The sequence below is a fragment of the Polynucleobacter meluiroseus genome, assembly GCF_900205755.1.
In the GTDB taxonomy this organism is placed as follows: Bacteria; Pseudomonadota; Gammaproteobacteria; order Burkholderiales; family Burkholderiaceae; genus Polynucleobacter; species Polynucleobacter meluiroseus.
Map to the genome: position 1 here is coordinate 111,865 of NZ_OANS01000004.1, position 115,343 is coordinate 227,207.

Here is a 115,343-nt window from a genome sequence, read left to right on the forward strand (position 1 = left end):
GAGGATCAAGTTGCACCGAAGCGCTGCGGCCACTTTTCAGGAAAAGAAGTGATTTCTACTGAGGAGGCGGTTTCTAAAATTAAGGCCGCAGTCGATGCGCGTCAAGATAGCAATCTTCTTATCATGGCACGGACAGATGCTTGTGCAGTGTATGGTTTCGAAGCAGCAATTGAGCGCGCTGAAAAGTTTAGCGAAGCGGGCGCGGATATTTTGTTTGTTGAGGCGGTTACCACTGCAGAAGAGATTCGCTCTTTACCGCACCGCTTAAGCAAGCCTCAACTCATGAACATGGTGATTGGTGGCAAAACCCCCATCATTGGTAGCGAAGAATTAGCTGGCCTTGGTTATGGGATTGTGCTCTACGCCAATGCAGCTTTGCAGGGTGCAGTAGCCGGCATGCAAAAGGCCTTGACTGTTTTGCGGGATGCGCAGCGCATTGATGAAGATCCTAATTTGGTCGTCCCATTTGCTGAGCGTCAGCGCCTGGTAAACAAACCATTTTTGGATGCACTCGAGAAAAAATACTCCGTCTAAAGCAGATGGAAGTGGCTCAGTAGCCTAGTTTCTAAAAGTGGACTACTGAGCGAATTGATTTACCTGCGTGCATCAGTTCAAAAGCCTCATTGATATCGGTCAGGGGCATCGTGTGCGTGACAAAGGGCTCGAGTTCGATACGTCCTGCCATCGCATCCTCCACCATTGCTGGTAATTGACTGCGCCCCTTTACGCCACCAAAGGCAGAGCCAAGCCAACGACGTCCTGTCACCAACTGAAATGGCCGCGTAGAAATTTCTTGACCGGCACCAGCAACGCCAATCACTACGGACTGCCCCCAGCCACGGTGAGCGCATTCTAAAGCTGCACGCATGACATTGACATTGCCAATGCACTCAAAGCTATGATCTACACCCCATTGCGTCATCTCGATGATGACTTGCTGAATGGGCTTATCAAAATCTGCTGGATTGACAAAGTCAGTTGCACCAAAGTACTTAGCTAATTCAAATTTAGCGGGATTTATATCGATTGCAATGATCCTACCAGCCTTAGCCAATTTGGCACCATGAATTACGGCTAAGCCAATACCACCCAAACCAAACACCGCCACACTATCACCCTCTTGTACCTTGGCAGTATTTTTGACAGCGCCCAGCCCAGTGGTCACGCCGCAGCCTAATAAGCATACTTGCTCAGGGTTGGCCAATGGATTGATTTTTGCTAAAGAGACTTCCGCAACTACGGTGTATTCGCTGAAGGTAGAGCACCCCATGTAATGAAAAATAGGCTTACCTTGATAGGAGAAGCGCGATGTGCCATCAGGCATCAAGCCCTTGCCTTGAGTGGTGCGTACTGCGGTACACAAGTTGGTCTTACCACTCTTACAGAAAAGACATTGACCACATTCGGCGGTGTAAAGCGGAATGACGTGATCGCCCGGCTTAACACTAGTAACACCTTCGCCTACTTCAACTACGATGCCAGCACCTTCATGCCCCAGTACCACCGGAAAGAGACCCTCTGGATCTTCACCTGAGAGTGTGAATGCATCGGTATGGCAAATGCCTGTATGCGTAATCTTGACGAGTACTTCGTGTTTTTGAGGAGGAGCAACATCAATTTCTGCTACTTGCAAGGGTTCCCCTGCCTTGAATGCAACAGCGGCTCTTGATTTCATGGGCTTACTCTCCTGATTAGTGCGGCAAAGCCGAACACTTCAGCAGACTATACCAAGCTAATGGCAGATGCGTAGAGGTAGATTTTAGTGATGCTGTAAATAGTTCATCACCCAAGCTGGATCGCTGTCACTTGGGAATATGGGGTAATGCACCGCTTCAATCACACCGTTATTAGCGATGAGCGTGACGCGCTTAAGCAAAGTCATGTCTGCAGCAACAAAGGTTGGAAGCTGTAAAGCCTTCTGAAATAGTAGCTTGTCATCACTCACTACCGGAAAAGGCAAGTGCAAACGGTCGGCCATCTCTTGTTGGTAATCGGTCGCTTGTGTGCTTAAGCCCACCACTTCAGCGCCGAGTGCTTGCAGCTCTTGATAGTGATCCCTAAAGGAGCAGCTCTGCGGTGTACATCCTCGAGCACCAGGTATTTGATCCCAGCCCTCAGGCAGGGCAACATTGGGTTGACCAGTCATTGGATAGCAATAGATCACTAGCTTTCCAATCAGGCTGCCCAAGTCAATGAATTTGCCAGTAGTGGCTTGTAAAGCAATGCGAGGTAGCCTCATCCCGATTAGATGATCGGTAGCGCCGTCATCTTTTGGAACGGGAAGATCGGTAGGAAGTTGATTTAGATTGGTCATGAACTGATTCCTTACGGTCTACTCAATTAATCGAACTTAGATCTCATAGACATCACCCTCATTATTCATTGCCTGCTCAACAATTTTGCGCGTCAGGGTTGGTGAAAATAACTCAATGAAGGTATAGACAAATGATCTGAGGTAAGCACCTTGCTTAACGCCTAGATGTGTGACGTTACTGCCAAATAAGTGCCCAACCGGAATCACTTTCAAATTACGGTCCCTATCCGCATCGTATGCCAAACCAGCAACGATACCGACGCCCATGCCGATTTCAACATAAGTCTTAATGACGTCCGCATCAATGGCCTCCAAAATAATGTCAGGCTGCAAGTTGCGTTGCAGAAACGCAGCATCAATTTTGCTGCGACCTGCGAAGGCTTTGTCATAGGTAATCAGCGGGTACTTGGCAACTTCTTCTAGGGTGATAGCAGCTTGATTTAGTAGGGGGTGGCTCAATGGCACCATGAGAACATGTTGCCATTGATAGCCAGGTAAAGCCAGCACGCCAGGGGTATTGGCGATACCTTCAGTGGCAATGGCTATATCGGCACGGTCTTGGGTAAGTAGATCAGCAATTTGACCTGGGTTGCCTTGCTGAATGCTGACGCGCACTTTGGGAAAGCGCTTAGTAAATTCACTTAATACTTTAGGTAAGGCATAGCGCGCTTGTGTATGCGTGGTGGCAATCACGAAGTTTCCCTGATCTTGACTAGCAAAATCTTTGCCCACACGTCGCAGAGTTTCTACTTCATCTAAGATGCGTTCAATCGAGACCAAAATGCGTTTGCCTGGCTCAGTGAGCGAGCGAATGCGTTTGCCGTGACGCCGGAAAATTTCAACACCCAACTCGTCTTCGAGTTCAATAATCGCCTTCGAGACCCCTGGCTGCGAGGTAAAAAGCGCCTTAGCAGCAGTAGTGAGATTAAAGTTTTGCCTGACGGCTTCCCGGACAAAGCGAAATTGGTGCAAATTCATGAGGATTCCATTCTATATATCTTTAGCGATATATAGATTAAATTCTATATGAATATCCAATAATTATGATTTTGATACCCAGCGCAATCCCAAAATGGCTAAGAGGAAGTAAAACAAGGGGGGTGTCAAAGCTGTCAGTAAAGGTGGCCATGAACCAAGTAGCCCTACGTTGGAGAACAAAGAGTTAAACAACTGAAAACTCATGCCCAGCATAATGCCGCCAAAGACTTTGAAGCCCACACTTCCAGCGCGGACTTTGAGATAAGCAAAGGGTAGCGCTAAAGCGAGCATCACAAAAATGGTCAGCGGATAAATCACCTTCTTCCAAAATGCGATCGCATGACGTTGAATATCTTGCTTGTTATCTTGTAAGTGAGAAATAAAGCGGCCTAGACTCAGGATCGACATTTTCTCTGGGCTAATCAGCAGGACACCCAAGATTTGCGGGGTGACTTCGGAGACCAGGCTGATGGTGGGGTGTTTATAAGTGTGAGCGGTGTACACGGGCTCAAGCGAATCGGTTTGTTTAGTTTCTGTAAAGCGGGTTTCTGTTACCTCATTCAATACCCAGGTACCCATCTGGTCAAATTGCCCGCTGACAGCGCTACGAATCGAGAGCAAGCGATACATATCATCGAATTCATACATACGGATATTAGCAATCTCATTATCTTTCTCGATCTTGCCCACGTTGACATAACGTACTCCAGGTCTAATAGGACCGTTCCCATCTTCATCACGCAATCGGTCTTTGACCCAAACACCTGTTTTAAATTGAGAGGTATAGGCAGAGCCTAGGGCTTTCATCCGTATCTTCTCGGAGAGATTCTCTGTGTATGGGCCCACACCCTCGCTAATAATTAAGGTCAGCACGATGAGGGGTAAGGCAATTTTCGCTAAGGTCAGCAATCCTCGTTTTGCGTCTAAACCCGCAATTCGCAAAATGGTGAACTCAGATTGACTCGCAAGCATGGCAAAGACATAGATTCCCCCAATCAAACCAGCGATCGGAATGATTTCAGAGATGCGGCTGGGCGCCTTTAGGAGTACATGCAACAAAGCTAAAGGCAAGGTGTAGGCACCCTTGATGGAGCCTAGCTCACTCAAAATATCAAAGAACAAAAAGAGAGCTACCAAAGCAAATAAGATGAAACCAAACGCAGCGTAAATTTGCCGTGCTAAGTAGCGCTCATAAATAAAAGGAAAGAGCAATCTCATTTACTTATCCATGCGGGTAATTGACGGCGCCACCAATTTAAGGAGGGGTTGATGCGATTGCGAATGAGCACGATCGCCATGAGAATGGCAAGTAAGTGAATCAGCCAGACGCCCACAAAGACACTCACTTTGCCTTGAGAGACAAAATTTTGTGTCAGATTTAAGAGGTTGCTATAAATCAAATAAACCAGCACGGCATAAAATAGAGCAGTGTAGTTACCCAGGCGCGGGTTGACATACGCTAGTGGGATCGCAATTAGTACTAAGCCGAGCGCCATCAAAGGTAAGCCAACGCGCCACAACAGCTCAGCACGATTGGGGTTGAGGGTGGCAGGATTGGGGTCATCGAGCAATTCCATCACCGTCTTTTCTCGGTCACGCGGTGGCGGCTGCAAGGTTTCTTTGCTGCGAATATCCGTGGTGTAGTCATCAAATTCTAAGATGCGGAAATTGGGCTCGGCTGGTAAGCCTTCATAGCGACGTCCCTGATGCAGAACAATAGACTTACCCCCGTCGGCATTATTTTGCATATAGCCAGTAGAAGCAACTGCAACACTGACGCGTCCATTTTTCATCTCAGTGGCAAAAATATTCTTTACTTCATTTTTTTGGACGTCTAAGTCCTCAATAAAAAAGACGCGCTCGGCTTTGGCTGACTCTTTGAATTGCCCTGCAACGACCATCGCAACATCACTACGCTGTTGAAAACGTTGGCTGATGAGGGTGGACTCGCGATTAGCCCAAGGCCATACAAAAAGAGCCAACAAGGCAATGATGACAATAAGGGGGGCGGCAAACCGTAAGATTGGGCCAATCAGACTAGTAATGCTAAGACCACTTGCAAACCAAACGATCATTTCGGAATCTTTGTACCAACGTACCAAAACGATCAGCACAGCAACAAATAAAGAAACGGTGAGCAAAACTGCCATGTAACCCAGAGTGGCTAAAGCAATTAACACGAGGGTATCTTCTGGACTAACAGCGCCGTTAGCGGCAAATCCCAAAACGCGGATCACTAAGGTCGTAATCATGATGGTGACTAAGACCAAAAAGACACCCCCAGTCGTAAAACTGAGTTCGCGGCGAAGGGCTTGCTGAAAGATCATGAATGCGAGGTTATGTGTAAGAAAGTCTTAATGTGAATTTGCTAAAGTAAAGAATCTTCATGGAGGATAATGGATAAATACTGAATTACCCTTCCGAACTCACTTAAAGATGCTGTAATACATTATGACAATCCAATTTAGTACTAAGATTTTCCCGCAAGCTGAAATGGCTCACCCTAAGCAATTACAGTCTTGTTTTGCTGCCTTGCTCGCCCAAGCGACAGATTGCTTGGTTTTAGCCTACACCAAAGCGGATCTAGATGTTTTAGTGAGCTCTAAAGGGAAAGCTGGCTTTTTGGGTGAGCTCAATCAATTATTGGCTGGAAGCGTATTCCGAGCGCAGGCTTTAGGTGATTTAGATGAGATAGCAGCTTCGCTCTGCATTTTGCGTGCAGAGGCCTCTTGGCCGACGGCCAGCATTAAAGCGAAGCGGGTTTTACTGGTGAGTTTGGGTGATATGAAAGCGCCTGGCGCTCGCGGCTTGCCTGCTTATTCAAAAGTAGTGCGGGCTGCCGTTAAGCAACTCGGCGGTAATTCGATTGTGAGCGCGCTGTGGTTTGTGCCTAGCTTTGCACTGGGACACCGCTCAGATTTAATCGGCGAAGAAGTGCGCTTAACCATGCAATACGCAGGGGATCAGGCATACCGTTTTGGTGTGCGCCATCCAGCGCTGAAATTTAAAGCGAAAGATAAAGCAGATACGTTTGCAAAATTGGTATTTGCTGGCAATAACACTTGCGCTAAAGAGCTTAAGGCTGCAGTGGCTGAAGGTAGTGCGATGGTCGAGGGCATGAATCTTGCCAAGGATTTGGGTAATCTGCCTGCCAATATTTGTACGCCGCCCTATCTTGGCAAGACAGCACAAGGACTTGCTAAAAAAGTAGGCCTCAAAGTAGAGGTATTAGGTCGTAAGCAAATTGAAGCATTAAAGATGGGGTCGTTTCTGTCGGTAGCTCAAGGCTCCGATATGCCGCCGCAATTTATTGTGATGCGTCACCAGGGCGGTAAAGCAGGGGACGCACCAATTGTCTTGGTGGGTAAGGGAATTACCTTTGATACCGGTGGCATTTCACTCAAGCCGGGTGAGGCCATGGATGAAATGAAGTACGACATGTGTGGTGCCGCCTCAGTTATGGGCACTATGTACGCGATTGCGCAAATGCACTTGAAGAAGAATGTTATCGGCGTAATTCCCACTTGCGAAAACATGCCTTCAGGTCAAGCTACTCGTCCAGGAGATATTGTGACCAGCATGTCTGGCCAGACTATTGAAATTCTGAATACAGATGCGGAAGGTCGCTTAATTCTGTGCGACGCCTTAACTTACGTCGAGCGTTTTAAACCTAAGGCGGTAATTGATGTTGCCACCCTGACTGGCGCCTGCATCATTGCCCTTGGCCATGTCCACAGTGGCGTCTTCTCCGATGATGAGGGGCTGGTGGATGCCTTAAGCAAAGCGGGACACGCGTCCTTGGATACGGTTTGGCGTTTGCCTTTGGATGCTGCATATCAAGAGCAACTCAAATCCAATTTTGCGGATATCGCCAATATAGGTGGCCGCCCAGCAGGAAGCGTGACAGCAGCCTGTTTCCTCGCGCGCTTTACTGAGAAATACAAGTGGGCCCACTTGGATATCGCTGGTACAGCTTGGAAGAGCGGCGCTGCTAAGGGAGCTACTGGTCGTCCGGTACCACTGCTATTTAATTTCTTGCTTGAGCAAAAGTAAGCGCTTTAGTAATGGCAAGGATTGATTTTCACAGTAACGTCAAAGATAAGTTGGAATATGCTTGCCGTCTCACGCGCAAGATTTGGAGCGCTACAGCCGCAGGTGAGCCTGTCCGAAATATTGTGATGGTTGGCGAGAAGTCAGATTTAAAAACTTTGGATAACTTGTTGTGGACCTTTAGTAAGGTCGACTTTTTACCGCATTGCTATATTGATGAGGAAGCGGCGCTAGAAACGCCTATCGTCTTGACGGATGATCCTGCCTCACCCGCTTTGACAGGGCTACCTCATGCAGATGTCATGATCCATTTAGGAATGCGTATGCCCAAGGATGTCGCGGCTTTAGTGGCGCGCTTTCCCCGTATCGTGGAAGTAGTTACCGTAAATGAGGCAGAGCGTTTAGCTGGTCGTGAACGCTTTAAAGCCTATCGCGATCTAGGTCATGAGTTGCATAACTTTGATCAATCCAAAAGTTAATTGCTGTTGATTTAGGCCCCCATACTTCATGCTCATTCATCCTCAATTTGATCCGGCTGTCATTCACATTGGATCTTTTGCGATCCATTGGTATGGTTTGATGTATCTCATGGCCTTTGTACAATTTTTACTATTGGGTCGCATGCGTATTCGCGAGCCTCGGTATCAGGCTTTAGGATGGACGTATAAAGACTTAGAGGATCTCTTGTTTGCAGGAGTCTTGGGTGTCGTATTGGGCGGTCGCTTAGGCTATACCTTGTTTTACATGCCGGGTTATTACTTGGCAAACCCGCTCAGTATTCTCAAAATTTGGGAAGGGGGCATGTCCTTTCATGGTGGTTTATTGGGGGTGCTCGTAGCATTGGCTTGGTTTGCGCATCAACGCAAAACAAGCTTTCTTTTTATTGGTGATTTGGTCGCCCCCTTGGTTCCTTTTGGTTTGGCATTTGGCCGCTTAGGTAACTTTATTAATGGTGAGTTGTGGGGCAGGCCCACCGATCTTCCTTGGGGCATGGTCTTTCCTTTGGTGGACTCCTTGCCGCGTCACCCTTCGCAAATCTATCAACTCTTTGGTGAAGGGCTCCTGCTCGGCACCGTTTTATGGATTTACTCTAGCAAACCAAGACGCTTAGGTCAGGTTTCAGGGCTGTTCTTATTAGGTTATGGCCTCTGTCGCTTTTTGGCAGAGTACGCCCGTGAGCCAGATGCGTTTTTGGGTTTACTAGGATTGGGCTTGTCGATGGGTCAATGGCTTTGCGTGCCGATGATTTTCTTGGGTGGGTATTTGTTGCTCGTCCCCAAAGAAAAAGCTAGCCAAAATAGGAATATGGCTGCGTAAGAAACTACAGGTATTCCCTTGGTCAAATTGCTCGATTTAGTGTCAATTTCTAGTATATTAGAGGCACTTTGAACGGTAATCAGCACTTTTAGCATCCCCCAACACCTAAGTTAACTCCTTAATAAATCCTTATTTGAGAATGAAGCATGCTTGAAAAGCTAGCAAAAGCACGATATTTTTCACGCGTTGTCGGTGCCGTCAATCGGCTTGTTTCTGAGCGTGGCGAATCCAATGCGGTGAGTATGGCGGACGAGGTCATCAACAACTATCGCAAGCTCTCAAAAGATCAGCATGTTCGTTTCTTTACTTTCTTATTTGAAAAGTTGAATCCAGATGCTGCAGCAGTAGTGAGTGCTGCACAAGAATTTGCCGCTGAAGCAAATGCACGCAATTACATTCGCTTACAACGGGCCAGTGAGCCTGCACGTCAAGAATTGTTTCGCCGCCTGAATCGCGCCAAAAATGGTACCGCTGCTTTAGTAGCCATGCGCCGAGACTTGTTGCAGGTATTAGACAAAAAGCCTGAGTTAACTGCTGTGGATTTCGATCTACGCCATCTTTTGTCATCTTGGTTCAATCCTGGGTTCTTGAAGATGCATCGGGTGGATTGGAAATCGCCCGCTGAGGTTCTAGAGAAGTTGATTCAACATGAAGCGGTGCATGCTATTGACGGTTGGGATGACTTGCGTCGGCGCTTGCAACCCGATCGCCGTTGTTTTGCTTTCTTTCATCCACAGTTACCAAATGAACCTTTAATCTTTGTCGAGGTTGCCTTACTGCCGGAGATTCCTTCTCTCATTGCACCTCTGGTGGATAAGAAAGCGGAAACGGTTGAACAGGTTTCGCAATATAAGGTCGCTGCGTTTTATTCAATCAGCAACTGCGAACCTGGGCTGCGCGGTGTCTCCATGGGCAACTTCCTGATTAAGCGGGTTGCCGAACAACTGCATGCAGAATTTCCGGGGCTAAAGACCTTCGTCACACTTTCACCCATTCCCGGCTTTATTGACTGGATCGCTGCAGGCGCTGAGCTTGGCAATTCACCAGCTGCAGAGCAAGTGAAACCGGCCGTCAAATTGGCGCGTGAAAACGCTTTAGCCAGCCTCCATTTAGAGAGTAAATCATGGCCTGAGCGCATTAGTGCCGGTTGGCATCCTGATTCAGCGAGCGAAAAAGAAAAAGCGGCTTTGATGTGTTTAGCGAGTATTTATTTAGGTGTTTGTTCGCCAGCACGTCAAGGCAATCCAGTTGCCAAGTTTCACTTGGGTAATGGCGCCAAACTGCATCAAATTAATTGGTCTGCTGACTTATCGCGTAAGGGTTTACGCCAATCAGCATCCTTGATGGTCAATTACTTATACGATCTTTCCGCGGTTGAGGAGAATCATGAGCGCTTTGCTAATGGTGAGGTCATCTATTCACGGCCAGTCGCCAAGTTAATGGCAGGTTGAGACTGCTGGCGCAACATTAGTAGTAAATCAGTGCCTTAAATTAGGGCAATTTTAAATAGGGTTTAAAATCGTTTTTGCTTAAATAGGTAGCTTAGAGGTTGGTTCAAAGTTGATAATAAAAAAATAATCACGAATTATTAGGAGATAACCATGTCAGACTCAAATCAGATTAGTTCATTACGTCGCCAATTATTATTGGGCGCAGCTGGCGCCTCATTGGCAGGCTATAACTTACCCACTTGGGCGCAGGACGCTTCCAAGAATTTAAAAATTTCACATCAATTTCCTAGTGGTACGGATTTCCGCGACCGTCTGTGCAAAAAGTTTGCAGAAGAGGTCAGCAAAAGAACCAAAGGTGCATTGAAGTTCGATGTCTACCCACAGTCTTCCTTGATGAAGACCAACGCCCAATTTAGCGCACTCCGTAAGGGCGCGCTTGACCTCAGCTTTTACCCATTGCCGTATGCAGGTGGTGAAGTTGTCGAGGCCAATATTGGTTTGATGCCTGGTTTGGTAACTAGCTATGAACAGGGCGCGCGTTGGAAAAATGCTGAGGTTGGCAAGATTCTGAATAAAGTACTCGAGTCCAAAGGCATTGTGATTGTGAGCTGGGTATGGCAAGCCGGCGGTGTTGCTACTCGCTCAGGTCCTATTATTGTTCCTGATGATATTAAGGGCGTGAAGTGCCGTGGCGGTAGTCGTGAATTTGACATTATGCTCAAGGCAGCAGGTGGGTCAGTAATGACATCAATTCCCTCCAATGAAATTTATCAAGCAGTGCAAACGGGCTCTTTAGATGCTGCCTATACCTCTTCTGCTAGCTTGATGTCTTTCAAGTTGGCCGAGCTAACTAAGAATTTCACCTCCGCTAAAAACAAGTCTTACTGGTTTATGCTGGAGCCTCTCATGATGTCCAAGGCCATTTTTGATGCCTTGCCAGCAAATCAGCGCGACATCATCATGGCGGTGGGTTTGGAAATGGAGAAATACGGTACAGAGCAAGCAAAGCTAGACGATATTGATGCCGCGATTGCGTTCGCTAAGGGCGGCAATAAGGTGTTTGAGTTGGATATGGCTGCAGTTGATAAATGGAAGGCAGTTGCTAAGGGCTCCGCATGGAAAGACTTTTCCGACCGGAATGAAACTTGCGCAGCCATGATGCGTTCAGCGGAAAAGATCTCTTAATATGATGCGCCTTCTTCAAGCGCTTGACAAATGGATGTCAGCGCTCAACAAATTTATTGTCCTACTAGGCGCCATTGCACTGATGGCTGCCGCTCTGATTTTGAGTTACAGCGTCTTGTCGCGTGCTATTTTCCATGAGGCGAATGACTGGCAGGATGAAGCGGCGCTATTCTGTTTGGTAGGAGTAACCTTTCTCTGCGCTGCTTACGTTCAAGAAAAGCGCGGCCATATTGGTATTTCGGCAATTGAAGGGCTCTTACCCCATCCAGTTAATCAAGTTCGTAGGGTTGCCATTGATATCATCTCCTGCCTGTTTTTCGCCTTCTTCTCGGTAAAGACTTGGGACTTACTGCATGAAGCTTGGGTCGATGGGCAGGTGACAAACTCCACTTGGGCGCCAGCCTTATGGATACCGTACGCGATGATGTTTGCGGGTATGTGTTTGTTGACCTTCCAGATTTTTTTACAAATATTCATCAGAAAACAAGTGGTCTCTGATCCATTAAGCGGAGGTCATTAATCATGTCTGTACTTAGCATTGGTATTTTATTTGCCATAGTGACCTTGGTCATTATGTTTTCGGGAATCTCGATTGCTTTCGCCTTGGGCATTGTGGCTGTCATCTTTATGGCCATTTTCATGCCTGCTTCTTCGCTGGATACTATCGCGCAGAATGTCTACGAGGAGATGTCGAGCATTACCCTGATGTCGATTCCGCTCTTTATCTTGAAGGGTGCTGCCATCGGGCGATCCCGTGCCGGTAAAGATTTATACGATGCATTGCATGTTTGGATGGGAAAAATTCCTGGCGGTTTGGGAGTAGCCAACGTATTTGCTTGTGCTTTGTTTGCCGCGATGGCGGGCTCAAGTCCAGCAACCTGCTCTGCGATTGGTAGCGCGGGTATTCCTGAAATGCGTAAGCGGGGCTACTCCCCAGGCTTTGCTGCAGGCATTATTGCGGCCGGCGGCACCTTGGGAATTCTGTTGCCACCCTCTATCACGATGATTTTGTATTCTGTTGCTGCAGAGCAATCCTTGGGCCGTTTATTTCTAGCGGCGATCGGTCCTGGCGTGATGCTCGTTTTATTCTTCTCTGCTTACACGGTGTATCGCTTTCGTAAAGAGTATTCCACTGCTTACAAGGCTTACCAGGTGAACGCAACTTCTGCACCAATTCTGGATCGCCAGACTTACACCATGCAGCAAAAGATTAGTGCTCTACCAAGAGTGCTACCTTTCCTATTGCTGTTAATTGGTGTGATGATGGCTTTGTATGGTGGCTATGCCACTCCAGCGGAAACGGCCGGTTTAGGCGCTGTCTTTGCCTTCGTGCTGATTGCAGTGATTTACGGTATGTGGCGTTTTAAGGATCTTTATCCACTGTTGGATGTGACTATTCGCGAGTCAGCGATGTTGATGTTCATTATTGGCATGTCCTTGCTTTTTGCCAACGTCATGAGCTATTTGCATTTAAGTCAAACCGCAGCCCAAGCGATCGTTGATTTAAATGCCTCACGTTGGATTTTGTTGGCCGCCATTTTATTTATGGTGATCATCTTGGGATTCTTTTTACCCCCTGTATCGATCATCTTGATGACTTCGCCAATCTTTTTACCTCCACTACGCGCTGCGGGATTTGATCTCGTTTGGTTTGGTGTGGTGATGACTATCGTCATGGAGACGGGCTTGATACATCCTCCCGTTGGACTCAATATTTTTGTCATCAAGAATATTGCGCCTGATATCACTTTGCGTGAAATTATTTATGGTGTGATGCCGTTTGTTGTCATCATGTTGCTTTCAGTAGTATTGCTGTGTTTTTTCCCAGAAATCGCTACTGGTTTATCAGATTGGGTAATGGGCACGCCGCTTGTTTAAGAATCTCAGAACTCAAGGAATGTTGTTATGAATTTGTATTCAGTACTAGAAAAAGGTTTCCCGAAGGACAAATCAGCCTGTGCCATTGAGACACAGGACGGTTTGTATTATTCATGGAAAGATATCGAGCGCGGTACCGCCATGATGGCAAATCTGCTAAAGAACCTGAAGTTACCTAAGGGTTCTCGGGTTGCTGTACAGGTTGAAAAATCTCCAGAAGCACTTTTTTTGTACCTCGCTACGATTCGTGCTGGCTATATTTATTTGCCATTGAACACGGCCTATCAAGCGGCAGAGATTCAGTATTTTTTAGAAAACGCTCAGCCAGCCCTGGTTGTTTGTACTAGCAAGAATTTCTCTTGGGTTTCGAAGGTTGCCTTCAAGTCAGGCACTAAGCATGTCTTTACTTTAGATGAAGATCGCAAGGGCAGTCTATTAGATCGCGCTAGCGTTCAGAGTGACAAGTTCAAAACAGTCGACATGAAAGACAATGATTTAGCAGCCATTCTCTATACCTCCGGCACAACTGGCCGTAGTAAGGGTGCGATGCTGAGCCACAATAATTTAGCGAGCAATGCCAAGGTACTGCAAAAGTTTTGGGGTTGGAAAAAAGGCGATGTGTTGTTGCATGCTTTGCCTATTTTTCACGTGCATGGATTATTTGTTGCGGCTCATGGCGCCTTAATTAACGGCAGCAAGATGATCTGGTTGCCACGTTTAGATACGGCGCAGTTAATTCATTACATGCCACAGTCCACGGTGTTGATGGGTGTGCCTACTTTTTATGTGCGTTTGTTAGCTGATAATGGTTTCAATAAATCAGTGACCCGCAATATGCGTTTATTTGTTTCTGGTTCGGCACCGTTGTTGACTGAAACTTTTAACAGCTTCAAAGAGCGTATCGGCCAGCCTATTCTAGAGCGCTATGGCATGAGCGAAACGGTCATGCTGGTATCAAATCCCTACCAAGGCGAACGCGTTGGCGGCTCTGTTGGCTTGCCATTACCGGGGGTTAAAGTCCGTGTTGTCGACGATAACAATCGACCTTGCGATGTGAATGAAATCGGTAATGTGCAAGTAAAAGGCCCAAATGTGTTTCAGGGTTATTGGCAGATGCCTGAAAAGACCGCTGAAGAATTTACTAAAGACGGCTGGTTCAAGACTGGTGACGTTGGGCGTTGGGGCGGAGCTGCCAACGGCGGTGAAGCTCCCAAAAACTATTTATGCATCGTTGGTCGTAGCAAAGACTTGATTATTTCAGGTGGTTACAACGTCTACCCCAAAGAGATCGAGAGTTTCATCGATGACATGGAAGGCGTGTTTGAGAGCGCTGTGATTGGCATTCCTCATCCTGACTTTGGTGAGGCTGTGATGGCGGTAGTAGTTCCTAAAGAAGGCGCTAAATTAGACTCACAGGCTATGATTGCCACCCTGAAAACCCAAATAGCGAATTTCAAAATTCCTAAGCGCTTAGAAGTTGTAGCTGACCTGCCACGTAATGCGATGGGTAAGGTGCAGAAAAATATTCTGCGTCAACAGTTCTCTAGCTAAATCAGTATCCAAACGCTTTGCGGCTTTCATTGAACATGAAGGCCGCAAGTAAAAACAGCATGATGCCGAAGATGCGCTTGAGTTGACCTACGTTTAGCTTGCGCGCCATTCGAGCGCCGAATGGCGCTGTAAATACACTCACCACCACAATGCACAGTACTGCTGGGATGTAGATAAAGCCCAAGGAACCTTCAGGCAGATTGGGGTTGCCCCAACTGCCGTACATATAACCCACTGTGGCTGCGGCCGCTATCGGAAATCCCAAGCCTGATGAGCTCGCCATAGCGGTGTGGGGCTTGACGTTGCACCAAAGCATAAAGGGAACAGTAATGAAGGCACCTCCTGCGCCCACTAAGCTCGCAAGCACACCGGCAAAAGCGCCAAATGAGAAAAGCCCTACTGGACCCGGAAGATCCCTGCCAGCCGTAGGCTTCTTATTAATGATCATCTGAATGGAGGTGTACACGATAAAGATGGCGAAGCCTAGCGAGAGCCAAGAGGTGTTAATTGCTTCAAATATTTCACTACCGCCGAATAAGCCGCCTAAAACCATACCAGGACTTAAAGACGCTACCAGCTTCCAGTCAATGGAGCCGTGTTTGTGGTGCGCCAAAATAGCCGAGGTAGTTGTAAATAAGATGGTGGCCATACCCGTCGCAATAGCCATATGCACTATGACATGCTGGTTAAAACCTAAATGATTAAAGACCAAAATCATGAAGGGCACCAAAATCATTCCGCCACCAATGCCGAGCAAGCCCGCCATAAATCCGGAAATACTCCCGCACAACATGAGCATCAAAATATCATTTATTGACATGAATTCCCCGCCTTAGCCGCTAGGCCGTCATCCTGAACCCTAAGGTTCAAGGTGGAACGGCTACTTTGTTTCGGGTGCATTAAGACTCTCAGGGAGTGAACAGCTCGAGGCTGCCACTGTGTAGGTTCAAAACGCTCACGCCCACAATGTAAAGATCGTTCCTGATGCTTGCGCATCGGTTCAAGGAACTATTGGCCTTGGCGAACCAGGCAGGGAAAAGGTTTGCATCAAGCTATCTACATGATCTTCTAAGGAGCGAACTTCTGCATGCAACTCAGAAAGGGCATCAGCGTCATCGATGGATGATGGGCTTGATGGGGAAGGGCTTGGTGCTGAAGATTTGAGGGTAATGAGATCGCCGGCAATTTTGATGGCGGCCATCATACTTGCCCGTTCGATACTGCGATTACCACCAGTGATTGCTAACTGAATTTGTTCATCGACTAAAGCGCAAGCAGAGCGCAGTAAAGGCTCATGCTCCGTACTCGTGGCAAGGGTAATTTTTTGTCCGGCGAGGGTTACTTCAATGCGTTGTTGGCTCATTGTCATCCTCTGGGGTAGGTGTTGCTGCGGCTGCGCCAAGTAAATTGAGTTGGCGGCTGTCGCTTTGTTCTGGCAAGCGACTCAGAATATGCTGAATGCGCTTTTGGGCATCTTCGATTTTGATTTCAAGTTGGTTGCGGTCATGATGCAAGCCCTTCACCGCTTCTGTGATCAAAAGGATCTTAGCGGCCACTCTTTTGATGGCGGCAGAAATATCCTCCCGAGTCGGAGAGGACGGGTCCGTGAAAGTTGAGGTGGGATCACTCATATAGCCATTGTAGCTCCGACTCGAAATCCCCTGCAGCTGTCAAAAAGCATATTTGGTCGTGAAGAAGTACGATCTTTTATCGCTTGGATAGTAAAAATAACTATTGGCAAAAGAACCATCTGCCATTTGGACGCTCGTAAAGCCTCCATAAGTTGAGTAAAGAGCATTGCCGACGTTCTTAATGGTGAATTTGCTATCCCACCCACCCGTTTTGTAGTTTAGAAATACGTCCCCAACGGTGTAGGAAGGCATGGGAGTTAAAGAGCTATAAAAGCCAGGAGTAGCGTCATAGTGTTGAGTTCCGACATAATTAACTACACCCCCAACAGACCAGTTCTGGTCTATGGAATAGTTTGCTCTAGCGTTTAACATTAAATTAGGAACGACTGGAATTGCTTGGCCGATATAAGGGCCATCAGCATAGTAAGACCGTTGAAACTTGCCCCCACCAGCAATGCTTAGGCGACTTGTAATATTTGCAGATGAATTGAATGCCACTCCTCGGCGGTTGATATTAAATGGCGAGTTGTAGTTGGCGCCTGTAGATGGATTGAAGGTGATTTCATTTTGAGAAACCGATGAAAAGAGCGAGCCGTTTAACCTGACGGTATCTAGCATCCAATTCCCTCCAACTTCATAGGTTTGGGCTGTTTGCGGTTTGAGGATGCCATTGAAAACTTGGCTTCCTGTCGTTGGATCAGAGCCCCAAAATTCATCAATATTTGGGAATCGATAGGATTGATTCCATTTCAAGTAGATGCTTTGGTTTTTGGCGTAATTAAAATTGAAGGCGGCATCGCCAGCGTTTGCTGAAAAAGTTTGATTTGCGCTTGATGCCCCATCTATCGAGCCTACCCCAGAAAAATAAGTACTCGCTTGCTGCGTCTGATGTCTCGCTCCCCCAGTAAAGGTGATGCCGTAAGTGATTGGTAATTTAAGTAGCCCATACACGGATTGATTTAATAATGAGGCACTTTGAACATTGTTGGTTTGGTTAGTGGGGTTATTGACATAGCCAAAGGGAATCATGTAACTGCTAAGTTGATTCGGACCGTATGACCCAATAGAGCCTTGCGAGGCTTTATTAAACTCGTAACCAAAAATAGCGCTTCCCAGGGTGCCAAAGTCAGCCTTGATGCGTGGGGAAAGATTGAGTTGCCAACCTGAAAGCGTGTTGCTGGTGTTAGACCAAATTGGTGTCCCTGTTGATGTATTAACTGCTGCATCAGTATCAAAAAAGGGATAGTTAAAGAATACGGTTCTATTGGTGTAAGAGGCATCGACTTCGCTTAAATAGCCTTCTGCCAACTCCTTAGTGCCCCCAAACCGGACTCCTGAATTATTGGCAGTGGAGCTTGAGCCAATATTTTTAAAGAAGGCTGCTTGTGGATTGCCACCGCCCACTTGGCCTAAAACAGCGCCTGGTAATTGCTCATTTGTATAACCGTAAAACAGGTCGACATACGCTTTATCGCTAGCACTAAATTTTTGCGTCACTTTGGCGTCAAAAGCGTACGCATTGGCCGCTGAATTTTGGCGCCAGCCATTGGTGTTCGATGTGTTAGCAGTTAATTGATACGTGGTGCTTTCATAGGTATCGCGCAGAATGGCATTGTTAATCAGCGTTCCAAAACTGCCATAGCTCACGCTTGCTTGATTGAGGGGCGAGGTATTGCCGTTGGTAATGATATTAATCACACCCCCAACCGCGCCATTGCCGTATTGCACGGATGCGCCACCTTGCAGAATTTCAATGCGCTCGATAGAGTCGATGGGAATAGACTCCCAAAAGACGGAGGACATGTCGATGGGGTTAATTCTTTGGCCATCGACAAGGATCAAGGTAGTGCTATTGGCCGTCATGCCGTAACCACCCATATCCACGGTGGCATCCAGATTTAATTGACCACCACCATTAATATTGCGCACATTGAGGCCGCCAATTTGCGACAAGACATCTGGAATGTTGTTAGACGTTGAGGCATCAATCTCATCCCGCGTGATAACTTTGACGTTTGCCGGTACCTCATTGAGGTTCTCCTCAAATCGTGAGCCGGTAACGATGACCGTGGATTGGTTTGCTTGGGCAATGACTGCGAAGGAGTGAATCGCAAGAATGGCTCCGCAAAGCACAGAGCGCAATGCTCTTGCCGATGTAATGCTGAACTGCTGCTGCATGATGAACTTCCCGTTGACGCCCCCAATAGCTCACATCCCCGTAAGCTGGGTTGAACGGAATTTCACAATCTGAGATTTCTGGCGTCAATGGTTGACCCTTGCCAAGCTGGCACGGGTAACTTCATCGGCGCGCGAAGGTCCCCGTCCGCAAAATTCCACCTGTCTTGGCCGGTATCCGGGCTGTAAACATCAGAATCTTGCCTTCCCATGCAATTGACTTGCACAGTGGCTTCATTAGATTCCTTTGATCTTCAATTCGCATTGAGGATGTATTCACTTACCGTTGCGGGGGCAGCACACTTTGAGTGTTTCCCGTTTAACTTTATTGCATTGCAATAAAGCACCACGACAGATGAATTCTATCTTATTCCTACTGTTTAAGCGCTTAAGCAGGGTTAAACCGCCTACAATATGGGTCTTGGAACAAAGGAATTATGTTTGCATTAAATAAGCACCCCGAAAAAAACCTGATTCGCTTGCAGTTGAGCCAAAACTCGGTCTTAAAGAACTTAGACTCCATGGCGCTGGCCGACTTAGAGCGGGATTTAGTTATTTCCGATCTTAAGAAATCAGAAATCCTGCTCAATCAAGGTGATCATCAGATGGAGCAGTACTTTGTTTTGGATGGCATTCTGAAAAGGATTGTTTCCAGTCCGGATGCCAAAGAAATGATTTTACGGTTTGCCATCGAAAAAGAGATTGAAACCAGCTACGCGGCATGGCGACTCAAGACCGCCGCCCCATATAGTATTGCTTCGGTAACCAAGGCGCGAGTAGCCCGTATGCCCATGAAAAAATGGGCTGAATTTCTGGAAGAGCATCCGCCTTTGAAGGAAAGCTTTGAGTTTGAGGTCATGCGCTTGATGAGTGAAATCATGGCTCATACCATTACCCTGCATATGCTCGACGCGCCTGGCCGAGTAGAGCGATTTTTGCGCAAATATGAGGATTTATTTGAGCTACTCCCTAAAAAAGAGTTGGCTGCCTACCTCAATTTATCTCCCGAAACTCTGAGTCGTCTTAAAACGAAGCACAAAGAGCTGTTCGTATAAAGAAATCCCCTTCCTAGGGGTGATTTCGAGGGAAATTGACCAAAGTCAATGATGATCCTTCTTGCATAAGCCTAATATTCAGATCTGCCCTAGAGGGTTATTTTTTATCCTAAAAACTAGTGGCAATTTCATCAATTTATTGGAGACCGTTATTACTAGTGCGCTTGCAGCAAATTTTTTTGATAAGACTGCACGGTAATTAACTTAAAGAAATTCTATGACAACAGATAATCAGCAAAACGTAGCTCTCACCGATGGCTTTCACCTTGTAATCGATGCGCTCAAGGCGAATGACCTCGACACCATTTTTGGCTTGGTTGGTATTCCGATTACCGATCTATGCCGCCTTGCACAAGCTGAGGGCTTGCGATTTATTGGTTTCCGTCATGAGCAGCATGCAGGTAACGCTGCCGCGATTGCTGGTTACATGACACAAAAACCGGGCATTTGCATGACTGTTTCTGCACCTGGTTTTTTGAACGGTTTGACTGCACTCGCCAATGCGACGGTGAACTGCTTCCCGATGATTTTGATTAGTGGCTCAAGCGAACGTGAAATCGTGGACTTGCAGCAAGGCGACTACGAAGAGATGGATCAGCTCAATGCTGCCAAGCCATACGCTAAAGCTGCTTATCGTATTAATCACATTGAAGATATCGGCATTGGCTTTGCCCGTGCGATTCGTGCAGCCGTTTCAGGTAGACCTGGTGGCGTATACCTCGACTTGCCTGCACAGTTGCTAGCGCAAACTATGCCAGCGGAAGAGGCGAAGAAGACGATTTTCAAAGTGATCGATCCAGTGCCCCGTCAAATTCCTGCACCAGATGCGGTTGAGCGCGCTCTTAATGTTTTGAAGAATGCGAAGCGCCCATTAATTTTGTTGGGCAAGGGCGCAGCTTATGCCCAAGCAGATGACGACATTCGTGCCTTGATTGAAAAATCAGGCATTCCTTATTTACCTATGTCGATGGCAAAAGGTCTCTTGCCAGATACGCATCCTCAATCTGCCTCTGCTGCTCGCTCTTATGTTTTAGCTGAAGCTGATGCGGTGTTGTTAGTTGGTGCGCGTTTGAACTGGTTGTTGGCTCACGGTAAAGGTAAAACTTGGGGTAAAGAGCCTAAGAAATTTATTCAGATTGATATCCAAGCGAACGAAGTGGATAGTAACGTCCAAATCGATGCACCATTGATCGGCGATATTGGCTCTTGCGTTGGCGAACTCCTCAAGGGAATCGCTGCGGTTCCTAAGCCAAGTGCTGAGTGGATTGCTGCAATCACTGAAAAGAAAGACAAGAATTTAGCCAAGATGGCTGAAACCTTGGCTAAAGAAGCGGCGCCAATGAACTTCCATGGTGCCTTGCGCGTGATTAGGGATGTGATTAAAAAGAACCCAGATGTGAACTTGGTGAACGAAGGCGCTAACACGCTCGACTATTGCCGTGCCATCGTTGATATGTACAAACCGCGTAAACGCTTTGATTCTGGTACTTGGGGAATTATGGGTATCGGTATGGGCTACGCAATTGGTGCTTCAGTTATCAGCGGTTTACCTACCATCGCTGTCGAGGGTGATAGTGCCTTTGGTTTCAGCGGCATGGAGCTGGAAACCATTTGCCGCTACAAGTTACCTATCACTACCGTTGTATTCAACAACAATGGTGTTTACCGTGGCACGGATATCAATACTAGCGGTAGCGATGATCTCGCGCCAACCGTATTTATCAAAGATGCGCGTTACGATAAGATGATTGAAGCATTTGGCGGTGTTGGCTACTATGTCACCACCCCTGCAGAGTTAGAAGCTGCTTTAACGGAATCATTAGCGGCTGGTAAGCCTGCCCTCATTAATGCAGTGATTGATGAGACAGCGGGAACAGAGAGTGGTCGTTTGACGAACTTAAACCCCACTTCAGCAGCCCATAAATAATTTAAGTAACACGACAGTAATTTTAAGGAGAAGCAATATGACTAAACCACTAGACGGCATTCGTATTATTGATTTCACACACGTTCAGGCTGGCCCTGCATGTACTCAATTGTTGGCTTGGTACGGCGCTGATGTTATTAAAGTTGAGCGTCCAGGTTCTGGCGACGTAACTCGTAGCCAATTACGTGACGTACCAGATGCAGATGCTTTGTATTTCACGATGTTGAACGGCAACAAGCGTTCTTTAACTTTGGATACCAAGACGCAAGAAGGTAAAGAAGTGCTCGAGAAGTTGATCAAAGTTTCTGACGTGATGGTTGAGAACTTCGGTCCTGGCGCATTAGACCGTATGGGTTTTAGCTGGGCGCGCATTCAAGAACTGAACCCAAAAATGATCATGGCTTCGGTTAAAGGTTTTAGCGATGGCCACTCATACGAAGACTTAAAAGTCTACGAAAACGTTGCACAGTGTGCTGGTGGCGCCGCTTCTACTACTGGTTTCTGGGATGGTCCTCCTACTGTTTCTGCTGCTGCCTTAGGTGATTCCAACACGGGTATGCATTTGGCAATTGGTATTTTGACTGCATTAATGCATCGTCAAAAAACCGGCAAAGGTCAAAAAGTTTCCTGCTCAATGCAAGATGCCGTTTTGAATTTATGCCGCGTTAAATTACGTGATCAACAGCGTTTGGACAAAATTGGATACCTCGAAGAGTATCCACAGTATCCACACGGTTCATTTACTGATGTCGTACCTCGCGGCGGTAACGCTGGTGGTGGCGGTCAGCCAGGTTGGGTTTTGAAGTGTAAGGGCTGGGAAACTGATCCTAACGCCTATATCTACTTCACCATTCAAGGCCATGCTTGGGAGCCAATCACTAAAGCAATCGGCAAGCCAGAGTGGGCAACCGATCCAGCGTACATGACTGCAGAAGCACGTCAAGATAAGATTTTTGATATCTTCGCTACGATTGAAGAGTGGCTCAAAGATAAGACGAAATACGAAGCAGTAGATATTCTCCGTAAGTTCGATATTCCTTGCGCACCAGTTCTTTCGATGAAGGAATTGGCGAATTCACCAGACCTGCGTAAGAGCGGTTCGATTGTTGAAGTTGACCACAAAGTACGTGGTAAATATTTGACTATCGGTAGCCCAATCAAGTTCTCTGACTTGACAGTAGAAGTTGGTCCATCACCAGTGTTGGGTGAGCATACTAACGAAGTGTTGGCAGACCTTGGTTACGATGCAGCAGCGATTAGCAAGTTGCATGAAGCTAAAGCCGTTTAATTAGCCTTAAAGTTGGTAAAGAAAAGCGCTCCTAACGGGGCGCTTTTTTATTTCACCATTGCTTGAGAAACTCAGTAGACTAAGAATATGAAAACTCACATTGATCTGAATCAACTCATAGAGGGCGTGTGCGATGCCATTATTGTGGCTGATGCCCAGCAAAAAATAGTTCTTTGGAATGCGGCAGCCACGCGCATTTTTGGTTATTCCGAAGTGGAGGCTTTGGGGCAGCATCTTGACATGATTGTTCCCGAACGCCAACTGCATCGACACAATGAAGGCTACGCTAAATCCATGAGCACCGGCACTACTCGCTATGGAAGTTCACTATTAAAGGTTCCTGCTAAGCATAAAGACGGTCACCCGCTATCGATCGCATTTACTGTGGGGATGCTGTTCGATGAGCGGCATCGAGCCACGGGGGTGGCGGCTGTGATTCGGGACGAAACTGAGCGTTTTGCCGAGGAGCGGGCTTTAAAAAAGCGTCTTGCAGATTTGGAAACGCCCAGTTCATAACTAGACTGGGTTGATTGGTATGCACCCTTGGCGGGCTGAAGATCAAGCCCCGCCCCATTTGTTAGTATTTTTGGCTGGTAAAATTGAACTAATTCAAAATTTCAATCTTTATTAGGACTTAAATCATGGCAAAAGCATTAGAGGGGGTCAAAATCCTCGATTTCACACACGTTCAGTCTGGGCCTACTTGCACGCAATTACTAGCTTGGTTTGGCGCAGATGTTATCAAGGTAGAAAAATCCGGTGAGGGTGATGCTACCCGCGGTCAATTACGCGATATTACCGATGCGGATAGCCTGTATTTCACAATGCTTAATCACAATAAACGCTCTATTACTGTCAACACTAAGACAAAAAGCGGTAAAGAGATTCTTGAGCGACTCATTAAAGAGTGTGATGTGCTGGTAGAAAACTTTGCACCAGGCGCATTGGATCGCATGGGTTTTACTTGGGAGCGGATTCAGGAGCTCAATCCTATGATGATCTTGGCATCTGTCAAAGGTTTCGGTCCAGGGCCTTACGAGGATTGCAAGGTGTACGAGAACGTGGCGCAATGCGCTGGCGGCTCGGCATCCACAACGGGATTTGATGATGGGCCACCGATGGTAACAGGGGCTCAAATTGGCGATAGCGGTACAGGTCTACATTTGGCACTAGGTATTGTGACGGCACTCTTCCAACGCACTCATAGTGGTCGCGGTCAAAAAGTATTGGTAGCAATGCAGGATGCCGTACTGAATTTGTGTCGTGTCAAACTGCGCGATCAGCAACGTTTAGAGCGGAACGGTGTGATGAAAGAATATCCACAATACCCTAACGGGACTTTTGGCGAGAGCGTACCGCGCGCAGGCAACGCCTCTGGCGGTGGTCAGCCGGGCTGGATTCTGAAATGCCAAGATTGGGAAACCGATCCTAATTCCTATATCTATGTCGTTGTTCAGGCTCCTGTCTGGGAGGCAATTTGTAAGGTGATTGGTAAAGAGGATTGGATTACCGATCCCGGCTATGCAACCCCTACGGCACGCTTACCCCGGTTGATGTCGATTTTTGCTGAGATCGAAAAATGGACGATGACTCATACTAAGTTTGAAGTAATGCAAACCCTAAATCAATATGACATTCCCTGTGGACCGATTTTGTCCATGAAGGAGCTTGCAGATGATGAGTCCCTGCGCGCCACAGGGACTGTGGTTGAAGTTGACCATCCGATTCGCGGCAAGTATCTCACCGTGGGTAATCCTATCAAGTTGTCTGATAGCGAAACTGAAGTCACGCGCTCACCCCTGCTCGGTGAACATACCGATGAAATTCTATCTGACTTAGGATTTAGTACAGATGAATTAATCTCTTTGCGCCACGAGAAGGTGATTTAATATGCGGATCGCTTTGATTGGAAGTGCTGATTTTGGTAAGGCTGCGTTAGAAGCCTTTATGGATCGGGGTGACGAGATTGTTGCTGTCTTCTGCCCACCCGATAATCCAAAGTCCACTAAGCCAGAAGTCCTTAAGGAGGCTGCGATAGCACGGGGGCTCACGCCTCTACAGTTTGCTTCCTTAAAGGGATCTGACGCCTCTCAGGCGATGATTGATAGTAAAGCCGACATTTGCGTCATGGCCTATGTCACGCAGTTTGTGCCGCAAGAGTTGGTCAAATTGCCAAGGCATGGCACGATTCAATATCACCCCTCTTTGCTGCCAAAATATCGAGGTCCCAGCGCAATTAACTGGGCAATTGCCTTAGGGGAAGAAAAAACCGGTTTAACGATCTTCCGCCCCTCCGATGGTCTTGACGAAGGTGCCATCATCTTGCAAAAAGAAGTGCCGATTGGGCCTAACGATAGTTTAGGCAAGATCTACTTCGAGCATTTGTTTCCCTTGGGAGTGCTGGCATTGCTTGAGGCTGCAGATCTAGTGGTTGCGGAACAGCATCAAGAGCACATTCAGGATGAGTCACTCGCTAATTACGAAGGTTGGTTTGATAGTAGGGCTGCACAAATTCATTGGACGACACACATTAATCAGATTTATAACCTCATTCGGGCGTGCAATCCAGCGCCGGGTGCGTGGACTCAATTTGGCGAACAAAAAGTACAGATCTACGATTGCCATAAGCACATCGCTCAAACGTTTTCTGCGGTTAAGGGTAAGGTCGGTGAAGTGACGCAGATTACCTTGCATTCTTTCTTTGTTGCCTGCCAAGGTGGTCAGATTGAAGTGCTTAAGGCAAAAGGGGCAGCAGGAAAAGTCAGTGGCGCCGAATTAGCCAATGAGTTAAAGCTCGAAGTGGGGCAGTTCTTTACTCTGTGAGCCGCAAGGCGGATTAGATTTCGAGGTTGTCGATTAAGCGAGTGTTCCCTAGCTTTGCAGCAGTCAAGATGACCAGCTGCTCGCCAGCCAAGAGGGCTTCATTGGTGGAGGGCGCTAGATCAGACTGCTGACGAATTGCCACGTAATCTGGTTGCCAGCCTTGGTGGACTAATTGAGCCACGGCTTTTTTCTCAATCGCGTCGATAGCTGCTTTATTGCGGTTGCTTAATTCCAGGACTTCGTGGCGCACATGACGCAATACATCCTGCAATTGCGGTGCAATCGCACGCTCTGCAGCAGAGAGGTAGCCATTGCGCGAAGATAGGGCTAAACCATCATCGGCACGAATAGTTTCCCCTGCAACAATTTCTACAGGTAATGCAAACTGCTTTGCCATCTGCCGAATAATCATCAGCTGTTGGTAATCTTTTTTACCGAAGACAGCGACTTTGGGTTGAACGCAAGAGAGGAGTTTAAGCACGACAGTGCAAACCCCTTTAAAGAAACCAGGACGAAACTCCCCCTCCAAAATATCCCCCAACTGCTGAGGTGGATCTACGCGATATTCTTGAGGCTGAGGGTAGAGCTCTCGTTCGGTTGGCGCAAATAGGATGTAAACACCTTCCTTCTCCAGTTTATCGATATCCGCTTGCATGGTGCGCGGATAACTGTCGAAGTCTTCATTGGGGCCAAACTGCAAGCGATTTACAAAAATACTGGCAACCACGGGATCACCATGTTGGCGTGCTAAACGCATCAGGGATAAATGACCCTCGTGCAAGTTGCCCATTGTGGGAACAAAGGAGGCGCGATTTTGACCGCGCAAGTGATCCCGTAACTCCTGAATATCGCTAATGATCTTCATGCGCTAGGTGTATAGGCAAGCCGCACGTAAATTGGCGCGTAGGGCTCAGCTTGGGTAATTTCTACTAAGGCTTCCCGCGACAGCTCAAGCATGGCAATGAAGTTCACAATGACAACGGGAACGCCACCACCAGACTGAATTGCATCCTCAAATAATTCGCCAAACTCGACAAAACGAGTGCTTTGTAGGCGTCTTAAGATACGGGTCATAAAATCCCGCACAGACAGGGTTTCACGGGTAATGGTGTGGTGTTGATTGAGTTTGGCACGGTGCAGCACGTCACGCCAAGCCGCTTGTAAATCTTCTACATCAACATCTGGCCAAGTGACGGCAACAGTGGTGTCAACGTATCCATGAGCAATCTGAAAATCTCGCCCTTGTTGTGGCATTTGATCTAACTCTTGAGCAGCAAGCTTCATACGCTCGTATTCCAGCAGGCGACGTACTAACTCAGCGCGGGGATCTTCAACCTCTTCATCACTATCGGCTTTTTTCATCGGCAAGAGCATGCGCGATTTAATTTCGATGAGCATGGCGGCCATCAGCAAATACTCAGCAGCAAGCTCGAGATTATGATGACGAATTTGATCGATATAGCTCAAGTACTGCAATGTGACTTGAGCCATCGGAATATCTAGTACATTGAAATTCTGCTTACGAATCAGATAAAGCAACAGGTCTAATGGGCCTTCAAATGCCTCTAAAAAAACCTCTAGAGCATCTGGTGGAATGTATAAATCAGTAGGTAGCTTAAATAAAGGCTCACCGTACAGCTTGGCAAAAGCAGAGGACATCCCGTCCGTAACGGACGGAGTGCTGTCGAGCAAATCCGGTAGGATCGGCTGCGGGTTTAGTTCAGTCATTCGAATACACGTAGCCGCGCTGTTTCACCTTAGCGGCCTTGGCACGACGCTGTTCTTCTACTGTCAGCGGTTCTTTATCCCATAAAAGCGCACGACCCGCCTGCTGACCGGCCTCTAAATCAGGCTTCTGGGATTTCAGTTCTTCTAAAAACTGGGTGAACTCGGATTGATATCTTGCCATGGTATTTCCTAAAATTCTTAATAAATTCAATTACTTACAATAATATAGGTATTTACATACTGCTAATACCCATATTATATAGGCCTATTTCTTTACAAATTCGCGGCCAACAAAGCTTCGATTTGAGGCGCCTCTACACGGGTCATGAGATGTTTGTATGGCTTGATAGGGCTCTGACTGTTTAAAGGCGTGTGGACATGCCCCCAGTTCAGGGGCGGTATGGATAAAAACTCCTCTACTCCGACAGCGATATTAGGCAACACCGGCTTGAGATAGAGGGTGAGTAAGCGAAACGCTTCTAAGGTCACGCTGCACACTCGCTGTAAATCTGCCTCTCGCTCTGGATCTTTGGCAATATCCCAAGGTTTATTGTCATCAACAAAGGCGTTCACTTGATCAGCTAATTCCATAACGGTACGCAATGCTTTTGCGTACTCACGAGCCTCATAGAGAGCCGCAATAGTTTCACTAGCTCCGGTGATATGAGTTATCAAGGTGTGATCCATTGCTTGATCATTTACCACCCCAGCAAAACGCTTCACTAAGAATCCAGCGCTACGGCTGGCGATATTGATGTACTTGCCTAAAAGGTCGCTGTTCACGCGTGCGACAAAGTCTTGAAGATTCAGATCCAAATCTTCTAAGCTGTCATTAAGTTTGGTGGCAAAGTAATAGCGGAACCATTCGGGATTAAAGCCGCACTCCATCACGCTATGTGCTGAGATGAGCGTGCCACGGGACTTGCTCATCTTTTCGCCATCGACTGTCAGGAAACCGTGGGCAAAAACATTGGTAGGCGTGCGGTAGCCAGCGAAATGTAAGGTTGCTGGCCAAAACAAGGTATGGAAATACAGAATGTCTTTGCCAATAAAGTGATATTGCTCGGTAGTAGTGTCAGGGCTGACCCACTCATCGAAGTTCAGACCAGTTTGCTCGCAATATTTGAGAAAACTCGCGTAATACCCAATAGGGGCATCAAGCCAGACGTAAAAGTATTTACCAGGAGCGTCCGGAATCTCAAAGCCAAAGTAGGGCGCGTCACGTGAGATATCCCAGTCACCCAACTTACTTTCACCAGGTTGACCGACCCATTCTTTCATCTTATTGCGCGCCTCAGGCTGAAGCGGTGTTTTTACTTGTGTCCAGTCGCGCAGGAAGTTCTCACATCGAGGGTCCGACAGCTTGAAAAAATAATGGTCTGATAATTTTTTGATCGGAGTGGCGCCACTCACAACGGAGAAGGGATTCTTTAAATCGGTTGGCGAGTAAGTTGCGCCGCACTTTTCACAAGAGTCACCATATTGATCTTTAGCGCCGCATTTTGGACATTCACCCTTGATAAACCGATCGGGCAAAAACATTTCTTTGACGGGATCGTAGGCTTGCTCAATGGTGCGCATTTCAATCAGGCCAGCATCGCGCAACTTCAGATAAATACTTTGAGAAAGCGTTTCATTCTCAGGGCTATCGGTGGTGTAGTAATGATCAAACGAGATCAGAAAATCATCGAAGTCACGTTTATGCTCTTGCCAAACCTTGGCAATCAGTTCTTTTGGTGTGAGGCCTTCTTTTTCCGCGCGCAACATAATGGGCGTGCCATGGGTATCGTCAGCCCCAACGTAATGCACTTCATGTCCCCGCATTCTCTGAAAGCGTACCCAAATATCGGTTTGGACATACTCCACTAAATGCCCAATATGAATTTGGCCATTGGCATAAGGTAAGGCGGAGGTCACTAAAAGGCGACGGGGTTGGCTGCTCATGAAAACGAACTTAAATAAGAATCAAATTAAAAAAAGGGCGAATATGAGATTATGGGGCTTAGGGCATGATCCAGCAGCCATTTTAAACTGCGGTTAAAGTAATCCCCGTTTGTAAAATGCCTTGAAACTTCGCTGTGAACCTATTAAGAGACTGCAATATGGCTGTTCCCCCCACAATTCAGATGTCCAACGCTTCGGTACCTTTGGTGCACGAGGTGGAGATATTGGACGAAGCAGGTCGAAAAAAAACCACCTTTATCCCCGGGGAGCGTCCTTTAACGATTTATTTGGATAAGCGTGAGGTCGTCACGCTGATGACCTTGGGAAGTGCGCCAGAGGCTTTGGTGTTGGGCTATTTGCGTAATCAGCGTTTAGTTGAGTCAGCGTACGATATCGAAAGTATCCAGGTTGATTGGGAGACGGATTCAGCAGCAGTCAAAACGCTTCGCAGTACAGTCAACATTGATGAGTTAACGAGTAAGCGGGTGGTTACCACCGGTTGCGGCCAAGGCACGATGTTTGGGGGCTTAATTGAGGAAATGGCGCAAATTCGTCTATCTGAAGGACCTATGCTGACCCAAGAGGCCGTTGTCGCGCTGGTCGATGAAATCCGCAAACATGACTCCATTTATAAAAAATCAGGCTCGGTTCACGCTTGCGCCGTATTTGAGCGGGACGGAAACCATGGCGTACGACTGCTTCATTTTATTGAGGATGTTGGGCGCCATAACGCAGTCGACTCCATTTCAGGCCTCTTATGGCTGGATAACAAAGTAGGTAGGGATTTAATTTTCTTTACTACTGGGCGTCTTACCTCGGAGATGGTGATCAAAGGCGCGCAGATGGGCATTCCTTTTTTGCTGACCCGCTCCGGCGTCACCCTGATGGGCCTAGAACTGGCTCGCACCACTAATCTCACCCTCTTATCCCGCTGCTCTGGCAAGCATTTCGAGATTTATAACGCCCCCGAGAGAGTTCAGCTCAGCTCAGTGAGCTAGTTTTTTGGTATGCGGTGAGGGTTGGTTTTACAATCACGGCATGACTATTAAATCAGACCACTGGATTCGCCGCATGGGCGAGCAAGGCATGATCAGCCCATTTGAGCCTGGTCAAGTTCGCCAAGATGCCGACGGCAACAAAATTGTGAGCTATGGCACCTCAAGCTACGGTTACGACATCCGTTGTGCCGATGAGTTCAAGATTTTTACCAACATCAACAGTACGATCGTGGACCCTAAAAATTTCGACGAACAATCGTTTGTGGATTTCAAGGGACCCGTCTGCATCATTCCGCCCAACTCATTCGCCTTAGCAAGAACGGTGGAATATTTTAAGATTCCTCGCAGTGTATTAACAGTCTGCGTTGGTAAGAGTACTTATGCGCGTTGCGGAATCATCGTCAACGTGACTCCGTTTGAGCCAGAGTGGGAAGGGTACGTCACCCTCGAGTTTTCCAACACCACTCCGTTACCAGCCAAAATTTACGCCGGCGAAGGTTGCGCTCAAGTACTATTTTTTGAGAGCGACGAAATTTGCGGTACGTCTTATAAAGACCGCGGTGGCAAGTATCAGGGTCAGACGGGTGTGACTCTGCCTAAGACCTAAGTTTCTTGTGACAATGGGTTGATTACGGGGTACCACGAGAGCCTAGTTAGCCAAGTGTGTGTCCGGCATGTTTATTTTCCTAAAAACGTACATCAAAATACGACTTTTATGGATATAGTCTCAGTTTTGCCAGATGGCGGTCGGATGATTGATCTAGCCAATTTTGATAAGTGGGCCCTCATGTCTTCGGACTAGTCAGCAGGAGAGTTGTTATGAAATTTCGTTTCCCTATCATCATTATTGATGAGGATTTTCGTTCGGAAAATATTTCTGGCTCAGGTATTCGTGACCTAGCAGAAGCGATTGAAACGGAAGGGATGGAAGTGATTGGTCTAACCAGTTACGGCGACCTGACCTCATTTGCCCAGCAAGCCTCGCGTGCCTCCGCTTTTATTGTTTCCATTGATGATGAAGAGCTCATCACTGACTCAGAAGACCAAGACTTACCGGCGCTTAATAATCTGCGCGCTTTCTTGGTTGAAGTGCGTAAGCGTAACGACTATATCCCTATCTTTTTGTATGGTGAGACACGCACGTCGCGCCATATGCCTAACGATATCTTGCGCGAACTGCATGGCTTCATTCATATGAATGAAGATACCCCTGAGTTTGTGGCACGCCATATTATTCGTGAAGCCAAGGTCTATCTTGATTCCCTGGCACCCCCATTTTTCCGTGCCTTAACCAATTACGCTTCCGAAGGTTCTTACTCATGGCATTGCCCAGGTCACTCGGGTGGTGTGGCGTTCTTAAAGAGCCCTGTAGGCCGAATGTTTCATCAATTTTTCGGTGAAAACATGCTGCGTGCGGACGTGTGCAATGCAGTTGAAGAATTGGGTCAGTTGCTGGATCACACGGGGCCGGTATTGCAAAGTGAACGTAACGCTGCCCGCATCTTCAATGCCGATCACTTATTCTTCGTGACCAATGGCACTTCAACTTCAAACAAAATTGTTTGGCATTCCACTGTAGCTCCTGGCGATGTGGTGATTGTCGATCGTAACTGCCATAAGTCAGTAATTCACTCCATCACCATGATGGGTGCGATTCCGATTTTCCTCATGCCAACTCGTAATCACTTAGGCATTATTGGACCGATTCCGAAAGAAGAGTTTGAGTGGAAGAACATCCAGAAAAAAATTGATGCCAATCCGTTTATTAAGAATAAGAATGTCGTGCCCCGCGTAATGACGCTTACCCAAAGTACCTACGATGGGATTGTGTACAACGTCGAGATGATTAAAGAAATGCTTGACGGTAAAGTCGATTCCCTACACTTTGACGAAGCTTGGTTACCGCACGCCGCTTTCCATCCGTTCTATAAAGATATGCATGCTATTGGTGACGGCAAGCGTACTAAAAAGAGTTTGATGTTTGCTACTCAGTCTACCCATAAGTTGCTAGCCGGACTTTCACAAGCCTCGCAAGTGCTGGTGCAAGATGCCGAAGATAATAAGTTAGATCGTGATCGTTTCAACGAGGCGTACTTAATGCATACGTCGACGAGCCCACAGTACGCCATCATTGCCTCATGCGATGTCTCCGCCGCCATGATGGAGTCGCCTGGCGGCACTACGTTAGTGGAAGAGTCGATTGCCGAGGCGATGGATTTCCGTCGCGCTATGCGTGAGGTGGATGAGAAGTTTGGCGCTGACTGGTGGTTTAAGGTTTGGGGTCCAGATCATTTGGCTGAAGAAGGCATTGGTGAGCGCTCAGACTGGATTTTGGAAGCCTCAGATAATTGGCACGATTTTGGTAATCTGGCTAAAGACTTCAATATGCTCGATCCCATTAAGGCAACGGTGGTTACACCCGGCTTAGACATTGAAGGCAACTTCGGCGCAATGGGAATTCCTGCCAGCATTGTGACCAAATACTTGGCTGAGCACGGTGTGATCGTGGAGAAGTGTGGTTTGTATTCTTTCTTCATTATGTTCACCATCGGTATCACCAAAGGGCGCTGGAATACCTTGGTTACCGAGCTACAACAGTTTAAAGATCACTTCGATAAAAATGCCCCCTTATGGAAGGTCTTGCCAGAATTCGTATCGAAGCACCCAAGATATGAACGTGTTGGCTTAAAAGATATTTGCCAAGAGATTCATGAGTTTTATAAGAGCCGTGACGTTGCGCGTATGACTACGGAAATGTATCTCTCCGATATGGTTCCTGCCATGCTGCCTTCAGAGGCTTGGGCCAAGATGGCCCACAAGGAAGTCGATCGCGTCCCGCTTGATCAACTAGAGGGCCGTATTACAGCCATGCTAGTTACCCCTTATCCCCCAGGCATTCCGCTCTTGATTCCTGGTGAGCGTTTTAACAAACGTATTGTGGATTATCTCTACTTCGCGCGGGACTTCAACGAGAAGTTTCCTGGCTTTGAGACCGATATTCACGGCTTAGTTAAGGGTGAGGTGGATGGGCGTAGTGAGTCATTTGTAGACTGCGTCAAAGCCGAGAGAGATATTACTTTGTGATGCTGGTCAACGCCCTAGGGCGTTGACTTACTTAGAGTGCTGAACGAGCGCGAGTGATTGCGGCAAGCACTTGTGCTGGAGCGGTGCCGCCTACATGCTGACGTGACTCTACTGAGCCCTCGACAGTCAATAGCGCAAATACATCATCACCCATCATTTCAGGGCGACTATCTAAGCCGCAGGCAAAGCGCAATTCAGCAAGGCTTAAATCAGTCAACATGCAGTTTCTGCCAACACAGGCTTTGACTGCATGGGCCACCGCTTCATGCGCATCTCTAAAGGCGAGACCTTTTTTAACGAGGTAGTCTGCTAAATCCGTTGCTGTAGCAAAACCTTCCTCAGCAGCCGCTTTCATAACATCCGCCTTGACATCAATATGGGGGATCATGTCTGCAAAAATGCGTAAGGTATCTTGCACTGTATCGACTGCATCAAATAAAGGCTCTTTGTCTTCTTGATTATCTTTGTTGTAAGCCAAGGGCTGGCTCTTCATCAAGGTTAATAAAGACATGAGGTCCCCATAGACTCGACCCGTTTTGCCGCGGGCTAGTTCTGGAACGTCGGGATTTTTCTTTTGCGGCATGATGGAGCTACCAGTACAAAAGCGATCGGGTAGATCAATAAAGCCAAAGCGGGGACTTAGCCAGAGTACAAGCTCTTCGGATAAACGAGAAACGTGCATCATCAAGATGGCAGAAAAAGCGCAGAACTCAATAGCAAAGTCACGATCGGATACAGCATCTAAAGAGTTATGGCAAAGACCATCGAAGCCGAGAGCACGAGCTACTTGCTCACGATCAATCGGATAGGTGGTTCCAGCCAGGGCAGCAGCTCCCAGCGGAAGGTAATTAAAACGGGCACGCAGATCGCTTAAGCGGCTATTGTCGCGGCTGAACATTTCGTAATAGGCCATCAGATGGTGGCCGAAGGTGATCGGCTGAGCGACTTGCAAATGCGTATGTCCAGGCATGATCGTGCCAGCATGTTTTTCTGCAAGATTCAGCAGAGCAATGCGCAAGGTCTTCAATGTGCCGGCAATGTCATCCACACTGCCGCGCAACCACAGTCTTAAATCCGTAGCCACTTGGTCATTGCGTGAGCGACCTGTGTGCAAGCGCTTGCCCGCATCGCCAACCAATTCAGTAAGGCGAGCTTCAATGTTGAGATGTACATCTTCTAAGGCAAGTTGCCATTCAAATTGGCCAGACTCAATCTCAGCTTGAATCTGCGCCATACCGCGCTCGATATCCGCCAAATCTTGCGTATGAATAATCTGCTTGTCAGCCAACATGCGCGCGTGGGCTAAGGATCCGGCGATGTCCACTAGGGCAAAACGCTGATCAAACCCAATAGAGGCGGTATAGCGCTGCACTAGTTCATCAACGGGTTCGTTGAAACGGGCCGACCAGGCTTGGGCTTTGTTGGATAGGGAGTTATTAGTTGAGCTCATAAACACAGTATATTGGTGAAGGTTTCCTATTATTTTAAATGTTATGGCTCCTAGCCCCGCTTCTTCTTATCCCACCCGCTTGATCATTGCCTCGCGCGAGAGTCGTCTAGCCATGTGGCAGGCTGAATTCGTCCAAGCAAGCCTCAAAAGCTGTTATCCAGACTGCGATGTGCAGATTTTGGGGATGACTACGCGTGGCGATCAAATCTTAGACAAAACCTTATCTAAAGTGGGCGGTAAGGGCCTGTTTGTTAAAGAACTGGAAACCGCTTTAGAGGAGGGTCGCGCTGATTTGGCGGTGCATTCCCTAAAAGATGTACCGATGGTCATGCCTCCGGGGTTTGATTTGGCCTGTGTCATGGCGCGGGAAGATGCGCGCGACGCCTTCGTCTCTCCAAACTATGCAAACCTCGCAGAGTTACCGCAGGGGGCTGTCGTTGGCACTTCTAGTCTGCGCCGAGAGTCTATGCTCAGGGCGCAGTATCCGCATTTAGAGATTCAGCCACTGCGCGGCAATCTAGATACGCGCTTAGGCAAGCTGGATCACGGTGACTATCAAGCAATTATTTTGGCCGCCGCTGGCTTAAAACGTCTAGGCTTAGAGGGCCGCATTAAAGCGCTTTTGCCGATTGACCCGTTTACGCCTGCAGCCGGTCAAGGCGCCTTAGGAATCGAGACCCTGAGTGCGAGTGGCATACAGGGCTGGTTAGCGCCATTGAACGATATGCCCACCCTGCTAGCCGTTACAGCAGAGCGGATGGTGTCACGTCAGCTTGGAGGATCGTGTGAAGTGCCTTTGGCCGCCTATGCCTTTTGGGATGCTGGACTTTTAAAGATGCGGGCCTATGTTGCAAGCGTTGACGGTAAGACTATCTGTATGGCAAAAGCCACTGCTGCAGTATCAACCCCAACAGAAGCCGAAGCCCTAGGTTTGTCAGTCGCACAAGACCTGCTTACTCAGGGTGCTGCTAGCCTTTTACCCAAGCTCAAATAGTATGAGTAAGAAGACTATTGTGATTACGCGACCCAGCAGTCAAGCCAAACATTTGGCAGACTTGCTTAGTGCCGACTTATTGCATCATCCATTGCTTGATCAAGCTGTACCGAGATTGCTGAATCTGCCTTTATTGACGATCGTTCCGCGTATAGAACCCGCTTTAGCGCAGCAGGTGCTTAGCGCCCTTGAAAGCGCTGATCTAGCTATCTTCGTTAGCCCAAATGCGATTGAGAGCACACTACAGCTCATTAAAAGGCCTTGGCAAGAGGCCGCAGGAACATCCATGCCAGTAGCCGTTATGGGCGGCGGCAGTCTGCAGGCTTTACACAATCATGGCATTGGCCAGGAGCTTTCTCCAACAACTATTTTGATGCCTCAGCAAAATGATCAATGGGACTCAGAGGGTTTATGGGAGGTACTGCAATCATCAAAAAGCGATTGGTCTGGTCGTAAAGTGCTCATTTTTAAAGGGGAGGGTGGGCGCGACTGGCTGGCTGATACTTTAAGTGCTGCTGGTGCCTTGGTAGAAGCTATTGCGGTGTATTCCAGGGCGCCTCTAGAATTGAGTCATCCTGCCTGGGGCGACCTTAAGGAAATCGATTTTTCTCAATCGCTTTGGTTACTAACTTCTTCTGAAGCAGTGCGCTATTTAGGCCAAGTGATGCAGCAACCTTTTCAAGGTGCCCTACAAAAGGCTAGCGCGGTTTGTTCTCATCCAGCGATTACTTCTGCGGCAGAGCAGATTGGCTTTGGAGAAGTCTTCTCCTGCGAGCCAGGGGATGCTGCCTTGGTGGAGGCTACTAGAGTGTGGTTGGATAGCTCAGCAAGCTAGGCAAAAAGAGTTCAGTCACTAGGATTGGATGGCCTTTGAGGCGATAGAGGGTGCGCCTACCCCACAGCGAGCGCGGCAGAGTCTTAAAGCGTTTTGAGAAGCTTAGCCAAAGAGGATCGCCTTTAGTTAAGAAGGTAATTTCTCGGGAATGCATTTGTTTGCTTTGCTGCTGAGTATTGGCAAATAAGAGCGCGCCTAAGGGGCGCTGACCTAATGATAGAGGTGCATGATTGATGCCGCCAGCACTAGTCTTGGGAATAATACTGCGCGCCATTACTAGAGGCTGACCGTTTGCGCACAGTAGCACTTCACGAACTCGGCATCGTCTGAGCCGGAAATGAAAATAGCGACTTTCGTCGCTATTTAAGTTTTGGCGACCATCACTTAGAACAATCACTGAGAGTGTCTGACCGATAGTGCGCTCAATTTTTTGAGTTAAAGAACCGCTGTCACTCAACCAAGCTTGCCACTCTCGTGGGGCTTGATGGAGTTCACCGGAATCGACTCGACTCCAAAGGGAACAGAGACGACTTCGGCGAGACATCATTAACTACCGCTAAAGTTCCTGCGTTGACCACCCGCTTTAGGTTTAGCAAAACGGGGACCAGCGGAAGGACGTGAGTCACCAGTACGCGCTGGATGCGAATCCGCGGAGCGGCTAGGACGTGAGTCGCTTGAAGGTGAGCGTGGCTCAGAAGAGCGTGACTCGAAGTGATTACCGCTAGGACGGCCGCTGGCGTTACCACCGCCACCACCAGAGCGAGACTCAGAGCGAGCGCCGGAGCCATAACGACCGCCGCCACCACCAGAGCGATTGCCACCGCCACCACCACCAGAGCGACCGCCGCCTGGGCGACCACCACCACCGCCACCACCAAAACTTGGTTTTGCTTGTGGCTCAAGACCGGCAATCACTGAAGCAACGATATCTTGCTGCGTAAAGCGCTCAATATTTCGGATCTTCGCGCGATCACGGTGTTCAACCAAAGTAATCGCAACGCCGTTACGACCAGCACGTCCCGTTCTACCGATACGGTGCGTATAGTCCTCTGGCTTCATTGGTAAACCAAAGTTAATTACGTGAGTAATACGGGGTACGTCAATACCACGAGCCGCTACGTCAGTGGCTACCAAAATCTTGGTGTGACCTTTACGTAGTGATTCTAGGCGACGCATCCGTACAGCTTGAGGCATCGCGCCATGCAAGGCACTCGCTTCATAACCGTTTGCACGCAGTGTGTCAGCAATTTTTTCGCTTTCAACTTGAGTGCTAGCAAACACAACCGCTTGATCCAAAGTGGCATCAGCCAAAATGTGCTCAAGCAACTTGTGCTTGTGTGAGGTGCTATCAGCCCAATGCAATTTCTGCTGAATGTTAGCGTGCTTCTCACCTGCGTGAGCAAGTTCAATCCGCTTTGCATTCGTAGTCAATTCATTAGCCAAGGACATGATCTTTGGTGCAAAAGTAGCCGAGAACATCAAAGTTTGATTGCGTCCAGAACAACGCTTATCAATTGCTTCGAGGTCATCAGCAAATCCCATGTCGAGCATGCGATCGGCTTCGTCGATTACTAATTGTTTTACATCGTCAAGGCGAATGGCTTTGCTGTCACATAAGTCGAGCAAACGACCTGGTGTGGCAACTACCAATGAAGCGCCTTTAATGGCTTGGATCTGCTTGCCGTAAGGCATGCCACCCATCACAGTAGCGATGCGGACGCCTTTCAGGCCGCGCACTAAGTTCACAGCATCAGCCGTAACCTGTTGGGCTAGTTCACGAGTAGGGCAGAGCACTAACACTGAAGGTTGTGCGCGACCGGGTACAGGTGAGCTATTTGGATTAGCTTCAATCAGTTGATGAATTAAGGGTAATAAAAAGGCTGCGGTTTTACCGCTTCCGGTTTGGCTGCTGACCAATAGGTCTCCACCAGCTAAAGCGGCAGGGACAACCTGAGCTTGAACTTCAGTGGCTTGGGTGTAACCCAATTCAGCGATATTTTTAAGTAGTGAGGCCGCTAAGCCAAAAGACTGAAAAGAATTTTCAGTGGATTTTGCGTCCGTGGACTCGTGATTAGTTTCTTTAGAAAAAGTCATGCTATTACTCATCCCCTTTTAAGGGATGTCTCCGTGTATACACTCGTGTTTTTTGATGAGTGTGATGGTCAAAGGCATCGACCATCAGACAGGCGGCAGCGTTGTTGTGTTTATGACTTCTAAACTAATCGCTGAAATATAGCTGGGGGGCGATGAATCAAATTGCTTTAAAAAAGCCACTTATTATGGCATTTACGCAAACGGATTACAAGGGTTATCCCTAAATAAAACTCAGGCTTATCTTAACCAACGTATCAAGCGTTCAACTTTGGGTCCGTAAGGTGGTCGGACCACTTTCGTGCCACGTAAGAATCGCATGCCAAAAAATCCCCTCACATCCAAAATCGATTTTTGGTGAGTAAAGGTATCAAACCCAGCTTTACCATGGTACGCCCCCATGCCGCTTGCCCCTACTCCGCCAAAAGGAAGCTCTTCAACACCGATATGCAAGAGGGTGTCATTGACAGTAACGCCACCAGAGCTGGTCTCTGCCAAAACGCGCTGTAGTGCAGTTTTATCTTTACCAAAAAAATACAGCGCAAGGGGCTTTGGTTTTTGATTAACGAACGCAATTGCCGCGGAAATATCTGCTGCTACAACGATAGGCAAGATGGGGCCAAAAAGCTCTTCTTGCATTACTAGAGCATCTTGCGGCACCTTGATTAAAGCCACCGGGGTAAAGCGGGGCGGATGCTGACTATCTTGGGCATTCGCTTTGAGAAGCGGAATTGCCTGCGCGCCTTTATCAAGCGCATCTTTTAGTAAGCGTTCCCAGCGAGCCAATTGCTTATCGTCAATCGGACCAGTTAATTCAGCTGGATTGGAAAATTGCGCTTGCGCTGCAATTTGTAATTCGTCAATAAAGCGTGTGGCATCACCGTCCTGAATCAAGACGTAATCGGGGGCGATGCAAGTTTGACCGCTATTCAGTAACTTGCCATACACAATGCTACTGGCAGCTTCCTTAAGATCGGCTGAAGAATCAACGATTGCTGGCGATTTACCGCCTAACTCCAAAGTGACGGGGGTTAAGTTATTCGCTGCAGCATGCATTACCTTGATGCCAACGTGCTCTGAGCCAGTAAAGAAAAGATGGTCGAAGGGCAGCGCGGCAATACTCTCCGCGACATCTGCACCCCCAGTGCTGACGCTAAATTCGCTAGGGTGAAAATATTCTGCAATCAACTGCGCTAAAAACCCAGAGGTACGAGAGCAGCGTTCGGAAGGTTTTAACCACACGCGATTGCCCGCAGCAAGCGCTGCAATGGCGGGAATAAGAGCCAATTGCACTGGATAGTTCCATGGGCTCAAAATACCCACCACTCCAAGTGCTTGGTTTTGTACCCAAGCCTGGGAGGAGCCCATGTAAAACGGAACTTCCATTTGTACAGGCTTGAGCCATTCTTTGAGGTGCTTACGCGTGTATTTGCATGCTTGATAAATCATCTGAAACTCAGCTAGCCGAGTTTCAATTGGGTTACGAACCCCAAAATCCGCAGAAATCGCCTTGCAAATTTTTTCTTCATTATTAGCGATCATTTTTTCAATTCGCCCGATGCGCTCCAGCCTCACCTCAAGAGTGGGATTGGGTTCGGCCGCGAATGCTGCCTTGAGTTCTTCGAATTGGAGGGTAAAACGATTCATAATGGGGACCAAGCTGGGCAAGCAATGAAATAAAGCATTAGGATAAAGCCATGAACGACATCATCGATAAAAATCTTTCTTCCTTTGAGCGAGCTACTCTCGGCGGCGGCTGTTTTTGGTGCCTAGAAGCGGTATACCAGCAAATTCAGGGTGTAAAAGCCGTCGTCTCGGGTTACGCCGGTGGCGCAAGACCCAATCCTACTTATGAAGCTGTTTGCACTGGTGTGTCAGGGCATGCCGAAATCGTGGACGTGTATTTTGATCCAGCAGTGATTTCCTATCGAGATTTATTGGAAATCTTTTTTGTGATTCATGATCCAACCACACTCAATTACCAAGGGAATGATGAGGGCACGCAATATCGCTCGGTCATATTCACGCATAGCGAAGCTCAGCTTCGCACTGCTCAGGAAGTGGTTAAAGAACTCGAGGTTTCTGGAATTTATACCTCGCCAGTGGTGACGCAGATTGAGGCAGCTCCCGCAATTTATCCGGCTGAGGCATACCACCAAGATTATTTCCGTCAGAATCCAGGGCAGGGCTATTGCCGGATGGTGGTAGCACCGAAGCTGGCCAAATTCAGGGCTAAATTTACAGCTCGGATTGCTCCTGAGTTTAAATAAACCTTAGGGCGCGAGGCGCGTAATATCCCAGTGGTTCCCGGCTAACTGGTAGTGAATGCGGTCATGCAGGCGCGATGGGCGCCCTTGCCAGAATTCAATCTCGGTGGGTTGTAAACGATAGCCACCCCAATTTTCTGGGCGTGGGGGGTTGTCACCAAACTTTTCCTTAAACGCTTTCTCAGAGTCTTCTAGGAATTCGCGGTTGGGAATCACGGTGCTTTGAGGTGATGACCAGGCGCCGATGCGAGAAGCGGCAGGACGTGAGTGATAGTACTCATCGCTTTGGGTGGCAGACAAGCGCTCGACAACGCCTTTGATGCGAACCTGACGCTCTAATTCATGCCAATGAAAGAGTAGGGCAGCTTGTGGACGAATAGCGAGCTCCCGACCCTTTTGGCTCTCGTAATTGGTAAAAAAGCTAAAACCATTTGCATCAGCGCCTTTGAGTAAGACAACGCGGACTGAGGGATTGCCTGCTGCATCTGCAGTCGCCAAGGCCATCGAGTTAGGCTCAGGACATTCTGCTTTAATAGCCTGTTCGAACCAAACCTGAAATAAAGCGAGTGGGTCAGTGGCAATGTCGGTCTCGTCAAGTTGGCCGAAAGTGTAATTTTTTCGCAATTGTGCAATAGGGTCCATTTTTTCAGTATAAAGAGAAGCTATGGTGGAAGACAATATAAAAGAGACATTAGGCGATCGTCGTTTCGGCGGTGTAGCTCGGCTCTACGGAACTGAGTTGCATGAGCGCTTCAAACACAGCATTGTGGTTGTGGCAGGTTTAGGCGGCGTAGGTTCCTGGGCAGCAGAGGCATTGGCACGTACTGGTATCGGTCATCTTGTACTGGTTGATTTTGATCACATTGCTGAGAGTAATACCAATCGACAACTTCATGCCCTTGAGGGTGAATACGGTAAAGCAAAAGTTCAGGCGATGACAGAACGCATGCGTTTAATTAATCCTGAAATGCAAATCACTTCATGCGATACCTTTTTAGAGCCAGATAATTTAGATGAATTGATTCCACCAACCGCATTTGTATTGGATGCTACTGATTCAGTGCTGACCAAGATCGCCTTAGCAGCATGGGCTAGTAAAAATCAACGTGCTTTAGTGATGTCTGGTGCGGCGGGAGGCAAGGCCGACCCCACTTCGGTACGTTGCACCGATCTTTCTAAAACAGAACAAGATGCCTTGCTTGCCAAAGTGCGAGTGGGCTTGCGTACCGATCACGGATTTTCGAGGGATCTCAAAAAGCCTATGGGCATACGCGCTATTTATTCTCATGAGCCACGCAGTGGCAGTGCAAATGGCGGATTGGCTTGTTCGGGATATGGCTCGACCGTCATGGTGACTGCTGCGTGTGGTCTCGCAGCTGCAGCGGAAATTCTGAATCTGATTGCCGCGCAAAAATCATAGTACGACACCCCTTTATTCAAAACAAGTTCGAAATCAGTGGAAATCCTTAAGGGGATTCCCTGTAGGAATTTACTGATTCTGTTGTCATCTCTGAGACAGACTAATCCTCTCAAGCTAGAGGCTATCAGACTCCGAAGAGTTTAAGACTTGCATCTCTGTTAGCTTAATTACTTTTCGCATTTTCATCCTCTAGTACATCTTCAAACTCCTCCCTAGACTTTGCTCCGTTGGTGCCTTGCCAACGACAAATCGAAAGGAGGTCTCTTTTGCAGACTGAACAAACCGGCTTGAAACGCCACCTCAAAGTACGACACATTCGCTTGATGGCTTTAGGCTCAACGATTGGTGTGGGTTTATTTCTCGGGTCAGCAAGCGCCATTCAATTAGCGGGACCTTCTATTCTGTTGGGCTACCTAGTTGCGGGGATCGTCGCCTTTATTGTGCTGCGGACTTTGGGAGAAATGGCGGTGCATGAGCCAGTAGCCGGCTCGTTTGCCGCATACGCCAACTCCTATGTGGGGCCGCTAGCAGGGTATATGGTGGGATGGGGGTATTGGACTTATTGGATTGTTGTTGGCATTGCTGAAGTGACTGCCGTAGGCATCTATATGGGGATTTGGTTTCCGGAAACTCCGCAATGGGTCTGGGCACTCTCATCCATTCTGATGATGGGCGCCATCAATTTGATTGCCGTCAAAGTCTTTGGTGAGTTTGAGTTTTGGTTTGCCTTAATTAAAGTGGTTGCTATCGTCGCCATGATTGCATTGGGTGTCTCCGTCATTTTCTTTGGCTTTACAAATGATTGGACTCCGATTGGTCTGGATAATTTATGGGCGCATGGTGGCTTCTTCCCAAATGGCATTAGCGGCATGCTGCTCTCGCTACAAATGGTGTTGTTTGCCTATGTAGGTATTGAAATGATCGGCCTTTCTGCTGGTGAGGCTGAGAATCCCCGTAAAACCATTCCGATGGCGATCGATTCGTTGGCGTGGCGCATCTTAATTTTTTACATGGGCGCGATCTTTGTTATTTTGGCCATCTTCCCTTGGAACGAAGTCGGACAACAGGGCAGCCCATTTGTAGTGATGTTTGAGCGAATTGGTTTGCGTGAAGCGGCAGGCTTGATTAATTTTGTCGTGATCACTGCAGCGTTGTCGTCATGTAATGCGGGCATCTTTAGTGGCGGTAGGTTGCTGTATGCCCTATCGGTAAATGGTTACGCACCAGCGCCGTTCGCCCAACTGTCAAAGTATGGTGTGCCTCATCGCGCGGTCATGACGACGGTAGCGGTTTGTATGACGGGCGTGGTGCTGAATTATTTTGTACCCGACAAAGCCTTTCAATACATCATGGCAGCGGTGACGTTTGTAGGTCTGATGGTATGGATTGCCATTCTGATTACGCAAATCCAGTTCCGCCGTTCTCTGTCTCCTGCACAAGTTGCTCAATTAGCTTATCGAGCACCGTGGTGGCCCTATTCCTCGTGGTTTGCTTTGGCTTTCATTGCCCTAGTGGTGGTCTTGATGGGCTTTCATGAGGATGCACGAATTGCGCTGGTATTAGGGCCATGTCTTTTAGGTGTGTATCTAGCCATGTTCTATCTCGTGGGCTTGCATCGTAAAACAACAATTAATCGTGAATTTAAATAAGGAGATCGCAATGATTATTGGCTTACCTCAAGAAGTAAAAAATAATGAATACCGAGTCGGCTTAACTCCGGGCAACGTCAGAGGCTTATGTCAGCAGGGGCACGCTGTCTTAGTGCAACGCGGGTCGGGTGAGCAAATTGGTTTGACGGATGAGTCTTATCGCCTAGCTGGCGCTTCCTTGGTGAACAGTGCTACCGAAGTATTTTCTAAAGCGCAGATGATTGTGAAAGTGAAAGAGCCGCAGCCGCAAGAATGTGCGATGTTGCGGGAGGACCAAATTCTCTTTACTTACCTGCATCTTGCGCCCGATCCAAAGCAGACTCAAGCCTTGCTGGCCTCCGGTGCCACCTGCATCGCCTATGAAACCGTGACCTCTCTGAATGGCGCACTCCCACTCCTGGCGCCAATGAGTGAGGTTGCCGGGCGTATGTCGATTCAAGCGGCAGCTACACATTTAGAAAAAACGCAAGGTGGCCAAGGTATCTTGATGGCGGGTGTGCCAGGGGTTGCGCCTGCCAAAGTGGTGATTTTGGGGGCGGGGGTAGTGGGTCGTAATGCCCTACAGATGTCCGTAGGCATGGGTGCGGATGTCTGCATTTTTGATCGGGATATTGAGCGCCTTAGACAGATTGATCTGCACTACGGCAATCGAGTGCGAACCTTATACGCTGACCCATTATTAGTTGAGGCACATGTGTTCGAAGCAGATGTCGTGATTGGTGCGGTTTTATTGCCCGGTGCAGCGGCGCCAAAACTCGTCACTCGGGAGATGGTGCGCAAGATGAAATCCGGTGCTGTAGTGGTCGATGTAGCGATTGATCAAGGAGGTTGCTTTGAAACTTCTAAACCCACTACGCATGCGGAGCCCACCTATTTAGTAGACGGCGTACTGCACTACTGCGTAGCCAATATGCCAGGTGCAGTAGCGCGCACTTCAACCTTCGCCTTAACCAATGCGACTTTTCCTTATGTCGAGGCTCTAGCAAATCGTGGGGGCGTGATGGCATTGATCCATGATCATCATTTGCGTAATGGATTAAGTGTGCATCGTGGCGTCTTGACTTCGGCACCTGTCGCACAAGCCCAACGCTTGGATTTTGTGGCTGCTGAAGAATTGCTTGCCGCATAAAGCTAAGGGGGTGCTCAGAAGTTGGTAACCCCCTGAATAGATGGACTTTTATAGTCAAAGGGCTGCTTTGCGAGGCGGCCCTTTTCTCTTCTTGGGTGAAATACGCTTGCAAGATTTAAACTGAGGGCATGAAAACAGACCTTCCTCACAGCTTTCGTAGACTTGAATACAGCCCCCCAACGTATACCTTGGGGCAAGTGGCGCTTGATATCGCGTTGGATCCTGCGCACACTATTGTGAAGAGTCGCTTAGAAGTGTTGCCCGGACCGCATCATGCGGCAGATGCCCCGCTGATTTTGCAGGGAGAAGAATTAGAGTTTGTTAGCTTGCGTGTTAATGGTGAGGTACATCGCCAGTTTGAGCTAAGTCCAGGTTTCCTAAAGATTTTGGCATTACCTGATGGAGGTCAGAAGGCTTTTATCGTAGAAATAATTTGCGCCTGTGCTCCTGCGACGAATACTTCCCTGATGGGCTTATATGTGTCGAATGGCAACTTCTTCACTCAGTGTGAAGCAGAGGGCTTTAGAAAAATTACCTACTTTCTAGATCGACCCGATGTGATGGCGCGCTATCGCGTTACCCTACGGGCGATAGAAGCGGATTACCCGGTCTTGTTGTCCAATGGTAATTTAATCGATACTGAAAAACTACCCAATGGTTGGCATTTGGCGACTTGGGAAGACCCCTTTCCAAAGCCGTCCTATTTGTTTGCTTTAGTGGCTGGTAAGTTGGAGTGCCTTGAGGAAACCATTACCACTAGTAGCGGCGCAACAAAGCTGCTGCAAATTTGGGTTGAGCCTGCAGACTTAAAGAAAACTCGGCATGCGATGGATTCTTTAATTGCCGCCATTCATTGGGATGAAAAACGCTTTGGATTAGAACTTGATCTAGAGCGCTTCATGATTGTGGCGGTGAGTGATTTCAATATGGGTGCAATGGAAAACAAGGGCTTGAATATTTTCAATACCAAGTTCATCCTAGCTCAGCCGGAAACTGCTACCGATGCTGACTTTGCCAATATTGAGAGCGTAGTTGCCCACGAGTACTTTCATAACTGGACTGGTAATCGAGTCACTTGCCGTGACTGGTTCCAGCTTTCACTTAAGGAAGGTTTAACGGTCTTTCGTGATCAGGAGTTTTCCGCAGATCAAATGGGTAGTGAGTCTGGTCGCGCTGTGCGCCGCATTGATGATGTCCGTGTGTTGCGGCAATTACAGTTTCCTGAAGATGCGGGTCCCATGGCGCATCCGATTCGGCCAGATGAATACGAGGAAATTAATAACTTCTATACCGTGACCGTCTATGAGAAAGGTGCTGAAGTCGTGCGGATGTATCAGACTTTGCTCGGTGTAGAGGGCTTTCGCAAAGGTATGGATTTGTATTTCCAGCGGCACGATGGCCACGCGGTTACCTGCGATGATTTTTTAGCTGCCATGGCGGACGCGAACGGGCGTGATCTCTCCCGGTTCAAGTATTGGTACAGCCAGTCGGGAACCCCCAAGGTACATGTCGCAGAGCGCTATGATGCAAGCCTGCAGCAGTACCACTTAACCTTGAGTCAGAGCTGTACTCCAGGTGATGGGCAGACTCTGAAAAATGCTTTTCATATTCCTCTGAAAATGCGCCTATTAACTGCGAGCAATGATCAGGCTGAACAACTCTTAGAGCTGACTCAGGAGAATCAAACGTGGGTGTTTGAGGGGCTGGCGGAGCGCCCAGCGTTATCGCTCAATCGTGGATTTTCTGCACCAATTCAGCTGAAATTTGCCCAAAGCCAAGATGACTTAATGCATTTATTTTTTGCCGATGACGATGCATTTAATCGGTGGGAGTCTGGTCAAACATTGGCCATGCAATTGATCTTGGACAATCATTTGCCTGATAGCGCGCTGATCGATGCGTATCGCCATATTCTTACAGATCCTGATTTAGATCCCGCCTTCAAAGAGCTAGCCTTATCGCTCCCCGCGGAGTCTTACTTGTACGAGCAGTGTGTCGAGGTAGATCCTCAGCATATTCATAATGCGCGACGTGCGTTTCGTCACGCGGTAGCAAGCGAGCTGCGCCTGGAATGGGCGGCTTTGTACCAACAGATGCAGACTCCAGGACCATTTAGTCCTGATGCTGTAAGCGCTGCTAAGCGCGCCCTGAAAAACTGCGCATTAAATATGTTGCTTGAAGCCGATCCCCTCATTTGGGCGCCGATGGCAGTAAATCAATATCAGACCGCCGACAATATGACTGATCGTTATGGGGCTTTAGCTGCCCTAGTCATTTGCGGATCCAAAGAGGCGCAAGCTTGCTTAAAAGATTTTTACACTCGCTTTGAGGGTGATACCCTTGTAATTGATAAATGGTTTGCCTTGCAAGCGAGTCGCCCACCAGTGAAGGGGGCTCAATCTACTTTAGAAGCTGTTCAGCAGTTGCGTCAGCATGCCGCTTTTAAGATGAATAATCCGAATCGTGTGCGTAGCGTCATCCATGCGTATTGCCTCAATAATCCGGCGAGCTTTCATCTTGCGGATGGCAGTGGATACGTATTTTGGGCTGAGGCGGTCTTGGCTCTGAATGCTGTCAACCCGCAAATTGCTGCACGCCTGGCTAGAGGATTGGATCGCTGGCGTAATTTTGCGCAACCCTTCCAATCTCAAATGCTGGCGGCCTTGCAACGCGTAGCTACCTCCCCAGGCCTCTCAGCGGATGTGCGAGAGGTCATTAATAAGGCAATCGGAGCTGGAGCCACCCCAGAACAAGGCAAAATAGAGCCCATTAAGTAATAAATTCCATTTGGAGAATCTTTTTTGACTAACACTACGAACTTGAACTCTCACTTTAAGCACTACTTAAAGACCGCTTCAATTAAGGGCGCATCCATTCCGGATGGCCTTCAAGAGCTGTTGCTCGCGGTAGCTCATACGTGCGCCGGCCTAAGTCATGAAGTGGCTCAAGGCGCCTTAATTGGTTTGCTCGGTTCAGCTGGTACTGGCAATGTGCAGGGTGAGGTTCAGCAAAAGCTTGATGTGATTGCCAATGATTTATTGATTGAAGGGGTTCAGGGGTGCCAGTCGCTTGCCGGCTTAGCCTCCGAAGAAATGGAATTGCCAATGGCCGTGCAAGGCACTGGCGATTACCTACTTTTATTTGATCCACTTGATGGCTCTTCCAATATCGATGTGAATGTCTCCATCGGCACTATTTTTTCTATTTTGAAAAAGCAAGATCCCACCAAGCCAATGCAAACCTCGGACTTTTTATTGTCTGGACGTCATCAAGTTGCTGCCGGATACGTGGTGTATGGCCCTCAAACTAGCCTAGCTTTAACCTTGGGCGATGGAGTGGTGATGTTTACCTTAGACCGCACCATCGGCGAGTTTGTCTTAACCAGACACGCAGTAGAAATTGCATCTGCAACCAAGGAATTTGCTATCAACATGTCCAACATGCGCCATTGGTCCAGCCCAGTGCGACGCTATGTAGAGGAGTGTTTAGCAGGGGTAAGCGGCGCCCGTGAGAAGGATTTCAATATGCGCTGGATTGCTTCGATGGTGGCCGATGTTCATCGTGTACTTTCTCGTGGCGGCGTGTTTATGTATCCTTGGGATCAACGTGAGCCCCATAAACCTGGCAAGTTGCGCTTGATGTATGAGGCTAATCCGATGAGTTTCTTGGTCGAGCAGGCAGGTGGTGCCGCTACAAATGGCGATCAACTCATTATGGATCTGATTCCGACTGACTTGCATGAGCGTGTCTCCGTCATGCTGGGATCCAAAGAAGAGGTAGAGCGCTTACAGCATTACCATTCGCAGGCTTAGGGCTGTACCTTTTCTTTGAGGTAGGCGAGGGATTCTTCCACTTGATCAATGAGGATCAAGCAAATATCGCCTTCTGAGAGCGAATCTAAGGCAGTATCAATCGCCAGAAATTCGCCATAGATTTCTTTTACTTGCTTAGTCTTGGTGGTGCCGACTAAACCTTCGCGCAATAGTTTTAATACCTCACCCGTCTCGCGCCCACGCTGACATTGATCTTCATACAAGATCACGTGATCGAAGGCATTACCTAAAATACGCGTGAGATCCCGAATATCTTCATCACGCCGATCACCAGCACCGCTAATGACCACGTGACTCTGTTTAGGCTTCATCGCTTCGATAGCGCTAGCTAAAGCACGCATGGCATCTGGGTTGTGGCCATAGTCCGCAATCACGGTGGCACCCTTGTGCTGAAATTGATTAAAACGTCCTGGCACAGCAGTGGCAGAGCTTTCAAAAGAATGTAAGCCGCGGGCGATTTTTTCAGCATCCAAGCCTAAAGCCCAGGCTGCGCCAATAGCCGCCATTGCATTCTCAACTTGGAAGCCTAGAACGCCATTTTGTGTGAATGGAATTTCACTTACTGGAAAGCGATAGAGGACTCGCGCACCCTTGGAGGCAATGATGTGAGTACCATCGCAGTAAATCACTTTTTTATTCTTCGCCCGATGCGCAGCAACTACGGGGTGGTGTTGATTCTGCGCAAAAAAGATTACACGACCAGTACATACGTCAGCCATTTTGGCAACGATGGGGTCAGCTGCATTCAGAACCGCCGCACCAGAAGGCGCGACGTTCTGCACAATCACTCTTTTGAGAATGGCCAAATCTTCCACACTGGAAATGAAGTTCAGACCAAGATGATCGCCGACGCCAATATTCGTAACTACTGCTACTTCACAGCGATCAAAACCCAAGCCTTCGCGCAACAAACCACCGCGGGCAGTTTCTAAAACAGCTGCATCGGTATCGGGGTGCATTAAGACGTTGCGCGCACTCTTTGGGCCGCTGCAATCACCTGAGTCAATTAAACGCTGATTGATGTATACGCCATCAGTGGTCGTCATACCAACGCGTAAACCAGTCTCACTCAGTAAATGAGCAATCAATCTCACCGTCGTTGTCTTACCATTGGTTCCGGTAACAGCAACCACTGGTATGCGGCCGTCCTCACCAAGGGGGTACATCATATTAATAATGTCTTCCCCGACTGGGCGGCTCTTGCCGTAAGAGGGTTTCAGGTGCATGCGTAAGCCAGGTGCCGCGTTTACTTCAACAATGCCGCCACCTTGCGCTTCAAGAGGTTGATAAATAGACTCACACAGAATATCTACGCCAGCAACATCTAAACCAATCATCTTGGCTGCGGCTACGGCGCTGGCGGCGACATCAGGATGCACGTCATCAGTAACATCGGTGGCGGTACCGCCCGTACTCAAGTTCGCGTTGTTGCGCAATAGAATGCGTTCCCCGATTTTGGGCATGTATTGAGGTGTGAAATTGAGGCTGGCTAAATGCGCTAAGGCAATCTCATCAAATCGAATCTTAGTTAACGCAGTAGCGTGACCATCGCCCCGCAAAGGATTTTTGTTTTCGAGCTCAACCAGTTCAGCGATGGAATGGGTACCATCACCCACTACCTGCGCAGGCTCACGGCGTGCAGCTGCTGCAAGACGATTACCCACTACGAGTAAGCGATAGTCTGCTCCTGGTAAAAAGCGCTCCACAATCGTTTCGCGACCAAAAGCTTGGGTGACTACGAAGCCTGCCCGCACTTCCGCTTCGGTCTGAATATTGGCAACAACCCCTTTACCTTGATTGCCATCTTTTGGTTTAAGCACAATCGCGCCACCAATTCTTTGAGCGGCGAGCCAAGCTTCATCAGCAGTGGTGACAACGTCACCAATCGGAACGGAGACACCCGCAGCAGCTAATAAATTTTTAGTGAGTTCTTTGTCTTGTGCAATCGCTTCCGCAATGGCACTGGTATCGCTAGTTTCAGCAGCCTGAATGCGTTTTTGCTTGCTACCCCAACCAAATTGCACCATGCTGCCTTCCGTCATACGACGGTAGGGGATATTGCGTTGCACGGCAGCATCGACGATGGAGCCTGTGCTTGGTCCCAAACGCACGTCTTCATACAAAGCTTCTAGCTCAGAGAGGGCTGCGGCGAGATCAAATGGCGCATCATTTAAGGTGGACTGAATCAGTGCAAAGGCAAAGTCAAATGCCATGCGTCCGACAACTTCTTCCGAGTACTCGACGATGACTTGAAAAATACCTGCGTCTATTGCGGGCACAGTGCGGCTAAAAGTAACAGGGCAGCCGGCTTGCGATTGCAGGCCCAAAGCTGCATGTTCCAACGCATGCGCTAAGGAAAGTGATTCAGCATGGCCACCACGATGCATGCTACCGAGTTGTGGAAAGCGTTCCCGAATCTTGGTCTCAAATTGGGGAATGGCATCCATCGCACGTTCATGTTCTTCACATGAAACGATGGCCTCTAAAGCGGTGTGGCGACTCCATAAATTGGGGCCGCGCAACATACGAATACGGGTGATTTCCAATTAAACCCCTGCTAGATGACTGGGTGCAGGGATAAATGTTTCTGCACCTGCTTCGATTACGTTGAATGAAATATCCAAAGCCCATGCGGCAGCAATTGCAGCACCTAAATTGAGTGAGTCCCAGGCTACATTTTCTTGAGCATCAGTATGGGGTTCAGGGATCTCTTTTTTGGTTTGATCGCCAAGCTTGAGTTGGATGTGTTTTTCATCCACTACAACTGCACGACCGCCTTGTTTGAGGTGGGCAGCGACCACTGGTGAGGCGAGATCTTGCGTGAAGTAAATAACTTCACCATCACAAAGCTCTGCCATTGCTACGACTAACGCATCATCTGCATTTAAGACTGCCACTCCGGTGGGCAACACGACATCCACTTGCGTCCTGACCACGCTGAAGACTTGATCTTCATCGTTGATCGCATACTGCGGAAAATTTTCTGTTGGAATGAGATTCAGTACGACGCCGACTTGGCAGCGGTCGTAAGCCAGACCTTCAATCAACATCGACAGATGATTGTTCTCAATCACGGCAGCCTCGACCGCACGGTTGAGAAGCGTGCGCCGAGCATTTTCCCAATTGGCGGCATCGGTTTTCTGAACGGCACGATCACCGAAAAATAAACCTTTACTACAAGATAGGCCGACATAGACGTTGGTTAAACGTAAAAAGTGGGCAATCATTTCTGCTACGGGAGTTTTGCCACGCGAGCCCGTGACCCCTACTACCGGAATACGAAACTCCACACCGTGGGGGAAAAGGTGGTGGGCAATTTCTTGACCTACGGGTTGGGGGGTACCGCTGGCAGGTTTTAAATGCATCAATAATCCTGGACCAGCATTGACTTCCACAATAGCGCCATTTTGTGATTCAAGGGGTTGGCTAATGTCCTGTACAACCAAATCAACTCCAGCGATTTCTAAACCAACGATACGGGCTGCCAAGGTAACTTGGCTAGCTACGTCAGGGTGAACCTGATCTGTAACATCAAATGCCACATTGCCATTACTTTGAATCAGCACTTTTTGATCCAAAGCAGGAACACTCGAACCAGTGAGTTTCTGGCGGGCTAATTCCAATTCCACAGCGGAATCAATGCGCACGGGATTTAGAGGGTGCTCTTCTGAAGAGCCACGGCGCGGATCTGAATTGATCTGAATCTGAATTAACTCAAGGACAGTATGTTGACCATCTCCAGAAACCCAAACGGTTTCTCCTTTAGCGGCAGCCACTACTTTATTACCGACGACTAAGAGGCGATGTTCGTCACCAATAATGTGACGCTCCACTAAAACTTCACTACCTTCACCATCTGCAACCGCATACGCCGCTTCAATCTCCGCTTGGGTATAGAGATTAATAAAAACGCCACGTCCATGATTGCCATCAATGGGCTTAACCACCACTGGCAGGCCGATGTCTTGCGCTGCTTCCCATGCATCATTTGGGCTGGTCACAATTCTGCCTTTGGGAACGGGTACCCCCGCGCTGGCCAACAGGCTCTTGGTCAGATCCTTGTCACGCGAGATGGTTTCTGCGATGGCGCTGGTCTGATCTGTTTCAGCAGTCCAGATACGCCGTTGCCTTGCTCCATAACCGAGTTGTACTAAATTACCTTCAGATAAACGAATAGAGGGAATACCACGTTCTTCGGCTGCGTGGACAATGCAGGCCGTGCTCGGACCCAGTAAAAGGTCTTCTCCAAGTTCACGCAACTGCTCAAGGATGTTCTCTACCTCAGTTCGCGGATCTTTGGTGTCTTGCGCCAGTGCCAAGTAAAGGTCTTTGGCATATTTCAGGGCGGTTAGGGTGAGCTCTTCATTAATGGCGCTGACCATGACTTTGTAAACACTGCGGCGATCGCCATCACGTGCTTTACCAAAACCACCGGGAATACCCGCTAAGTTTTGGAGCTCTAAGGTCAAATGTTCCAGAATATGGGCAGGCCAGGTGCCTTCTTCAACCCGTTTCAGAAATCCACCCGCCTCACCATAGCTGCAACGGTGCTCTTGCAAGCTAGGAAGCGCGGTTACGAGGCGGTCATAAAAACCGGGGATGAGGTTGGAGGGATAGTCCTCTAAGTCGCCAATATCGAGCCAAACCTCAATAACAGGGTGGTAGGTCCACATATTGGGACCCCGGAGATGCTTGACACTCAAGATCTCAATGGTTTTATCTAGTAATTGGGGCATGTGGGAAATGCGATGATCTGAGCCGCTAAAGCGGGTAGGTCTTAGACTGCCTCTCTATTTCTAGTAATGATGGGTAACTCACAAATTTAGCAAAAATACACAAAAAGCCCTACTTAGCCAAATTAACGGCTTTGTCATCCCGAAAGTTGACATCACTTCTAAATCTAAAAAATTTTGCTCCACTATACTTTTAGCATTCATGAAGCCCGTCATACTACCTTCCTCCAGCCCCTTACCAAGCGATTGGTTGGAAGTTTTAGAGTCCGCACCCTCACCAATCATTCTGGCAGAGTCCATTCTGGCTTGGGTTGAGCTGGATTTAGACGGTCAAATGCACTTCGCCAAAAGCCTACTTTTGCTGACCTCTCAAGGCTTATTTTGGACCGATAGTCAGCGTTTCGAGACCTGGCCAATTGATTCTGGAGCGCATTTAAGTCATGGTGATCATGCCGGCGTTGGGCATCTTAAGCTGGAGACTGCCGAAAAACTGCTGCGAATATGGTATTTCACGTTGGGAGTGAATCCTCAAGTTTTGCGCTTACAAAGTGCTTTTAAGCAAGTCGTGCGGGGCGATCAGTATCGAGCCGCCGCTGAGGAAGTCTCAGAATATGACAAGCAAGTTTGCCCAGTATGCTTAAGTCCCAAGCCCGCTAATTCAGAAGCATGTCCAACTTGCGATCCCGAAGATGATCGGCCACCCTCTACTTGGACTTTGTTCAAATTGTGGCGCTTTGCGAAGCCATATAAAAAAGAGCTCCTGCTAGGTTTTGTGTTGACGCTGTTATCGACTGGCGCTACGCTAATTCCACCATACCTCACCATGCCTTTAATGGATCATGTCTTAATTCCTTTTGAGCGTGGCGAACCCATTGATTTTAATTTAGCGTCGCAATATTTAATTGCGCTATTTGGCGCAGCCTTGATTGCTTGGGGTTTAGGTTGGTGGAAGACCTACCTACTGGCTTTAGTCAGTGAGCGTATTGGCGCTGACTTACGCAATACTACCTTTGAGCATTTACTTAAACTCTCATTGGAGTACTTTGGTGGTAAGCGTACAGGCGATTTGATTGCCCGTATCGGGGCTGAGACAGATCGTATTTGCGTGTTCCTCTCCTTGTACGCACTCGATTTTGCCACTGACGTTTTGATGATTACGATGACAGCCATCATTTTGGCATCGATAGATCCGTTACTGGCCTTAGTTACATTGGCACCGTTGCCCTTTATTGCTTGGATGATTCATGTGGTGCGCGACAAATTGCGCTTTGGCTTTGAGAAGATCGATCGCATTTGGTCTGAAGTGACTAATATCTTGGCAGATACGATTCCTGGTATTCGGGTGGTGAAGGCCTTCGCGCAGGAAGAGCGTGAGTTACAGCGTTTTGTGACTTCAAATAAACACAATCTACAAATCAATGATCGCGTGAATCGTGTTTGGGGATTGTTCTCACCCACAGTGACCTTGCTCACCGAAACGGGTCTCTTAGTGGTTTGGGGTTTTGGTATCTGGCAAGTCGCTCATCGCCATATTTCTGTGGGCGTGCTCATCGCTTTCCTTGCCTATATCGGCCGCTTCTATATTCGCTTAGATTCGATGAGTCGGATTGTGTCGCATACCCAAAAAGCTGCAGCTGGGGCAAAGCGTATCTTTGATATTTTGGATCACGTCTCGAGCGTGCCTGAGCCCATGAATCCAGCACCCTTAGTTGATGTAAAAGGCCGCATTACCTTGCGCGATGTGGGTTTCCGGTATGGCAATCGTGCGGTTACCAAGGGAATTGATTTGGATATCGCCCCCGGTGAAATGGTGGGTTTAGTAGGGCATAGCGGTTCCGGCAAAAGTACCTTGGTGAACTTAATCTGTCGTTTCTATGACGTGAGTTCAGGCTCGATTGCACTCGATGGTCGAGATATTCGGAGCATTGGCATTGCAGACTATCGCAAACGCATTGGTTTAGTTTTACAAGAACCCTTTTTGTTCTTCGGCACGATTGCCGAGAATATTGCTTACGGCAAATCCGATGCGACGCGCGCAGAAATCGTTGAAGCAGCCCGCGCAGCCCACGCTCATGAATTTATTCTTCGCCTGCCACTGGGTTACGACTCCTTAGTAGGTGAGCGCGGTCAATCACTTTCTGGTGGTGAACGTCAACGGATTTCGATTGCACGTGCTTTGTTGATTAACCCCAGTATTTTGATCTTAGATGAGGCAACCTCCTCAGTAGACACCACCACTGAAAAAGAAATCCAGCGCGCCTTAGATAACCTAGTCAAAGGTAGGACAACGATTGCCATCGCCCACCGCCTCTCCACTTTAAGAAAAGCCGACCGCTTAGTGGTGCTGGATAAGGGCGAGATTGTCGAGATGGGCTCACACGATGCCTTAATGGCAGCAGAGGGCGCGTATTACACGCTCTACCAAGCGCAACTCCGTCACGCCGCAGAATTGGTGGAGGGTGGCGCCATTGGTGAGACTTTAGAAGAGCAGGATGCAGAACGAAGTGAAGGGCGTGTAGAAGTAGCCGCTAAAGTTATTGGGGGTGAAATATGACCTTGCATCACGGAGATATCGAAACTTCTTATCAAAAGCCACATCAACTCGAGCGCGACGCCTTAGGTCGTTTGGTATTTATTGATGAGTATGGTCATAAGCATGTTGGCGCGTATCCAGTCAAAGCCTTTCCGATTACAGCGCCAGGTGAGGGCATTTCATTAATGGATTCCTCTGGAAAGGAGCTGTGCTTCTTTGAAGATCCAGCGCAGATTCCGACAAATGAACTTGAGCTCATTCAAGAGGAATTAGCTACACGTGAATTTATGCCTGTGATTGAGAAAATTACCAAGGTATCGACTTTTGCTACCCCCAGCGTTTGGGACCTAGAGACCGATCGGGGTCCCACCCGTATTCGTCTCAAGGCAGAAGACGACATTCGGCGCATTGCGGGCAATACGCTATTAATTGCTGACTCTAATGGCTTGCAGTTCTTAATCAAGGACTCGACTAAACTGGATAAATTGAGTCGGAAACTGCTGGATCGTTTCCGTTAAAATAAGAATCTAGTTTCAGTAGTTCACCCAATAGTTCTTATCGCCGCTTTAGCTCAGTTGGTAGAGCAGTTCATTCGTAATGAAAAGGTCGCCAGTTCGATTCCGGCAAGCGGCACCACCAGCGTCATTAAATAAATTGAATGACGTATTGGGTATAGATATCTTTGCGCTCATTTTTTAATAAGGGAATTATCTAATGCGTCGTCTTCTCTCAGCTGGGCTATTGGCAATGAGCATTGCCCTTGCTACCCCATCATTTGCACAGAAATCCATTCTTGTCTCATCGACTACGTCTACTGAGCAATCTGGGTTATTTGGTTTTATCTTGCCAATCTATAAAAGTAAGTCTGGAGTTGAGGTCAAAGTTGTCGCAGTGGGCACAGGGCAGGCCTTGGATATTGGCCGACGTGGCGATGCAGATGTAGTGTTTGTTCATGACAAGGTTGGTGAGATGAAATTCTTGGAAGAGGGTTATTCAACCAAGCGATACGATGTGATGTACAACGACTTTGTATTGATTGGACCAAAATCTGACCCAGCAAAAATTGCGGGTGGTAAGGACATCAAAGTGGCCTTGCAAAAAATTGGTAATGCAAAAACTACTTTTGTTTCTAGGGGGGATAAAAGTGGTACCCATGCAGCAGAGTTGCGTTACTGGAAAGATGCTGGCATAGATCCTAATAAAGACATGAGTTGGTATAAGGACACTGGTAGCGGAATGGGTCCGGCATTAAATACCGCCTCAGCCATGAACGCATACATTTTGGCAGACCGTGGCACCTGGCTTTCTTTTAAGAATCGAGGCGATCTAGAAATTTTGGTTGAGGGCGATCCAAAGTTATTCAATCAATATGGCGTGATGCTAGTAAACCCTGAAAAATTTCCTCAAGTAAAAGCCAAAGAAGGGCAGGCATTTATTGACTGGTTAATTTCCAGGGACGGACAAGAGGTGATTGCCCTGTACAAGATTGATGGCAAGCAACTCTTTTTTCCGAATGCTAAGAAATAAATGATGGGGATATCCATTCACGACCATGATGGTCTGTGAGGGGGCTAAGCAACGGTTGCGAATGGGTATTGAGCAAGCCATCAAGCTCGGTCATATATCAATAGAAGTGATCTTTGATTTAGAATCACGCCATTTTATAAATACATTAAAGCCATCTCAATTTTTTGGTTTGATTAAAAAGTACTTCAATAATGCAATACTCCAACGAGATTTTCTTTGCCATTGCCGCCCTTATGATGTGGGGTCTGGCCGTTGGTTCATATCCCTTAATTCAGGCAAGAACCATTACAAAGCCCGAGGGCTTTTGGTATGCAGGGCTCCTTTTAGAGGCGGCTAGCTTCACCTTCTTTGCTAGCGCCTCAATCATTCATTTAAAACTGCTTACATTAGCGAACATTTCTCTTCTTGCTGGTTATATCTACTTAGCAACCTACCTACGATCACTCAGTCAGCCCGTTTCGCGACAATTCCAGTGGATAGTCTTGCTCGCCTTATTGATTATTGGGTTGAGTTTCGAATCTTTGCTGCAGTTTGGGTCATTTATGCAAAGGGTAGGCTTTGTCATTGCAATTGCCGATTTATGTCTTGCTTGGCAATTATGGGAACTGAGGCGCTTGCATAAGTCGGGTATTGGGCTGCCCGTATTTTTGATCATCACCATCATTGCGCAATTTATATTAGCTACAGCGAGATCAATCGTGTTGATCTATGTTGATCCGCCATCTACTTTCCATATTTATCAAGAGCCCCCATTCACTGTGGCCGTGAGATGGGCTTGGTTTGCCTTCATGATTCTTTCTTATGTCGCCATGATTGGATATAGGATAAACAGGCTTAGCGCTCAGCGTCTGCAAACTCAGTTAGAGAATAATCGCTTGAAGGTAGAGTTGGCTCATCAAAGGGCTAATCAAATAGAATCACAACTACTTGCTTCCCTCAATGCACTTGCCAAGGCCAGAGACAATGAAACGGGCAATCACATTATTCGCACGCAAAATTACGTCAAAAATCTTGCCCTAGGATTAAGAAAGCTGGGGCATTACACAGATGAATTAAGTGATGAAGCGATTGCGCTTTTGTTCAAAGCCGCACCCCTGCACGACATTGGAAAAGTCGGTATTCCTGACAACATCTTACTCAAGCAAGGACGCTTAAATGCCGAGGAGTGGGAGATTATGAAAACCCATGCCAGCATTGGCGAAACCGTTCTGACAACGGTTGAGCATGAGCTTGATGGAAATGAGGGGGTCATTATTAAAGCCTCCAAAATTGCAGGCGGTCACCATGAAAAGTGGGATGGCACTGGATACCCTAGAGGCTTAAAAGGTACGGACATTCCCTTACCAGCACGCATCATGGCACTGGCAGATGTATATGACGCATTAGTCAGTGAGCGGATCTATAAAGCAGGATGGAGCCATGAGGATGCCATGAACGAGATAGTCTCCAAGAAAGGGAGTCACTTTGACCCCTTAGTGGTGGATGCGTTTGTTCTCGAGGCGGATAGCTTTTTGGCGATCTCGCGGCAATATGAGGATAGTTAATTACGCTATCAATTTATAGATAGCCACTACCTCAACTACATACAGTTTTTACTTACCTATTTGCGAGTGCCAAAATCTGGTCCAGCGTGACATAGCCACGACCTTCGCTATCAATATAGCTAAAGTGCTCCGCCACTCTGGGCATGCCTGCCTTGGCTTCAACTAAGGTGAGCTTGCCATCATGATTTTTATCGGCAGCTTTAAATCTAGCAACTATTTCCTGATCTTTTGCGCTCATGTTGGCTTGGGCATGAACAGCGTTGACCGCGCCTAAGCTGATGAGTAGCAAGGCAACCATTGTTGCCCGCTTAATCAATTGACTCGTCATGATGTTGTTCATCCCAAATGATTCTCAGTGTTAATGTCTGGCTGAAAGTACCAGCGCTTCGCGCACTGCTTTTTTAGCCATATCAGTAAAAGACTCTACCGAACCAGAGCCGGTTCTGAAAGATTCGCCCTGAATGGTAATTAAGCCTTCCCCTAAAATTTGTCCAGTTTGACTGTCCGTAATTTTGCTTTCAATAATCAGGGCAGGGGTTTTGGCGTTCACTCCAGCAGCATAGGCAGCTGCATTCGCTGCTAAGCCAATTGGCGTGAAATTCCAAGGCTGCAAACTGTTTGCAGACATTTCTGCACCAGTAATACCGACGGATACTTTGGCAACACCAGGACCCGGCTTTTGAACAATGGTGATGTTGCTTTTGCTATTCACAGCCTGAACCATGGAGGCCTGCAAAGTTTGTTTCACTTGAGCCAAGGTTTCAGCTGGCACGCGTTGAGTAGCTGTTTGATTTAAGTAGACTGGATCCAAGATGACGCCAGTGTATTTATCAGGATTAACCGTGGCATCACGATAGCGCCATACCTTGGTATCTGCGGAACTGTTTGCTACTGGTTGAAGTAATTTGTAGTTTGGTAAAAAACCCGACTCTGGCATCGGCTCAGTTAAGTATTTAGAGGTGTTGCTACAAGCGGCAATCAGAAGTGCTGCAGGAATAAATAGACTAAGGATGAGGATGTGACGGCGGTTCATAAAAACTCCTTGTAAGGTACTGCATTTGAGCAAGCCCATCCCCTAGAATTACAAGCTAGAGCGGCACATGAGTGTTTTAAAGTAAGCGGCAATTTGGTTGTTGCTCAGATCTTAGCATGCAAATATTGGCCTTTAATGACCAATTTTCTCTTATTGGGTCAAGTGGGTTGACTTATTTTGGTTTAAAAAATATGGCAAACTATTTCTATGAACCTCATTGAAATCATACAAACCGTTAGTAATATTTTGGATGCCCTCGGTGTGGCAATTGTTTCTTTGGGTGTGTTCTGGGGTCTCTTCGGGTTTCTGAGGGATATGGCTCAAAAGAAGCCAATAGATGAGCTTTACAAGACGTTCCGTAATCAGATCATCCGAGCACTCTTGCTTGGCCTGGAAATATTGGTAGCAAGCGATATCATTCGTACCGTTGCCATCAGTCCGACCTTGATGAGTGTGGCCATCTTAGGTGCCATCATTACCTTAAGGTGTTTCTTGAGTTGGTCTTTGACGCTAGAGGCAACAGGCCGTTGGCCTTGGCAAAAGTCGTAGATTGTGCTATTGAAAGTCAATTGGCCCGAGCCTTAGCTGGCTTGAGTCATGCAGCTGTAAGCCAGAGTTAGTAATATACTGGTTTACCCTCTCAGTCAATTCTTGAATATGCCCTGTTTGAAAAAACACTTATTAAGCCTAGTTATTTGCGGCATGCTTATTGCATTGCTGGCCCCAATGACTGCGCATGCTGTCCTGCAGGATGAGATTCAGGTCTATGACGATGAAATCAATGCCAAGGGTGAGCAGAGCCTGGAATTGCACGTAAACACCACTCCGCGGGGCGTGCAGACCCCCAGTTATCCAGGCGAGATGATGACTAACAATGCTACGCGTATCACGCCAGAGTACGCGTACGGCCTTGGCGATAAGCTGGAAGCGGGTTTTTATATCAACTCCGTGGTCAGCAATAACAATTGGAACTATGCGGGCGCTAAAGTACGCCTCAAATATCTCCCTTTCAATGAAGAGGAGGGGGATTATTTCTTTGGCGGCTTGAACGTCGAGCTCTCTAATACCCTGCCTCAGTATGAGCAGTCCCGATACAATGCCGAGGCGCGTTTTATTATTGGTAAGCACGTAGGTAAATGGTTGTTTGTTGTTAATCCTATCTTCGACCAGCCACTTTCGCAGCCCTATGTCCATCAAGGTCCTGATTTCAATACCGCCATTCGGGTTTCTCGTGAAGTGGCGCCAGATTGGTCTGTGGGCACGGAGTTTTACTCAAATTACAATCAAATTGGCTCTGGACCCATCTCCTATCCAAATACCCAGCAACTGGGATTCTTGAAGGTTTACTGCGACGCGGGGCCAATTCCTTTTCAAGCGGGCATTGGCAAAGGCTTTACCAACAGCAGCGACTCCCTAACCTTAATGGCTATTATTTCCATCCCCTTGCCACAGTTTTAAGATAATTATTATTTAAAACAAGTAGTTAGTAAAAAATGAAGTCATTTTTCTAGTCATCTAGAGCAAGCTGTCCAAGACTCTGCAAGGCAATCGTATTAGGGTTATACTCTAGGTACTAACCCTTAAGGAGATCCAAATGGCTCAATTAATTAACAAATTCAACCAACTGTTTACTACAACTAAGACAGCTTCCGAGCAACGTGTACGCCACTATGATTTTGATGGTGCTTACCGCGGAATGTAATTCTGTCTCAGGCAAATTGAAAACCACCTTCGGGTGGTTTTTTTTCGTCTTCAATTTGCCCGCAAGCCAATAAGCAATTGCATGTTTTAAAACAATAGAGGATTTTTTATGACCAAAGGCACGAGGGTAATCACTAGTGATACAAATGGAAATAATTGATTAGTGTCAAGTGCTTGCAAGAAAATCTGTTCAAAAATAATGCATCAAATGTAGATGCGCATTTTGGTAACAAATTAATTTGAAATATTAGGAGATTAGAGATGGGTAGCGAACAAAATTCAGGGCCATTTGGAGGTCGATGGTTTCAACTTCTAATCGGCATCATCTGTATGTCGATGATTGCAAATTTGCAATACGGTTGGACTCTATTCGTCAATCCAATCGATGCTAAATTTGGTTGGGGCCGCGCTGCAATTCAAGTTGCCTTCACTATTTTCGTATTGACAGAGACTTGGTTGGTGCCAATCGAGGGATACCTAGTTGATAAGTTTGGTCCTCGCCCAGTAGTATTTTGCGGCGGTATCTTATGCGGTATTGGTTGGATGCTCAATTCCCAAGCTGACACATTAGCTATGCTCTATTTTGCTGCGGCAGTAAGCGGTGTTGGTGCTGGTGCTGTTTATGGTACTTGCGTAGGTAATGCGCTCAAGTGGTTCCCAGACCGTCGCGGTTTGGCTGCTGGCTTAACCGCTGCAGGCTTTGGCGCTGGTTCCGCTTTAACCGTAATTCCAATTGCAAACATGATTGCAAACCAAGGCTATCAAGAGACTTTCTGGTTCTTTGGTATTGGTCAAGGCGCTATCGTTGTGATTTTGAGCTTGTTGCTGGTAAAGCCGATTCAAAGTGTCATCACTACAGTCAAGGCTCAAGTTGCTCAAACCCGTAAAGATTTCCGCCCAATGGAAATGGTTAAGCAGCCCGTGTTTTGGATTATGTATTTGATGTTCGTGATGGTTGCAGCTGGTGGTTTGATGGCTACTGCACAGTTAGGCCCAATTGCCAAAGACTTTCAAGTGGCAGGCGTAACAGTAAGCCTCATGGGATTAGCTTTACCTGCTTTGACTTTTGCATTAACAATCGACCGCGTTCTTAACGGTTTAACCCGTCCTTTCTTTGGTTGGGTATCCGATAAGATTGGCCGCGAACAAACCATGACCTTATGTTTTGCTTTCGAGTGTTTCGGTATTCTCGGTCTCTACTACCTTGGACGTGATCCAATCATGTTCGTGTTGTTGACTGGTTTGGTATTCTTCGCTTGGGGTGAAATCTATAGCTTGTTTCCATCGACTAGTGCCGATACATTTGGTACCAAGTTTGCGGCTGGTAATGCAGGCTTGCTCTACACCGCTAAAGGTACGGCCGCATTGTTGGTTCCGCTCTCTAGCGTGTTGGTCGCCACAACTGGTGGTTGGGAGGCAGTATTTTGGGTAGCCAGCTTCCTTAACGGTACTGCAGCTATTTTGGCGTGGTTTGTATTGCGCCCAATGCGCCGCAAACTGATTGAGCGCTCCGCATCGATGTAATTCCTGGTTAGTATTGCCAACAAGGAAAGGGCTCGTAAGAGCCCTTTTTTTCATGTTCGTGAAGTTTAAGCAGCCCCCACTAGCTCGCATAAACTTAAGGCAAGTAAGGTCAATACTGATTGATAATGATATGTAACGCGAAGGTAGTGAATGAAATTCAATTTACGGGGGCAGTAATGACAAGACGAAATAAGTTTGGATTATGCGGTTTATTTTTAATGGGTTTTGCGCTGGCAGTCCAAGCCCATGATGCCAAAGTGGGCTACATCGAAATTGAGCACGCTTACACGCGCGCAACCGTACCTGGCCAGCAAGTGGCGGCGGGGTATATGAAGATTGAAAATCGCGGCGCTGCCGATCAACTGATTTCTGCAAGCTCTCCTGCTGCCGGTGAAGTGCAACTCCACGAAATGAGTATGGAAGGCAATGTCATGAAGATGCGTCAGCTCAAAGACATCCCTTTGCCTGCTGGATCCGTAGTTGAACTCAAGCCCGGTGGTTTTCATTTAATGCTCATGAATTTGAAGGCACCTCTTGGTACCGGCGAGACCGTAGCAGTCAAACTCAAGTTTGCTAAGGCTGGTGAGGTGGAGGTTAAGCTCCCGGTAAGTGCAATGGGCGGCCAAGGCGGTCACGGCATGCGGCATTAAGGAGTGTTATGCAGTAAAATTATTAATTAGTAGTCGTAAAAAAGCCCCTCAATCTCGCGACTAAGGGGCTTTGCTTTTTGATGCGAACTGCTTGGAAGGTTTACTCCAAATTTAAATCCGTCACCGCGCCTTTGCTGGCACTGCTTGCAAGGTAAGCGTACTTAGCCAATAGACCGCGGGTATAGCGCGGCTTAGGTTGCTTCCAGTTAGCCCGACGTTTTGCAATTTCTTCATCGCTCACATTGAGCTGAATTAAGAGCGTGTGCGCATCGATGGTGACTGAGTCGCCTTCTTCAATCAAAGCAATCACGCCACCAACATAAGCTTCGGGCGCTACGTGACCCACCACCATGCCCCACGTACCACCAGAGAAGCGGCCGTCGGTGATCAAGCCTACTGTCTCGCCAAGACCTTGACCGACCAAGGCAGAGGTTGGAGCAAGCATCTCCCGCATTCCAGGGCCACCCTTAGGGCCTTCATAACGAATCACCATGACGTCGCCGTCTGTAATCTTTTGCGCCATGATGGCGGCCATCGCTTCGTCTTCTGAATTAAATACACGCGCTGGTCCAGTAATGGAAGGATTCTTTAATCCGGTAATTTTGGCAACGCAACCTTCAGGAGAAATATTACCCTTCAGAATCGCTAAGTGACCTTGCTTGTAAATAGGGTTATCCAAAGTGCGAATGACCTTTTGATCGGCGCGAGGTACTGAAGGTACATCTTTCAATACTTCAGCAATAGTCTTGCCAGTAATGGTCATGCAATCGCCGTGCAATAGTCCACCGTCGAGCAAAATCTTCATCACTTGCGGAATGCCGCCAGCCAGGTGCAAGTCGGTTGCTAAGTATGCGCCTGAGGGTTTCATATCCGCGATGACTGGCACGCGTTTACGAATGCGTTCGAAATCATCAATGGTCCAGTCAATTTCAGCAGCGCTAGTAATAGCGAGGAAGTGTAAGACCGCGTTAGTAGAACCGCCGACTGCCATGATTACGCTGACCGCATTCTCAATGGATTTTTTGGTGATGATATCGCGTGGACGCAGATTGTTTTTAATCGCCTCGACTAAAACAATCGCGGAGTCATGCGCACTCCTTACTTTTTCTTCATCTACGTTGGACATCGTGGATGAGTAGGGTAGGCTCATGCCTAAGGCCTCAAAAGAGGAGCTCATGGTGTTGGCGGTATACATTCCGCCGCAGGAACCACTTCCGGGGCAGGCATTTTCTTCCACACCCTTGAGGTCTTGAGCGTTCATTCTGCCGGAGGTGAATTCACCAACGGCTTCGAAGGCGGAAACAATATTCAGCTCTTTACCTTTGAAATGACCAGGCTTAATCGTGCCGCCATAAACATAGATACTGGGGACGTTGGTGCGAGCCATCGCCATCATGCCGCCGGGCATATTTTTATCGCAACCACCAATGACTACCACGCCGTCTTGCCACAAGCCATTGACGCAGGTCTCGATACTATCGGCAATAACTTCACGGGAGACGAGGGAATATTTCATACCTTCGGTACCCATGCCAATTCCGTCGGAAACCGTTGGCGTGCCGAAAGTCTGCGCCTTAGCACCAGCCCCTTCAAGGGCGGTGACCACTGCATCAGCTAATTTTTGCAAACCGCTATTGCAAGGCGTAATCGTAGAGTGGCCATTAGCCACCCCAACCATAGGCTTTACAAAGTCCTTCTCTTCATATCCCATCGCGTAATACATCGAGCGATTTGGAGCACGTGCGACTCCCTCAGTAACATTACGCGAGCGTTCATTAAGTCGTTTCATACGGATAGTGACTCCAAAAAAAGTTCTAAAACCTCTATTGTGCCGTGAGACGGCTTATCGGTGCGGAGATTTGGGCGAGCCTGGCTAGAAACTAGATATTGCGGTGCAATATCTAACTTCCTCATAATGAATTATCCCTAAGGCTATCAGTACTTCCCGACTATTGCCCTTTTATTTTTCCGGAATTAATATCAGTCACAATTAGTACATATCAGCCAGTTAAATTAACTTTCATGAAAAAAATGACCACGCTGCCAGAAATCAAACCAGAAGCGTTCCGCAACGCGCGCGAATCTCTTGGTATGAATGTTAAAGAACTAGCAGTTAAAGCGTGCTTGTCAGTTCGCCAAATAGAGCAAATTGAAAATGGCGGCCAGGCTTCTTATTACAACCCTCAAATTAAACTAACTGCGGCTAGGAAAGTGGCCAGCCTGTTGGGTATGAAAGAGAATGACGCTTTTGATTTCGGCATCGATACGCCGACAAAAGAAGTTTCTATTGAAGCGGCGCTTAACAAACCTGTACCAGTAGCAACCGCAACTTCTAAACCAGTCACGCAAATTATTGCTGAAGAATCTTTTGAGCTTGAATCCTTAGGTAGCTCCGGCCCTTTGGGTAAACCTAAGCAACCATCGCAAAAGCAATTGCTCATTTGGCTTGGTCTCATAGTCGCTACCGTTTTTGCCCTGATGAATCTACGCCCACTATTTTTTGGTAACAAGCCAGAAGAAACTCAAGTGGCAAAAGAAGAAATCACCGCGCCTGCATCAAGCGTTCCAGAACCTGTGGCGGAGACAGCAACTACGGCGGCGAACACAGAAGCACCAGCAAGCTTAGTTTCGGGAGTGAATGCTGCTGCAACTGCGACAGCCCCAGCCCCAGCCCTATCCCCTATCAGTACTGCAAGTGCTGAGACCACTGGCAATTGTCCTGCTGAGAGTCAAAGCCCAGTGAGCTATACGCCAGAGAATCCACGCAAGACAGGAGAGAAGGTGTATTTCCAGGCTAAAGCAAAACAAGTGGTTTGTGTGGTTGATGCTACTGGCAAAAGGCAAGTTAAGACTTTAGAGCCAGGCGTTGGCATCTCTTTTTATGGTCAGCCACCCTTCAAAGTTCTGACAGAGGGACTGGCTCAGGGGGATATCTACTTCCAAGGTTACAAAGTCAAACTCAGTGACTTAGAAGCGAAAACCTTAGTATTAAAACCTGCGGAAATTCAAGCTTCTAATTGAGGATTGATTCGAAGTAATCAGATCTTGAGTAATGAGTCGGACTTACACTGCGGAGTCGTTTGTTTCACCAGTCCGAATGCGAACAGCTTGTTCGACAGCGGTGACAAAAATCTTGCCATCGCCAATTTTGCCCGTGCGGGCTGCTTTAGTAACCGCATCAATCACCGCTTCAACTCGATCTGAAGCCACTACCACTTCGACTTTGATCTTGGGTAAAAAATCTACGACGTATTCTGCACCGCGATAGAGTTCGGTATGCCCTTTTTGGCGACCAAAGCCTTTGACCTCGGTTACCGTGAGCCCGGTTACGCCAAGCTCTCCTAAAGCCTCGCGAACTTCGTCAAGCTTGAACGGTTTAATGATGGCGGTGATGAGCTTCATAAGTTTCCCTAAATTCAATAATCAATTTGTATTGCCTAGGATAGTGCCTTATATCAAGAATGCAAGCAATAGCATTGCAACTGGGATTTACGCCCTAAATTGAGAAGTAATGGGGTAGCGCCAGTCGCGACCGAAGGCACGGGTAGTTACCCTAACGCCAGGAGGTGCTTGGCGGCGCTTGTATTCATTCAGCTTAATTAGGCGGGTCACTTTTTCGACGCTCTCCGCGTCTAATCCCGCAGCGATCATTTGCGCAATCGATTGGTTTTGCTCCATGTAACGCTCCACGATATTGTCGAGTACGTCATAGGAGGGTAAGTGATCTTGATCAGTTTGCTCGTGGCGTAGTTCCGCCGATGGGGCGCGGGTGAGAATGCGTTCAGGAATGACTTGTGAAATCGTGTTGCGGTAGTGACAGAGTCGGTAAACCAGCGTCTTGGCAATGTCCTTAATCACGGCAAAACCACCTGCCATATCACCGTAGAGTGTGCAGTAACCAACTGCCATTTCGCTCTTATTGCCTGTAGTGAGTACCAAGCGACCCGTTTTATTGGATAGCGCCATTAATAAAGTGCCACGCACGCGTGCTTGAATATTTTCTTCAGTAGCGTCTTGCTCTAAGCATTTAAATTGCTCTGCTAAAGCCAGTTCCAGAGCATCTACCGGACCACTAATAGGGATTTCATCGTATTGAACTTGCATACGGTTGGCCATTTCGCGGGCATCTACCCAAGAGATATCGGCGGTATAGCGTGAAGCCATCATGACAGTGCGCACGCGCTCCGCACCTAAAGCATCTACCGCAATTGCCAGCACTAGCGCGGAATCTACTCCACCAGACAAGCCAATGATGACGCCGGGAAAACGATTCTTCTGCACGTAGTCCCGAACACCAAGCACTAAGGCTTGGTAGGCTTGCGCTTCTACACTCAGGCTAGGAGTAGTGACTCCTGAGATTAAATCTCCAGAGGAATTCAGGCTTACTAGGCCAAGCCCGATTTCAAACTGGGGCATTGACATCACCAGCTTACCTTGCGCATTTAACGCAAAAGAACCACCATCAAATACGAGTTCATCTTGACCGCCAACCGCATTCACATAAATCAACGGCATTGACGTTTGGGCAACCTGTTGATGAAGCACATCAATGCGCAGAACATCTTTCTGTAAATGAAAGGGGGATGCATTGATCACCAACAGTACTTGTGCACCGGCAGCGTGCGCCTGTTTGGCTGGCTCAGCATGCCAAGCATCTTCGCAAATGATTAAGCCAAAATGCGTGCCTGCGCTCTCAAACACGCAAGCTTGTGAACCAGGCGTGAAATAACGTACCTCATCAAAAACCTCGTGATTAGGTAGCTCTTGCTTGGCGTAGGCGGCAATGATTGCGCCATTCTGAATCACAGACGCAGCATTTTGTAAGCCCTGTGCCGATCGCTTGGGATGGCCAACAATCACTGTTAGGCTAGGGAATTGCTTGAGTTGAGTGACTAATGCGTTTAGCTGAGTTTCAGTAGCGTCTATAAAAGCAGGGCGCAATAACAAGTCTTCTGGAGGGTAGCCAGTGAGGGACAGCTCTGGAGTAAGCAGAAGCTTTGCACCTTGCGCATGCGCCTGTACAGCCGCTTGAAAAATTAGCTCAGCGTTGCCGGGCAAATCACCCAGAAGTGGGTTGATTTGCGCCAAGGCGATGGTTTGTGGGTTCACTTCCAATGAGAAGCCCCACGCCCGTCCAAATGCAAAGAACTATTGTGCTGACTTGGCATAGCCCTCAATGCCATTGAGGATTTCTTGATGGGCAGCGGGAATATCGCCCCAACCGGTAACCTTAACCCATTTGCCCTTTTCGAGATCTTTATAGTGCTCAAAAAAGTGTTGGATTTGATTGAGGGTTAAGACACTCAAGTCTTCTAAGGTTTGGATCTTTGAGTACAGCGGCAAAATTTTGTCTTCTGGCACCGCCAATAATTTGGCATCTTGTCCGCCTTCATCTTCCATTTGCAAAATGCCAATGGCGCGGCAGCTTACTACTACACCAGGAATCAGTGGAAATGGAGTCATGACCAAAACATCTACTGGATCACCATCACCTGCAATCGTTTGCGGAATGTAGCCATAGTTACATGGATAGTGCATTGCTGTGCCCATAAAGCGATCGACGAAAATGGCGCCGCTTTCTTTATCAACTTCATATTTGATGGGATCCGCATTCATGGGGATTTCGATGATGACGTTAAAAATTTCAGGAATTTTTTTACCTGGTTTTACTTTGTCTAAACTCATACTTACTCCGGATAGTGATTGATGCGACTAATTAAAAAACGAATAATAAAAAATAATTTAAAGGAATAACAAAACTTTATTCCAAAGTTTCCAAGTAACGCTGCGCATCGAGGGCAGCCATACAACCGGTGCCGGCACTCGTGATGGCTTGGCGATAAATATGGTCTTGCACATCGCCTGCTGCAAAGACGCCGGGAATGTTGGTAGCAGTGGCATTACCCTCTAAGCCAGAGTGGGTCTTGATATAGCCGTTTTGCATATCCAGTTGCCCAATAAATAAATCGGTATTGGGTTTATGGCCAATGGCAATAAATGCACCCGTAACCGCGATGTCTTCAGTCTTGCCATCAGCATGCCGGATTCGTACTCCTGTGACGCCTTTGTCATCCCCTAGGACTTCATCGAGGGTGGCATTCATTTTGAGCTCTACTTTACCTTCAGCCACTTTTGCCATCAGTCGATCGTTCAAAATCGGTTCAGCGCGGAACTTATCGCGCCGGTGAATGACAGTAACCTTTTTGGCAATGCCTGTAAGGTAGAGCGCCTCTTCCACAGCTGTGTTACCGCCACCCACTACGCAAACATCTTGGTTACGGTAAAAAAAGCCATCACAAGTAGCGCAACCAGAAACCCCGCGCCCCATGAATGCCTCTTCGCTGGGCAGTCCTAGGTACTGTGCAGACGCTCCAGTAGAGATGATTAAGGCATCACAGGTATAGGTTCCTGAGTCGCCGACTAGACGAATTGGCGTCTCTGTAAGAGCCGCAGTGTGAATATGGTCAAAGATAATGTCGGTATTAAAGCGTTGAGCGTGCTTCAAAAACCGCTCCATAAGCTCTGGACCCTGAACGCCATCGGGGTCGGCCGGCCAGTTTTCCACATCGGTGGTGGTCATTAATTGACCGCCTTGGGCAATCCCAGTGACCAAAGTGGGCTGCAAATTAGCCCGCGCCGCGTAGACGGCGGCAGTATAGCCAGCGGGACCAGACCCGAGAATCAGAACTTTGCTGTGTTTGAAGTTATTTGTAGTCATTGCCTGATTATAGATTTGCTTGTTTACAATCGGGGGAACATGCCTAGAACTGTATATCCGAAGTCTAAAGCTACCCAAAACAGCCCATTACCCGAGAACCACGGGCAAGGGCGAATGCCCCGTCTTCTTCTAGAGGCACGCTGGTTTATCTCCTGCGGGCTTTGCCTGGGCCTATTGGCCATCTTAATCAGCTATTCCAAGGCTGATCCGGCTTGGTCGCATGCCAGTTTTGAGACCCCCAAGAACCTCGGTGGCCGGTTTGGGGCTTATGCAGCGGATTTACTACTCTATATATTTGGAATTTCCGCATTTTGGTGGATCGTGTTATTCGGTCGCAGAGTCTTGCACGGCTGGCGCGAGCTTTGGAGCATTCCTTTGCCCCCCGACCCAGAGGCTAAGCCTGACTCTTTAGTAGTGCGTTGCCTGGGCTTTGGCCTGACTTTATTTTGCAGTATGGGTCTTGAATCCACTCGTTTGCATTCTTTAACTTGGGAACTACCACGCCCCCCTGGTGGCATTTTGGGCGAACTCATTGGCGATCCCCTGCAAATGTCCTTAGGCTTCACGGGCTCTACGATCGTGCTTTTGTTTGGCCTTTGCGCCGGTTTGTCTTTGTTCTTACACTTTTCATGGCTCGATATTGCAGAAAAACTGGGCCGTTTTCTTGAGGCAAGCGTTCAGCGTTTGCGTGAACGCCGTGATAGTGAGGCTGATCGCAAGTTGGGTGAAGTGGCCGCGGAAGAGCGTGAAGAGTTTGTGGAGGAGTTTCGGGGTCGGGTTGAGATCGCCAAGCCAGTCCCGATTGTGAGAGCACCGGTTGAAATACCCAAGAGTGCCCGGGTAGAGCGAGAAAAACAGCAACCCCTGTTTATCGACATCCCTGATTCAGAATTACCCCCTTTAGCGCTCCTCGATCCTGTTCCTGCCGCTCAAGAAACTATCTCCGCAGATGTATTGGAATTCACCTCACGCTTGATTGAGCGCAAGTTGGCTGAGTTCAACGTGGAAGTGAAGGTCATCGCAGCGTATCCAGGGCCGGTAGTGACGCGCTATGAGATTGAGCCTGCGGTTGGGGTGAAGGGTAGCCAGATTGTCAATCTCTCCCGTGATTTAGCGCGCTCCCTCGGGGTGGTGAGTATGCGGGTGGTGGAGACTATTCCTGGCAAAACCTGCATGGCTTTGGAATTGCCCAATCCCAAGCGTCAGTCGGTGTATCTCTCAGAGATTTTGACCTCGCAGGTTTATAACGACAACCATTCTTTATTGACACTGGCCTTAGGTAAAGATATTTCCGGCAGCCCAATGGTGGCCGATTTAGCCAAGATGCCACATTGCCTTGTGGCGGGTACTACCGGTGCAGGTAAGTCGGTGGGTATTAATGCCATGATTTTATCGATCTTGTTTAAGGCGAAGGCGGATGAAGTGCGTCTCATCATGATCGACCCCAAGATGCTGGAAATGGCAATGTACGACAAGATTCCGCATTTGTTGTGTCCTGTTGTGACAGACATGAAGCAGGCCTATAACGCGCTTAATTGGGCGGTTAATGAGATGGAGCGGCGCTACAAACTGATGAGTAAGTTTGGCGTGCGCAATCTTGCAGGCTTTAATAAGAAGATTTTGGAAGCCGAAGAGAAGGGTGAAAAACTCACCAACCCATTTAGCTTAACGCCAGATGATCCCGAGCCAATTTATAAGGCTCCCGTGATTGTCATTGTGATTGATGAGTTGGCAGACCTCATGATGGTCTCCGGTAAGAAGATTGAAGAGTTAATCGCGAGAATTGCGCAAAAGGCGCGCGCTGCAGGTATCCATTTGGTATTAGCAACACAACGCCCTAGTGTTGATGTGATTACTGGCTTGATCAAGGCGAACGTACCAACCCGAATTTCTTTTCAGGTCAGTAGCAAAATTGATAGTCGCACCATCCTTGATCAACAGGGCGCGGAAGCCCTCTTAGGAATGGGTGACATGCTCTATATGGCCCCTGGAACAGGTTTGCCAGTGCGGGTGCATGGGGCCTTTGTTTCAGACGATGAAGTACATCGTGTGGTGGAGTGGTTAAAAGAAAAGGGCGAAGCCAATTACATTGATGGCGTCCTTGAAGGTGCTGATGAGTCCACTATGGATGCACTTACCGGTGAGGGCGGCGGTGAAGCCGACCCCCTATACGATCAAGCAGTCGCCATTGTGCTGGAAAACAAGCGACCCTCTATCTCTCTGGTCCAACGCCATCTGCGCATTGGTTATAACCGCGCCGCCCGCTTACTCGAAGATATGGAAAAAGCCGGACTCGTATCCAAAATGGGTAACGGCGGTAATCGTGAAATTTTGCATCGTCCTTCAGAGTAAACCTTATATTTTGACTACACTTTTATCCGTTCTTGCGTTCAGCCTGACTTGTTTATTCTCAGCAAATAGCGTGCTAGCAGACACCCCCAGTGGCGTTGAGCAATTGCGGGAATTCGTGCGGACATCTAAGACGGCTGAAGGAGAGTTTGTGCAACAACAACTGCGCGCTCCCAAAGCGAATGAGCCGCAAGATAAAGGTCTGAAAGTCATTCGCCAAACACAGGGTATTTTTATCTTCCAACGTCCGGGCCGTTTTGTTTGGGACACCCAAAAGCCTTACGAGCAAAAACTCATTGCGGATGGCAAGCAACTCATTTTGTGGGACAAGGATCTCAATCAGGCGACTTTTAGACCTGCTGGCCAAGCCTTAGCCACAACTCCTGCGGCAATTTTATTTGGCGAGACTTCACTAGAGCAGCATTTTGATCTAGTGGAAGGTGAAGAGCGCCTCAATATGAAATGGGTGAACTTAGCGCCAAAGAAAGTTCCCAATGCCAAGAATGGCAATAACTTGCCTTACACTAAAATCTCTGTTGGCATGTTGAACGGACTGCCGCGCGCACTTGAACTCACCGATGGCTTGGGCAGCGTGGTCTTGGTAACGCTCGATAAGATCCAACTCAATATTAGTTTGCCTGCTAACCGCTTTACCTTTGACCCACCTGCTGGGGCCGAAGTGTTACGCCTTAAATAAGCTTTATTACATACCTCATTACATACCTACGAGCAAAGAGCATCAATGATTGATCCCCAATTACTCCGTAAAGATATTGCCGCAGTAGAGGCTCGCTTAGCGACGCGCAAGTTCGCCTTGGACGTAGATAAGTTCAACGCATTAGAGTCCGAGCGCAAGACATTGCAAACCCGTACTGAAGAGTTTCAGGCTAAACGTAATCAATTGGCCAAAGCCGTTGGTATGAAAAAAGGGAAGGGTGAAGACGCCTCCGCAGAAATGGCAGAAGCCAGTCAAATTAATTTGGACCTTGAAGCGGGCGCAGCACGTTTAGCCAACCTGCAAATGGAGATTGCAGATTTTCTAATGGGAATCCCGAATCTGCCTGACGAGCTGGTTCCGGTTGGCAAAGACGAAGCAGAAAATCAAGAAGTAAAGCGCTGGGGTGACTTACCCCAGTTTGATTTTGACATTAAGGACCACGTAGATTTAGGTGAACCTCTAGGCCTTAATTTTGAGATGGGTACTAAGATTAGCGGGTCACGCTTTGCGGTACTGAAAGGCCCAATCGCCCGCCTGCATCGTGCATTGGCTCAGTTCATGCTCGATACGCATACCCTTGAGCATGGCTATGAAGAGGTCTACACGCCGTATTTAGTCAATGCTGCTTCTATGCGTGGCACTGGTCAGTTGCCCAAGTTTGAGGAAGATCTCTTCAAGGTGCCACGTCATATCGGTGGCGAAGGTGATGACGGTGAGGCAAAGACAGAGAACTTTTATCTCATACCAACGGCAGAAGTCCCTGTCACCAATTTGGTGAGAGACGAAATTGTCAATGCAGATCAGTTGCCAATGAAGTTGGTGGCTCACACGCCTTGTTTCCGTTCTGAAGCCGGTAGTTATGGGCGCGATGTGCGGGGCATGATACGTCAGCACCAATTCGACAAAGTGGAGTTGGTACAAATCGTCAAGCCGGAAGATTCCATGCAAGCGCTTGAAGAATTAACAAGTCATGCGGAGAAAATTCTGGAACTGCTTGAGTTGCCATACAGAAAAGTGTTGCTCTGCACGGGTGATATGGGTTTTGGTAGCGCTAAGACGTATGACTTAGAGGTTTGGATTCCATCTCAGAGTACCTATCGTGAAATCAGCTCCTGTTCCAGTATGGGCGACTTTCAGGCAAGAAGAATGCAGGCCCGATTTAAAGCAGGACAAGGCAAACCTGAGCTACTTCATACCCTCAATGGTTCAGGCTTAGCCGTAGGTAGGGCATTGGTTGCCTTGCTGGAGAACCACCAACAGGCAGACGGCAGCATCTCGATCCCGCGCGCCTTACAAGCCTATTTGGGTGGGCAACAGGTTCTAAAAGCAAGCCAATAGTCTTAAGAGGCTAAAGCAAAAGAGCGCACGTAAGGCCTCAAAGCTATAATCAGCGTTCGGTTCGGAGAGGTGGCAGAGTGGTCGAATGTACCTGACTCGAAATCAGGCGTACTGTCAAAGGTACCGTGGGTTCGAATCCCACCCTCTCCGCCAAATACTGAACTGACCTGATTTTTAGTACCACTCCAGAAGAGAGGATTTTTGATAATCTTCACCTTAAAGGAGTGCTAAATATGGCAAAAGGCCAACGTCTTAAACCCGAACAAATCGTCACCTTATTGCGTCAAATCGATGTTTTAACCACCAATGGCAAAACCTTAGCTCAAGCTTGTAAAGAAGTGGGAACGGTTGAGCAAAGCTACTATCGCTGGCGCAAGATCTATGGTGGTATGAAGGTCGATCAGGCAAAGAAGTACAAAGATCTGGAACTGGAAAATACCCGGCTTAAGAAGCTCGTAGCGGACTTATCACTACGAGAGGTGATGCTCAAGGAAGTCATTAAGGGAAACTTCTAAGCTTACGACCAGCGGAAGTCCCTTCAGGGACTAGGCGTAAAAATGCAGCGCAGCTGCTCATGGACCAGCATTCTATCTCTGAGCGGACTGCCTGCAGTTTAGTGGGGCTATCCAGAGCAGCTTATCGCTATATGCCACTGCCTAAAGATGACGAAGAGCCCCTTAGAGCCGAAGTCATCCGCATGGCCAGCACCTATGGCCGGTATGGCTATCGATTTATTGCTGGGATGATGCGTAATAGCGGCTGGGGACAAGCGACTACTGCAAAGGTCGCTCGCATCTGGCGGCAAGAAGGCCTAAAGATCCCACAAAAGCAAGCTCCTAGAGGCAGACTCTGGTTTAACGATGGCAGTTGCATGAGGCTAAGAGCTACTGCCCCCAATCATGTTTGGAGTTACGATTTTGTCTTTATTAGAGATGCCTATGGGGGCAAGATCCGCATGCTCACGATGATTGATGAATACACCCGAAAGTGCCTAACGATCCACTGCGCTAGAAGGATTGGATCGGTCCAAGTGATTGAACAACTGGCAAACGCCATGATGATCCATGGTATCCCGCAATATATTCGATCGGACAATGGCCCAGAATTTATTGCTAAAGAGCTGCGGAGTTGGTTATCTGGTATTGGAGTGAAAACCGCTTACATTGAACCAGGGAGCCCTTGGGAGAATGGCTTTTGTGAAAGCTTTAACGGCACCTTTAGAGACAATCTTTTGGATGGGGAGATCTTCTATAGCTTAAAAGAAGCCCAGATCATCGTGGGGGAGTGGGTTAAGCATTACAACCATGTCAGGCCGCATAGCGCTTTAGGTTACAGACCACCAGCACCCCAAACCCAAGTACCCCAAATAATACAAAATCAACCCATGTTGCTGCAATGATTTACTATAGAAAAACTCTCTTTGGTAGTGGACCTAAATTGACAGCAGTTCAGGACTATCGGAGCTATGGTATTGACCAATCTCATGGCTTACCTGCGCTACAAATAGAGCTTGGCACCGTGCTGCCTAATCATTTTTATGTGGGTATGTTTAATTCTAATGTGACATCCGGGGCGGGTTTTCCAGGGGGAAGCCTTGAAACCGATCTCTTTGTGGGCTGGTTCCATGAGGTGAATGATTACCATATTAATGCCGGTGTTTATGGCACGATCTACCCGGGCAGCAATGTGCAGAACTACGTTTCATCTCCCATTTATCCCAGCATTACCAGCGGCATGGTGCACAACGGCGACGTCTTTGTTGCCGTAAGAAAAGGCCCCATTACGATCCAAGAAAATCTCACCTTTACCAACTTCAGTAGTTATAAAAGCCCAACAGGTGCGACGACGGCGGGCTCGAGCTACACCAACATTACAGGCGCGTTTCCCATGTCCACATGGACGTGGGCTAACGGGGGTTGGAGTCTGATGGCGCATACGGGTTACCAGTTCTTCAATCACTATTCCGCTGGCAGCTATTTTGATTGGCAGCTTGGAATTTCCAAGCAAATTGATCGTACTTGGTCAGTGAATTTGTCTTACATACAGACTAATGCGCGGGGCAATTGCAATGTGGCCGCCACTAGTGCGCAGCCTTATTGCTATGCAAAATATCAGAACGCCAATGGAACTGGAACTGGATCCAATATCAATGCAGGGGGTCCTACGGCAGTCTTAAGTATTACTGCCACTAATTTTTAAACAAGTGCAGCTGACTACCGCAGATGATTGATCACAATCTGCAAAACTTGTAGCCCCAACAAGAGCGCTAGAGGGGATAGGTCGAGTGCTCCCATATTGGGCATAACGCGCCGGATGGGGTTCAGTAAAGGTTCAATTAAGAGTGCGACAAGATACTGTATTTGCGAACCTTGACTAATCCATGACAGGATCACACTTGCAAAGACAAGACCGATTAAGCCCGAGATTGCTAGGTCTAATAAGTCAAATAAAGCAAAGAGTACGTGGGGCAGCAGGGCAAGCGTATCGCCTAGTAAAAAAGCCAGCACAAATGACTTTGCCAAAATCACAAGAAAGGCCGCAAGACAGCTGGCCACATCAAAGCGCCCCACACTGGGAATCACTTTACGCAAGGGCAACACAATCCAATTTGTCAGCGGCAGAATATAGGCGCCAATGGAGCGGCTTGGACCTGAGCCGAGATTAAAGGCTAGCCACTGTAAGTAGCAGCGCACTAGGCAGGCACCGGCTACGATGCTTACGAAGACTTGTAGGAGGAGGTTGGTGATTTGAGTCAGCATAGTTTGATTGTAAAAGGGCTTAAGTGATTATGGCAATTTCTGGTGAAAACCCGACAAACATCGCTAGAATAAGCTCACTTTGATGAGAGAGATGGGGAAACATTCATGAACAGAATTCAACAAGCGATGCTACTAGGCGCTAGCGCAGCCCTGTTTGCGTGCTCAACTCCCTCTAGTGAATTTGGGGTCTATCGCCAATCCGATGGCTTGGTCGGGGTGCATGCACCTAAGTCGGCCAAAGAGAATGAGGCGCACGATGAGGCGGTCAAGGAGTGCAAAAAGCTAGGAAAGCTGACCGCAACGATTGTAGACACCCGTCCTACCGTCAACGACCGCTTTCCTATGACTTACCTGTACATCTGCAGATAAGGCGCCACTGCCAAGCAATGAATGCTTAGCTTAACAACCACTTCTTAATAGATACGTTTACGCACAAGGCATCTAGGGCTAGACCAAAAAATTCGGAGCCGTTAGTGATCATGCTTTCAATGGCTTCGACTTTTCCAGATTTAATGCCGCGCAAGTAAGTTGCTGTGCGATAACGTAAAAAGTGCTCATTTTGACCTTCTTCATTATCGGTCGAGCAGATTTCTAAGTTGCCATAACGGGTTTCTGGATTGATATTCAGAATGGACAAGCCCAGCGCGCCCAGTAAGTCCTCTGGAACAGGGATTGGAATATAAGAATAGAGGGAGACCAGCATTTCTTCTTCGTCTACTTCAATAATGTGATCCACATCAAAAATATCTTGTTCAGTCAGGACAGTTTCACCAGAATCACCGCCGCCGAATGTGGACTCAAACTGCAACATGGCAGCGTTACTGTCTGGGGAAATCTCAATCATGTCGGGGTAGCCCAGTAAGCCTTTCCACCAATACATTAATGAGAAGGTGCAGGGCTTGACTTCAATCTTGCCTTCGTCAGTCGCTTTCGCGAAATACAGACCGTAAAACTCGTCATCTTCCTCTAAGCCGTATTGATCGACTTTAAGGGCTTTTGGTGTGGAGGGCTTTTTAGCCTTCTTCACAGATTTTTTGGCAACTGGCTTCTTTGCGACCGGTTTTTTCGCTGCTACTTTTTTGACCGCCTTAGTGGCAGGCTTTTTAGCAACAACTTTCTTGGCTACCGCTTTCTGAGCGGCTGGTTTCTTTACCGCTGTTTTAACGGTTTTCTTAGGGGTTGCTTTTTTGGCAACCACCTTCTTAACTACCTTCTTAACAACCTTCTTGGCAGGGGCTTTCTTTGCCACCTTGATAGCTACTTTCTTTTTCGCTGGAGACTTCTTCGTAGCCATGGTTTTATACCCTTCAGTTTGGTGTTTATTGCGCACGATGCACTCTTGAATATTACTGTAATTTTTAGACTAGTTAGCAAATTTTACGGTCAATTTTTCCCTGAATTTCCTCAACTGGCGACTCATACACGCACTTACTTGAAATTCGTCCTGTTCTTGCTACACTGAAACAACGCATTGCTAACCACTTAGTCTGAAGGAGCCTCTATGTTCCCTGAGTACCGTGAATTAATTCTTCAATTACAGTCTACTAACGGTCATTTTTTCCAGCATGTTTGACAAGCACAATCAGCTTGACAAAGAGATTCAGAAAATGGAGTCGCACGCGATCCCGAGTACCCATGAGGAAATAGAAATTCTCAAAAAAGAGAAACTCCTTTTAAAAGACCAGCTCTACGCTATCCTCAAAAAAGCCAGTCCATGAGCATCCTTTTGTGAAGTTGCTCGAAGGACTTCCCCAGGTGAGTCTGCGGCTCAAGACAATATTGCTAGTCATTGCGGCAGCCACTGGCTTGGGGGTAATTGGCGTGTGGTACGCACTAGCCTCCATCGATCAAGCCAAATTAACCAAATTGATTGGTGCAACCGTGAAAGAGGCTACCGGGCGGGATCTGATAATTAAAGGACCCATTCGCCTGAGCTTTTTCCCCTCGATTGGCTTAAAAGCCCAAGATGTCTCTTTAAGCAACGCTAGTTGGGCTACCGATCCAGAGATGGTCAATATCCAGCGCTTGGACTTGGACATTAAACTTTGGCCTTTATTCTCGCGTAGTGTCCAAATTAACCGCATCAATATGAGCGGTCTAGATGTGCACTTGCAGGCAAATTCAGCGGGAGCCAGCACGACTGGCAATTGGATCTTGGCAGTGCCTTTGGCCCAAGGTGGCGATAGTTCAAGCGAGGCCTCCAATATGCCTGGAGCCAATAGCCATACTTTTGTATCCATTAATAGCGTGCAAATATCGGATGCGCGGATTACCTATCGCAATGCCCAGCGGCAGGAAACCATTTTTCCTATAAGTAATCTCTCGCTTAAAGGGAATGGTCAAAATACCCAGATCAATCTTGAAGCTAAGCGTGGGGATCATCGCTTGGTGATCCAGGGCGTCGTTACCGAAGTACGGAAAATACTGAATGATTGGGGTCAAAGACCTCTCAACATGAGTGCTGATCTCCAGTTGGAGCTAGGTGACAAAACGCTGCTCATCAAGGGCGTCGTTGATAAAGACCCACAGGCCATTCCGCGCTTTAATCTAGATCTGAGCTCTAAAGATTTTGATCTTGATGTACTGGCAGGGGCCTCCGCAGTGGCTGCCTCTAGTGGGAAGCTGCCTAAGCCAAGCCCCAAAACTTCCTCACCGTATTACTTTAGTAATACCCCTTTGCCCTTGAATTTATTGCCGCAGGCCGATGGCCTGATCCATATTCAAATAGAGCAATTGAGCTTACCGCCTTACGCTCCTTTAAAGAATTTTTCCGCCGCACTGCAGTTCCAGCCTGAGCAGATCACCTTGCAAAATCTGCGCTTTCAGTTAGGCACGGGCTCAGCCCAAGCCCAAGGGTCAATTGCACACTTTGAGGGCTCTAATCCACTGGTTTCCTTGCAGGGGGAGGCCAAGGGCTTTACCTTAGAGCAGGCTCTCAAATCGGCTAAGGGCAGCTCCCAAGTGAGTGGCGGTGAAGCGCATCTTGCTTTTGATCTCAAAAGTGCTGGCACTAGTCTCCACGCTTGGATGGCCAACCTCAACGGCAAGACCCAGGTCACCATCGACCACGCATCTCTACCCTCTAGTTACATTAATGAGGGCGGTGACTTTATTGTTTCCTTATTTAATGCGATTAATCCGCTTAGGAAGAATTCCAACAGAACTGTTTTGGAATGCGTGGTTGCTTACTTACCAGTAAATCAGGGTTTGGTGAGTATTGCCAATACCATCGGGGTAGAGACTGATCGCTTGGATGTCGTTTTGGCGGGGACGCTGAATCTAAAAGATGAGGCCATTCATATTGATATCTTCCCCAGAGAAAAATCAGGCCTGACGACGGGCTTAGATTTAGCTAACCTCGTGCAATTGCAAGGTACTTTGCAAAACCCAAAAACCGGAATTAATAAATCCGGCGTGATTAACAGCGCCGTCTCAATTGGCTTGGGTTTCTTGACTGGGGGCGTATCTATCTTGGCAGAAAATGCTAAATCGCTGGCCACCAAGTCGCAACCTTGCAAGGCTGCCTTACATTCTTGGTCAGATATTTACTCTGGAAGCTAGTAAAACTGGGCGTGGTTTAAAACACCACCCCCATCAGAAACAGGCTGAATACAGAAATAAAGATACTGGCAAAGAACGCAGTCCAGAAGCTCGAAATCGTAAAGCCGCTCACCAGGGATGCGACTAACATCAATACCAGCGCGTTAATCACCAGCAAGAACAAGCCCATGGTTAAGAAAGTAAGTGGGAGCGTAAACAGTATCAGCAAGGGTTTAACAATGGCATTCGCAAAACCGAGTAGCAGGGCGGCGATGATTAAGGAGCCGCCGTCGGCGAAGCGCAAGCCACTAAAGAGGTACCTAGCCACCCAAAGCGATAAAGAGGTAAGACCCCACTGAACCAGAAATGGCGTTAGATTTCCCATGGCGTACATCCTTTCAGAGTGATAGTGAGAACGTTAATAAGATCTTAGCAGGGCTTTAATAATGGGGCGGGATTTCATCCTTAAGGCTGTTTCCTCCGCCAGCATTGTCGGCTTGCTCCTTGATGATTTTCATCTCCCGATAAAGAAACTCTATTTGCTGTTGCTGCTTGTAGATCGTCTGATTATGTTGCTCAATCAAGTCCTCAGCAAAGCTCAGTTTGATCTCTAAATTGGTCAGGCGGTCTTCGGTCATTGTGTTGTCCATGATTTACTCTGACACCAATTCAAAACGACCGTCTTCCATTTCCGCTTGTGGACGAATCCAAAAATTCTGATTCTGTAAAGACTCATAAACATACGCTGGTGCTAAGTTAGCTTCAATATTCGCCAACATCACGACTCTATAAAAGCCGCCGCTCTTTTTATGTTTCAGCTTACTACCAGGTTTAAATAAGCCCTCGTCTGCAGATACGGTATTGGCGGAGGTTTTGGCTGGGGTTAAATTCGTTGTCATCACTGTATCTTAAAGGGAAAAATCAAGGTAGCTCGCAGTAATTACAATACCGTCTGCAGCCGCCTTAGGCGCTAATTTGAGGAGGGCGTTGTCTTTGCTCATGAGAATGGCGGGTTTGGTGGTGTAGGCCAAATTAATAAATACCTGGTCATCTGGATCTTCGCACTGCCAAGGAGCCGCAAGGAGGGTCTCGTCATCAAATGTCCTGCATAGTGAGCGCCAATGATCGGCAATTTGAATTTGCTGATCTTTTGCTAAGGCAAAGAGTGGGCGGGCGATGACATCCTCGAATTCCGCAATGGTTGTATTGGTCGCCACGGCATCAAGCTGTTTTTCTTCTAAGGCCTGCTTCAGTTTTAGCGCTCTGAAATCATTAAAGACAAAAAGATCAAGCAAGACATTGGTATCAAATACAAGCGTCTTCATCTCGAGCTGGTTACTTACTCTGTTCTTTAAAGATTGGTACGCCAAACTTCTGGAGTAATAGTCACCTGCCCTTTTTCGGAGGAGACATAAGCCTCTCCATCTTGAATATTGACATGGATGACCATGCTGCGTTCCACCAATTGATTGAGTGCTGCGGCTTGTTCAGCAGGGATGGAGATAATTTGCAGATTGCGGGCGCGCGTCAGCTTATTGGCGATGCCATCCCACCAAATCTTGCTGGTATGACCGCCGTAGCAATACACCGCCACTTGTTCTGAGCGACCACAGGCTTTCAGAATGCGGCGCTCATCCGGTTGACCCACCTCAATCCACAGCTGAATGGCATCGGTGAGGTCTTTAATCCAAAGATCCGGCTCGTCGGCATCGCTCAGACCTTTCGTAAACACCAGATCCTCTTGGGCTTGTAAGGCAAAAGCGATGATGCGGATCATCATGCGCTCTTCGGTCTCAGAGGGGTGCTTGGCAATCGTTAAGGAATGACTACCGTAGTAATGGCGGTCGGAGTCTGCGACGTGAAGGTCGACTTTGTGGATAGTTGCGCGTAGAGCCATGGCGCATTATCGCCCTTAAACCCACGGTAGCCGCCTATACCAGTATTATTCTCAAAATTGCCCTGTCTAAATTACCTTAAATAAGCGAGTATTCTTCAGCATCATGATCCGCATCACTGAATTACGCCTTCCCATCGACCATCCGCCTGAGGCGGTGGAGGCGGCAATTTTGCAGCGTTTAAAGATCCGATCGCAAGATTTAATTCAAACTGAAGTATTTAAACGCAGCTACGACGCCAGAAAGACGGCTACATTGGCCTTTATCTACACCGTGGACGTTTCCGTGAAGGATGAAGAAGCCGTCTTGGCTAAATTTACGAATGACATTCATATTCGACCTTCCCCTGATACCAGCTATCACTTTTTAGCGCAAGCATCTGCCCTTAAGGCGCCAGATTTCTTGCGCCCAGTTGTCATTGGGTTTGGCCCTTGCGGCATTTTTGCAGCCCTGCTGTTGGCGCAAATGGGCTTTAAGCCGATTGTCTTGGAGCGTGGCAAGAAAGTGCGTGAGCGCACTCAAGATACCTGGGGTTTATGGCGCAAGCATGTCTTAAACCCAGAGTCCAATGTGCAGTTTGGTGAAGGCGGCGCAGGTACTTTTTCTGACGGCAAGCTTTACAGTCAAATTAAAGACCCCAAGTTTTATGGGCGCAAAGTCATTCATGAGTTTGTCAAAGCGGGGGCTCCTGCAGAAATCACTTATGTTGCCAAACCCCACATTGGGACCTTTCGTCTAGTAGGCGTGGTGGAAAAAATGCGCCAAGAAATTATTGAATTGGGCGGTGAGATTCGTTTCTCACAAAAGGTCATTGGCTTTGATATTGAGAATGAGCAGATTCAAGGGGTAAAAATCGAAGGGCATGAGGATTTAAAGGCAGATCATGTTGTTTTGGCTTTGGGTCACAGCGCGCGCGATACCTTTGCCGCCTTACACGAGGCGGGCGTATTTATGGAGGCTAAGCCGTTCTCAGTCGGCTTTCGGATTGAGCATCCCCAATCACTGATTGATAAAGCGCGCTTAGGACCGCATGCGGGTAATACTTTAATTGGGGCGGCTGACTATAAGCTAGTTCATCACGCTAAAAATGGCCGTACCGTCTATAGCTTTTGCATGTGTCCTGGCGGAACAGTGGTGGCTGCGACCTCGGAGCCCAATCGCGTGGTGACCAATGGGATGAGCCAATACTCTCGCAATGAACGTAATGCGAATGCCGGCATTGTGGTGGGCATCACCCCCGAAGACTATCCAGGTGGCCCTCTTGCGGGCATTGATTTTCAGAGGGAGATTGAGTCCAAGGCCTTTGAACTCGGTGGTCGCACTTATGAAGCTCCAGGCCAATTGGTGGGGGACTTCTTAGAAGGCAAGCCGTCGATTGAGTTTGGTTCGGTCATTCCCTCTTATCAGCCGGGTGTTCACCTGACAGACTTGGCGGCAAGCTTACCGGCCTATGCAATTGAGGCGATTCGTGAAGCGATTCCCGCGTTCGAGAAACAAATTCCCGGATTTTCTATGAAGGATGCGGTACTGACTGGAGTAGAAACGAGAACTTCATCCCCACTCAGAATTACACGAGGACCCAAGCTTCAGAGTCTGAACATTAAAGGCCTCTATCCAGCAGGAGAAGGAGCAGGCTATGCTGGCGGCATCTTATCCGCAGGCGTTGATGGGATTAAAGTAGCTGAAGCAGTAGCGCTAGATTATTTAGCCAGTTAATCGGCGAGATGCGCTACTAACTTCTCAAAGTTTGCGGCATCAAACTCCCCGTTATCAAAACGCTGCAAGGTAGGATGTTCAGGTGGATTGACTCTGCGCTCAACATAACTCTCCCAATGATCGAGTTTCCATGTATCGCGAGGATTCGCCCTTTTTTGCATTCTGAGCTTAGCCTCTTCAATCGATAAATCAATCCAAGCAATCCGAATTGGGGTGGCTAAGGGCAAGCCCAAAGACTCAGCTGCAAACATCCGCCCACTCTGAATTTCTCTGGAAAAAGGCCCAACCAAAATCACATTGACACCCAGCTCTAAATTTTCTTTGGCAATCGCGAGTAAGCCTGAGTACTCCCAATCCCGAAGGTTTTGGAGATAGTAGGGGCTATCGCGATCATTCGGGTTGCCGGTGTTGAGATCCATGACGTGGGCGCTGAAGTCGCCATAAGCCGTATCTTTATCCAAGAGAGCAAAATTAGCCCCAGTGGTCTTGACCAATAAAGGCAAGGCTTTTTTGGCCAAAGTGGATTTGCCCGTGCCGGCATGACCCGCAAAGAGAATAAGGCGTGGGGCAGAGGAGTTTAGGGTGCTATGCATAGCGATTGATCCAAAGCGGGTTACCGAGATAAATTCTACTTCCCAATCGTAAAACGAGGAATTCTTATAAAAGTCAGCGCTCGAGTGACGAAGCGTTGATAATGTCGCCATGGCCTTAATCGTACTTACTGAAGCAAAACTGGCCTTTGGCCACGTAGATCTCCTCGCAAACACCGCTTTCACCTTGGAAGCGGGCGAACGCGTAGGCTTAATTGGTCGTAATGGCACGGGCAAATCTTCTTTATTGAAGATCTTGGCGGGCCTAGAAAAATTGGATGACGGGCTGCTGCAATACCAGCAGGGCCTGCGCATTGCCTATGTTCCTCAAGAGCCCATCTTTGAGGCAGAGGAAACTATCTTTGATGCGGTTTCTAAGGGGGTAGCGCAAGCCAAAGCGCTCCGTGAAGAATACGAAGCCCTCAGCATCGGGGAGTGGGATGACGCCGCTCACCATCGGCTAGACGAAGTGCAATCCCAATTAGAGGCTTTAAGTGGTTGGAACTGGGAGCAGCGGGTACATGAAACCCTCGATCGCTTGCATCTCAATGCGGATCTCAAAATCAATACCTTGTCGGGCGGAACCAAAAAGCGCGTGGCACTAGCACGAGCCTTGGTGGAGATACCGGACGTGTTGCTACTGGATGAGCCCACCAACCATCTGGACTTAGATTCGATTTCCTGGCTGGAAGATTTGCTAAAAGAGTATCAAGGCTCCGTCATTCTGATTACCCATGACCGTGCTTTCTTGGATAACGTCTGCACCCAGATTGTGGAACTCGACCGCGGTATTTTGCGTTCCTACCCTGGTAACTTCTCAGCGTATGAAGTCCTTAAAGATCAGGAAATGAATTCTGAATCTTTGGCAAATGCCCGCGCTGATAAATTGTTGGCGCAAGAAGAGGTCTGGATTCGGAAGGGCGTGGAGGCGCGCCGCACACGGAGCGTTGCTCGTATTGCCCGCTTAGAAAATCTGCGTGCGACTCGCTCACAGCGACGCGATGCGGTAGGGCAAGTGAAGTTGGCGGTCTCTGCTGGCGATCGCAGCGGTAAGATTGTTGCGGACTTGCAAAATGTCTCTAAGTCTTACGGCCGCCCCATTGTGCAAGATTTCACGGCTACTATTTTGCGTGGCGATAAGGTTGGATTGCTTGGCCCCAATGGTGCTGGTAAAACAACTTTACTCAAGCTGATCTTGGGCACAATTGCACCTGATTCAGGCACTGCAACTATGGGCACTCGTATTGAAGTAGCGTACTTCGATCAAATGCGCGAAGGCCTTGATCTCAATGCTTCCTTGGAAGATTACATCAGCCCAGGTAGCGAGTGGATTGAAATCAACGGCAATAAGAAACACGTGAAAAGTTATTTGAGCGACTTTTTATTTGCACCAGAGAGAACTAATTCACCGGTAAGCACCTTATCGGGTGGTGAGCGTAATCGTTTATTGCTGGCTCGTTTATTCGCGCGGCCTGCCAATGTCTTGGTATTGGACGAGCCGACCAATGACCTTGATATTGATACGCTTGATTTACTAGAGCAGCTCTTACAAGAATACAAAGGGACTGTTTTCTTGGTAAGTCATGATCGTTATTTCTTGGATAACGTAGTAACCAGCATCATTGCCAATGAAGGCGATGGCTTCTGGCGTGAGTATGAAGGCGGCTATGAAGACTGGAAAATTCAGAAAGCGCGCTCAGACAAAATTCGTGCAGCCAATGCTGGCGGTAAAGGGGCATCTACTCCTAAGTCAGTAGAAAAACCTGCTGCTCCAGTAGTTCAGGTAGCCCCCGCAGTATCCGTTGCAGTCAAAAGCAATGTACAAAAACTCAACGGCAAAGAGCGCCATGAATTAGAAGCTTTGCCGCTGCAAATTGAAGTCTTAGAAACTGAACAGGCTGACATTGGTCTTGAGATGAGCAGACCTGAGCTCTACAAGAATGAACCTGAGTTGGCTGCCAGCATGCAGGCCCGCTTAAGTGAAGTGACCAGCGACTTGGAGAAAAAATTACAGCGTTGGGAGCAGTTGCTTAGCCGTTCTGAGGCTTAGGTTTATTGCCCGTAAGGGAGGTGAAGCGGGAAAATGCTTCAATCCCAAACGAGGCAAGGAGCGCTACCAGTAAAGCAATCGCACTCGCAGGGGCAGTTTGAATAGTGCTGATCATGAGCGTGGCAAATAAGGTGAGGTTAATCACAATAGCGCACCACAAAATGATGGGCTTAGCCCCCGTTTGTTGATGAATGCGAATGTGACCATAAGAGATCACCGCATAAACCAGTAAAAAAGCCAAGCTCGCCATTTGCCCGATGTCATTGAGTGGAAATATCAAGGTCAGCACAATGACGCCTATAGTCGAAACAGTTAAAGCGCGTAATTTGTTTTTAAGAACATCGTGCGCGAGTGCGCTAGAAATATCGCGTTTATCCGCCATGTCAGCGGCAATATTGGACGCCGCAAAAATAGTGGCATTCAGAGCGGCTGCGCAAGCTAACAGGGCGCAAACACTGATTACAAAAAACCCAAATTGCCCGGCAACGATTTCAGCGGCGACGGCAAGAACATGACCCGAATGCGCTTGGATCGAGATCAGGGGCATTAAGAGTATCACTGCCGTGCTGACAACAAAGTAAGCAATGGTGACGATAATAAGAGCGGAAAACATGGCTAGCGGCAGCTCTTTGCAAGGGCTTTTCATGGCTGAAGAGGAATTGGTAACCACTCCAAAGCCTTGAAAATTAATATATAAAATCCCTGCAGCCACTGCAATGCCTTCCACTGAACCGCCGCGCATGGCGAAGTTCATGATGCTTGCATGCTCAATTCCAAGCGCTGAAAAGACCATGAGGCTAAGAACCACAATGCCAATGGAAACCATTTCGGCCTTACCAACCAAGCTCGTACCCAGCAGATTAATCAAACTGCAAATCACAATCACGGCAACGGTAATCATTTTGAGTAAGACCGGCGAGAGATTGCCGCCAAATAAGGTGTTGGTATATTCAACAAAGCCTGCTGCATAAAGTGCGGCAGCAATCAGGTAGGCAATATATTGAAAAAGGTTGAGACCACCTGAAATCAGACCGGGACCGAAACCCATGACGGTAAAGGTCGCCGCACCTCCACTACTAGGAAAAGTCGCGCCTAGCTTGGCATAGGAGTAAACGGAAAATGAGGCCGCGAATGCACCAATCAAAAAGGCCAAGGGAATATGGGTGCCTGCGTGAGTACTTGCTAAGCCCAATAATGAAAACAAGCCGGCTCCCATCATGCCGCCAATTCCCAATGCGGTAGCGGAGAAAAGGCTAATGTCGCTCGCTAGTTTGTGCTCTTGTTTAAGGAGTGTAGATTTCAAAAAAATTAACCTAGCTTGGTGTGCTGCAGTTGATTGCGGAGCAGGGTAATTTGATCCAAGAGATCGAGTGCAAGAGCAACGCCAGAAACATTCAGCTCTAAATCATGCGTCAGATGGGCGGCCGTTTTTGCCCGCTTCAGGGAGTCGCCACTAAAACGCCATTCTTGCGGAGAGCTACCTGCAGGACTTAACACGCCCTCAGATACCCAAGCCATAATCAGATCTTCCGGCGTACGCGAAGCTTGTGAGAGTTCCAGAATCGTCATGTGCACTTCATGTTCTACGACGCTGCCTTCGATCCAGGTGATTTGAGTTTTTGACATATCAATTAACCCTTAAGATGAGTTCTGGGGTGAAAATCAAACGCTTTTTCAAATGCTTGATACGCTTCTTTTTGTGATTCACTATCCGCCGCTGGTAAGGCAATGGTGGGCACTACGTACAAATCGCCCGGTTCAGCGCTCGGAATGCCCTTGCCCTTGAGGCGCATCTTGCGACCTGCCATGGTGCCCGCGGGAATGGTTAATTCCAAAGTACTCCCTGCTGGTGTGGGCACATTCACGCTGGTTCCTAACGCTACTTCCCAAGGCGCCAAGGGGAGATCGAGGTACACATCTTTACCATCGACGCGATAGATTGGGTTGGGATGAAAATCGATTTCTAAATACAGGTCGCCGGGACCGCCTGCGCCCATCCCTGGCGCACCTTGACCGGAGAGGCGCAGACTTTGTCCGGCTTTAATGCCTTTAGGAATGCTGACATCCAATTTGCGTTCTTGAGTGACAACATGCCCACTCTCATCTTGCGCAGGCATATGCAGGGAAATTGTACGTTTAGCGCCGTTATAGGCGTCGGCCAAATCAATCAAAATTTTTGCGTGATGATCTTGACCCTTGAAGTTCATCCCTTGATGTGAGCCAGCGCGTCCACCTTGACGCTGCCTACCTCTTCCAAAAAGGGATTCAAAAAATTCACTTTGGTCGCCTTCAAAGCCACCGCCAAAGCCAGCATGACCACCACCAAAACTATTGTCACTGTATTCAAAGCCTTCGTTCCAATTAGGTGGTGGCGTGAAGTCTTGACCATTCTTCCAATTGGCACCCATGCGATCGTAGGCAGCCCGCTTTTCAGTATCTTTGAGGACGGCATAGGCCTCGCCCAGCTCTTTAAACTGATCTTCTGCGCCAGCCTCTTTGTTGACGTCTGGATGATATTTCCGCGCGAGCTTGCGGTAGGCCGATTTAATTTCAGCCTCAGTGGCGCTCCGTGCTACGCCTAAGGTTTCGTAGTAATCCCTGAATTTCATAAGCCTAACGCAGTCCTATTTAAATCCCATTGAATGAATAAGAATGATTCTACATTTCCTTAGTGACTAGCTTCTTAACCAACTCAGTACTTACCTTATTGAGCTAAGTCAAAAACCAGTACCTCAGCATCTTTCCCTTGGGAAATTTCTAGGTGAGATTCATTTTCCATCATGAGGGCATCACCCGCAGTCAGGGCATGACCGTTGACTTCAAGCGAGCCTTTAATCAGATGAACATAGGCTTTGCGCGCGGGATTAAGTGCGAGCCCCGCCGTTTGGAAACCGCTAAAGAGACCCGCATACATTTTGGCATCTGCATGCATCGTGACAGAGTCATGCTCGCCATTGGGAGAGGCTACTAAACGTAAATGACCTTCTTTGTCTTGCGCAGGAATCGATTTTTGCTCATAGCCGGGTGGAATTTCCTGTACGTTTGGTTCGATCCAGATTTGCAAGAAGTGGGTGGTTTGATCTTTGGCGTGATTGAACTCGCTGTGCGTAACGCCTGAACCAGCACTCATGCGCTGTACATCCCCCGGTGGAATTCCTTCCACATTACCCATGCTGTCTTCGTGCGCCAGTTCTCCAGAGAGGACGTAGCTAATAATTTCCATATTGCGATGACTATGTTTGCCGAAGCCCATACCAGCGGCAACGCGATCCTCATTAATGACGCGGAGATTTCCCCATCCCATAAAACGGGGGTCGTGATAGCCCGCAAAGGAAAACGAGTGAAAACTATTAAGCCAGCCATGATCGGCGTAGCCACGGTCTTGGGATTTTCTGAGAGTAATCATGGTGAGGGTAAGGGGGTAGCCCAGTAAGTTTAAATATTGATCTTATTCTTTATCGCCAGCTCTGCTGGGATATTTATAAGAGGCGTAGCGCACAATCGCATTGGCTAAGGCCAAAATCAGAATGGTCACGCCCATGGAAAGGATCGCCATATCTGCTTCATGTTTGGTATTCACTAAGTCGATGATCAAGCGGGTTACTGCAGTGATAGCTACATAAATTAAGAAGCGCACTGGCATGTGATTGGTCTTGAAATAAATACCCACCATCGCACCAATTTCTAAATAGATAAAAAGCAGGAGTAAGTCTTCGATTGATGCGGAGCCTTTATTAAACATCCCAATAAAAGCTACTGCTGCGGACCACACGGTCGCTGCGCCAATCCCAAACAGGGCAATACGATGAAAGAGCGAAACAAATAAATTACCGATAGGCACTGTCCAGCTCTCGATAATGCGCTCTAACTTGGTTGCGTCATGCGGTGATTTAGGGGGCAGATCCATATTGACTCCAATCTTGATGAATGAGAGATAGTATATTTCTCAATCAGAAAGTGTGCCGCTTAAGCTAGAGTGTCTGCCCAAATATTATGCGCCCAGCCCCAAGCATAAATACCCTCCAATGTAGAGGGCTCGGGAGACAGGCCCCCGGCCCCTGGAACTGGTTTATAAGTTTTTTCAGCTGCAATATATTGATGGACGCTGGCAATATGAACTACCTGCCGCTCATTTACAAAGCTGTAGCAGACGTTGGTGAGCACGGGTGCAGGATTAATCTCCCAGTCGCTGAGTTCAGCAATGATGGCAGCCGCTGCCACTTTAGCCTGTTGATTGGCCATGTGCCCTGACTTTGGCATAGCATACGCACCTTGGATTGAATCGCCCAAGACATGAATGTCCTTATGCGCTGTCGATTCAAAGTTCAGGAAATGCACGTTGACCCATCTTCCATTTGAGTTAGCCAAGCCTGTTTTCACCGCAATTTCTCCGGCGCTCATTGCAGGCAATACATTGAGTACGTCAACCTTGAAGTCTTCCTGTACTTCGAGCTTCAAGGTTTTTGTTTTGGCATTGACCGCAATGACGTTATGCATCGGTAAATAATCGACCATGCCTGCATATTGCTCAGCCCACGCTTTCTTGAACAAGGCGCCTTTAGAGGTGACATCTTGATTGGCATCCAATATCAACACCTTGCCGGTCGGGTTGTGGTGCTTAAGGTAATTAGCTACCTGACAGGCTCTTTCATAAGGGCCTGGCGGGCAACGATAGGGCGCTTCAGGAATGCTGATCGCAAAAGTGCCCCCTTGGCGCATGCTCTCTAATTGTCGATTGAGGGCAACGGTCTCTGGGCCCGCATCCCAGGCTTGTAAGGTGACTCCGGCTTGATTGGCCTGTGCAAGACCTGTAATACTGCTCATGATGAGTTTGACGCCAGGCGAGACAACCGCCTTGTCATAGCGCAGAGTTTTCCCCGAAGAAAGCATGACGGTTTTACGCTCTGGATCCATGCTGACCGCTCGCTCTGGAATGATCTTGACGCCATGACGTTGACTCAGGTTCTGATAAGAAGAGGTAATCTCTGCGAGCGTCTTAGAGCCCCCAACCACGAGGTTGGACATGGGGCAAGAAACAAACTCCGCCTTTGGTTCTATCAAGGTCACGCGCGCTGTGTTGTTTGACAGCAGACGCAAATATTTAGCAGCTGTTGCACCACCGTAGCCTCCGCCTATTACCAAAATCTCTGCTTTAGGCAAATTAGCAAAAGCTTGACCTGAAATCCCCGCCAGCACCCCCAGTGCAGCGGCACCTTGCCCGATAAAGTGTCTACGATCCATCATGGCTTCCTTAAGGTTTTTTACCGAGCTGCTCGGCTATCGTAGTGAGCTGTTCATCTGTATAGCCTTTAGCTAACTGCGGCATGATAGTTCCTGCGCGCGCCCCAGATTTATAGGCAAGTAATTGCGCCAGTATCTCGCCGCTAGAGAGTTGATTGATTTGCGGAATGCTTCCATTGACCAATCCCTTGCCATCGGTCCCATGGCAGTTGGCGCAGGTAGCGGCCAAACTGCGTTGATAAAGCTGTTCTGCCGTTTGCTCACCAGCTTGGCTCCATTGACTGAGGCCAAGTAGGGCTACGACAAGGATTGCTGACTTTAAATATGGCATTAATACTCTCTCTATTACAGGGTTTCTAGTGCTTATCTTAGCGTCATCCTTGACAGAGCGTAGGAAGATGGTGGATTTCCTTTACGGAAATTGCTGATCGTCAGGTCAAGACCTTTAAACTAAGGCGATGAGAAGTACTTTTAGCCTTCGTAGTGCCATTCTGATTCTATTGCTGGGTGTATGCACCTATCTCTACGGACTTGATAGCCGCTTTGCTCCAAAAAACGGGGATGAGTATCCCTACATGCATATTGTCCGCATGACGGCGGATGCGGGTCACTGGCTGCCACTGCAATCAGAGATGGTGGGTCTTAAAAATACCAAGCCGCCCTTGATTTTTTGGCAAGGTATTGCTTCAAGCAGTTGGGGATCAGATTGGACGCTCGCTCAACTGCGTTGGCCCAGCGTGCTTTACACAGGCTTGACTGCCTTTTTCTTATTTTTAGCACTATGGCGATTTAGCGGCAGGCTACAAACCGGTTTATTAGCGGGTTTAATTTGGCTCTCCTTTTTTGCGACCTATCGATATGGTCGCCCCTTCTTAACCGACCCGCCGGAAGTATTTTGGTTGAGCCTGCCCTTTTTCGCTTTACTGTATTGGGGTAGGGCCGTATTTCAGTCCAAATTGCTCTTTCCCATCTTGGCGGGAATCTGTTTTGGGCTAGCGCTGCTGGCTAAATCTTTTGCCTATATCGTGCCAGCGTTACTTGCTTTGGGTCTTTTTTATTGGCGCTGGCGAGAGTGGCGACTGACAAGCATCCTAGTAAAAGATCTTTATAAGCTGATCTTGATTGGGGTTCTAGCTTTAGGTATTTTTTCATTATGGTTTTTCTTAGATCCATTTCCAGAAGCAGTTTGGCGTGAGTTCGTCCTTGGCGAGAACGCTGGCAAGTTCGAAGCGCGGCACAGCAACTACTTCCTCGATTTGATCAGCGGTAGTGACAGTATTTGGATGTTGTTACTGACGAGTTTGGCAAATGCAGGCTTATTCTTTTTTGTTCTGATTTCTACCTTGATGCAATGCTGGCGTGAGCGCCGCTTCCTCTCTGTAGAGGAGCTATTGTTGTTCTTATGGGTCGCGGCCTTCTTGTTGATTTTTAGCTTGCCTAGTCAACGTTCTGGACGCTACCTGCTGCCCGTCATGCCTGCTTTTGCTGCAATGATCGCCCTTCACTGGGAGCGGTTACCGCTGTGGGGTTTTCGGATTGCGCTTGCTCTGCAATTGATTTTGCTCGGTGCCTTAAGTTGGGCGAGCGCCAACTTGCAGCTCTCTCCTTTTTTAGGAACTGCTGGGGTATGGGCTTATTCCAACTGGCATTGGTTATTGCTGAGTGGCGCTCTGACTTTGGTATTGGTCGGTTTATTTCAGCGGCGATACACTAAGTCAATCTCTTTAGCCGCTTGCTTTCTTTGCTATTGCGCTTTGACCAGCAGCCTCTCGCCTTTGGAAGGTGCCTTAGGGCGTTACAGTAGTGAAGCGATCCAGCAAGTTTCTGGTCAAGACATTTGGATTCCTTGTGACTATCGTGCCAAGGATGAAGAGTACCGCTTACTTCTACCTAGCGCGCGCTTGCATGGTTATCCTGCGCAAGAGGCTGACCAAGTGAGCGCTCTCACGCAAGCCTATTCCATCGTCGCAATACAAACACCTATGGGTACTCAGCCGGAATTGTGTGCATCTTGTGTGATTTTGGGTCAGCGTATGGAAATGCGCGCGCGCCAATCTAGCGCAGAGATCAAAGCCATTCTGCTTGGGGAGATCGGAAAATATTTATTTGTGAATGAGTACATCATTGCCAACCCCGCTGCTACTTTAGTGCGCGCCTCTGAGAAGGATGCTTGTCGATGAATCGCATCTTAGCCCTATGCTTTCTGATGGTAGCTGGAGTGATGGGTTTTCTCCAAAGTGACAGTCAGCCTGTATGGGCGCCCTTCGCACAAGGTCAGCTTACTCAGACTGAGCCACTGCATGAGAGCGCGACAAGTCAAAAAGCACACGTGGCTGAGCCGGTATTGAATTGGTTGCCAGATACTGGGGCAGCCTCCGTTCATGCTGCCTCTCTGATTGCCCTAAAGGATGGTGGCGTAAGGGCGTTTTGGTTTGCTGGCAGTCGCGAGGGCGCGCCAGATGTCGTGATTAATAGTGCAGTGTATGACCCTGTAGCGGCTAAGTGGAGTGTTCCCAGCGTGGTGATGGATCGCATTAGTGCTGAGCGCGGACTGGCGCGCTATATCGCTAAACTTGGCAACCCAGTACCAGCCAGAATGGCTGATGGGCGCATGCAACTCTTTTTTGTCACTGTATCGATTGGTGGTTGGGCGGGTAGTTCCATCTCGACCATGATTTCAGAGGATGAGGGACTTACTTGGGGCAAGCCTAAACGCTTGATTACTTCACCATTCATTAACTTGAGTACCTTAGTTAAATCTCCGGCCCTGGCTTTTGCCGACGGGCGCTTAGGTCTACCAGCCTATCACGAATGGATTGGGCGTTTCGGTGAGTTCTTAAGACTCGATGCGGAGCAGGTGATAGATAAGCGGCGCATGAGTTCAGGTAGGGGGGCAATTCAGCCAACGGTATTGGTGGATGACGCGCAACAAGCCAGCGCTTTCTTTAGGCAGACGCGCTCAAGTTCTGAAGTAAAGCAGATTCCCGTAAGTAGCACGAGCAATGCCGGACAAACGTGGCTAGCTGGTCAAGACCTCAGCATTCTTAATCCCAATTCTGCAGTAGCGAGCTTGATGTTGAGTAATGGCAAGCGCTTATTAGTGCTGAACGATATAGACGCAGGTCGACATCGTTTAGTGCTAATGATGAGTGAGGGTAAATCAAATGATTGGCAAGTTGTGCAAGTGCTCGAGGACGATGGGGCCTTAGCAAACGAAGAGCGCAAGGAGTTTTCTTATCCCTTTTTAATGACGGCCGATGGTAGTAATGTGCATTTGGTGTACACCTGGAATCGGAAACGCATTCGCCATAGTTATTTTGATGCTTCCTGGCTTGCGCAAGCATGGCTGCAATTGCAACTGGCTCAGCAAGAAGCGCAGAAGGAGGTGCAAAAATGAATATCCAATTAGAGTCCATCATGCAAACCAGCGCCATGCTGGAAATGTCACTCACTTGCGCCGTTATTGCAATCTGGTTCATTCAACAGTGCTTGCAGGAGAAAATGCCTTTTGCCTTAAGGGTAGCCTTGGCGTTGATTGTAGGCAACCTCTTTTTTTGGCCACTGGGTTTGTCACTCGAGTTGCCGCTCGCTGCGTATGTGCGCGGCGCTACAGGAGATCTGAGTGTGGTCACCTCACTCTTGTTGTGGAGTGCATTCTTAACAAAGACTCCAGGTCAACCCATACCCGCTGGCTTTAAGGTCTGCATCACTTTGATTGCGCTGGTGTTTTATCCGCTTGCCTTGGGTTATGGCATGTTCGACCCGTATGCCTTGGGTTACAGTTCGATGAGCCTGTTGCTAGCTGTGCTCGTCTTTGCTCTTATCTGGGCTTTAGTTGGCTGGATCGGCGGAGTGTGGATTTTGGCTTTAGCCATCTTGGCATGGTCCACTCATTGGCATGAATCGCGTAATCTGTGGGATTACCTAATGGACCCCTTTTTAGCTATTTGGGCATGCTTCAGTTTAATCTTCGCAGTGTTCCGGAGGCGCCATCAGCGGGCACGCTCCGGATATCTTTTTAGAGCAGGCTAATTTACTAACTTAGTCTGGGATATTGGCTTTGCGAATAATCGGACCCCAAGCATTGATCTCATTTTCTAATTGAGTTTTCAGGCTCTTAGGGGTGACTTTATCCATCGACACCACATCAATGCTGGAATCCTCTAAACGTTTTTTGACATCAGGTGAATTTAAAGCAAATTTGAGGGCTGCGTTTAGCTTATCAAGAACCGCTTGAGGCGTACCCTTCGGAGCATAGACGCCATGCCAGGCCTTTACTTCAAACCCTTTGAGACCTTGCTCGCTTAGAGTTGGTACATTCGGAATGGCAGGCAAACGCTTCAGTGTTGTGGTGCCGTAGGACTTGACGCGATTGTCTTTAATGTAAGGGATGATCTGCGTTGTTTGATCGCACAAGAGATCGACTTGACCACCCAATAAGTCGGTTAAAGCGGGGCCAGTGCCCTTATAAGGAATATTGGTTAGTTTTACGCCTAAACGACTTTGGAGCAAAAGACCGCAGAGTTGCGACACGGCTCCTGGACCTGCGTTGGCCATTGTGACTTTGGCACCATTAGCTTTAATGTAGGCTTCTAATTCTTTAAAGTTGTTTGGCGGCAAATCTTTTCTGCCCATCAAAACCATCGGTACGTCCGCAACTTGGCCGATATATTCAAAGCTAGTTAAAGGATCATAAGAAAGTTTGTCATACAAGGCGCTGGCAGTCGCCATGCCAATGTGGTGAATATAAATCGTGTAACCATCGGGCGCGGCGCGAGCAACTTTAGTAGAGGCAATCGTGCCACCAGCACCAGGAACGTTTTCTACGACAACAGTTTGGCCGAGATATTGGCCCATCGGTACCGCAATTAAGCGAGCAATAGAATCTGTCGGCCCACCCGCTGCAAATGGCACCTCCAACTGAATTGAGCGCGTTGGCCAATCTTTTTGGGCAAGCGCCGTGGAGCAGGTGAGTGCGCTAGCAAAAGCAAGCGATAAAGTAATGGATGCGAGTAACCGTTTTCTAAAGTGCATGAAGAGCTCCTAATATCAATGGGAACTATTCTGCCACCCTTAAAGCAAATTCTCTCTAGTGTTTACCACTAGTGGCAAGGGTTCTTTTGGCCAAAAGAACCACTGGATGATCAATCATTCGCCCATCTAATTTGACGGCTCCACCTTGTGCAAGTTGACTAGCTTCAATCACGCGCGTCGCCCATAGGATTTCTTGGGGGGTGGGCATAAAGGCCGTTTTTACTAAGGGAACCTGTTTTGGATGAATGCACAGCTTGCCGCCAAAGCCCATCCTTTTAGACCGCTCAGCATCTTGCGTAATGCGCTCAAGGTCCTCCGTGGAAGGCGTAACGCCATCGATCGGAGGCGCAATTTGTGCCACCCGAGAAGCGGCCACCAGCTGAAAGCGTGCCGTAGCAAGTTCGGACTCTTGGGCATCACACACCATACCCAAGTCTGCTTGAAGATCCAGATTGCCCAAGGCTAAACGCAAGACCTGCATTGAGTTAGCGATCTCCTTCAGATGATCTAAACCTAGGGCTGTCTCAATCATAGGAATAAGGGCAGTTTTAGGCAAAATCAGCGCCAAGCCATTGATCTGATCTAAAGATTCACATTTGGGAATCAGTAAGCAATCCACCTGAAGTTCTTGCGCCAAGATTAAATCGGCACCGTAAAACTGACTACCAGGTGCATTGCTACGAAGCACCAAGCGCTTCTTTTGTTCTGGGGTGAAGCTGGGCCAAGCAGACCGAATCGCCTCTCTTGCTAGCACTTTATCCTCCGCACCAACAGCGTCCTCTAGATCCAAAATGACGCCATCGGCGCCGCTCTCGAGAGCCTTCATAAAACGGTCGGGACGGGATCCCGGCACGAATAAAAAAGTGCTCCCAAAACCGAGGGGGGTATCGAGTGGATTCATGGCAATGGAAGAGGGGTTAGTAATTGGAGGGGGTGCATTTCATTATGCCCATCTCACAATAAAGTGCCCACACAATAGGTTAAAAGACCTGCAAGTGCACACCCCGCTAGCACGGGCATGATGCCTTTTTGGAATTTGAAGAGGGCAATGCCCGCAAGCAGGCAGATGACCATTGAGATCCAAGAAATAGAACCACTCAAGCCATGCGGAAAAAAGACGTGATATGCAAAAAATAAGCCCAAGTTGACGATGACGCCTACTACAGCAGCGCTAATTGCGGTCAAGGGTGCGGTAAAGCCGAGCTTGCCATGGGTTGACTCAATCAAGGGGCCGCCCACCAAAATAAAAAAGAAGGAGGGTAAGAAAGTAAACCAAGTCGCTACGACTGCGCCCAGCGCCCCGAACCAAAATGGATTACTTGAGCCAATGAGATGCTGAATATGTCCAGCAAGATAACCAACAAATGCCACCACCATAATTAGCGGTCCTGGCGTGGTCTCACCTAAGGCGAGGCCGTCCATCATTTGACCGGCGCTGAGCCAATGAAAGTGATCAACCGCTCCTTGATATACGTACGGTAGTACTGCATAAGCCCCACCAAAGGTCACTAAAGCTGCTTTAGTAAAGAACCAAGCAACCTGGGGATACAAGCTGTTCCAGCCAAAAATCACCACGAGAAGGATAAATGGGGTTGCCCAAAGCAAGGCTGCGAGTGCCGAGTGCAAGGCTGTTTTATGGAGCTTGAACTGAGCGTGCTCCGGTGTCGGGGTGTCATCGTCAATGAGTGCTGGCCCAAAGTGATTGCTGTGCGCCTGATGTGACCCGCTACCCACTTGAAAGTATTCTGGATAGCGCTTACCGCCCCAGATGCCGATCGCACCTGCAATCAACACAATGATGGGGAAAGAAAGATTGAGAATATAGATAGCTAAAAAGGAGCCGAGCGCAATCCACTGTAAGGGCTGGCTATGTAAAGTCCGCTTGCCGATGCGTACCGCAGCATGCAGCACTATCGCCGCAACTGCAGGCTTAATGCCAAAAAAGATTGCGGCAATCCAAGGGACTTGACCAAAAGTTAAGTAGACCCAAGAAAGACCAATCAAAATAAACAAAGAGGGCAGCACAAAGAGAGTGCCCGCCAAAATGCCCCCAAGGCTGCGGTGCATGAGCCACCCGATATAGGTGACCAGCTGCTGGGCTTCAGGCCCTGGTAGCAGCATGCAATAGTTCAGCGCATGCAGAAAGCGTTTTTCAGAAATCCAACGTCGCTTTTCTACTAACTCTTGGTGGAGGACGGCAATTTGCCCCGCTGGCCCACCAAAGCTGATGAAACCGAGCTTAGCCCAAAATTTGAGGGCCTCACCAAGCGGGACGCTCACACTTCTTCCATGCCACCAACTACTTGGCTATAGCCGTTGTCTACATAAATGATTTCAGCGGTGATGCCATTGGCTAAGTCGGATAAGAGGAAAGCGGCAGTATTGCCGACATCGTCAATGGAGACGTTACGACGCATTGGCGCCGAGGATTCAACAGCATCTAATATTTTGCTAAAGCCCTTAATGCCGGCAGCAGCCAGCGTTTTAATTGGGCCAGCTGAAATACCGTTGGCGCGAATGCCTTTAGGGCCTACCGAACCAGCGATATAGCGCACGGATGCTTCGAGTGAAGCCTTTGCTAAACCCATGGTGTTGTAGTTGGGTACATTGCGCATGGCTCCTAAATAGCTTAGGGTCAACAGAGCGGATTTATCCCGCAGCATTGGCAGGGCAGCTTTAGCCATAGCGGGAAAGCTGTACGCTGAAATATCATGCGCAATTCGAAAGCCTTCACGAGACAGACCTTCTAAAAAATCTCCCGCAATCGCTTCCCGCGGAGCAAAGCCAATAGAATGCACAAAGCCGTCAAATTGGGGCCAAGTTTTGGCTAAATCAGCGAATAAACCCTCAATTTGCTCATCACTGCCCACATCGCAGTCAAATATCAGTTCCGTACCGAATTCTTTAGCAAAGTCGACAATTCTGTCTTTAAAGCGCTCGCCGACATAAGTAAAGGCCAACTCAGCCCCTTCCCGATGGCATGCTTTAGCAATGCCATAGGCAATTGAGCGGTTAGAAAGTAAGCCGGTGATGAGAATTTTTTTGCCAGCGAGAAAGCCCATAATGTGTCCTTTGCTTCAAATGTGATTTGCTATCTACAATTGTTGCATATATGTTTATGCCTAAATCTTTTCGCCAGATCTCCCTCTGCCTGCTTTTAGGCCTCCTTGCCAGTGTATGGTCGGTTTCTACGCAAGCAGCTCAAGGGATTTCTCAATACGGGAAACCAAAATATCCGGATGGATTTAGTCACTTTGATTACGTCAATCCGAACGCGCCAAGAGGTGGCACGCTGACCTTACCCAACCCAGGCCAAAGAACGAGCTTCGATAAGTTCAATCCTTTCACCTTACGAGGTGTCAGCGCTCCCGGAATTGAATTGATGTTTGAATCATTAGCCGAAGGGAGTGCTGACGAGGTATCGAGTATTTATGGATTGTTGGCAGACGACATTCAGATTGCAGCCGATCACAAATCGGTCATTTTTCATATTCGTCCCGAAGCGCGCTTCTCTGACGGTTCTCCCGTATTGGCTGCCGACGTGAAATACAGCTTTGACACACTTATGAGCGGTAAAGCGCATCCACGCTATGCCACCACCTTTGCCGATGTCAAACAAGCAGTCGTGTTATCAACGCGAGAAGTGCGCTTTGACTTTAAGAATAGCAATACCGAACTGCCCATCATGGTGGGGACCTTACCCATCTTTTCACGCAATTGGGGTAAAGCGGCTGACGGTACGATCACCCCTTTCGAGAAGCTTGCCTTTGAAGCCCCTGTTGGTAGCGGCCCTTATTTAATTGAATCTTTTAAAGCCGGCAAGTCCATCATCTTTAAAAGAAACCCCCACTATTGGGTGGATGAATTAAAAAAACCATTAAATGTCAGGGTGGGTTTTTATAACTTTGACCGGGTGGTATACAAACTCTATAGCGATGACGCGGTTCGTCTCGAGGCTTTTAAAGCAGGGGAGTTTGATGCGCTAGTGGAATACCGTGCCAAGATATGGGCTAAAGGGTATGTAGGTAGCAAATTTGATAACGGCACCCTCCGCAAGACAGCTTTCTTAAATCACAACGGTGCGGGCATGCAAGGTTTTGCAGTGAATGTTCGTCGCCCCTTATTTCAGGATCCGCGGGTGCGCGAAGCCTTAGGCTACGCCTTGGATTTTGAGTGGCTCAATCGGCAAATCTTTTTTGACCAGTACAGCCGAATTAATAGTTACTTTACGAATAGCGATTTGAGCGCTAATTTTGCTGGACCGCGAAATCCTTCACAAGCTGAGCTGAAGTTACTCAAACCCCTGAAAGAAAAATATCCGCAGTGGGTGCCAGATGCAGTCTTTGGTCCAATGCCAGCGGCGCCTTCCACGGCCTCACCAAATAGCTTGCGTAATAATTTAAAGAAAGCGCGCGATCTCCTAGGTCAGGCTGGCTGGCAATATCGTGACGGCGCCTTGCGCAATATGCAGGGTGAGCCTTTTCGGTTCGAGATCGTTGAAGACGGACCTTTTTTCTTGAGGGTGATTTCAGCTTACCTGCGTAATTTAGAAAAGTTAGGTATCGAAGTCGATATCAGAACCAGTGACTTTGCCTTGCATCAAAAGCGCATGAATGAATACGATTTTGATATGACAACCATTCGTTTTCCAGATTCACAAAATCCCGGCAATGAACTATGGGATCGTTTTGGCAGTCAAGCTGCCAAGGAGAAGGGTTCAGACAACGTGATTGGAATTCAATCACCCGTGGTGGATGCCCTCGTCAACGAAGTAACTAAAGCGCAAAACCGTGAAGAATTGCAGGCCGCTACCAGGGCGCTAGATCGCGTGCTTTGGAATAGCTATTATGTTATTCCGCAGTGGTACAACCCCACGCACCGAGTAGCGTATCGTAAAGAAATGCACTATCCCAATCCCCCCTTGTATTACTCCGCTGAGCCTTGGATTATGCAAAACTGGTGGAAAGTCGAGGCGCAATAATGCAAGAGAACATGCGTACTTATATTTTCAAGCGCTTGCTCTTGATGATTCCTACTCTATTGGGTGTTTTAACCTTAACCTTTGCGGTGGTGCAATTCGTACCGGGTGGCCCAGTTGAGCAAATGGTGTTGGAGCTCAAGGGGAAGGGTAATGCAGCGGTTGGCGGCTCAGAATCTTCAGGTGCGGGCGCGACCTATCGCGGGCGCCAAGGTGTGGATGCGGAGCGTTTGGCTGAAGTCAAGGCGCTCTATGGCTTCGATAAGCCACCGCTTGAGCGTTACGTCATGATGTTGGGGCGCTTTGCGAGATTTGATTTAGGGCAAAGTTACTATCAACATGAAAGCGTTTGGAAGCTGATCGTCTCTAAATTTCCGGTATCTATCAGTATTGGCCTGTGGACTTTCTTTATCACCTACCTAGTCTCGATTCCCTTGGGCATTGCTAAAGCGGTACGTGATGGCTCGCAATTTGATGCTGTTACCAGCAGCATTATTTTGGTGGGTTATGCGATTCCTGGATTTGTCTTAGGCGTCCTCTTATTGGTGCTCTTTGGTGGCGGGAGTTTTCTGCAACTATTTCCTTTGCGTGGGCTCACATCTGATAATTGGAGTGATTTAAGTTTGATCGGTAAGGTGTTGGATTATTTATGGCATTTGGTTCTACCGATTACTGCCACCGTGTTGGGTAGCTTTGCGGTGATTACGATGTTGACTAAAAATTCTTTTCTTGAGGAAATTCGTAAGCAATATGTGCTCACTGCACGCGCTAAGGGTTTAACTGAAAGGCAAGTGCTGTGGAAGCATGTATTTCGTAATGCCTTATTGCCCTTGGTAACCGGCTTTCCGGCTGCGTTTATTGGTGCCTTCTTTACGGGTTCACTCTTAATTGAAACCCTTTTCTCTTTAGATGGACTTGGCTTACTCTCTTATGAGTCTGTCATGCGCCGCGACTACCCAGTGGTCTTTGGTACCTTGTACCTGTTTACTTTAATCGGCTTATTTACGAAGTTAATTTCTGATCTTTGCTATGTCTATATTGACCCCCGTATTCAGTTTGGTGCAGGGGGTGGTTCATGAGTTCATGGGCGCGTTTTAAGAACAGTCGCGTTGGCTACGTCAGTCTGTGGATCTTTATGGGCTTATTTGGTTTAAGCCTTTGCGCAGAACTCATTGCCAACGACAAGCCTTTAATCGTGCGCTATGAAGGGCGTTTTTATTTTCCCATTGCGCAAAACCAACCCGAGCGCGTGTTCGGTGGGGACTTTGCTACCCCGACAGATTTTTTAGACCCCGAAATTCGTGACAACATTACTAGTAACGGCAATTGGGCTATTTACCCCCTCATTACTTATAGTTACGAGACCCTGAATTACTTTTCGCAAGTGCCAAATCCTGCACCACCTTCCGCGGAAAATTGGCTCGGGACCGATGATCGTGGACGGGATGTTTTAGCGCGCCTGATTTATGGCTTCCGTTTATCGATCTTGTTTGGTTTGGCGCTCACCATCGTGGGTGTCAGTGTTGGCATCATCACTGGCTCCTTAATGGGTTTCTTTGGTGGGAAGTTTGATTTGATCTCGCAACGGCTTATTGAGATTTGGTCGGCCATGCCTGAGCTCTATCTATTGATTATCTTCGCCTCTATTTTTAATCCCAGCATTTGGTTGCTCGTGATTTTATTGGCGGCGTTTGGCTGGATGGGATTATCGGACTACGTACGAGCAGAATTTTTCCGTAACCGCGCTTTGGAATACGTCCGCGCTGCGAGGGCATTAGGCTTAACTAACCTTCAAATCATGCGACGTCATATTCTGCCGAACAGCTTGACACCAGTAATTACCTTTTTACCCTTTCGGATGAGCGCTGCAATTTTGTCTTTAACCAGTCTTGATTTTTTAGGACTAGGAGTACCGCCCGGAACGCCTAGTCTGGGAGAGCTCCTCTCACAGGGCAAAAGTAATTTAGACGCCTGGTGGATTTCACTATCGACTTTTGTTGTATTGGTCGCCACCTTACTGTTACTCACGTTTATGGGTGAGTCATTGCGAGCCGCTTTTGATTCCAGAAAAGCAGGGTTATCGAAGGGTGGACGCTCATGAGCGAATCAACGCCACCATCACTAATCCGTTTTGAAGATTTCTGCATTTCATTCGGTTCTGGTCGACGTGAAAAGTTCGCTGTCAACCACCTGGATTTAGACATTGGGGTTGGCGAGCGTGTCGCTTTGGTGGGTGAGTCTGGTTCGGGTAAGACCTTAACCGCCCTCGCTCCCTTGCGCTTGGAGCCTGAGGGCGCTAAAACATCCGGGCGCATTTTGTGGCGGGGGGCTACGCCGTCATCAGAACCTGTTGACTTGCTAACGCTCCCAATTGAAGCAATACGGCGGATTCGGGGGCGCGAGATTGCAATGGTGTTTCAGGAGCCGATGACTGCGCTCAATCCCTTATTTTCGGTAGGCAATCAAATCGTTGAGGCAGTGCAAATCTATCAACCAGAAATCTCTAAGGCCGACAGCTTTGCCGCTGCGATTGAGTTGCTTAAGAAAACCGGTATTCCTCAGCCAGGTGATCGTTTTCATTCGTATCCCCATCAACTTTCAGGGGGTCAACGTCAGCGTGCCATGATTGCCATGGCCTTGGCTTGTAAGCCGCGCTTGCTGATTGCGGATGAGCCCACTACCGCTTTAGATGTGAGCTTGCGTTTACAGATTTTAGATTTACTTCAAGAGTTGCAAGCTGAGGCGAGGGCTGACGGCGGAATGGGTATCTTATTAATTACCCACGACCTCAATTTAGTAAAGCATTTTGCTCAACGTGTTGCTGTGTTGAATCAAGGAAACTTGATGGAGTTTGGTGCAACAAAGCAAATTTTTCAGCATCCTGAAAATCCCTATACCCAAGCCTTGGTAAATAGCGAGCCCGTCAGAAATCTTGCGCCAGTGATTCCCTTGGCACCAGTATTGCTCAGTACTGAAAACCTCTCTGTGTCTTACCCGAGCGGCGTGTCGACCCACTGGTTTAAAAAACCACCGCGCCATCCCGTTCTGCGTAAAGTCAGCTTTGCTTTGAAGCAAGGTCAGACTATCGGCGTTATTGGTGAATCGGGTTCTGGAAAAACCACTATAGGGATGGCAGTCTTGGGCTTATTGGGTGACTCAGCTGCGCAAGTGACGGGTCAAGTAGATGTGCTTGGTACAGATTGGCAAACACTTAAACCGATAGAGCGACGTGCGATGCGCTCGAGTTTGCAGGTGATCTTTCAGGATCCCTTCGGCTCGCTCTCGCCACGTATGTCGGTGTTGCAAATTGTCTCTGAAGGTTTGGATGTGCATTTCCCGAATCTCACCCCCAAAGAGCGAGAGGCGCGAGTGCTGGATATTTTGCGCGAAGTCGGTATTGATCGTTCAGCCTTGCTGCGCTACCCTCATGAGTTTTCTGGGGGGCAGCGGCAACGGATCGCGATTGCACGCGCTCTGATTTTGAAGCCGCAGATCTTGGTGTTGGATGAACCTACCTCGGCCTTGGATGTCTCCATTCAAAAACAAGTGCTGGCTTTACTCTCCGAATTGCAGAAAAAATTCAATTTAGCCTACTTGATTATTAGTCATGATTTAGCGGTCATTCGGGCAATGTCGCATGAGGTGATGGTGCTTAAGGAGGGGAGGGTTGTTGAGTTTGGGGATACTGAAACCTTGATTCGTCATCCTCAGCAAACCTATACTCAAGAGCTATTTAGAGCGGCGGAGTTAACTTAAATAGTCCGATGGACTGGGCTCATATTGGTGCATCAGAGCGCAACTTCTAAAAAAAGTTCAATAAAATCAAGTGCTTATATATTAGACCTTTTCACCATACGTTCATGTTTCTTTGTTAAACTCGCCTGATGTTATTTGTAAAAGACCCTCAATCGTCCTCGACTGCACGCCTTGTAAAGCAAGCTGCCGCAGCAGTTGCTCTGTCGTCGACCTTTGCAATGAATCCCGTATTTGCAGTGGATCTGGCAACTGAGCCTTCAAAAGAAGTCAGTGCCGAGGCGCCAAAAGTAAAAGAGTCCATGTTCCAGGCCGGAAAATCCTACTTTGCGCGGGTTTCTGATCGCTTGGCTGATTCAGTCAGCATCAAGTCAGATGAGCTAATCAATCGCGCCATGGAAGTCATTGGAGTGCGTTATCGCTGGGACGCGCAGTTACCGGAATCTGGTTTGGATGGCAGTAGCTTTGTTGGCTATGTTTTTAAAGACAAGTTAGGCTTTTTGCTGCCCCCCAAATCCACTCAATTGAGTCGCGTTGGTAAGCCAATTACCCGCGATGAGTTGCGACCTGGTGATTTGGTGTTCTTCAACACCATGCGCTTGACGTTTTCGCACGTTGGTATATATGTGGGCGATAACAAATTCATTCACTCACCATCAAAAGGCACCAGTGTGCGGGTTGACGATCTGACCAGCCTTTACTGGGATAAACGTTTTGATGGCGCGCGACGCATCGATGGTGGCGAACGCGCTGGAGGCGTAGATCGCCAAGAGCTATTAGATGAAGTAAATAAGCTTAAGCGGAATTCAGCCAGCTTTTAATTCTCGGCATTCATAAAGCGTCAACCTATTAAGAGAAAGTTTTTAATTTCTCTTTGATTAACGACATCTGCTCTTGTGCCGCAACTTCCCCAGCTAGAATCGCCGCATTTCTGGATTTAAAGTCGCCACTACTCATTTGCATGAGGTGGGGCGTGATCACAATATCCGCACTCTTGAGTTCGTACTGATTGATACTTCTTTGCATGATCGAGATTGTCTGTTGCAAGACACCAAAGGTGCCGCTGGCATCTTGGTGGAGTGGCTCTGATGAGATGTTGACGGCGATGACGAGTGTTGCCCCCATCTGTCGGGCATAGCTCACGGGCACGGGTGCAACCAAGCCACCATCGATATATTCTTTACCGCTAATCACTGCAGGCTGAAAGACGCCCGGAATACTGCAAGAGGCCCGCACTGCAAGTCCAGTATTGCCGCTCCGAAACATCACTCCCTTACCTGACTGTAATTCGGTTGCCACAATGCCTAGAGGAATGCGCATCTGCTCAATAGATTTATTGCGCACTTCGCGATTGACCATGCCTTGTAAGGCCTCTCCTTTAATGAGTCCCCCAAAACGCCCTGCAAAGGGTAAGCCCCAGTCTGCAATCGTGGCTTCATCCAGCGTCAAGGCTAGGCGATTGAGGTCGTTTCCGGTGGCACCAGAGGCAAATAAAGCGGCGATGACACTGCCCGCACTGCTACCCACCACGATATCGGGCTGTATTCCTTGGGCTTCTAAAGCCTTAATAACGCCGATATGAGCAAAGCCGCGAGCAGCTCCAGCCCCTAAAACTAAGCCAATAACGGGCTTTTTGGGGGTTACGGTGCTACATCCGCTTAAATTGAGTCCACTTGCGAGCACACCGCAGCTTAGGCCAAAGCCTATTAATTGCCGCCGTTTAGTCGATTGCAGGGGCTCAGGGTCTTGAGGTGAGAGGAGGGGGAAGATATCGGGCATATGGCTATTGTATTGAGGCTACCCTATAATGCCGAAAGGGTGAATATTTGAACTTCCCTGCGCTAAGGGCAAATCTCTAAAAAACGATAGAACGAGATGAAGTGCCTTTAGATGCTACAGATCACCCCCAACCCATTATTGAAATACATTTTTACAGCCTCATCAGGCCTGACCTGATAACCCGAATGTTATGGACGATCACAACCAACGCGTAATTGAAACAGCCCTCCTGTGCGCGCAGGAGCCTCTCACTGTGGCCGATCTCTCACGCCTATTTAGCGAAGATGTTGCGACTACCGAGATTGATGCCGCCTTATTAGAAATACAGCAAGCTTGGGCTGACAAAGGTATGGAGCTGGTACGTATTGCTACGGGCTGGCGCTTTCAGAGCCGTTTGTCGATGCGCGAGTATCTTGATCGCCTAACACCAGAAAAACCACCAAAGTATTCACGGGCGGTGATGGAAACCTTGGCCATCATTGCCTATCGTCAACCCGTTACCCGCGGTGAAATTGAAGAGATTCGGGGTGTTACCGTCAGCACTAACGTGATGAAACAGCTCGAAGACCGTAACTGGGTTGAGGTAATCGGACACAAAGAAACGGTTGGTCGCCCTGGCTTATATGCGACCACAAAGCAATTTCTAGATGATTTAAGTTTGACGAATTTACAAAGCTTGCCGATGCTGGAAGACACTGCACCCATGGCAGCAGTGGAGCAATTGGGCCAAGCCATCATGGAGTTTGACGCTACTGCCACAGTAGAGACAGTGATTACCTTGACAGAAGAGAGCACGCTAGACGAAGTCACTGGCGACTTGATTGAAGAGGTGACAGTCGAAGTAGAAATCGTGACAGACGAGGCGGCAGAAACAGAAGAAATAGTTGCAGTAGAAGAAGCAGAAGAAGCAGAAGAAGCAGAAGAATCAACTTCTGAATCCGACCCTGCAGTAGATGAACCTAAAAATAATTAATGACAAGCTCTCACGAAAACGACTCCGGTCCAGAAAATAAAACTACTTCACCCTCTGCTAATGCAGAGTCGCCATCCGCTCCTGCTGATGCGGTGAAAACTGAGGGGCGCGACGGCAATGAACGCCACCCACGCCGGTCTGGCACTGGTAAGCACCCCTTTAATAAGAAGCGTCCGGGTCAAAAAGATCGCCCCCGTCGAGAGGGTGGTGAATCTGCACGTGGGCCTCGCGAAGGTGGGCATGCTGCCGGCAATCAATCGGCCAAATTAGCCCCTAACCCAGCCGAGAGTGAAGCGCTATTTGCCTCGGTTGTATCGGGGGAGTTCGATGCTGCCTTAGATGCACCTGAAGTCGTCGAAGTTAAAAATCCCGATGGCGTCAATGAGAATGAGATTTCTCATCAGACCGGTGCAGAGCAACGTGCTCAGCGCGTGCGCCATGATGAAGACGCAGACGCACCCAGTGAAGAAGAAATGAGTAGTTTGCAGTTCGCCAACATTGACGAATTGCCGATGAGCTTGCGTGACGAGGTTTGGTCTGACTTAGATGGCCTCGATGATGACGCGGATGATGAAGATACCGTTAAATTACACAAGGTCTTAGCGGATGTGGGCATGGGCTCACGACGCGATATGGAAGACTTGATCGTACAGGGCCGTGTATCAGTCAATGGCCTGCCTGCACACATTGGCCAACGGATTGGGCCTACTGATCAGGTTCGCATTAACGGCAAACCGGTGCATCGCAAGATCGCTTCGAAGCCACCCCGTGTCATTCTGTATCACAAACCCTCTGGTGAAATCGTGAGTCAATCCGATCCAGAAGGTCGTCCAACGGTCTTTGATCGTTTGCCTAAAGCTCGGCAGGGTCGCTGGATTGCGGTTGGTCGTTTGGATTTTAATACGGAAGGTTTGCTGCTGTTTACCACCTCAGGTGAGTTAGCTAATCGCTTGATGCATCCCCGCTACGGCGTGGAGCGCGAGTATGCAGTGCGCATTCTTGGTGAATTGGGTCAGGACTCCATGGCGCAATTAAAGAAAGGGATTCAGCTTGATGATGGTGAAGCGAAGTTTCTGCGCCTAGCGATGGGTGGGGGTGATGGCGCTAACCGTTGGTATCACGTCGCTTTAAGTGAAGGACGTAATCGAGAAGTGCGTCGTATGTTTGAGGCAGTAGGCCATACAGTGTCTCGTTTGCTGCGCACCCGTTACGGCATGTTTTTACTACCCCCACGCTTAAGACGCGGCAAATGGGAAGAGGTTTCTCCTGAGGGTGTAGGGAGCTTGATGCGCTCCGCTGGTTTAAAAGTACCTCAAGCACAAGATAAGGGCCGCCCACAAGGTGGCTCACATGGCCGCGATCGCCCTAATTCCTCTGGTGAAGATTTTCAGCCTGATCCTATGCAAACTTCCGTTTCTTACTGGGGTTCGCGCGATGCCTTAACTTTGGCTAGCGGCCACAACGGCTTAACGCATCAAGCCAAGGGTGGGCGATCAACAGGTGGTGGAGCGGGTGAGGGGCGCGGACCGTTCCGGGGCCGCACGAATGCTGGTAGACCTGGATCAGCCGGCCAAGGAGGTCAGGGCGGAAATGGCCAAGGACGTACAAAAGGTAAAAAAGTTCACCATGGCCAGTCTGCTTTTGTGACTGCAAGCCCCCAAAGCCCGGGTAACGGACCTAAACGGGCTGCACCAAAAGGGCGCAAACCCTTTAATAAGGGCCCTAGAAAGCCCCGTGATCCGGGCGAAACCTTCTGATTTGTATTGGTTTTCCCTTAGATCAGCTATAATTTTGGTCTTGCAGCCAAATGTTGCAGTTTTTAGTAGTTACCGACTGATGTTGCGATCAACGTAAGTCGGCCTGTTCTGAATTTCGAGAATATGGGCTTCAAAGCCCATTTTTTTTTGCCATTTTGGTATGAAGGGAAGTCGTGAAAGAGCAGCAGGTCATTTCTGCAGAGTTGGAAAACTTAGGTTACACGCTAGTCGATATCGAGCGTGAAGCCGGAGGATTGCTGCGCGTCACCATAGAAAACCCAGATTACGAGCGCCTGATTAATGTTCAGGATTGCGAGAAGGTAAGTCACCAATTAAGTTATACCTTGCCAGTGGAAAATATTCCATTTGAGCGCTTAGAGATTTCTTCTCCAGGGCTAGATCGTCCTGTGAAGTCGGCAGCCGACTATGAGCGTTTTTCTGGCATGGAAGTCGAAATCAAGTTGCGTGTCGCCGTGGGTGAGCGCAAAAAGTTTCGTGGAGTTTTGCAAGGCTTGTTGTCAGGTGAACTTGATTCACCGGATGCCAAGTTTGGTTTGTTGTTTGAAGGTGCCGATGGCGCCGAGTCTCAATTGGAGTTTTCTTTAGCCGAGGTCGATAAGACTCGGTTGGTCCCTGTTATTGATTTCAAAGGAAGAAAGTCATGAGCCGAGAAGTTCTCATGTTGGCAGACGCTTTAGCGCGTGAAAAGAACGTTGATCGTGAAATTGTATTCGAGGCGCTAGAAATGGCATTGGCTTCGGCAACGAAGAAGCGCTACCCAACCGAAGATGTGGATATTCGTGTATCGATCGATCGTGAATCAGGTGAATATGAAACCTTCCGTCGTTGGTTGGTGGTTCCCGATGAAGCAGGCCTGCAAGAGCCAGATAAAGAGATTTTGCATTTCGAGGCTTTAGAGCAATTCGCCGACATGGAAGTGGGCGAGCATATTGAAGAGCAAATTGAATCCTTAGCTTTTGGACGCATCGGTGCACAGGCTGCTAAGCAAGTAATTCTGCAGCGTATTCGTGATGCGGAGCGCGAGCAAATTCTGAACGATTACCTTGAGCGTGGCGAAAAGGTCATGACAGGTACCGTGAAGCGTGCCGACAAAAATGGTTTGATTATTGAGTCTGGCCGAATTGAAGCATTGCTGCGTCGTGACCAAATGATTCCAAAAGAGAATTTACGTTCAGGTGATCGCGTACGCGCCTATATTCTGAAAGTGGATCGTGAAGCCCGCGGACCACAAATTGAACTCTCGCGTACTTGCCCTGATTTCTTAATTAAGTTGTTTGAGAATGAAGTTCCCGAAATGGAACAAGGTTTATTAGAGATTAAAGGTGCGGCTCGTGATCCAGGCGTGCGCGCCAAGATTGCTGTCATTACTTATGACAAGCGCATTGATCCGATTGGTACTTGCGTTGGTGTGCGTGGTACGCGTGTCACCGCAGTTCGCAATGAAGTTGCTGGTGAGGCTGTTGATATTGTGTTGTGGTCTGAGGATCCTGCGCAGTTTGTGATTGGTGCTTTGGCGCCAGCGCAAGTGTCTTCGATCGTAGTTGATGAAGAGCGTCACGCCATGGACGTAGTTGTGGATGAAGAGAACTTGGCAATTGCGATTGGTCGTAGCGGTCAAAACGTCCGCTTAGCTAGTGAATTAACCGGCTGGCAGATCAACATCATGACTCCAGAAGAGTCCGCTGAGAAGACTGAAAAGGAAGCTGCCTCGGTGCGCCAATTGTTCATGGATAAATTGGATGTAGACCAAGAGGTCGCCGATATTCTGATTGACGAAGGTTTCAATACTTTGGAAGAGGTAGCTTATGTACCCCTTTCTGAAATGTTAGAAATCGATTCCTTTGATGAAGATACGGTTAATGAATTACGGACGCGTGCGCGTGACTCCCTCTTAACGATGGAGCTAGCCAAAGAGGAACGTGTTGGTGAGGTCTCACAAGATTTACTTTCCCTTGAAGGAATGACCACTGAATTGATAGCTAAGCTGGCTGACAATGAAGTGCACACCCGTGACGACTTAGCTGAACTGGCTGTTGATGAGCTAGTTGAGGCGACACAAATTGACGAAGAAACTGCGAAAACGCTCATCATGAAAGCGCGCGAACATTGGTTTACTTCATGAGAGGAAGTAGTGCATGGCAACAACAGTAAAAGTACTCGCTAAAGAATTAAAACGGACCGCACCTGACCTCTTGGAGCAATTGAAGGCGGCCGGTATTGATAAAGGTTCTGAGGACGATAGCATCACAGAGAAGGACAAAACTGTTCTGCTTGAGCATTTGCAAAAAGCACACGGTAATACTGATACGGCTAACCGTAAAAAGATTACCTTAATCAAGCGTGAAAACTCAGAGATTCGTCAGGCAGACTCTGCTGGACGAACACGTACTGTTCAGGTAGAAGTGCGTAAGAAGCGCGTATTAGTCAAGCGAGGTGATGGCGCTCCAGATGCACCAGAGGTAAAGGATATCCCCGCCCCTGTAGCTGAGGTGGCTGCTGCGAAATCGATTCTTTCTGAACTAGAGTTAGAAAAGCGGGCGGCAGAAGCCACTCGTCAAGCTGAGTTGTTAGCGCGTCAAGAAGCTGAAATGAAAGCCGCTGAAGAAGCGCGCGAAAAAGAAGCTGAAGCGGCCAGTATTCCCAGCCCTGAACCAGAAAAAGAGACCAAGGTTGTTGATGGCACGCTTGCAGATCAAGCTGCCGCTGATGTAGCCGATAAAAAAGCCAAGAGCGAAAAAGCGGCCAAAGATTTAGCCGCTGCAAATAAAGCGCAATTGGCTGATATTACAAAACGTCGTGCAGCTGCTGAAGCTGAAGCGTTGGCGATTCGTGACATGATGAGTGCACCCGCACGAGTCCTGAAAGCGCCTAGCGAAATCGCTGCTGAAGAAGCTAAAAAAGGCACCTTACATAAACCCGCGAAGGTTGAGGGTGCTGACGATAAAAAGAAAGCCGTTGCTAAGGTCGGTGGTAAGACGATTAAGTCTGCTGAAACCTCATCCACTTGGCAAGAAGAAGGCGCCAAGAAGCCAACTGGTCTTAAGACCCGTGGTGACAATATGGGCGGTGTAGGTGGCTGGCGTTCAGGCGGTGGCCGCAGAAAGCAACGTCAAATTGCGGAAGCCAACGTTGATACCAATTTCCAAGTCCCAACTGAGAAGGTTGTTCATGATGTGAACGTACCTGAAACCATTACTGTTGCTGAATTAGCGCATGCGATGGCGGTGAAGAGTGCGGAAGTGATTAAGCTTTTGATGGGTATGGGTCAGATGGTGACCATTAACCAAATTTTGGATCAAGATACCGCGATGATTATCGTGGAAGAGATGGGTCATAAAGCCCATGCTGCCAAATTAGAAGACCCTGATTTAGATTTAGGTTCTGCCGGCCATGATGCTGAGCTATTGCCCCGCCCACCAGTGGTAACGGTGATGGGTCACGTAGACCACGGCAAGACTTCTTTGCTCGACAAGATTCGTGCTGCGAAAGTAGCCACTGGTGAAGCTGGCGGCATTACCCAGCACATTGGTGCGTATCACGTGGAAACTCCTCGCGGCATGATTACCTTCCTAGATACCCCAGGGCACGAAGCATTTACCGCTATGCGGGCGCGTGGTGCTAAAGCTACCGATATCGTGATTTTGGTGGTTGCTGCCGATGACGGCGTGATGCCCCAAACAAAAGAAGCGATTCATCATGCCTTAGCCGCCGGTGTGCCGATTGTGGTCGCTATTAATAAGATCGATAAACCTGAAGCTAATCCTGATCGCGTCAAAACCGAACTTGTAGCCGAGCAAGTGGTGCCTGAAGAATACGGTGGCGATGTGCCCTTTATTCCAGTCTC

The 115,343-nt window shown here is 48.2% G+C and carries 103 protein-coding genes, 2 tRNA genes, 1 other RNA gene, 2 pseudogenes and 1 riboswitch (2 of these 109 only partly in view); of the genes and pseudogenes, 60 read left to right on the forward strand and 48 right to left on the reverse strand.

All coding sequences use genetic code 11. The features are described 5' to 3' along the window. Nucleotides 1-534, forward strand: partial view of an isocitrate lyase/PEP mutase family protein gene (locus tag CP950_RS07900; RefSeq protein ID WP_096674130.1) — the 3' portion only. The gene continues 330 nt to the left of window position 1, outside the view; the window shows 534 of its 864 coding nt (coding positions 331-864); the start codon falls outside the window, past its left edge; the stop codon is at nucleotides 532-534. Nucleotides 535-565: 31 nt separating this feature from the next. Here the strand turns inward: CP950_RS07900 and CP950_RS07905 are convergent, their stop codons facing one another. From CP950_RS07905 to lptF, 5 genes are all read right to left on the reverse strand, one after another. Then, entirely contained in the window at nucleotides 566-1,675 is a 1,110-nt protein-coding gene (locus tag CP950_RS07905; protein WP_096674132.1) for an S-(hydroxymethyl)glutathione dehydrogenase/class III alcohol dehydrogenase, read from the reverse strand. An 84-nt stretch (nucleotides 1,676-1,759) separates the two neighbouring features. Next, a complete protein-coding gene (locus CP950_RS07910) occupies nucleotides 1,760-2,314 on the reverse strand; it encodes a peroxiredoxin (RefSeq protein WP_096674134.1) in 555 nt (184 codons plus the stop codon). Between the two features lie 36 nt (nucleotides 2,315-2,350). Then, nucleotides 2,351-3,292, reverse strand: a complete 942-nt coding sequence (locus CP950_RS07915) for a CysB family HTH-type transcriptional regulator (RefSeq protein WP_096674136.1) — start codon at nucleotides 3,290-3,292, stop codon at nucleotides 2,351-2,353. Nucleotides 3,293-3,355: 63 nt separating this feature from the next. After that, nucleotides 3,356-4,510 carry an LPS export ABC transporter permease LptG gene (lptG, locus tag CP950_RS07920; RefSeq protein ID WP_096674138.1) on the reverse strand — a complete coding sequence of 385 codons (1,155 nt, stop codon included), beginning with the start codon at nucleotides 4,508-4,510 and terminating at the stop codon, nucleotides 3,356-3,358. After that, nucleotides 4,507-5,619, reverse strand: coding sequence for an LPS export ABC transporter permease LptF (gene lptF, locus CP950_RS07925; RefSeq protein WP_096674140.1), 1,113 nt, complete (start codon nucleotides 5,617-5,619; stop codon nucleotides 4,507-4,509). Before lptF ends, lptG begins: the two co-directional genes overlap by 4 nt. Before the next feature lie 130 nt (nucleotides 5,620-5,749). Between lptF and CP950_RS07930 the strand changes: the two genes are divergently transcribed. The 8 genes from CP950_RS07930 (at nucleotide 5,750) to CP950_RS07965 (ending at nucleotide 14,724) form a co-directional block, all read left to right on the forward strand. Continuing rightward, nucleotides 5,750-7,345, forward strand: coding sequence for a leucyl aminopeptidase (locus CP950_RS07930; RefSeq protein WP_419185588.1), 1,596 nt, complete (start codon nucleotides 5,750-5,752; stop codon nucleotides 7,343-7,345). An 11-nt stretch (nucleotides 7,346-7,356) separates the two neighbouring features. Beyond that, the gene (locus tag CP950_RS07935; RefSeq protein ID WP_096674144.1) at nucleotides 7,357-7,821 is read left to right on the forward strand and encodes a DNA polymerase III subunit chi; all 465 of its coding nucleotides are present in this window, start codon (nucleotides 7,357-7,359) and stop codon (nucleotides 7,819-7,821) included. Nucleotides 7,822-7,849: 28 nt separating this feature from the next. Then, nucleotides 7,850-8,659 carry a prolipoprotein diacylglyceryl transferase gene (gene lgt / locus CP950_RS07940; protein WP_096674146.1) on the forward strand — a complete coding sequence of 270 codons (810 nt, stop codon included), beginning with the start codon at nucleotides 7,850-7,852 and terminating at the stop codon, nucleotides 8,657-8,659. A gap of 146 nt (nucleotides 8,660-8,805) precedes the next feature. Then, the gene (locus CP950_RS07945; protein WP_096674148.1) at nucleotides 8,806-10,110 is read left to right on the forward strand and encodes a malonyl-CoA decarboxylase domain-containing protein; all 1,305 of its coding nucleotides are present in this window, start codon (nucleotides 8,806-8,808) and stop codon (nucleotides 10,108-10,110) included. A gap of 150 nt (nucleotides 10,111-10,260) precedes the next feature. Then, complete coding sequence (gene dctP / locus CP950_RS07950; protein WP_096674150.1) at nucleotides 10,261-11,295, forward strand: TRAP transporter substrate-binding protein DctP; 1,035 nt, start codon at nucleotides 10,261-10,263, stop codon at nucleotides 11,293-11,295. A 1-nt stretch (nucleotide 11,296) separates the two neighbouring features. After that, complete coding sequence (locus tag CP950_RS07955; RefSeq protein WP_243391955.1) at nucleotides 11,297-11,815, forward strand: TRAP transporter small permease; 519 nt, start codon at nucleotides 11,297-11,299, stop codon at nucleotides 11,813-11,815. A gap of 2 nt (nucleotides 11,816-11,817) precedes the next feature. Beyond that, the gene (locus CP950_RS07960; protein ID WP_096674152.1) at nucleotides 11,818-13,173 is read left to right on the forward strand and encodes a TRAP transporter large permease; all 1,356 of its coding nucleotides are present in this window, start codon (nucleotides 11,818-11,820) and stop codon (nucleotides 13,171-13,173) included. Between the two features lie 27 nt (nucleotides 13,174-13,200). Continuing rightward, complete coding sequence (locus CP950_RS07965) at nucleotides 13,201-14,724, forward strand: malonate--CoA ligase (protein ID WP_096674154.1); 1,524 nt, start codon at nucleotides 13,201-13,203, stop codon at nucleotides 14,722-14,724. A 1-nt stretch (nucleotide 14,725) separates the two neighbouring features. On the opposite strand, the gene CP950_RS07970 is transcribed toward CP950_RS07965, so the two are convergent. From CP950_RS07970 to CP950_RS07990, 5 genes and pseudogenes are all read right to left on the reverse strand, one after another. After that, entirely contained in the window at nucleotides 14,726-15,544 is an 819-nt protein-coding gene (locus CP950_RS07970; protein ID WP_096674156.1) for a sulfite exporter TauE/SafE family protein, read from the reverse strand. Beyond that, a non-coding RNA gene (gene ssrS, locus CP950_RS07975) (6S RNA) lies at nucleotides 15,545-15,763 on the reverse strand. It abuts the gene before it with no gap. A gap of 162 nt (nucleotides 15,764-15,925) precedes the next feature. Next, nucleotides 15,926-16,093: pseudogene (locus CP950_RS10155) on the reverse strand (cell division protein ZapA); the annotation flags it as partial. Continuing rightward, the gene (locus CP950_RS07985) at nucleotides 16,068-16,355 is read right to left on the reverse strand and encodes a hypothetical protein (protein ID WP_096674158.1); all 288 of its coding nucleotides are present in this window, start codon (nucleotides 16,353-16,355) and stop codon (nucleotides 16,068-16,070) included. The pseudogene CP950_RS10155 and the gene CP950_RS07985, both read right to left, overlap by 26 nt. Nucleotides 16,356-16,394: 39 nt before the next feature. Further along, a complete protein-coding gene (locus CP950_RS07990) occupies nucleotides 16,395-18,533 on the reverse strand; it encodes a TonB-dependent receptor (RefSeq protein ID WP_096674160.1) in 2,139 nt (712 codons plus the stop codon). A gap of 149 nt (nucleotides 18,534-18,682) precedes the next feature. Then, a riboswitch (cobalamin riboswitch) is annotated at nucleotides 18,683-18,896 on the reverse strand. A 71-nt stretch (nucleotides 18,897-18,967) separates the two neighbouring features. On the opposite strand from CP950_RS07990, the gene CP950_RS07995 reads away from it, so the two are divergent. From CP950_RS07995 to CP950_RS08020, 6 genes are all read left to right on the forward strand, one after another. Continuing rightward, on the forward strand, nucleotides 18,968-19,585 hold the full coding sequence (locus CP950_RS07995) for a Crp/Fnr family transcriptional regulator (protein ID WP_096674162.1): 618 nt from the start codon (nucleotides 18,968-18,970) through the stop codon (nucleotides 19,583-19,585). Between the two features lie 217 nt (nucleotides 19,586-19,802). Continuing rightward, on the forward strand, nucleotides 19,803-21,512 hold the full coding sequence (gene oxc / locus CP950_RS08000; protein ID WP_096674164.1) for an oxalyl-CoA decarboxylase: 1,710 nt from the start codon (nucleotides 19,803-19,805) through the stop codon (nucleotides 21,510-21,512). Between the two features lie 37 nt (nucleotides 21,513-21,549). Then, nucleotides 21,550-22,800: a formyl-CoA transferase gene (gene frc, locus CP950_RS08005; RefSeq protein ID WP_096674166.1), complete on the forward strand. Its 1,251-nt coding sequence runs from the start codon at nucleotides 21,550-21,552 to the stop codon at nucleotides 22,798-22,800. Between the two features lie 87 nt (nucleotides 22,801-22,887). Further along, the gene (locus CP950_RS08010; protein WP_096674168.1) at nucleotides 22,888-23,316 is read left to right on the forward strand and encodes a PAS domain-containing protein; all 429 of its coding nucleotides are present in this window, start codon (nucleotides 22,888-22,890) and stop codon (nucleotides 23,314-23,316) included. Between the two features lie 125 nt (nucleotides 23,317-23,441). Next, nucleotides 23,442-24,689, forward strand: coding sequence for a formyl-CoA transferase (gene frc, locus CP950_RS08015; RefSeq protein ID WP_096674170.1), 1,248 nt, complete (start codon nucleotides 23,442-23,444; stop codon nucleotides 24,687-24,689). A gap of 1 nt (nucleotide 24,690) precedes the next feature. After that, nucleotides 24,691-25,623: a methionyl-tRNA formyltransferase gene (locus CP950_RS08020; RefSeq protein WP_096674172.1), complete on the forward strand. Its 933-nt coding sequence runs from the start codon at nucleotides 24,691-24,693 to the stop codon at nucleotides 25,621-25,623. 13 nt (nucleotides 25,624-25,636) lie between these two features. On the opposite strand, the gene panC is transcribed toward CP950_RS08020, so the two are convergent. From panC to metG, 4 genes are all read right to left on the reverse strand, one after another. Beyond that, a complete protein-coding gene (gene panC, locus CP950_RS08025) occupies nucleotides 25,637-26,488 on the reverse strand; it encodes a pantoate--beta-alanine ligase (protein WP_096674174.1) in 852 nt (283 codons plus the stop codon). Then, the gene (locus CP950_RS08030) at nucleotides 26,485-27,351 is read right to left on the reverse strand and encodes a segregation and condensation protein A (protein WP_096674176.1); all 867 of its coding nucleotides are present in this window, start codon (nucleotides 27,349-27,351) and stop codon (nucleotides 26,485-26,487) included. The genes panC and CP950_RS08030 overlap by 4 nt, the downstream gene beginning before the upstream one ends. Then, nucleotides 27,344-27,532: a DUF3460 family protein gene (locus tag CP950_RS08035; protein ID WP_096674177.1), complete on the reverse strand. Its 189-nt coding sequence runs from the start codon at nucleotides 27,530-27,532 to the stop codon at nucleotides 27,344-27,346. The genes CP950_RS08030 and CP950_RS08035 overlap by 8 nt, the downstream gene beginning before the upstream one ends. A 92-nt stretch (nucleotides 27,533-27,624) precedes the next feature. Beyond that, nucleotides 27,625-29,295, reverse strand: a complete 1,671-nt coding sequence (metG, locus tag CP950_RS08040; RefSeq protein WP_096674179.1) for a methionine--tRNA ligase — start codon at nucleotides 29,293-29,295, stop codon at nucleotides 27,625-27,627. Nucleotides 29,296-29,453: 158 nt separating this feature from the next. Here metG and CP950_RS08045 point away from each other — a divergent pair, with 158 nt between their 5' ends. The 3 genes from CP950_RS08045 (at nucleotide 29,454) to CP950_RS08055 (ending at nucleotide 33,377) form a co-directional block, all read left to right on the forward strand. Beyond that, on the forward strand, nucleotides 29,454-30,293 hold the full coding sequence (locus CP950_RS08045) for a formate dehydrogenase accessory sulfurtransferase FdhD (protein WP_096674181.1): 840 nt from the start codon (nucleotides 29,454-29,456) through the stop codon (nucleotides 30,291-30,293). A 40-nt stretch (nucleotides 30,294-30,333) separates the two neighbouring features. After that, entirely contained in the window at nucleotides 30,334-30,900 is a 567-nt protein-coding gene (gene dcd, locus CP950_RS08050) for a dCTP deaminase (protein ID WP_096674183.1), read from the forward strand. 212 nt (nucleotides 30,901-31,112) lie between these two features. Continuing rightward, on the forward strand, nucleotides 31,113-33,377 hold the full coding sequence (locus CP950_RS08055; protein WP_096674186.1) for an arginine/lysine/ornithine decarboxylase: 2,265 nt from the start codon (nucleotides 31,113-31,115) through the stop codon (nucleotides 33,375-33,377). A 31-nt stretch (nucleotides 33,378-33,408) separates the two neighbouring features. On the opposite strand, the gene argH is transcribed toward CP950_RS08055, so the two are convergent. Next, nucleotides 33,409-34,827, reverse strand: a complete 1,419-nt coding sequence (argH, locus tag CP950_RS08060) for an argininosuccinate lyase (protein WP_096674188.1) — start codon at nucleotides 34,825-34,827, stop codon at nucleotides 33,409-33,411. 43 nt (nucleotides 34,828-34,870) lie between these two features. Here argH and hemC point away from each other — a divergent pair, with 43 nt between their 5' ends. Together hemC and CP950_RS08070 are read left to right on the forward strand one after the other, a co-directional pair. Continuing rightward, nucleotides 34,871-35,821: a hydroxymethylbilane synthase gene (hemC, locus tag CP950_RS08065; protein WP_096674190.1), complete on the forward strand. Its 951-nt coding sequence runs from the start codon at nucleotides 34,871-34,873 to the stop codon at nucleotides 35,819-35,821. A gap of 1 nt (nucleotide 35,822) precedes the next feature. After that, complete coding sequence (locus CP950_RS08070; protein WP_096674192.1) at nucleotides 35,823-36,656, forward strand: uroporphyrinogen-III synthase; 834 nt, start codon at nucleotides 35,823-35,825, stop codon at nucleotides 36,654-36,656. Here the strand turns inward: CP950_RS08070 and CP950_RS08075 are convergent. The 3 genes from CP950_RS08075 to CP950_RS08085 all read right to left on the reverse strand — a co-directional run bounded on the left by CP950_RS08075 (nucleotide 36,625) and on the right by CP950_RS08085 (nucleotide 40,394). Beyond that, nucleotides 36,625-37,203, reverse strand: coding sequence for a chorismate--pyruvate lyase family protein (locus tag CP950_RS08075; protein ID WP_243391956.1), 579 nt, complete (start codon nucleotides 37,201-37,203; stop codon nucleotides 36,625-36,627). The two genes, CP950_RS08070 and CP950_RS08075, sit on opposite strands and share 32 nt — an antisense overlap. Next, the gene (locus CP950_RS08080) at nucleotides 37,203-38,750 is read right to left on the reverse strand and encodes a DEAD/DEAH box helicase (RefSeq protein WP_096674194.1); all 1,548 of its coding nucleotides are present in this window, start codon (nucleotides 38,748-38,750) and stop codon (nucleotides 37,203-37,205) included. Before CP950_RS08080 ends, CP950_RS08075 begins: the two co-directional genes overlap by 1 nt. Nucleotides 38,751-38,987: 237 nt before the next feature. Continuing rightward, nucleotides 38,988-40,394, reverse strand: coding sequence for an aldehyde dehydrogenase family protein (locus tag CP950_RS08085; RefSeq protein ID WP_096674196.1), 1,407 nt, complete (start codon nucleotides 40,392-40,394; stop codon nucleotides 38,988-38,990). A 50-nt stretch (nucleotides 40,395-40,444) separates the two neighbouring features. On the opposite strand from CP950_RS08085, the gene msrA reads away from it, so the two are divergent. Beyond that, nucleotides 40,445-41,017, forward strand: coding sequence for a peptide-methionine (S)-S-oxide reductase MsrA (msrA, locus tag CP950_RS08090; protein ID WP_096674197.1), 573 nt, complete (start codon nucleotides 40,445-40,447; stop codon nucleotides 41,015-41,017). Nucleotides 41,018-41,020: 3 nt separating this feature from the next. Here msrA and pdxH read toward each other — a convergent pair whose 3' ends face one another. Next, nucleotides 41,021-41,656: a pyridoxamine 5'-phosphate oxidase gene (gene pdxH, locus CP950_RS08095; RefSeq protein ID WP_096674199.1), complete on the reverse strand. Its 636-nt coding sequence runs from the start codon at nucleotides 41,654-41,656 to the stop codon at nucleotides 41,021-41,023. Between the two features lie 22 nt (nucleotides 41,657-41,678). Here pdxH and CP950_RS08100 point away from each other — a divergent pair, with 22 nt between their 5' ends. The 5 genes from CP950_RS08100 (at nucleotide 41,679) to CP950_RS08120 (ending at nucleotide 49,024) form a co-directional block, all read left to right on the forward strand. Then, on the forward strand, nucleotides 41,679-42,434 hold the full coding sequence (locus CP950_RS08100) for a tRNA threonylcarbamoyladenosine dehydratase (RefSeq protein WP_096674201.1): 756 nt from the start codon (nucleotides 41,679-41,681) through the stop codon (nucleotides 42,432-42,434). A 323-nt stretch (nucleotides 42,435-42,757) separates the two neighbouring features. Then, nucleotides 42,758-44,083, forward strand: a complete 1,326-nt coding sequence (locus CP950_RS08105) for an amino acid permease (protein WP_272867615.1) — start codon at nucleotides 42,758-42,760, stop codon at nucleotides 44,081-44,083. A 10-nt stretch (nucleotides 44,084-44,093) separates the two neighbouring features. Further along, nucleotides 44,094-45,212, forward strand: a complete 1,119-nt coding sequence (gene ald, locus CP950_RS08110; RefSeq protein WP_096674205.1) for an alanine dehydrogenase — start codon at nucleotides 44,094-44,096, stop codon at nucleotides 45,210-45,212. A 128-nt stretch (nucleotides 45,213-45,340) separates the two neighbouring features. Then, entirely contained in the window at nucleotides 45,341-47,989 is a 2,649-nt protein-coding gene (gene pepN / locus CP950_RS08115) for an aminopeptidase N (protein WP_096674207.1), read from the forward strand. 42 nt (nucleotides 47,990-48,031) lie between these two features. Next, nucleotides 48,032-49,024 (forward strand): class 1 fructose-bisphosphatase, encoded by a 993-nt coding sequence (locus tag CP950_RS08120; RefSeq protein WP_165766437.1) that lies wholly within the window; start codon nucleotides 48,032-48,034, stop codon nucleotides 49,022-49,024. Here CP950_RS08120 and cphA read toward each other — a convergent pair. Next, nucleotides 49,021-51,591 (reverse strand): cyanophycin synthetase, encoded by a 2,571-nt coding sequence (cphA, locus tag CP950_RS08125; protein WP_096674211.1) that lies wholly within the window; start codon nucleotides 51,589-51,591, stop codon nucleotides 49,021-49,023. The two genes, CP950_RS08120 and cphA, sit on opposite strands and share 4 nt — an antisense overlap. Next, complete coding sequence (locus tag CP950_RS08130) at nucleotides 51,592-53,781, reverse strand: cyanophycin synthetase (RefSeq protein ID WP_096674213.1); 2,190 nt, start codon at nucleotides 53,779-53,781, stop codon at nucleotides 51,592-51,594. A 199-nt stretch (nucleotides 53,782-53,980) separates the two neighbouring features. Between CP950_RS08130 and CP950_RS08135 the strand changes: the two genes are divergently transcribed. The 5 genes from CP950_RS08135 to CP950_RS08155 all read left to right on the forward strand — a co-directional run bounded on the left by CP950_RS08135 (nucleotide 53,981) and on the right by CP950_RS08155 (nucleotide 59,382). Then, nucleotides 53,981-56,332 carry a cyanophycin metabolism-associated ABC transporter gene (locus CP950_RS08135; RefSeq protein WP_096674215.1) on the forward strand — a complete coding sequence of 784 codons (2,352 nt, stop codon included), beginning with the start codon at nucleotides 53,981-53,983 and terminating at the stop codon, nucleotides 56,330-56,332. After that, the gene (locus tag CP950_RS08140; protein WP_096674217.1) at nucleotides 56,329-56,829 is read left to right on the forward strand and encodes a cyanophycin metabolism-associated DUF1854 family protein; all 501 of its coding nucleotides are present in this window, start codon (nucleotides 56,329-56,331) and stop codon (nucleotides 56,827-56,829) included. Before CP950_RS08135 ends, CP950_RS08140 begins: the two co-directional genes overlap by 4 nt. Before the next feature lie 42 nt (nucleotides 56,830-56,871). Next, nucleotides 56,872-56,947: transfer RNA gene (locus CP950_RS08145), tRNA-Thr, on the forward strand. Between the two features lie 78 nt (nucleotides 56,948-57,025). Continuing rightward, nucleotides 57,026-57,838, forward strand: a complete 813-nt coding sequence (locus CP950_RS08150; protein WP_096674219.1) for an ABC transporter substrate-binding protein — start codon at nucleotides 57,026-57,028, stop codon at nucleotides 57,836-57,838. Nucleotides 57,839-58,029: 191 nt separating this feature from the next. Next, a complete protein-coding gene (locus tag CP950_RS08155) occupies nucleotides 58,030-59,382 on the forward strand; it encodes an HD-GYP domain-containing protein (protein WP_096674221.1) in 1,353 nt (450 codons plus the stop codon). Between the two features lie 52 nt (nucleotides 59,383-59,434). On the opposite strand, the gene CP950_RS08160 is transcribed toward CP950_RS08155, so the two are convergent. Both CP950_RS08160 and CP950_RS08165 read right to left on the reverse strand, forming a co-directional pair. Continuing rightward, nucleotides 59,435-59,710: an EF-hand domain-containing protein gene (locus CP950_RS08160; RefSeq protein WP_243391957.1), complete on the reverse strand. Its 276-nt coding sequence runs from the start codon at nucleotides 59,708-59,710 to the stop codon at nucleotides 59,435-59,437. Nucleotides 59,711-59,740: 30 nt separating this feature from the next. Further along, nucleotides 59,741-60,415, reverse strand: a complete 675-nt coding sequence (locus tag CP950_RS08165) for a DUF3313 domain-containing protein (protein ID WP_096674464.1) — start codon at nucleotides 60,413-60,415, stop codon at nucleotides 59,741-59,743. A gap of 207 nt (nucleotides 60,416-60,622) precedes the next feature. On the opposite strand from CP950_RS08165, the gene CP950_RS08170 reads away from it, so the two are divergent. The 4 genes from CP950_RS08170 (at nucleotide 60,623) to CP950_RS08185 (ending at nucleotide 64,290) form a co-directional block, all read left to right on the forward strand. Continuing rightward, nucleotides 60,623-60,964 carry a DUF1622 domain-containing protein gene (locus tag CP950_RS08170; protein WP_096674223.1) on the forward strand — a complete coding sequence of 114 codons (342 nt, stop codon included), beginning with the start codon at nucleotides 60,623-60,625 and terminating at the stop codon, nucleotides 60,962-60,964. Nucleotides 60,965-61,117: 153 nt separating this feature from the next. Continuing rightward, a complete protein-coding gene (locus tag CP950_RS08175) occupies nucleotides 61,118-61,873 on the forward strand; it encodes a hypothetical protein (protein ID WP_096674225.1) in 756 nt (251 codons plus the stop codon). 504 nt (nucleotides 61,874-62,377) lie between these two features. After that, nucleotides 62,378-63,640: an oxalate/formate MFS antiporter gene (gene oxlT / locus CP950_RS08180; RefSeq protein WP_096674227.1), complete on the forward strand. Its 1,263-nt coding sequence runs from the start codon at nucleotides 62,378-62,380 to the stop codon at nucleotides 63,638-63,640. 176 nt (nucleotides 63,641-63,816) lie between these two features. Then, entirely contained in the window at nucleotides 63,817-64,290 is a 474-nt protein-coding gene (locus tag CP950_RS08185; RefSeq protein WP_096674466.1) for a copper chaperone PCu(A)C, read from the forward strand. Nucleotides 64,291-64,390: 100 nt separating this feature from the next. Here CP950_RS08185 and ilvD read toward each other — a convergent pair whose 3' ends face one another. Continuing rightward, the gene (ilvD, locus tag CP950_RS08190) at nucleotides 64,391-66,079 is read right to left on the reverse strand and encodes a dihydroxy-acid dehydratase (protein ID WP_096674229.1); all 1,689 of its coding nucleotides are present in this window, start codon (nucleotides 66,077-66,079) and stop codon (nucleotides 64,391-64,393) included. Between the two features lie 233 nt (nucleotides 66,080-66,312). Between ilvD and CP950_RS08195 the strand changes: the two genes are divergently transcribed. Next, a complete protein-coding gene (locus CP950_RS08195; protein ID WP_096674231.1) occupies nucleotides 66,313-67,311 on the forward strand; it encodes a helix-turn-helix domain-containing protein in 999 nt (332 codons plus the stop codon). A gap of 42 nt (nucleotides 67,312-67,353) precedes the next feature. Here CP950_RS08195 and CP950_RS08200 read toward each other — a convergent pair whose 3' ends face one another. From CP950_RS08200 to trxB, 4 genes are all read right to left on the reverse strand, one after another. After that, nucleotides 67,354-67,692 (reverse strand): P-II family nitrogen regulator, encoded by a 339-nt coding sequence (locus CP950_RS08200; RefSeq protein ID WP_096674233.1) that lies wholly within the window; start codon nucleotides 67,690-67,692, stop codon nucleotides 67,354-67,356. 87 nt (nucleotides 67,693-67,779) lie between these two features. Further along, nucleotides 67,780-69,399: an NAD+ synthase gene (locus CP950_RS08205; protein WP_096674468.1), complete on the reverse strand. Its 1,620-nt coding sequence runs from the start codon at nucleotides 69,397-69,399 to the stop codon at nucleotides 67,780-67,782. Nucleotides 69,400-69,438: 39 nt separating this feature from the next. Beyond that, nucleotides 69,439-69,975 carry an inorganic diphosphatase gene (gene ppa, locus CP950_RS08210; protein WP_096674235.1) on the reverse strand — a complete coding sequence of 179 codons (537 nt, stop codon included), beginning with the start codon at nucleotides 69,973-69,975 and terminating at the stop codon, nucleotides 69,439-69,441. A 76-nt stretch (nucleotides 69,976-70,051) separates the two neighbouring features. Further along, nucleotides 70,052-71,008 carry a thioredoxin-disulfide reductase gene (gene trxB, locus CP950_RS08215; RefSeq protein ID WP_096674237.1) on the reverse strand — a complete coding sequence of 319 codons (957 nt, stop codon included), beginning with the start codon at nucleotides 71,006-71,008 and terminating at the stop codon, nucleotides 70,052-70,054. Between the two features lie 39 nt (nucleotides 71,009-71,047). Between trxB and CP950_RS08220 the strand changes: the two genes are divergently transcribed. From CP950_RS08220 to CP950_RS08245, 6 genes are all read left to right on the forward strand, one after another. Continuing rightward, complete coding sequence (locus CP950_RS08220) at nucleotides 71,048-73,360, forward strand: DNA translocase FtsK (RefSeq protein WP_096674239.1); 2,313 nt, start codon at nucleotides 71,048-71,050, stop codon at nucleotides 73,358-73,360. Then, nucleotides 73,332-74,054: an outer membrane lipoprotein periplasmic chaperone LolA gene (gene lolA / locus CP950_RS08225; RefSeq protein WP_473225134.1), complete on the forward strand. Its 723-nt coding sequence runs from the start codon at nucleotides 73,332-73,334 to the stop codon at nucleotides 74,052-74,054. Before CP950_RS08220 ends, lolA begins: the two co-directional genes overlap by 29 nt. Nucleotides 74,055-74,099: 45 nt before the next feature. After that, nucleotides 74,100-75,413 carry a serine--tRNA ligase gene (gene serS, locus CP950_RS08230; protein WP_096674241.1) on the forward strand — a complete coding sequence of 438 codons (1,314 nt, stop codon included), beginning with the start codon at nucleotides 74,100-74,102 and terminating at the stop codon, nucleotides 75,411-75,413. Nucleotides 75,414-75,476: 63 nt separating this feature from the next. Further along, a tRNA-Ser gene (locus CP950_RS08235) sits at nucleotides 75,477-75,566 on the forward strand. A gap of 80 nt (nucleotides 75,567-75,646) precedes the next feature. Next, a protein-coding gene (locus CP950_RS08240; protein WP_096674243.1) for an IS3 family transposase occupies nucleotides 75,647-76,812 on the forward strand; the annotation gives its coding sequence in 2 pieces (ribosomal slippage) (nucleotides 75,647-75,914 and nucleotides 75,914-76,812; 1,167 coding nt in all). A gap of 38 nt (nucleotides 76,813-76,850) precedes the next feature. After that, nucleotides 76,851-77,612 (forward strand): TorF family putative porin, encoded by a 762-nt coding sequence (locus CP950_RS08245; protein ID WP_165766434.1) that lies wholly within the window; start codon nucleotides 76,851-76,853, stop codon nucleotides 77,610-77,612. A gap of 14 nt (nucleotides 77,613-77,626) precedes the next feature. Here CP950_RS08245 and CP950_RS08250 read toward each other — a convergent pair whose 3' ends face one another. Beyond that, complete coding sequence (locus tag CP950_RS08250) at nucleotides 77,627-78,172, reverse strand: YggT family protein (protein WP_096674246.1); 546 nt, start codon at nucleotides 78,170-78,172, stop codon at nucleotides 77,627-77,629. A 105-nt stretch (nucleotides 78,173-78,277) separates the two neighbouring features. Here CP950_RS08250 and CP950_RS08255 point away from each other — a divergent pair, with 105 nt between their 5' ends. Further along, nucleotides 78,278-78,541, forward strand: coding sequence for a hypothetical protein (locus CP950_RS08255; RefSeq protein WP_096674248.1), 264 nt, complete (start codon nucleotides 78,278-78,280; stop codon nucleotides 78,539-78,541). Between the two features lie 25 nt (nucleotides 78,542-78,566). On the opposite strand, the gene CP950_RS08260 is transcribed toward CP950_RS08255, so the two are convergent. Further along, nucleotides 78,567-79,466, reverse strand: a complete 900-nt coding sequence (locus tag CP950_RS08260; RefSeq protein ID WP_096674472.1) for a hypothetical protein — start codon at nucleotides 79,464-79,466, stop codon at nucleotides 78,567-78,569. A gap of 207 nt (nucleotides 79,467-79,673) precedes the next feature. Between CP950_RS08260 and CP950_RS08265 the strand changes: the two are divergent. Next, nucleotides 79,674-79,890: pseudogene (locus CP950_RS08265) on the forward strand (YdcH family protein). Between the two features lie 37 nt (nucleotides 79,891-79,927). After that, nucleotides 79,928-81,733, forward strand: coding sequence for an AsmA family protein (locus tag CP950_RS08270; RefSeq protein ID WP_207760245.1), 1,806 nt, complete (start codon nucleotides 79,928-79,930; stop codon nucleotides 81,731-81,733). A 16-nt stretch (nucleotides 81,734-81,749) separates the two neighbouring features. Here the strand turns inward: CP950_RS08270 and CP950_RS08275 are convergent, their stop codons facing one another. The 5 genes from CP950_RS08275 to CP950_RS08295 are packed head-to-tail and all read right to left on the reverse strand — an operon-like array spanning nucleotide 81,750 to nucleotide 83,609. Beyond that, a complete protein-coding gene (locus CP950_RS08275) occupies nucleotides 81,750-82,097 on the reverse strand; it encodes a phage holin family protein (RefSeq protein WP_096674252.1) in 348 nt (115 codons plus the stop codon). Between the two features lie 55 nt (nucleotides 82,098-82,152). Beyond that, nucleotides 82,153-82,350 carry a SlyX family protein gene (locus CP950_RS08280; protein ID WP_207760246.1) on the reverse strand — a complete coding sequence of 66 codons (198 nt, stop codon included), beginning with the start codon at nucleotides 82,348-82,350 and terminating at the stop codon, nucleotides 82,153-82,155. A 15-nt stretch (nucleotides 82,351-82,365) separates the two neighbouring features. Then, the gene (locus CP950_RS08285; RefSeq protein ID WP_096674256.1) at nucleotides 82,366-82,611 is read right to left on the reverse strand and encodes a hypothetical protein; all 246 of its coding nucleotides are present in this window, start codon (nucleotides 82,609-82,611) and stop codon (nucleotides 82,366-82,368) included. Nucleotides 82,612-82,620: 9 nt separating this feature from the next. Then, nucleotides 82,621-83,037: a putative toxin-antitoxin system toxin component, PIN family gene (locus CP950_RS08290; RefSeq protein WP_096674258.1), complete on the reverse strand. Its 417-nt coding sequence runs from the start codon at nucleotides 83,035-83,037 to the stop codon at nucleotides 82,621-82,623. A gap of 26 nt (nucleotides 83,038-83,063) precedes the next feature. Then, a complete protein-coding gene (locus tag CP950_RS08295; RefSeq protein ID WP_096674260.1) occupies nucleotides 83,064-83,609 on the reverse strand; it encodes a YaeQ family protein in 546 nt (181 codons plus the stop codon). 103 nt (nucleotides 83,610-83,712) lie between these two features. On the opposite strand from CP950_RS08295, the gene CP950_RS08300 reads away from it, so the two are divergent. Continuing rightward, nucleotides 83,713-85,323, forward strand: a complete 1,611-nt coding sequence (locus CP950_RS08300) for an NAD(P)/FAD-dependent oxidoreductase (RefSeq protein WP_096674262.1) — start codon at nucleotides 83,713-83,715, stop codon at nucleotides 85,321-85,323. On the opposite strand, the gene CP950_RS08305 is transcribed toward CP950_RS08300, so the two are convergent. Further along, the gene (locus CP950_RS08305; RefSeq protein ID WP_336437102.1) at nucleotides 85,320-86,027 is read right to left on the reverse strand and encodes a P-loop nucleotide/nucleoside kinase family protein; all 708 of its coding nucleotides are present in this window, start codon (nucleotides 86,025-86,027) and stop codon (nucleotides 85,320-85,322) included. The genes CP950_RS08300 and CP950_RS08305 overlap by 4 nt on opposite strands. Between CP950_RS08305 and CP950_RS08310 the strand changes: the two genes are divergently transcribed. After that, nucleotides 86,026-87,963 (forward strand): ATP-binding cassette domain-containing protein, encoded by a 1,938-nt coding sequence (locus CP950_RS08310; RefSeq protein WP_096674264.1) that lies wholly within the window; start codon nucleotides 86,026-86,028, stop codon nucleotides 87,961-87,963. The genes CP950_RS08305 and CP950_RS08310 overlap by 2 nt on opposite strands. Here the strand turns inward: CP950_RS08310 and CP950_RS08315 are convergent. From CP950_RS08315 to CP950_RS08345, 7 genes are all read right to left on the reverse strand, one after another. Then, entirely contained in the window at nucleotides 87,944-89,266 is a 1,323-nt protein-coding gene (locus CP950_RS08315; protein ID WP_133092097.1) for an APC family permease, read from the reverse strand. The genes CP950_RS08310 and CP950_RS08315 overlap by 20 nt on opposite strands. A 5-nt stretch (nucleotides 89,267-89,271) precedes the next feature. Then, nucleotides 89,272-89,589 carry a chaperone modulator CbpM gene (locus tag CP950_RS08320; protein WP_096674268.1) on the reverse strand — a complete coding sequence of 106 codons (318 nt, stop codon included), beginning with the start codon at nucleotides 89,587-89,589 and terminating at the stop codon, nucleotides 89,272-89,274. 5 nt (nucleotides 89,590-89,594) lie between these two features. After that, complete coding sequence (locus tag CP950_RS08325; RefSeq protein WP_096674270.1) at nucleotides 89,595-90,572, reverse strand: DnaJ C-terminal domain-containing protein; 978 nt, start codon at nucleotides 90,570-90,572, stop codon at nucleotides 89,595-89,597. Between the two features lie 95 nt (nucleotides 90,573-90,667). Continuing rightward, on the reverse strand, nucleotides 90,668-91,369 hold the full coding sequence (locus CP950_RS08330; RefSeq protein ID WP_096674272.1) for a pirin family protein: 702 nt from the start codon (nucleotides 91,367-91,369) through the stop codon (nucleotides 90,668-90,670). Between the two features lie 42 nt (nucleotides 91,370-91,411). Further along, on the reverse strand, nucleotides 91,412-91,870 hold the full coding sequence (locus tag CP950_RS08335) for a phosphate-starvation-inducible protein PsiE (protein WP_096674274.1): 459 nt from the start codon (nucleotides 91,868-91,870) through the stop codon (nucleotides 91,412-91,414). A gap of 59 nt (nucleotides 91,871-91,929) precedes the next feature. Continuing rightward, entirely contained in the window at nucleotides 91,930-93,204 is a 1,275-nt protein-coding gene (locus CP950_RS08340) for an NAD(P)/FAD-dependent oxidoreductase (RefSeq protein ID WP_096674276.1), read from the reverse strand. A 10-nt stretch (nucleotides 93,205-93,214) separates the two neighbouring features. Beyond that, a complete protein-coding gene (locus CP950_RS08345; protein WP_096674278.1) occupies nucleotides 93,215-93,535 on the reverse strand; it encodes a c-type cytochrome in 321 nt (106 codons plus the stop codon). A gap of 127 nt (nucleotides 93,536-93,662) precedes the next feature. On the opposite strand from CP950_RS08345, the gene CP950_RS08350 reads away from it, so the two are divergent. From CP950_RS08350 to CP950_RS08360, 3 genes are read left to right on the forward strand one after another with little or no spacing between them, the layout of a single operon-like run. Beyond that, nucleotides 93,663-95,384, forward strand: coding sequence for an ArnT family glycosyltransferase (locus CP950_RS08350; protein ID WP_096674280.1), 1,722 nt, complete (start codon nucleotides 93,663-93,665; stop codon nucleotides 95,382-95,384). After that, nucleotides 95,381-96,601, forward strand: a complete 1,221-nt coding sequence (locus CP950_RS08355) for a sialidase family protein (RefSeq protein WP_096674282.1) — start codon at nucleotides 95,381-95,383, stop codon at nucleotides 96,599-96,601. The genes CP950_RS08350 and CP950_RS08355 overlap by 4 nt, the downstream gene beginning before the upstream one ends. Next, nucleotides 96,598-97,236, forward strand: a complete 639-nt coding sequence (locus CP950_RS08360) for a hypothetical protein (protein WP_207760247.1) — start codon at nucleotides 96,598-96,600, stop codon at nucleotides 97,234-97,236. Before CP950_RS08355 ends, CP950_RS08360 begins: the two co-directional genes overlap by 4 nt. Nucleotides 97,237-97,245: 9 nt before the next feature. Here the strand turns inward: CP950_RS08360 and CP950_RS08365 are convergent, their stop codons facing one another. From CP950_RS08365 to fabI, 4 genes are read right to left on the reverse strand one after another with little or no spacing between them, the layout of a single operon-like run. After that, nucleotides 97,246-98,238 carry a tripartite tricarboxylate transporter substrate-binding protein gene (locus CP950_RS08365; protein ID WP_096674284.1) on the reverse strand — a complete coding sequence of 331 codons (993 nt, stop codon included), beginning with the start codon at nucleotides 98,236-98,238 and terminating at the stop codon, nucleotides 97,246-97,248. Nucleotides 98,239-98,293: 55 nt separating this feature from the next. Continuing rightward, nucleotides 98,294-99,139, reverse strand: a complete 846-nt coding sequence (locus CP950_RS08370; RefSeq protein ID WP_096674286.1) for an HpcH/HpaI aldolase/citrate lyase family protein — start codon at nucleotides 99,137-99,139, stop codon at nucleotides 98,294-98,296. Nucleotides 99,140-99,192: 53 nt separating this feature from the next. Beyond that, the gene (chrA, locus tag CP950_RS08375; protein ID WP_096674288.1) at nucleotides 99,193-100,518 is read right to left on the reverse strand and encodes a chromate efflux transporter; all 1,326 of its coding nucleotides are present in this window, start codon (nucleotides 100,516-100,518) and stop codon (nucleotides 99,193-99,195) included. After that, nucleotides 100,515-101,300, reverse strand: coding sequence for an enoyl-ACP reductase FabI (gene fabI / locus CP950_RS08380; protein WP_096674290.1), 786 nt, complete (start codon nucleotides 101,298-101,300; stop codon nucleotides 100,515-100,517). Before fabI ends, chrA begins: the two co-directional genes overlap by 4 nt. Nucleotides 101,301-101,356: 56 nt before the next feature. On the opposite strand from fabI, the gene CP950_RS08385 reads away from it, so the two are divergent. From CP950_RS08385 to CP950_RS08405, 5 genes are all read left to right on the forward strand, one after another. Beyond that, nucleotides 101,357-103,219, forward strand: coding sequence for an extracellular solute-binding protein (locus CP950_RS08385; protein ID WP_243391959.1), 1,863 nt, complete (start codon nucleotides 101,357-101,359; stop codon nucleotides 103,217-103,219). A gap of 11 nt (nucleotides 103,220-103,230) precedes the next feature. Next, complete coding sequence (locus CP950_RS08390; RefSeq protein WP_207760254.1) at nucleotides 103,231-104,295, forward strand: microcin C ABC transporter permease YejB; 1,065 nt, start codon at nucleotides 103,231-103,233, stop codon at nucleotides 104,293-104,295. Continuing rightward, complete coding sequence (locus CP950_RS08395) at nucleotides 104,292-105,317, forward strand: ABC transporter permease (protein ID WP_096674295.1); 1,026 nt, start codon at nucleotides 104,292-104,294, stop codon at nucleotides 105,315-105,317. Before CP950_RS08390 ends, CP950_RS08395 begins: the two co-directional genes overlap by 4 nt. Further along, nucleotides 105,314-106,972, forward strand: a complete 1,659-nt coding sequence (locus CP950_RS08400; protein WP_096674297.1) for an ABC transporter ATP-binding protein — start codon at nucleotides 105,314-105,316, stop codon at nucleotides 106,970-106,972. The genes CP950_RS08395 and CP950_RS08400 overlap by 4 nt, the downstream gene beginning before the upstream one ends. Before the next feature lie 128 nt (nucleotides 106,973-107,100). Then, nucleotides 107,101-107,790, forward strand: a complete 690-nt coding sequence (locus CP950_RS08405; protein ID WP_243391960.1) for a C40 family peptidase — start codon at nucleotides 107,101-107,103, stop codon at nucleotides 107,788-107,790. Nucleotides 107,791-107,818: 28 nt separating this feature from the next. Here CP950_RS08405 and CP950_RS08410 read toward each other — a convergent pair whose 3' ends face one another. Next, on the reverse strand, nucleotides 107,819-108,748 hold the full coding sequence (locus CP950_RS08410; protein ID WP_096674299.1) for a patatin-like phospholipase family protein: 930 nt from the start codon (nucleotides 108,746-108,748) through the stop codon (nucleotides 107,819-107,821). A 190-nt stretch (nucleotides 108,749-108,938) separates the two neighbouring features. Here CP950_RS08410 and scpB point away from each other — a divergent pair, with 190 nt between their 5' ends. The 5 genes from scpB to infB form a co-directional block, all read left to right on the forward strand. Next, nucleotides 108,939-109,721 carry an SMC-Scp complex subunit ScpB gene (gene scpB, locus CP950_RS08415; RefSeq protein ID WP_096674301.1) on the forward strand — a complete coding sequence of 261 codons (783 nt, stop codon included), beginning with the start codon at nucleotides 108,939-108,941 and terminating at the stop codon, nucleotides 109,719-109,721. After that, the gene (gene rluB, locus CP950_RS08420) at nucleotides 109,721-111,478 is read left to right on the forward strand and encodes a 23S rRNA pseudouridine(2605) synthase RluB (protein ID WP_096674303.1); all 1,758 of its coding nucleotides are present in this window, start codon (nucleotides 109,721-109,723) and stop codon (nucleotides 111,476-111,478) included. Before scpB ends, rluB begins: the two co-directional genes overlap by 1 nt. A 173-nt stretch (nucleotides 111,479-111,651) precedes the next feature. Continuing rightward, entirely contained in the window at nucleotides 111,652-112,143 is a 492-nt protein-coding gene (gene rimP, locus CP950_RS08425) for a ribosome maturation factor RimP (RefSeq protein ID WP_096674305.1), read from the forward strand. Further along, nucleotides 112,140-113,621, forward strand: a complete 1,482-nt coding sequence (nusA, locus tag CP950_RS08430; RefSeq protein ID WP_096674307.1) for a transcription termination factor NusA — start codon at nucleotides 112,140-112,142, stop codon at nucleotides 113,619-113,621. The genes rimP and nusA overlap by 4 nt, the downstream gene beginning before the upstream one ends. Nucleotides 113,622-113,634: 13 nt before the next feature. Then, nucleotides 113,635-115,343 carry the 5' portion of a translation initiation factor IF-2 gene (gene infB, locus CP950_RS08435; protein ID WP_096674309.1) on the forward strand. Its footprint extends 1,075 nt past the window's final position, so 1,709 of the gene's 2,784 nt are visible here — the first part of the coding sequence; its start codon is at nucleotides 113,635-113,637; its stop codon lies off the right edge, out of view.

Bases quoted from the DNA above. Each gene is read 5' to 3' on its own strand.
- CP950_RS08360 (WP_207760247.1), top strand. From the start codon at position 96,598: ATGAATATCCAATTAGAGTCCATCATGCAAACCAGCGCCATGCTGGAA.
- CP950_RS08405 (WP_243391960.1), top strand. From the start codon at position 107,101: ATGTTATTTGTAAAAGACCCTCAATCGTCCTCGACTGCACGCCTTGTA.
- CP950_RS08410 (WP_096674299.1), bottom strand. From the start codon at position 108,748: ATGCCCGATATCTTCCCCCTCCTCTCACCTCAAGACCCTGAGCCCCTG.
- CP950_RS08055 (WP_096674186.1), top strand. From the start codon at position 31,113: ATGAAATTTCGTTTCCCTATCATCATTATTGATGAGGATTTTCGTTCG.
- ppa (WP_096674235.1), bottom strand. From the start codon at position 69,975: ATGAGTTTAGACAAAGTAAAACCAGGTAAAAAAATTCCTGAAATTTTT.
- CP950_RS08130 (WP_096674213.1), bottom strand. From the start codon at position 53,781: ATGCCCCAATTACTAGATAAAACCATTGAGATCTTGAGTGTCAAGCAT.
- frc (WP_096674170.1), top strand. From the start codon at position 23,442: ATGGCAAAAGCATTAGAGGGGGTCAAAATCCTCGATTTCACACACGTT.
- CP950_RS08350 (WP_096674280.1), top strand. From the start codon at position 93,663: ATGAGAAGTACTTTTAGCCTTCGTAGTGCCATTCTGATTCTATTGCTG.
- ald (WP_096674205.1), top strand. From the start codon at position 44,094: ATGATTATTGGCTTACCTCAAGAAGTAAAAAATAATGAATACCGAGTC.
- nusA (WP_096674307.1), top strand. From the start codon at position 112,140: ATGAGCCGAGAAGTTCTCATGTTGGCAGACGCTTTAGCGCGTGAAAAG.
- CP950_RS08260 (WP_096674472.1), bottom strand. From the start codon at position 79,466: ATGGCTACGAAGAAGTCTCCAGCGAAAAAGAAAGTAGCTATCAAGGTG.
- CP950_RS07965 (WP_096674154.1), top strand. From the start codon at position 13,201: ATGAATTTGTATTCAGTACTAGAAAAAGGTTTCCCGAAGGACAAATCA.
- CP950_RS08275 (WP_096674252.1), bottom strand. From the start codon at position 82,097: ATGGGAAATCTAACGCCATTTCTGGTTCAGTGGGGTCTTACCTCTTTA.
- CP950_RS08400 (WP_096674297.1), top strand. From the start codon at position 105,314: ATGAGCGAATCAACGCCACCATCACTAATCCGTTTTGAAGATTTCTGC.
- CP950_RS08150 (WP_096674219.1), top strand. From the start codon at position 57,026: ATGCGTCGTCTTCTCTCAGCTGGGCTATTGGCAATGAGCATTGCCCTT.
- CP950_RS08340 (WP_096674276.1), bottom strand. From the start codon at position 93,204: ATGGATCGTAGACACTTTATCGGGCAAGGTGCCGCTGCACTGGGGGTG.
- metG (WP_096674179.1), bottom strand. From the start codon at position 29,295: ATGAGCAGCCAACCCCGTCGCCTTTTAGTGACCTCCGCCTTACCTTAT.
- CP950_RS07990 (WP_096674160.1), bottom strand. From the start codon at position 18,533: ATGCAGCAGCAGTTCAGCATTACATCGGCAAGAGCATTGCGCTCTGTG.
- CP950_RS07945 (WP_096674148.1), top strand. From the start codon at position 8,806: ATGCTTGAAAAGCTAGCAAAAGCACGATATTTTTCACGCGTTGTCGGT.
- hemC (WP_096674190.1), top strand. From the start codon at position 34,871: ATGGCTCCTAGCCCCGCTTCTTCTTATCCCACCCGCTTGATCATTGCC.
- serS (WP_096674241.1), top strand. From the start codon at position 74,100: ATGATTGATCCCCAATTACTCCGTAAAGATATTGCCGCAGTAGAGGCT.
- CP950_RS08290 (WP_096674258.1), bottom strand. From the start codon at position 83,037: ATGAAGACGCTTGTATTTGATACCAATGTCTTGCTTGATCTTTTTGTC.
- CP950_RS08300 (WP_096674262.1), top strand. From the start codon at position 83,713: ATGATCCGCATCACTGAATTACGCCTTCCCATCGACCATCCGCCTGAG.
- CP950_RS08035 (WP_096674177.1), bottom strand. From the start codon at position 27,532: ATGGCAAGATATCAATCCGAGTTCACCCAGTTTTTAGAAGAACTGAAA.
- CP950_RS07970 (WP_096674156.1), bottom strand. From the start codon at position 15,544: ATGTCAATAAATGATATTTTGATGCTCATGTTGTGCGGGAGTATTTCC.
- scpB (WP_096674301.1), top strand. From the start codon at position 108,939: ATGGACGATCACAACCAACGCGTAATTGAAACAGCCCTCCTGTGCGCG.
- CP950_RS08395 (WP_096674295.1), top strand. From the start codon at position 104,292: ATGAGTTCATGGGCGCGTTTTAAGAACAGTCGCGTTGGCTACGTCAGT.
- oxc (WP_096674164.1), top strand. From the start codon at position 19,803: ATGACAACAGATAATCAGCAAAACGTAGCTCTCACCGATGGCTTTCAC.
- CP950_RS08080 (WP_096674194.1), bottom strand. From the start codon at position 38,750: ATGACTTTTTCTAAAGAAACTAATCACGAGTCCACGGACGCAAAATCC.
- CP950_RS08250 (WP_096674246.1), bottom strand. From the start codon at position 78,172: ATGCTGACTCAAATCACCAACCTCCTCCTACAAGTCTTCGTAAGCATC.
- CP950_RS08355 (WP_096674282.1), top strand. From the start codon at position 95,381: ATGAATCGCATCTTAGCCCTATGCTTTCTGATGGTAGCTGGAGTGATG.
- CP950_RS08085 (WP_096674196.1), bottom strand. From the start codon at position 40,394: ATGAATCGTTTTACCCTCCAATTCGAAGAACTCAAGGCAGCATTCGCG.
- CP950_RS08010 (WP_096674168.1), top strand. From the start codon at position 22,888: ATGAAAACTCACATTGATCTGAATCAACTCATAGAGGGCGTGTGCGAT.
- CP950_RS08385 (WP_243391959.1), top strand. From the start codon at position 101,357: ATGCCTAAATCTTTTCGCCAGATCTCCCTCTGCCTGCTTTTAGGCCTC.
- dctP (WP_096674150.1), top strand. From the start codon at position 10,261: ATGTCAGACTCAAATCAGATTAGTTCATTACGTCGCCAATTATTATTG.
- CP950_RS08320 (WP_096674268.1), bottom strand. From the start codon at position 89,589: ATGTCAAAAACTCAAATCACCTGGATCGAAGGCAGCGTCGTAGAACAT.
- CP950_RS08280 (WP_207760246.1), bottom strand. From the start codon at position 82,350: ATGACCGAAGACCGCCTGACCAATTTAGAGATCAAACTGAGCTTTGCT.
- CP950_RS08335 (WP_096674274.1), bottom strand. From the start codon at position 91,870: ATGGATCTGCCCCCTAAATCACCGCATGACGCAACCAAGTTAGAGCGC.
- CP950_RS07985 (WP_096674158.1), bottom strand. From the start codon at position 16,355: ATGAGTGATCCCACCTCAACTTTCACGGACCCGTCCTCTCCGACTCGG.
- CP950_RS08390 (WP_207760254.1), top strand. From the start codon at position 103,231: ATGCGTACTTATATTTTCAAGCGCTTGCTCTTGATGATTCCTACTCTA.
- CP950_RS08370 (WP_096674286.1), bottom strand. From the start codon at position 99,139: ATGAATCCACTCGATACCCCCCTCGGTTTTGGGAGCACTTTTTTATTC.
- lptG (WP_096674138.1), bottom strand. From the start codon at position 4,510: ATGAGATTGCTCTTTCCTTTTATTTATGAGCGCTACTTAGCACGGCAA.
- msrA (WP_096674197.1), top strand. From the start codon at position 40,445: ATGAACGACATCATCGATAAAAATCTTTCTTCCTTTGAGCGAGCTACT.
- CP950_RS07995 (WP_096674162.1), top strand. From the start codon at position 18,968: ATGTTTGCATTAAATAAGCACCCCGAAAAAAACCTGATTCGCTTGCAG.
- CP950_RS08155 (WP_096674221.1), top strand. From the start codon at position 58,030: ATGCAATACTCCAACGAGATTTTCTTTGCCATTGCCGCCCTTATGATG.
- CP950_RS08200 (WP_096674233.1), bottom strand. From the start codon at position 67,692: ATGAAGCTCATCACCGCCATCATTAAACCGTTCAAGCTTGACGAAGTT.
- CP950_RS08295 (WP_096674260.1), bottom strand. From the start codon at position 83,609: ATGGCTCTACGCGCAACTATCCACAAAGTCGACCTTCACGTCGCAGAC.
- CP950_RS08255 (WP_096674248.1), top strand. From the start codon at position 78,278: ATGAACAGAATTCAACAAGCGATGCTACTAGGCGCTAGCGCAGCCCTG.
- CP950_RS07915 (WP_096674136.1), bottom strand. From the start codon at position 3,292: ATGAATTTGCACCAATTTCGCTTTGTCCGGGAAGCCGTCAGGCAAAAC.
- CP950_RS08075 (WP_243391956.1), bottom strand. From the start codon at position 37,203: ATGATGTCTCGCCGAAGTCGTCTCTGTTCCCTTTGGAGTCGAGTCGAT.
- CP950_RS08070 (WP_096674192.1), top strand. From the start codon at position 35,823: ATGAGTAAGAAGACTATTGTGATTACGCGACCCAGCAGTCAAGCCAAA.
- fabI (WP_096674290.1), bottom strand. From the start codon at position 101,300: ATGGGCTTTCTCGCTGGCAAAAAAATTCTCATCACCGGCTTACTTTCT.
- lgt (WP_096674146.1), top strand. From the start codon at position 7,850: ATGCTCATTCATCCTCAATTTGATCCGGCTGTCATTCACATTGGATCT.
- rluB (WP_096674303.1), top strand. From the start codon at position 109,721: ATGACAAGCTCTCACGAAAACGACTCCGGTCCAGAAAATAAAACTACT.
- dcd (WP_096674183.1), top strand. From the start codon at position 30,334: ATGACTATTAAATCAGACCACTGGATTCGCCGCATGGGCGAGCAAGGC.
- CP950_RS07935 (WP_096674144.1), top strand. From the start codon at position 7,357: ATGGCAAGGATTGATTTTCACAGTAACGTCAAAGATAAGTTGGAATAT.
- CP950_RS08310 (WP_096674264.1), top strand. From the start codon at position 86,026: ATGGCCTTAATCGTACTTACTGAAGCAAAACTGGCCTTTGGCCACGTA.
- CP950_RS07955 (WP_243391955.1), top strand. From the start codon at position 11,297: ATGATGCGCCTTCTTCAAGCGCTTGACAAATGGATGTCAGCGCTCAAC.
- CP950_RS08285 (WP_096674256.1), bottom strand. From the start codon at position 82,611: ATGACAACGAATTTAACCCCAGCCAAAACCTCCGCCAATACCGTATCT.
- CP950_RS08170 (WP_096674223.1), top strand. From the start codon at position 60,623: ATGAACCTCATTGAAATCATACAAACCGTTAGTAATATTTTGGATGCC.
- CP950_RS08105 (WP_272867615.1), top strand. From the start codon at position 42,758: ATGGCTTTAGGCTCAACGATTGGTGTGGGTTTATTTCTCGGGTCAGCA.
- CP950_RS08135 (WP_096674215.1), top strand. From the start codon at position 53,981: ATGAAGCCCGTCATACTACCTTCCTCCAGCCCCTTACCAAGCGATTGG.
- CP950_RS08020 (WP_096674172.1), top strand. From the start codon at position 24,691: ATGCGGATCGCTTTGATTGGAAGTGCTGATTTTGGTAAGGCTGCGTTA.
- CP950_RS08100 (WP_096674201.1), top strand. From the start codon at position 41,679: ATGGTGGAAGACAATATAAAAGAGACATTAGGCGATCGTCGTTTCGGC.
- CP950_RS08160 (WP_243391957.1), bottom strand. From the start codon at position 59,710: ATGACGAGTCAATTGATTAAGCGGGCAACAATGGTTGCCTTGCTACTC.
- CP950_RS08305 (WP_336437102.1), bottom strand. From the start codon at position 86,027: ATGGCGACATTATCAACGCTTCGTCACTCGAGCGCTGACTTTTATAAG.
- trxB (WP_096674237.1), bottom strand. From the start codon at position 71,008: ATGACTACAAATAACTTCAAACACAGCAAAGTTCTGATTCTCGGGTCT.
- CP950_RS07960 (WP_096674152.1), top strand. From the start codon at position 11,818: ATGTCTGTACTTAGCATTGGTATTTTATTTGCCATAGTGACCTTGGTC.
- frc (WP_096674166.1), top strand. From the start codon at position 21,550: ATGACTAAACCACTAGACGGCATTCGTATTATTGATTTCACACACGTT.
- CP950_RS08185 (WP_096674466.1), top strand. From the start codon at position 63,817: ATGACAAGACGAAATAAGTTTGGATTATGCGGTTTATTTTTAATGGGT.
- oxlT (WP_096674227.1), top strand. From the start codon at position 62,378: ATGGGTAGCGAACAAAATTCAGGGCCATTTGGAGGTCGATGGTTTCAA.
- pepN (WP_096674207.1), top strand. From the start codon at position 45,341: ATGAAAACAGACCTTCCTCACAGCTTTCGTAGACTTGAATACAGCCCC.
- CP950_RS08345 (WP_096674278.1), bottom strand. From the start codon at position 93,535: ATGCCATATTTAAAGTCAGCAATCCTTGTCGTAGCCCTACTTGGCCTC.
- ilvD (WP_096674229.1), bottom strand. From the start codon at position 66,079: ATGAAACGACTTAATGAACGCTCGCGTAATGTTACTGAGGGAGTCGCA.
- CP950_RS08195 (WP_096674231.1), top strand. From the start codon at position 66,313: ATGAAAAAAATGACCACGCTGCCAGAAATCAAACCAGAAGCGTTCCGC.
- CP950_RS08325 (WP_096674270.1), bottom strand. From the start codon at position 90,572: ATGAAATTCAGGGATTACTACGAAACCTTAGGCGTAGCACGGAGCGCC.
- CP950_RS08165 (WP_096674464.1), bottom strand. From the start codon at position 60,415: ATGAACCGCCGTCACATCCTCATCCTTAGTCTATTTATTCCTGCAGCA.
- CP950_RS08140 (WP_096674217.1), top strand. From the start codon at position 56,329: ATGACCTTGCATCACGGAGATATCGAAACTTCTTATCAAAAGCCACAT.
- CP950_RS08030 (WP_096674176.1), bottom strand. From the start codon at position 27,351: ATGACTGAACTAAACCCGCAGCCGATCCTACCGGATTTGCTCGACAGC.
- argH (WP_096674188.1), bottom strand. From the start codon at position 34,827: ATGAGCTCAACTAATAACTCCCTATCCAACAAAGCCCAAGCCTGGTCG.
- CP950_RS07905 (WP_096674132.1), bottom strand. From the start codon at position 1,675: ATGAAATCAAGAGCCGCTGTTGCATTCAAGGCAGGGGAACCCTTGCAA.
- CP950_RS08175 (WP_096674225.1), top strand. From the start codon at position 61,118: ATGCTTATTGCATTGCTGGCCCCAATGACTGCGCATGCTGTCCTGCAG.
- CP950_RS08220 (WP_096674239.1), top strand. From the start codon at position 71,048: ATGCCTAGAACTGTATATCCGAAGTCTAAAGCTACCCAAAACAGCCCA.
- lptF (WP_096674140.1), bottom strand. From the start codon at position 5,619: ATGATCTTTCAGCAAGCCCTTCGCCGCGAACTCAGTTTTACGACTGGG.
- CP950_RS08330 (WP_096674272.1), bottom strand. From the start codon at position 91,369: ATGATTACTCTCAGAAAATCCCAAGACCGTGGCTACGCCGATCATGGC.
- CP950_RS07910 (WP_096674134.1), bottom strand. From the start codon at position 2,314: ATGACCAATCTAAATCAACTTCCTACCGATCTTCCCGTTCCAAAAGAT.
- pdxH (WP_096674199.1), bottom strand. From the start codon at position 41,656: ATGGACCCTATTGCACAATTGCGAAAAAATTACACTTTCGGCCAACTT.
- CP950_RS08365 (WP_096674284.1), bottom strand. From the start codon at position 98,238: ATGCACTTTAGAAAACGGTTACTCGCATCCATTACTTTATCGCTTGCT.
- CP950_RS08045 (WP_096674181.1), top strand. From the start codon at position 29,454: ATGGCTGTTCCCCCCACAATTCAGATGTCCAACGCTTCGGTACCTTTG.
- panC (WP_096674174.1), bottom strand. From the start codon at position 26,488: ATGAAGATCATTAGCGATATTCAGGAGTTACGGGATCACTTGCGCGGT.